This is a genomic window from Stenotrophomonas nitritireducens, from assembly GCF_001700965.1.
GTDB lineage: Bacteria > Pseudomonadota > Gammaproteobacteria > Xanthomonadales > Xanthomonadaceae > Stenotrophomonas > Stenotrophomonas nitritireducens_A.
Window position 1 is genome coordinate 1 of sequence record NZ_CP016756.1, and the last position, 115343, is coordinate 115343.

The window sequence follows — 115343 nt, forward strand, 5'->3', positions numbered from 1 at the left end:
GCATGGTCCGTGCCATCGCGTTCGACAAGACTGGAACGCTCACTGAAGGCAAGCCGCGAATTACCGACATCAAAGTGATGCAGGGAACGACAGAGCAGGAACTGCTTCACGTTGCCGTCGCCGTCGAGGCTTTAAGTGACCACCCTTTGGCCGCAGCTATCGTTCGAGATGGTAATACTCGCCTGGGCGATGGACCGGTCATGGTAGCGACAGACCTCGCTAACTTCGCTGGAAGAGGCGTTCAGGCGAAGGTGAACGGCATTGACGTGTGGATAGGAAAGGCAGAAATGTTCGGTAACGACGGCATTGGCGCTCTATCCGCGGGTGCGGAGTCTGCCATTGAGGAGCTCCGTAACGCCGGCAGAACCACGATGGCCGTTCGCCTAGGTGATCGCGACCTAGGTGTCATCGGCCTTATGGATACGCCCCGGCCAGAGGCGCGTGAAGCCCTGGACAAGCTAAGGCGCTTGGGCATCCAACGAATGATCATGATCTCTGGCGACCACCAGACTGTAGCTCAAGCCGTGGCAACGGACGTGGGTCTAAACGAGGCATGGGGAAATCTCATGCCTGACGACAAGGTGAAGGCAATACGTCAGTTGAAGGAGACGGAGCGAGTGGCAATGGTCGGCGACGGTGTGAATGACGCACCCGCAATGGCTAGTGCCAGCGTCGGAATTGCAATGGGTGCCGCCTCTTCGGACGTAGCGCTGGAGACTGCCGACGTCGCGCTTATGTCTGAGGATTTGAGACAGGTTGCATTCTCTGTAGCGCTTAGTCGACGCACGAAACGGGTGATCCGTCAGAACGTGTATGTGAGCCTGGGCGTCGTAGCGTTGTTGGTTCCTGCGACCATCCTAGGTCTTGGCATTGGACCGGCTGTGGCAGTGCATGAAGGTTCAACCTTGTTGGTTGTATTCAATGCGCTGAGGCTCCTTGGCTTCCGTCAGTCGTGACATGCGAATTCTAGTGATTGAGCGCGATCGAGAAGTCGCTTTGAAGATTCTGGCCTACTTCGAGGCCCGAGGGCATCAGCTTGATACCATCGGGGACGGCATCGCCGGCCTTCACTTTGCGGCGTCCAATGGTTACGACGCAGTCATTCTTGATTGGATGCTTCCTCGCATGGAAGGCCCGGAGGTTCTGAGAAGGCTGCGGTTGAATCACGGTGTTTCAGTTCCTGTTGTGATGTTGGCTGCAAAGGTTGCGCTCTCGGACAAAATCATCGCTTTCCGCTCCGGTGCAGATGACTATGTGACCAAGCCTTTTGAGCTCCCGGAGCTCGAAGTTCGCCTAGAGGCGTTGGTTTCCCGTACGGAGGGACGCGTAACAAGGAGGCGGCTGCTGATCGGAGAGCTCACGTTGGACCTGAGTACGTTGGAGGCCACACGGGCTGGAAAACGACTGCATCTGTACCCAGCTTGCAGGAAGCTCCTTGAAGCGCTGATGCGGGCAAGTCCTGCCGCTGTGACCAGGCGGCAGCTTGAGCACACTCTCTGGGGTGACGACCTGCCCGACGGGGATCTTCTGCGATCACAGATGTCCAGCCTGCGGCGAAGCATTGATGGTCCGTTTGAGGAAAAGATGATCCAGACGCTGCCGCGGGTTGGGTATCGACTGATACCGCCATCAAGGCCTATGCCCCCCCCCGGGGAAGGGAGGCCCTATGACGGTGAGGCGTAGACATGGCTGCAGAGCCGTCAGTGCAGACCTTGAGCGCCTGACTATTTGGCCACGTATTCTGATCAGAGTATGACCATGTGGAAGCCAGCCGCACTCCCAATTGGCGCGTTCTTGGCCGCAGCGATTTGGGGCGCAGCGGCCATGGTGCCCTTCGCGCCGGCATCAGAAGAGATGATGTTTTGGATACCGGTGTCGATTGCGCTAACGAGTGCGGCTGCTGCATTGGTAGTTGCGATGATGCAAGACATCATTCTGGTCGCGGTAAAGAGATGGCCACTGTTCGTGAAATTCTATCCAACCCTCTGCTTGGAGCCACTCCCCTTTGCATTCCTTCCAATCGTGCTGTCACTCGCCGGAATTGCGGAGTTCGGTCCAGCGATGCTGAGTGCAGCTCTATTGCTGATCGGCTTCTCGTTTGCGGAGACTCTCTTCGCCGCCGCCCTCCACAGAGCCCGGGCGACGCCGACCGCGGTTGTGATCTCGATGCAGTGCGCTGCTCTGGTGTTTGCAGTTTACATGTACAAGAAAGGCATCCAAGCGAACGTCAGTGACATCAGTTGGCCGTGGTTCGCATCGTCTGTCACTGCCATGAGTCTATTCTCCTTCCTAGTCGGAAGGTATTGGGCCAACCTGCTTCGTGATGCTGAGGTGGGGTTCTCTCCCTTACTGAAGTGGGTTCTGGTCACCTTCATAGCTGAAGGATCTACTAGTGAATGGAGCCGGTGGAGATTGAAGCAACCTATTAAGCAACGCAGACCACCGGGGCTTCGGTCCAAGCCTCGCAGGAAATAGGATCCGATCAACCAATCCAAATCATGGAGGCTAATTCTTGACAACTGCGAGCGCGACAAATATGACGCAAGGGCGGATGGGACCACCCGTCGTCAGTCTCGCTCTGTGAGAGGTGGCGCATCGAGATCACGTTTGTGGAGGTCTTCTACCGGCCGGAAGCAATACCCCGAGGTAGGTCCGTGGTGGCGACTTCTGGTTTCAATGCGCCCGAAGCCCACCGGAGCCTCAAAGATGCGCGCTCAGGGTTGCAGCGGTCGCTGGCGACAGTCGTCATCGGCCGGAGCCTGTCCCCCGCCTACCAACCTTGCTGGCAAGGCCGGTGTTTTTTGATTGCAAGATTCAGACCTATCCCGCCTGACAATCACATTCCCTGGAGTCACCGCCAACATGAATGAAGCCGAGCTGGAACAAGTGCGTACGGCGATGTTTACCGACCCCGGCGTGAAAGCGGTGGATGACCTGCGCCTAGTCCCCGCCAAAGAGCGCGGTCGTGCGATCGCGGCCACCATCACCGTCGCTGCGCCCTCGGTCGACCTGGACCTGGTGCATGCGGTGATCGCCCGCGTGCTGGCCGATCAATTTGACATCGATCAGGTCATGCTGTGCTTCAACGACCCGGGTCCGGTGCCACCACAGCCCACAGCGGCGCCCTTGAAGAAAATGTGATCGCCCGTGGCTCTATGCGTCTGCGTTGGCGGGCGCATAGAGCTGATAACCCGGCAACGCGCACGCGCCGGCATACACAAAGGCCACGCTTTGCCGCGCCCGGGTGAAGGCCACGTAGTACTTTGGTGGGGCGGTGATACGCGCTGCATCTGCCGTGCGCAGGTACTGTGTCAGCGGGCCGTTCGGAAAGATGAGGACCCGGCTGTAGGTGCGGCCCTTGCACTGCCCAAAGTTCACGGCCGGTAGTCCGTCGCACGCTTGCCGCCGGTCATGCCGGAGCACGGTGGGCGCAAACTCCTGCATGTACGCTTCAACATCCGCTGGAGCGACGAGGTAGATGCCATCGTGCCCGGTGACCTCGCCATTGCCTGATTGGGTTCGCGGCATCTGCGGATAGAGCGTGTCCGCCATATCGCACAGGGCCTGGACGCAGCGAAGGCTGATGAGGCGGTGATCCAGCTGGCATAAGCCGTCCGCCTCCCAAATCTGAAACAGCGCTGCCAGATTGGGTCCACGATACTGGCTGTGCCTTTGAGCATAGTTGGTGGCATACGTCGCCTGCCGCGTATCACCCACCAACGTGATGGCAATGCCGCTCTTCAACAGCCGCTCGACCAGATCCAGATCAAAGCCGGCGAGGTCCTGAACTTCGTCGATGTAGAGCTCGTCGTACATGGCCGCCAGGCGTGCCATGACCTGACCTTGGGTGAGCTCATCGCAGCGCACAGCGAAATCGGCCGCCCGGTCCGAATACATCCGGTTGCCTGCCAAGTAGTGGCGCGCCACCTGGGTGCGTGGGGCCCTGTTATTGGTGACACCTTCTACGAACAGGATGGTCTCGATGCGAGGCTCAGGGCAAAGCGCTGCCTGGTACGGGCGGATGCACTGGCACAGCAGGAAGCCATACCAGCTGTGCAAAGTGACATGCACGGGGACCGCACCGGCGTGGACCTCAAACGAGCGCCGGATCTCTTCTAGATTCTCCAGCGTGTAGGTGACAATCGCGATGCGACGCCCAGGCCGCTCCAGGGCCTGCCGGACCAGCAAGGTGGTCTTGCCCGAGCCGGCCGCCGAAAGCAGGACCCGGTTAGGTGATGGCGCGCTGGACATAGTCCGGGAACCTGATCGAGTGCGGGCTGTTGAAGATCGCCAGGGCCGTATCGGTCTTATGGCCCTTCATGTACTTGAGCAGCGCCACCTCATCGGCAAACGTCTTGCCCAGCACGGTATTGAGTTCGGCCAGCGAGTTGGCTTTGATCAGCTGCTCTTCCAGCGATGGGGCGCTTTCGTCGGAATCGTAATAGATCGCGTTGATGTGTTCGGCATAGCGCTCCTGCACAACGGCGATATCGCCATCATTGTCGGTGATCACCTTGGCCTGGATTTTCAGCCGATCTGCAATCTGCAAGAAGCGCTTGAATGCCAGCGACTTGACCGAAATGATGTCTACGCCGCGAGCCATCGGCGCCACGCCATGGTGGTCGCTGTAGGCGCGCTGCACGATCAGCTCGTCGGAAGGGCCTTCCACCAGGATCGCCTGCTTGGCCAGGATCAATCGCAGCGTGTCGTGGCCCGGCAGCTTCATGAAATAGTCATGGGTATCGCTCGGCAGCTGGTCCAGCTTCATCTGGCCCTGCGCGCTGAACAGGATCACGTTGTCCACGCCCAGCTTATTCAACACGAAGCTGCTGTGGGTGGCGATGATCACCTGCTGGGCGGTGGAGAGGGCCGCAATCTTGTCGATCAGCTGGGTCATGCTGGAATAGGACAGATGGTTCTCCGGCTCCTCGATCAGCAGCACGTGGGCAGCGCCGGCCGCGTGCATCGCCAGCTTCATCTTCACCGCGCTTTGCTCACCCTTGCCGGCCTGGGTGAACGGGAGCTCATCCAGGTAAGGTGACAAGCTGGTTTCCCATGTTGAGCGCGGCGATGTGTCCACACCCACCGTCAGCGCCCGGTGGCTGATGTCCCCGGTGTGCTCGGTCAGGTACGCATTGATGGCCGCCACGTCCGCCTCTTCGGAAAAACTCTGCCGCATGCGGCGGAAGCTCAACGACAGCGAGACGCGCTGCGCAGGCGTCAGTGCCTGATCGATGATGCCGGCGATATAGCGATCGGCACCGGACAAGGTCTTGATGCCGTGAGTGTCGATGATGGTCGAATCGAACGGAATGCTGCGAGCGGTGACGCCATTGTTGGCGAAGGAATACCAGCGCACCGTGTAGTACTCCACCGGCAGGCTGACCGCACCCTGGTGCTGCTGCAGGTAGGCGTTGAACTCCTCGCGGTAGTCGTCGTTGAGCTCGACCAGCAGCCGGATGCCGGCGGTATCCAAGCGCAGGGAGTTGTTGGTGCCGCGCAACGACGCCAGCGCGACATCTGCGCCCAGATAGGCTTCGATGGAGATCCGTGGCGGCGAAGCCGGCGTGCCTGCAGCAAGGGTCGCCAGATATTCCTGCACCGCGGGCTGGTGGAACAGGTAGGGCGTGAGCTCGTAGGCGAGATTGCGCCCATGCAGTTGCCCGGTGACCACCACGTGGATGGCCTCCAGCAGGGTGGACTTACCGACCTCGTTGTCGCCCACCACCAGGTTCATGTGGGCGTTGAGGGGCAGGTCCAGATGGCGAAACGACTTGAAATTGTCGATGACGATACGTTCGATCGGCATGCACAGTCCTTTGATGGCCAACGAGTTCGGTGGCGGCGCCTGCTTGCACCCCGGCTGGCCTCCTTTCCGCTCTGGGCCAAACTACCCAGGGATCGCCAGCCTTGGGCGGTTTCGTACTGTTTTGACGACTTGAAATGGCCGAAACGCTGGTTACGCGGGATAATTCAATATTATCCCGCCTTTAGATACGACCCGTACTCGGCGAGTAGTGTAACTTGATTGGTATGTAATTACGTGGTATGTAATACATTACGAAATAGTCGGAGAGTGCGATGGCACGCGGCGGCTTGTACAAGAGCGACATCCAGAAGGCCCGCGATGCGCTGCGGGCACAGGGCAAACACCCGTCGGTGGACGCGGTGCGGGTGGCGCTGGGCAACACCGGCTCCAAGACAACCATTCACCGCTACCTGAAGGAGCTGGAAGAAGATGAAGGGCAAGGCCTTGGCGCCAAGGTCGCGGTCAGCGACGCGCTACAGGACCTGGTCGGTCGGCTTGCCGGTCGCCTACACGAGGAGGCCGAGGCTGTAATCGCCGAGGCCCGGCAGCGCTTCGAAGCGCACTTGCAGGAGCGTAGCGAGGCGCTGGAACGCACCCAGCAGGAGGCGTCCACGCTGAGCGCGCAGCTTCAGCGCATTGAAACTGCCTTACGCGAAGAAAAGACGACCCACGCCGCAGCCCAGCAGGCCTTGGCCGAACGGGTCACCGAGGTCGCGCAGCTCGGCGAACGGATCGCGGGACTGACCGCGCGGCTGGCGGAGCACGAGGCGCATGCCCAGTCGCTGGAGCAGAAGCACCAGCATGCTCGCGAGGCGTTGGAGCACTACCGCACCTCGGTCAAGGACCAACGCGAACAGGAACAGCGCCGCCACGAGCACCAGGTGCAGGAACTGCAGGTCGCGCTGCGCCAGGCCAACGAGGCGCTGACCGCCAAGAACCACGAACTGGTTCAGCTCAACCGCGACAACGGGCAGTGGCTGGAACGCCACAGCCGCCTAGAGAGGGAACTGGCGCAGGTGCGGCAAGCTGCGGACGACCAGCGGAAGGAGCTGGACGCGCTGCGGCTTACGGCTGCGGAGTACCAGGCCTTGCTGGCACGCTGGACCCAGGACGCCCAAGCGTTGGAGAGCGCACGGGTCAAGCTGGCCAATGCTCACGCCGACTTGGCCAAGGAGCGAGAACGGCGTGAACAAGCCGAGGCCGAAGCGTTGCGTGCCGGTGTGCGCCAGGACACCTTGGAGCAGTTGCTGGCGCAGTTGCGGCCCGATCGCGCCGACAGTTCAGGTACCAACAAAAATCCGGCAACCAAATGATTTCACGGAAGAAAAAAAAATTCTGGGGGGCATTTTTGCACGTATCTCGGCTTAACCCCACATCCGCCATCCTTATGGGGTTTCCATGGGGGGTGCGCGTGACTTTGTCCGTCGACTCAACACCGACCTTCGCTCGACGCCTCCAACAAGCCCGCCTGCACACGGGTTTGTCGCAGAAGGAGTTGGGCATCCGGGCCGGTCTGGATCCTTACGTGGCCAGCCCCCGAGTCAACCAGTACGAACGTGGCAAGCACGAGCCCAAGCTGGAGACTGCTGAGCGGTTGGCCCAAGCGTTGGGGATCCCCGCCGCCTTCCTTTACACCGACGATGATCTGCTGGCCAAGTTGCTCCTGCGCTGGGGCTCGCTAAGCAAGCAGCAGAAGCGGGAGTTGGTGAAGCTGATCGAGGCCACACCCGAGAAGTAAACCGAACAAGCGCTAGCCCTATGGGCAACCCTTCGCCTCAACCCGCCCATTGGGCGCTCCTGGAGGGAGCTGCAGTGGCCGTGACTAGTGCGACTGACAAGTGGCGGCATCTCAGGCCTACTTGAGATTTTGTTCACGACCGATACACACGCGCCTTGTCTAAAGTGATTTACAATGTCGCCCGTGTCAGCCTCCTCACTTCTACTGCGACTGCTCCTGATCGTCATGCTCGTGCTTAACGGCGCGTGGTCGGCATTTGCGTCGATCAGTATGAACCCGGCCATGGAAGCGCAGGCCAGCGAAGTGGCTGCCGCGGTGCAAGGCGACGAAGACTGCGTCGCCCATCACAGTGCTGAGAATCATCCCGATGCCACCTCGATTGAAAGGGCTGGCACTGGGCATGGCGACCATGCCGGTCCCGACTGTTGCAAGTCTTCTGCGTGCCGGTGCGCCTGCGTACACGCGTGCGCGAGCGCACTTCCGGCGCGCCTGCATGTTTCGGTGCAACTGGCCTTGGGCCTGGATGTCATGCCGCTGCCCCTAGGGCATGCGGCACCTGCCTTGCCTCATCTGATCCGACCACCGATCGGCTAAGCGTCCCTAAGCGCCGCAATGGCGCCGTTGGTGTGGCTTGCATGCCTATTTATAGGCCAGCCGCCCGCTCTGTACCACCGCCCGCCGGTGGCAACACGACGCTTGGAGCATTTTCATGTCGCATGATGATTTTCGTGGTCCACACGGTGGACCGCCGCTGCTACCTTCGCGGCGGCGATTTGTCCAGGGCTTGGCCTTGGGAGGCGCAGTCGCAGGATTAGGTTTCTGGCCCAAAGCCAGTTGGGCGCTCAAGGGCCCGGGACAACCCAACGTACTATCGGGCACCGAGTTTGACCTAACCATCGGCGAGACGCCGATGAACTTCACCGGCAAGACCCGCACCGCGATCACCGTCAATGGGTCCGTTCCGGCGCCGTTGCTGCGTTGGCGGGAAGGCACCACGGTCAACCTGCGTGTCTCCAATGCATTGCCCGCTAACTCCCTCCATGGCGCGGACACCTCCATCCATTGGCACGGCATCATTTTGCCGGCCAACATGGACGGCGTGCCGGGCCTGAGCTTTGACGGTATCGGACGTGGTGAGACCTACCACTACCGGTTCACCCTGCATCAGGGCGGCACCTACTGGTACCACAGCCACTCGGGGTTCCAGGAACAAGCCGGGCTCTATGGCCCGATCATCATCGACCCATTGGAGCCGGAGCCCTTCAGCTTCGATCGCGACTACGTCGTGATGCTGAGCGATTGGACAGACCTGGACCCGACGGCCCTGTTCGATCGTTTGAAGAAGATGCCGGGCCATGACAATTACTACAAGCGCACGGTCGGCGATTTTGCGCGCGATGTGAAGCGCAACGGCCTGTCGGCCACGTTGGAAGATCGCAAGATGTGGGGCGTGATGCGGATGACGCCCACGGATCTGTCCGACGTCAACGCCAACACCTACACCTACCTGATGAACGGCACGACCTCGCTGGGCAACTGGACCGGTTTGTTCCGCAGTGGCGAGAAGGTGCGCCTGCGTTTCATCAATGGCTCTGCCATGACGTACTTCGATGTGCGTATTCCGGGGCTAAAGATGACCGTGGTGGCAGCAGATGGCTTGTATGTCCATCCGGTTTCCGTCGACGAGTTCCGCATCGCGGTAGCAGAAACCTTCGATGTGATCGTGGAGCCCTCCGGGCAGGACGCATTCACCATCTTTGCCCAAGACTCCGGTCGCACCGGCTACGTCAGCGGCACGCTCGCCGTGCGCGAAGGATTACGCGCGCCCGTTCCGTCTGTGGATCCCCGGCCGCTGCTGACGATGGCAGACATGGGCATGGATCATGGATCGATGGATATGTCTGGCGGCAGCAAGGGCATGGAAGGCGGCTGTGGTGCGGCCATGGGCATGCCTGGCATGACCCCACCTGCCAGCGGTAACGCGACCTCGGCCCATGCAGGCCATGCGATGCCCGCCGCCGGCGATGGTGCCATGGCAGGCATGCAGCACGGGGGCATGCAATCACACCCTGCCAGCGAGACCAACAATCCCCTGTTGGACAACCAGGCCATGAGCGTGAGTTCGCGCTTGGATGATCCGGGTAATGGCCTGCGCGATAACGGCCGTCATGTACTGACGTATTCCATGCTCAAGAGCACCTTTGAAGACCCTGACGGACGCGACCCCGGTCGCGAGATCGAGCTGCATCTGACCGGACATATGGAGAAATTCTCCTGGGGCTTCAACGGTCAGAAGTTCTCCGATGTCAAGCCGCTGCGGCTGAACTACGGCGAGCGTATGCGCATCGTATTGGTTAACGACACGATGATGACCCATCCCATCCATTTGCACGGCATGTGGAGTGACGTGGAGGACGACAACGGCAACTTCATGGTGCGCAAGCACACGGTGGATATGCCGCCGGGTAGCCGACGCACGTATCGCGTGCGTGCCGATGCGTTGGGCAGCTGGGCGTTCCATTGCCACCTGCTTTATCACATGGAAGCCGGAATGATGCGCACGGTGAGGGTCGACGAATGAACATCAATAGACGCGATACCACCCTGACTGCGCTGACGCTGGCTATCTCGCTGGCCCTGGCCAATGCGGCCAGCGCCCAATCCATGCAGCACGGCTCCATGCCGATGGAGCAGGGCGCGCAGACCCAGACTCAGGATCACTCTGCACAACAGGCGCCGACATCAAAACCTGCGCCAGCCCAAAAGCCTGCAACACCGGCCAAGCCGAGCGAAGCGACGATCGATCATGCGACGATGGGCCACGCCGCGCCGCAGGCTAAAGCAGCCGAGCCTGCCATGCAGGGCATGGACCATTCGCAAATGGGGCACGTCTCGCCCGCGAGCACACCTGCGGCGCCCACAGCACAGGCGCAGTCGATGCAGGGCATGGATCACAGTCAGATGGCACAGCCCGCTGCAGCCGACACCTCTAGTACGGCCACGCCTGCGATGCAGGGGATGGACCATTCCAAGATGGGGCACGGCGCGCCTCCGAGCACGCCCGCAACGCCCAAAGCGCAGACACAGTCGATGCAGGGCATGGACCACAGTCAGATGGGACACGGGCCTGCAGTGCCAACGCAGCCGCGCACCCCGATACCCGCGGTGACGGACGCGGATCGCAAGGCGGCCATCGCGCCGGAACACGCGCATCCGGTGCATGACAACTCGATCAAGAGCTACGTGCTGCTCAATCGCCTGGAAGCCTGGGATGCCGATCCGGGCACCGGGCTGGGCTGGGAGGGCCAGGCTTGGATCGGTACGGACCTCAATCGCGTCTGGCTCCGCAGTGAAGGCGAACGCACGGATGGTCAGACCGAGTCGGCTGATCTGGAAGTGCTCTACGGCCGCAGTATCTCCACGTGGTGGGATGTGGTGGCCGGTGTGCGTCATGACTTCAAGCCTGGGGCATCTCAAAACTTCGCCGCTATCGGTGTACAGGGCTTGGCGCCGATGAAGTTCGAAGTGTCCGCCACAGCCTATCTCGGCGAAGGGGGCCAGACTGCCGCCAATGTCGAGGCCGAGTACGAATTGCTGCTAACCAACCGGCTGATCTTGCAGCCGCTGGTGGAAGTCACCGCCTATGGCAAGAACGATCCATTGCGCGGGATAGGTTCGGGTCTGAGTACCGCTGAGGCGGGGCTACGACTTCGTTATGAGTTCACCCGAAAGTTCGCTCCCTACATCGGCGTGGTGTACGAGCGCGCGTTTGGCAATACCGCAGACATGCGACGCGAGCATGGCGAGTCCTTTGAAGACACGCGCTTGGTCATCGGCCTTCGTACCTGGTTCTAAGGGGAACTGACAATGAAATCCAACAAAAGGATGTGGGTATGGCTCGGTGCCGGCGTGGGATTGGTTGCGGTCGCGGCAACTGCCACGGTCTCTCTGGGCGTGTACAACGTGGCCGCCGACGATCCGCATAGTCGCCCGGTGTATGCGCTACTTGAAACGGCGCGCGAGCGTTCCATTGAGGTGCGCGCCGCCAAGCTTCAGGTGCCCACGAACCTGGATGATCCTGAGCGTATCCGCCAGGGTGCGGGCAACTACAACGCCATGTGCGTGACCTGCCATCTTTCGCCAGAGGCGGCGGCCACCGAGATGAGCAAGGGCCTGTACCCCGCGCCACCGAACCTAAGCAAACAGTCGGTCGCTCCAGCTGAGGCGTTCTGGGTGATCAAGCACGGCATCAAGGCCAGCGGCATGCCCGCGTGGGGCGGCAGCATGGACGATGAGTTCATCTGGAACATGTCGGCCTTCCTGCAGAAGCTGCCCACGCTGGACAAGGCCGGTTACCAGGCGTTGGTGGCCAGCAGTGATGGTCATTCGCATGGCGGCGGCGAGACGCAAGGCCACCATGACGACGAAAAGGCCGAGGATCACCCTGCCCTATTCGAGCCGGGCAACAACTCCATGCCGCATGCGCACCCGCCGGGCGTGGACGACGATCACCACGGCCCGACACCCAGCGACACGGAAGTCGGGTTGGTGAGCCACGGCCATCCCGACGGCAAGGTGGAGTCGCACCCTGCACCACACACGCCCGTGGCCGATGACGGCCATGCGCACACCCATTGATCTCCTTGGAGCCCACGCAATGAACGCAACAGCAATCTCGTTCACCCTCGCACTGGCACTGGCCGTCGTGTCCCCCGCAATGGCGCAGGCGACACAGCCGCACGCACATCACCCCGCTGCCGCGGCATCTGCGGACGTCGACGTCCCAGTCACTGCAGAGGCCGCGGTCGCCGTAGCGGAGCGTTTCAACAGGGCCCTGTCTAGCGGCGATCTGGCCACGGTCGAAGCCCTGCTCGCTGCCGACGTCCTCATCCTCGAGTCCGGGGGTGCCGAGCGCAGCCGCGAGGAATATCTGGGTCATCACGCAGTCAGCGATGCGGCATTCCTCAAGGGCGCCCATCGCCAGCTGCTCCGTCAGCGTGCACGCACCGCTGGTGAGTTCGCATGGGTCGGAACCGAAAGCGAGCTGCACGCCCAGAAAGACGGTAAGCCACTGACCGTCCAGAGCACCGAGACCATGGTGCTGAAGCAGACCACCGACGGTTGGCGGATCGCCCACATCCACTGGTCTTCGCGGACCAAGCGCTAAGCGGAGAACCAGAAATGAAAACCTGCAGATTGAACCGACTGGCGTGGGCGGCTTTTGCGGTCGCCGGCCTGGGTGCCTGCACCCAAGCGGCTACACCCGCGCAATCCACCATCGCGCCCACTGCACAGGTCGTCCCGGAAACAGCCGACGCGACTCCAGCCGCCCTGCCACGCATGACCGTCCACAAGACCCCGACCTGCGGGTGCTGCGGTAGCTGGATCGACCACGTGAAGAAGGCGGGGTTCACCGTGGATGTGCATGACATGGATGACCTGGGTCCGGTCAAGGAGCGCCTGGGTGTCCCCTATGCAAAGGGCTCCTGCCACACGGCCGAGGTCGACGGATACGTCATCGAAGGCCATGTCCCGGCCGAGGACATCAAGCGCCTCCTCGAAGAAAAGCCGGACGCACGCGGCCTGGTCCTGCCCGGAATGCCGCTCGGTTCGCCGGGCATGGAGGTCCCGGAAGGACGCCAGCAGCCGTATACGGTCGAGCTGGTCCATCACGACGGAACCACCGAACCCTTCGCACAGCATTGATCCGCAAGAGCAACAGGGGGCGGTGTTGCGGGCGCGCCGATTCTCGTCCGCGATGAAGCAGGAGATCCACATGACTCACCATTCCGAAGACCACCGGTCTCAGGCCATGAACGAGTGCATCGACAACTGCACGCAATGCCACGCGATTTGCCTTGAGACCATCAACTATTGCCTGAGCAAAGGAGGTGCCCACGCAGCCCCGGAGCACATCGCCCTGCTGGCGACGTGTGCCGATATCTGCGCCACCAGCGCCGACGCCATGTTGCGTGGCGCCAGCGCTCACTCGGTGGTTTGCAGTGCCTGCGCGGAGATCTGCCGCCAGTGCGCCGAAGCATGCGACGCCATGAACGACCCGGAGATGGCGCGCTGCGCCGAAGTTTGTCGCCGTTGCGCGGAAAGCTGCAGCGCCATGGCGGCTTGACGCGTCGAGGATCCCGCCTGAGCGGCGGGATCCTCATCTCAAATATCAAAAGCCGACCAACCGTGGTTTCGGTGACAGCCCGACACCTAACGCTTGTCGGATCCAACACAGCACGGCGCCGAACGGGGCTTTGCATCACATTCGCAATGAGGATTTATCCCTATGAAATCATCAAACGTCCTTCGCTCCTTCGCGCTCGTCCTCGCGATTGCGGCTGGGCAGTTCTCCCTGCAGATCGCGCACGCCCACGCCGCGCTGCAGCAGTCCACACCGGCGGCAAATGCGGTGGTGGCTTCGCCGGGCCAGATCGATCTCGTGTTCAACGAAACATTGATTCCGCGGGCGTCGCGTCTCAAGTTGCTCATGAAGCACGGCAGTTCCACCATGCCGATCGAGAATTTCACGACCGAGATCGTCAACAACGGTAAGACCCTGCGTGCCAAGTTGCCCCAGCCGCTGACTCCGGGCGTCTATACCGTGGAATACCGCGCCGTCGGTGGTGACAACCACCCCATGCCGGGCAGCTTCAGCTTCACGGTGCGCTGAGGAGTCGCGAATGTTCGACCTGTCGGCTTATGCACTGAGATTCCTGGAATACCTTGTCATCATGGTTCTTTTCGGGGTTCCACTCTTCGGTTGGTACGGGTCGCGTCGATCGGCACTCGCCGACGCCTTGGCCGGGTGGTCACTCATGGGCGTTCTATTGGCGGGTGCCGTAGCCGGTCTCGTGCTCACCGGGCTCGATGTCGTCTTCAAGACCGCGGGCATCATGGGAATGCCGCTTGCCGAGGTTGATCGCGCATCGCTTGGCTGGTATCTGCTCGAGACGTCCGCGGGCCGGGCAGCCATGGCGAGAGGCGCGCTGCTGGTCGCCCTGATGTTCGTGCTCGGATGGCATCGTCGCCGCGGGAAGGTGGAGACCGCCTTCCCGCTGGGGGCGATGCTGGCGGGCGGCGCACTCGCTTCGCTGGCATGGAACGGCCACGCCGCCGCTGGCGAGGGCTTGGCAGGCGCGGTCCGGCTTGCTGCAGGCATCGTCCATCTTCTCGCGGCAGGCGGCTGGATCGCAGCGGTCCTGATGTTCCTTGCCATGCTGCTGCGCGGCAAAGAGACGAACGGCAGCGGGCGTCTGCGATCAACGCATGACTTTCTGCATGGTTTTTCGACGCTGGGAACGATCTTCGTTGGTGCGCTCATCGTGTCCGGCATCGCGCACTACGGGGATCTCACCGCGTGGTCGTTTTCGGCCCTGTTCCAGAGCACCTACGGGAAGTTGCTGCTGTTCAAACTGGCCCTGTTCGCTGGAATGCTGGGTTTGGGAGCGCTGCACCGATGGACGCTGGTGCCGCGCTTGGAACGAGCGCTGACCAGCGGAGATCCCGCGCAGGAGGTGCGGGCTTTGCGGCAGAGTGTTACGGCTGAGGCCGCGCTGGCCATCTTGATCCTGATTGTTGTTTCAGTGCTCGGGACGCTCAGCCCCGAATAGCTGTGTAACCCGCAATGGCACACTGCCTTGGCAGTCCATCCCCACTAAAGCGAGCATCGGCATGAACTCACCGTCGTCCCATGACCATCACCATTCTGCAGGCGCAGCCCCTGTCGAGGCTGCGGATGGACGGGTCACCGATCCGGTCTGTGGCATGCAGGTCGATCCCGCCACGACGCAGCATCATGCGACCCACGCCGACACACCTTTCCACTTCTGCTCGGAGCGATGCCGCGCGAAGTTCGTGGCCGATCCGGAGCGCTATCTGACGCCCCAGGACGAACCCGAGGTGGCACAGCCCGGCGCCATCTACACCTGCCCGATGCACCCGGAAGTCCGGCAACAAGGTCCAGGCAACTGTCCCTTCTGCGGCATGGCGCTGGAGCCGGAAATGCCGAGCCTGGAGGACGATGACAATCCGGAACTTCGCGACTTCTCGCGCCGGTTCTGGTGGACGCTTCCGCTGACTGTGGTGACGCTCGTGCTGGCCATGTTCGGCCAGTACCTCCCGCGTGTCGTGCTGGGCGACGTGCAGATCCTGCCGTTGTCGATCGACGTGCAGACCTGGGTCGAGCTGGTCTTGACCACACCAGTCGTGCTGTGGGCCGGCTGGCCGTTCTTCGAGCGCTGCGTGCAGTCGATCCGCAACCGCAGCCCGAACATGTTCACCCTCATCGGGATTGGCGTTGCGGCCGCCTTTGGCTACAGCCTGGTCGCCACGCTGGCACCCGGCTTGTTCCCACCGTCGTTTACCGAACATGGGCGCGTCGGCGTGTATTACGAGGCGGCGGCGGTGATCGTGTCGCTGACGCTGCTCGGCCAGATGCTGGAGCTACGGGCGCGTTCGAAAACGTCCGCGGCAATCAAGGGCCTGCTTGGTCTGGCGCCCAAGGAAGCCCGGCGGGTCAATGCCGACGGCACCGAGGAAGACATCCCGCTAACCCACGTGCATGTCGGCGACCACCTGCGCGTGCGACCCGGCGAAAAGTTGCCGGTGGATGGCGAAGTGGTGGAAGGCCGCTCCAGGGTCGACGAGTCGATGCTCACCGGCGAGCCGATCCCGGTCGAGAAAACCACTGGCGATCAGGTCATCGGCGCGACCCAGAACGGCACCGGCGCGCTGGTGATCCGCGCCGCCAAGGTGGGTTCCGACACTGTGCTGTCGCAGATCGTGCAGCTGGTCGCGCAGGCGCAGCGCGCTCGCGCGCCGATGCAGCGGATGGCCGATACCGTCGCCTACTGGTTCGTGCTCGCGGTCCTGGCGATCGCGGTGGCCACCTTCTTCATCTGGGGCTTCTTCGGCCCGGAGCCGGCCTGGACCTTTGCCATCCTGAACGCGGTTTCGGTGTTGATCATCGCCTGCCCCTGCGCGCTGGGTCTGGCCACGCCGATGTCGATCATGGTCGCCACCGGCAAGGCGGCACAGGTGGGCGTGTTGTTCCGCGATGCCGAGGCCATCGAGCACATGCGCCGCATCGATACCCTCATCGTCGACAAGACCGGCACCCTCACCGAAGGACGCCCCGCGTTCAAGGAAGTCGTGGCCTTCGAGGGCTTCGACGCCGACCAGGTGCTGCACCTGGCGGCCAGCCTGGACCAGGGCAGCGAGCATCCGCTGGCCGATGCCATCGTGGCCGAGGCCCGACGCCGGAACTTCGAGTTCGACCGCGTGGAGGACTTCGACTCGGTGACCGGCATGGGTGTGCGCGGAACCGTCGCCGGTCGCGCGCTTGCGCTGGGCAATACCGCCCTCATGGATGATCTGGGCGCCGATCCCGGTGCGCATGTCGACGTCGCCGAGCGTCTGCGCCGCGAGGGTGCGAGCGCCATGTTCCTCGCCGTGGACGGTCGCCTGGCGGGTCTGATCGCGGTCGCAGACCCGATCAAGGCGTCGGCCGCGGCCGCCATCAATGAGCTGCACGCCGCCGGGCTGCGCATCATCATGGCCACCGGCGACGGGCTCACCACCGCACGGGCTGTGGCCACAGAGTTGGGCCTGGACGAAGTGCATGGCGAGGTCCGCCCCGAGGACAAGGCCGAACTGGTGCAGCGCCTCAAGCGCGAAGGCCGGCGGGTGGCGATGGCGGGCGACGGCATCAACGACGCGCCGGCGCTGGCCGCCGCCGACGTCGGCATTGCCATGGGTACTGGCACCGACGTCGCGATGTCGAGCGCGCAGATCACCCTGGTCAAGGGCGACCTGCGCGGCATCCTGCGCGCCCGGAAGATCTCTCAGGCCACCGTGGCCAACATGAAGCAGAACCTCACCTTCGCGTTCGTCTACAACGCGCTCGGGGTTCCGCTCGCGGCCGGGGTGCTCTACCCCGCGTTCGGGATCCTACTGAGTCCGATGGTCGCGGCGCTCGCCATGAGCGTGAGCTCGGTGTCGGTGGTGGCCAACGCGCTTCGCCTGGCCAAGTCGGTGGCAGTCCCAGCGGCAGCGAAGACGACCGAGCCGGACCGGGCCCCCGGACTGACCAGCGGTTGATTTGGATCAACTACACCCTCCTTGGCAAGGGGTAAGCTGCGGTCATGGCCCGCCTTCGCCACCGGAAATGGTTCCAGCGCACCGTCCTCCTCGCGATGGCGGCGCTGCTCTGGTCCCAGCTCGCATTAGCCGGACATGGCGAGTGCCTGGATCTCCCAGGTTCGCCGGCCGCACTCGTCACTGCCGCCAGCGACGCCCGACACGGCCACGGCCATGACTGCGATGCCTTGCTCCCCTCGGCGAGCAAGGCGCTGTGCGACGCACACTGCACCGAAGGTGACATCTCGGCGAACAGTGGGCGTATCCCACCGGTCCCGCCGCTGCTCGCCGGCGACTGGCACTCCTGGGTCGCGGTGGCTGATGGCGCGGATGGCTCCCACGTGGCCACGTCCATCCGGGTCGACTCGCCCCCCAGACCTGCCTGGCACCGACCAACCGCCCACCCAGCGGCCCTCCTGCTGATTTGATGCCCGAACGCTGACTGCCCCGCACCTCCTGTGCGGCGCAGTGCTCTGCGTTCGTGCCGTGCTGCATCACGGCATGTGCTCCTGCCCTCGTCCGAGCGACCTGCGTCGCTTCGGCCCAAGGACATCTGACATGGCATCCCCGTTCGACCGACTGCAGGCCAGGCGCCTGCTTCCTCGCCCGCTGTTCCGCCGGCGGCCACCGCTCCGGCACCTGCTTCCCTGCCTGCTCGCCAGCACCTTGTGGACGCTGGCGCTGCCTGTGTCGGCCACCGACCCTGTCCCGGGGCACAGCCTCGAGTCGATCCGCGTCTGGGTTCTCGAACACAACCCCGAGCTGCGGGTACTGGACCTCGAAGCCCAGGCCGCCGAGGCGCGAATCCTGCCTGCAGGCGCACTGCCCGATCCGTCTGCGTCGGTGGGCTTCAGCGGCCTGGATCCGGACAAGCCCTGGCGGACTCCCGATGCCGGTCGCGAAGTCTCCTACGCCCTGCGCCAGCGCTTCCCGCTCTGGGGCAAGCGCGGCCTGGCGCGGACCGTCGCCAGCCAGGACGCGGTCGCGCTCGGCCTCGACCGCGTCACCGCGACGCGCGACCTCTTGGCTGATGCCGAGGCGGCCTACGCACGCTACTGGCACGCAGACCAGGCGGTCGCTGTGCTCGATCGGCGCATCGTCCTCCTCCGCCAGATCGAAGAGATCGCCGGCGTTCGCTACGCCCTGGGCCGTGCGGCACAGCAGGACGCGATCCGTGCCCAGGTCGAGCAGACCAGCCTCCAGCGCGAGCGGATCGAGCGCCTCGCGGCCAAACAGGAGGCAGTCGCTACGCTCAACGCCGTGCTCGGACGCCGCTCCGATGCGCCGCTGACCACCCCCGATGAGGCGCCCCGCCTCTTCGTTCGCAGCGCTTCGCTGGCCGAAGCGCTGGATGGCGCCGATGCGCATCCGGCAGTGCGTTCGCAGCGCGCCCGCGCCGAGGCCGCCCGCACGAACGTGGTGCTGGAGCGTCGCAACCGGTATCCCGATATCACCGTGGGCGTGGGCGCGATGCAACTCGGCAATGGGATCGAAAGCACCGAGCTGATGCTGGAGGTGGAGATCCCGTTCCAGCAGCGCGCCCGACGCGAGCGCGAGCGCGAATCCCGTCTGCTCGAAGACGCAGCACTCGCCCGCATGGACGCCACGCTTCGGAACGTCGAAGAGCGCGGCGCCTCCGCCTGGGCACAGTGGACCAGCGCACGCGAACGCCGCGGACTGATCGAAAACACGCTGCTGCCGCAGGCGGACGCCACCTGGCAGTCCGCGCTGGCCAGCTACCAGGTCGGTGAAGTCGACTTCGGGACGCTGCTGGAAGCACTCAATGAATGGCAGGGCGCCGACCTCGCACGGGTCGACGCGCTGCGTGACGAACTGTTGGGCGCCGCCGCCGTGCGCGCCATCGAAGGAGAGATCCGATGACCCGTGTCCAGACCCTGTCGCTCGCCATCGGCGTCGCATTCACCGCCCTGGCCATCGGCTGGATGGCCGGCCGCGCCACACAAGACTCCTCGTCCGCCGACACCTCTGCCGAGGCGACGACGGAACGCAAGGTGCTCTATTACCGCAATCCCATGGGCCTGCCAGACACTTCGCCCGTGCCGAAGAAGGATCCGATGGGTATGGACTACGTCCCGGTCTATGCCGACGACGCACCGCCGGCGGCACCGGGCACGGTGGTGCTGCCGCCGGACAAGGTGCAGGCGCTGGGCGTGCGCACCGAAGCGGTCAAGCGCGGAGCCCTGTCCGCTACCGTGCGCACCAGCGGCACGGTCGAGGTCGACGAGACCCGGCAGTACGCGATCGCCCCGCGCTTCGAAGGCTGGGTGGAGCGGCTGTACGCGAACCAGACCGGCATGCGGGTCAGCGCCGGGCAGCCGCTGCTCTCCGTCTACAGCCCGCAGCTGGCCGCGGCGCAGCAGGAATACCGGCTGGCCGACGAGACCGCCCGCAGGCTGGCCGGGTCCGATCCCGCGAGCGCGGCGTCGATGGTCCGCCTGCGCGATGCCGCCCGCACCCGCCTGCGCAACTGGGAAATCAGTGACGCGCAGATGGGCAAGACGGGCCTGGTGCTCACCGCGCCCGCGGACGCGGTCGTGATCGAGAAGCCGGTGGTCCAGGGCGCGCGTTTCGAGCCCGGCGAAACCATCCTGCGCCTGGCGGACCTGTCGAAGGTGTGGGTGATCGCCAAGGTGCCGGCGGCGCAGGCCGCGGGTATCCAGCCCGGCCAAACGGCCCGCTTTGAAACCGTGGCCCTGCCGGGCCAGGTGGCCGAGGGCGAGGTCACCTTCGTGCAGCCCGTCATCGATGCGATGACGCGCACCGTGGATGTGCGCATCGCCCTGCCCAACCCCGCTGGCGACCTGCGGCCCGGGCTGTATGGGACGGTGGTGCTGGAGGAGCCGGGGGCTGGACCGGTCCTGACCGTTCCGCGCTCGGCCGTGCTCGACAGCGGCACGCGCCAGGTGGTGCTGGTCGAGACCGGCCCTGGCCGCTTCGCACCGCGCGATGTCAGCCTGGGGCGGCGCGGCGGCGATCGCATCGAGATCCTCGACGGCCTGACCGAGGGCGAGCAGGTCGTGGTCTCCGCCAACTTCCTGATCGACGCCGAAAGCAACCTGCAGTCGGCACTCCAGGGTCTTGAGGGTCACACAGGACACGGCGCGCCTTCGGGCACCGCTGAGGATCCACACGCCGGGCACGGCGAGGACGCCGCCGACCCGCACGCAGGTCATGGTGACGAAGCCGCTGATCCGCACGCGGGTCATTCGATGCCGGCCACCCCGGAGGAGGCTCCGCCCTCCGCCACCGGCCACGAGGGGCACTGACATGCTTGGTCGCCTCATCGAGTGGTCGGTACGCAACGTCTTCCTGGTGCTGGTGATGACGCTGGCGATCGTCGTCGGCGGCATCTACGCACTGATGAACACGCCGCTGGACGCACAACCGGATCTGTCGGACGTGCAGGTGATCGTGTTCACGGAGTACCCGGGGCAGGCGCCCCAGGTGGTCGAGGACCAGGTCACCTATCCGCTGACCAGCGCCCTGCTCGCGACGCCGAAGTCGAAGGACGTCCGCGGCTTCTCGTTCTTCGGCGCCTCCTTCATCTACGTCATCTTCGAAGAAGGCACGGACCTGTACTGGGCGCGCTCGCGCGTGCTCGAGAACCTCAACGTCGCGTCGAAAAACCTGCCGGCTGGCGTGGCACCGGCACTGGGACCCGACGCGTCCGGCGTGGGCTGGGTCTACCAGTACGTGCTGCAGAGCGACCGCCACTCGCTGGACGAGCTGCGCGCGATGCAGGACTGGTACCTGCGTTACCAGCTCACCACCGCGCCCGGCGTGGCCGAGGTCGCCAGCGTCGGCGGCTTCGTGCGCCAGTACTCGATCACCGTCGATCCGGTCCGGCTGCGCGAGTTCGACATCCCGATTTCACGCGTGTCCGAGGTGATCGCCGAGAGCAACCGCGACGTCGGCGGCCGCGTGATCGAGATGGCCGAGACCGAGTACATGGTGCGGGGCCGCGGCTACCTGCGCGGTATCGAGGATATCGAGAGCCTGGTTCTGCGCGCCGAAGGGGGCGCACCGGTGCTGATCGGCGACGTCGCCCGGGTCGAACTGGTACCCGATGAGCGCCGTGGCATCGTCGACCTGGACGGCGAAGGCGACGTTGTGGGCGGGATCGTCATTGCGCGCTTCGGCGAAAACGCCCTGGCCGTGATCGGGGGGGTGAAGGACAAGATCGCCCAGCTTGCGAGTGGACTCCCCGAGGGCGTCAGCGTCCAGGCGGTCTACGACCGCTCCGATCTCATCGTGCGCGCGATCAAGACGCTACGCACGACGCTGCTCGAGGAGAGCCTGATCGTCGCACTGGTGTGCCTGGTATTCCTGTTCCATGCGCGCAGCGCGCTGGTCGCGATCGTCATGCTGCCCGTCGGCGTGCTGATCGCGGTGATCGCGATGCGCATGCTGGGCATGAACTCCAACATCATGAGCCTGGGCGGCATCGCGATCTCGATTGGCGTGATGGTCGACGCGGCGATCGTGATGATCGAGAACGCGCACAAGCACATCGAGCGCTCCGACGGCTCCCGCAGCCGGACCCAGCTGATCATCGATGCCTGTCGCGAGGTCGGGCCGGCGCTGTTCTTCAGCCTGATGATCATCACCGTCTCGTTCCTGCCCGTGTTCGCCCTGGAGGCTCAGGAAGGTCGCCTGTTCAAGCCGCTGGCCTTCACCAAGACCTTCGCGATGGCCGGTGGCGCGCTGTTGTCGATCACGCTGGTACCGGTACTCATGCTGCTGTTCGTGCGCGGCAAGATCGTGCCCGAGCACAAGAATCCGGTGAACCGGTTCCTGGTTGCGGCCTATCGGCCGGTGATCAACGTCGTTCTGCGGCATCGCATGGCCACAATCATGTTTGCGTTGGTCGCCCTGTTTGCAAGCCTGTGGCCTGCATCGCGGCTGGGCAGCGAGTTCATGCCAACCCTCAACGAAGGCACGCTGCTGTACATGCCCGCGTCGCTTCCGGGCATGTCGGTGACCAAGGCCTCGGAGCTGCTGCAGCAGCAGGACCGGATCATCAAGGGCTTCCCGGAAGTGGAGTCGGTGTTCGGCAAGGCGGGCCGTGCCCTGACGGCCACCGATCCCGCACCGCTGGAGATGTTCGAGACCGTCATCAACCTCAAGCCCGAGGACGAATGGCGGGACGGCATGACCACCGACAAGCTCATCGCCGAGATGGACGCGGCGCTGAAGTTCCCGGGCGTCGCCAACTCCTGGACGATGCCGATCAAGGCGCGCACCGACATGCTGGCCACCGGCATCCGCACGCCCGTGGGCATCAAACTCTTCGGCACGGACCTTGAGCAACTCGACGCGCTGGCCACCGAGATCGAAGCCGTGGTGCGCGAAGTGCCGGGCACGACCAGCGCGTTCGCCGAACGCCTGACCGGCGCCTACTACCTCGACATCACCCCCGACCTTGGCAGCCTGGCCCAGTACGGCGTCACCCTGGGCGAGGTGCAGAACGTGGTGGCCGCCGCGCTGGGCGGCGAGATCGTCACCACCATCCTCCAGGGCCGCGAACGCTTCAGCGCAATCGTGCGCTATCCCCGCGAACTCCGCGACGATCCGCACCGGATAGGCAGCCAAGTCCTTGTGCCGGTGCCCGGCGGCGCCCAGGTGCCGCTGGGCGAACTGGCGCGGATTGAGGTCAGGAAGGGTGCGCCGAGCATCCGCACCGAGAACGCGATGCTGGCGGCGTACATCTACGTCGATACGCGTCAGAGCGATTTGGGCCGCTACGTGAAGGCGGCGCAGGAAGCGGTCACCGAACAGGTGCAGTTCCCACCGGGCTACTACGTGACCTGGAGCGGTCAATACGAGTACATGCAGCGTGCCGCCGAAAAGATGCGCGTCGTCGTCCCGGTGACGTTGGCGCTGATCTTCCTGCTGCTGTACCTCAACTTCCGCCGCGTCACTGAGTCGTTGATCGTGATGTTGTCGGTGCCGTTCGCGCTGGTCGGCGGTGTGTGGCTGATGTGGCTGCTCAACTACAACGTCAGCGTCGCCGTGATCGTCGGCTTCATCGCGCTGGCCGGCGTCGCCGCGGAAACCGGCGTGGTGATGCTGATCTACCTCGACCACGCACTTGAAGCGCGTGCCGCGCAGAGGCAGGCCGAAGGCCGGGCACTGGATTCACGGGACCTGCGCGAGGCCATCATCGAAGGCGCGGTCGACCGCGTGCGCCCGAAGATGATGACCGTGGTCGCGATCATGGCGGGCCTGCTGCCGATCATGTGGAGCAGCGGCACAGGCTCGGAAGTCATGCGCCGCATCGCCGCGCCGATGGTGGGCGGCATGGTGTCGTCGACGGTGCTGACGCTGGTGGTGATCCCGGCACTGTACTCGTTGATCAAGCAGCGGCAGCTGGCCAGGAAGCGGCCAATGGCTGCTGCGCTGCCGGCGGACGTGTCGTGATGTGGCCGACCTTCAACGCGCCAGGGCAAAGGCGGTCCGCGTGTTCGTTGACCCAAGATTATCGCTGCGGGAGCACTCGATGCCTTGGTGTGGATGGAGGCGTGTCAGCCGAGCTTGACCTGTGTGCGGGACACAGGTCTAGCGTGATCACCATCTTTCCTGGAGCGCGCCAATGATGGGCAAAGACGAAGCAGCGCCGCAGCTGATGACGGTACGCCAGCTGGCACAGCAGGGGGACGTCACGGTGCATGTGGTGCGCAACTATCTGCGGCGCGGCCTGCTGCAGGCGGCCACGCATACCGAGGGCGGGTATCAGCTCTTCTCGGCTTCGGAGCTCCAGCGCCTGCACTTCATTCGTACGGCACAACAGCTCGGCTTCACACTGGCCGAAATCGAGGAAATCATCCGCCACAGCCTGCAGCGACATAGTCCCTGCCCGCTTGTGCGGGACATCATCCGGCGCAGGCTCGACGACACCCGCCAACAACTGGACAGGCTGCTGGCCATGCACGGCCGGATGGAGGGTGCCATTCACGCCTGGACGAAGCTTCCGGACTCCGTTCCGACTGGCAATGACGTCTGCGCATTGATCGAAGCCGTAGCCGCGGCGGAAGGCGGGAAGTTCGTCAGATCCACCCCGCGACGCCTTCTCGGACGCCTCACTCAGGAGAATTTGCCATGACTGCCCCCCGCTCTCCAACTGCGTCGGGGTCCCGACGCTGGGTCTTCTGGATCTTCCTCGCGCTGGCCGTGTTCTATCTCGGCGTCGAGCACCGCGCCCACCTCGCCGGAACGCTCCGCTGGTTGCCGTTGGCCATCCTGTTTCTGTGCCCGCTCATGCATGTGTTCATGCACAAGGGACATGGCGGACATGGAGGCCACGGGCAAGACGGAAATGCCGATGCCCCCACCGGTGGTGGTGATGACGGCGGTCGCAAGCGGGTACAGACCGACGAGACATCCGACACCTCGACCGGAGGGCACTGACATGCATGCACCTGACGCTGGCTACGGACTCTGGCTCCTGGCCGCCATCAACGCCGCGTTCTTCATCTTCTTCGCCTGGAGCTTCTACAAGCCGTTGACCCGGTGGGACTGGCGGGGGTTCGGGATGTTCTCCGCCTTCGTCGTGGCCCTGTTCGCCGAAATGTATGGCTTCCCGCTGACGCTGTACGTCTTGGGCGGCTGGCTCAGCGCCAACTATCCGCAGGTGAACTGGCTCAGCCATGACGCGGGCCATCTGCTGGAGATGTGGTTCGGCTGGCGCGCCAACCCGCATTTCGGTCCATTCCACATCGCGAGTTTCGTGTTTATCGGCGGAGGGTTCTGGTTGTTGTCGGCCGCCTGGCCCGTGCTGTATCGGGCACAGCGTGAGGGCCGGCTCGCCCGGGAGGGCGTGTATGCGCGCATGCGCCACCCGCAGTACGTCGCCTTCCTGCTCGTGCTGACCGGTTTCCTGCTGCAGTGGCCCACGCTGCTCACGCTCGCCAGCTATCCAGTGCTCGTGTGGGCCTATGCCCGCCTGGCGCGTCGTGAGGAAAAAGACTGCTTGAGCCGCTTCGGCGACGACTACGTCCGCTACATGCAGGAAGTGCCGGCCTTCATCCCGCGACGCCGGCGCGGCCCCGCTCCATCCCAAGGAGAAACCCGATGACGCACGTCCACAAACCCACTGTGCGCACGCGCACCTGGCCCATCGGCGACATGGTGAGTGCCGGCTGCGCGCGCACGCTGGAGAAGGCCGTGGCCGCGCTGCCTGGAGTCAACGCCACCAGCGCGAATTTCGCTACCGCGACCCTGCAGGTGTCCTACGACCCGGCCCGCCTGTCGGCGGGCGCGGTCGCCACCGCGATCCGCGACTGCGGCTTCCAATGCAACGCGCCGATGCCCGATGCCGACCCCGCCGCAGGCGCGCACGCCCATGCTGCGCATGCCGGGCACGGACAGGAATTGGCCGCAGAGCGCCCCGCTGACGCCCACGCCGGCCACGGCGATGACGCCACGGATGCCGGGGGCCACGACGCCCATGCGGGCATGAACCACGGCAGCGATCTGCACGCCGCGGCGCGCGACATGGGCCGCCGCTTCCTGGTCGCCCTCGCCTTCGCGATCCCGGTATTCGTGTGGTCGCCCATGGGCGGGCTGATAGAGCCGCCGCCGGTGCCGTTCGGACTGCGCGAGAACGTCTGGTTGTTCCTGCTGGCGACCGGCGCCGTGCTGTATCCGGGCTGGCCATTCTTCAGCGCCGCGATCCGGTCCCTGCGACGGGGTGTGCTGGACATGGCGGTCCTGGTGCTCCTGAGCGTGGGCACAGGTTACGGTTTCAGCATCGCGTCGACGTTCTTCTTCGACGGGCCGAACTTCTACGAGGCCTCGGCCGTCCTGCTGACCTTCGTCCTGCTTGGCCACTGGCTCGAGATGCGGGCTCGCGCCGGCGCCTCGGACGCCATGAAAGCGCTGCTGAAGCTGTCCCCACCCCGCGCGGTCGTCCGGCGCGAGGGGCAGGAGCTCGACATTCCCACCGCTGAAGTGCTGGTCGGCGAGACCGTGATCGTGCGGCCCGGGGCGAAGATCCCGGTCGATGGCATCGTGACGGAAGGCAGCTCTCAGGTCGACGAATCCATGCTGACCGGCGAGTCGATGCCGGTGCGCAAGGATCCCGGAGAGTCCGTCGTCGGCGGATCGATCAACAAGAGCGGCGCATTCGCCTACACCGCCACCAAGATCGGCAGCGACACGGCACTGGCGCAGATCATCAAGCTGGTCCAGACCGCGCAGAACTCCAAGGCGCCCGCGCAGCTGCTCGCCGACCGCGCCTCGCAATGGCTGGTGCTGGCTGCGATCGTGATCGGGCTGCTGACCTTCGCGGTCTGGTTCTGGTGGCTGGGACAGCCGCTGCTGTTCGCGCTCACGCTGACGATCACCGTCTTCGTCATCGCCTGCCCCGATGCACTCGGTTTGGCCACGCCGATGGCGATCATGATCGGCACTGGCCTGGGGGCACGACACGGCATCCTCTTCAAGCATGCCGAATCGATTGAGAAGAGCGCACGCCTGGACGTGGTGATCTTCGACAAGACCGGCACCCTGACGGTCGGCGCCCCCGAGGTGGTCGACATGGCGGTCGCGCCGGGCTGGACGCAGGAGCGGTTGCTGGCCGCGGCCGCCGCGGTCGAGGCGCACTCCGAGCACCCGCTGGCGCAGGCCATCCTGAAGCGTGCCGGTCCGGTAGCCGAGCGCGCTACCGCGTTCACCAACATCGATGGCCAGGGCGCTACCGGCGTGGTTGACGGGGTGCAGGTGGTGCTGGGCAACCGGATCCTGATGGTCGAGCACGGCATCGACCTCTCGGTATTGGAAGCGGAGGCTGCGCGCCTCACCGGTGCCGGTCGCACGGTGATCTATGCCGGGGTGGGTGACCGGCTCGCAGGCTTCTTCGCGATTGCCGACGCGATCCGGGAGACCTCGCGCGCGGCCATCGACGAATTGCACCGGCGCAACATCAAGGTGGCGATGATCACCGGCGACAACCGCCCCACGGCCGAGCGCGTGGCACAGGACCTGGGAATCGACATCGTGCTGGCCGACGTGCTGCCGGGCGGCAAGGCCGATGAGGTCATCAAGCTGCAGTCGCAGGGCCTCAAGGTCGGCATGGTGGGCGACGGCATCAACGACGCACCGGCGCTCACCCAAGCCGACGTTGGGTTCGCGATCGGCGCCGGCACCGACGTCGCCATCGAGAGTGCCGACATCGTGCTCATGCACAGCGACCCTTATGACGTCGTTCGCGCGACCACCATCGCCCACGCCACTCTGCGCAAGATGCATCAGAATCTGGGCTGGGCCGTGGGCTACAACGTGCTGGCCTTTCCGCTGGCGGCCGGTGTGCTCTATCCGTTCGTGCTGTCGCCAGAAATCGCCGCGCTGTCGATGTCGGGCAGTTCGGTGATCGTCGCCCTCAACGCGTTGCTGCTCAAACGCCTTCCACTGGCGGATGCCGCCACCCCTCGCAGCCCATCTAAGGAGTCCACACCATGAATACGGTCACACACGTCGCCCATTCCAGACCCCGAGGTACCAATCGCAGCCATTGGGTCGCCGCACTGGCCCTCGCGCTCGCGTTCGCATTGCCGGGGGTCGTCTCCGCGAACGAGGGTGGGTTCCGCCACAACGTGTTGATGCGCGGCCAGGTGCTGGAAAAGCAGGACGGAACGCTTGTGGTCTGTGTCGGGCAGGCCGACGGTGCCCAGGTCGGGCAGGTGCTGGACGTGATCCGGCACAAGCGCCGTATCCGGCATTCGCGGGCCGGCGGTCCACGCTACCGCCGCGAGAACGTTGGCCAAGTGCGCATCGTCGAACTGTTCGACAGCCACTACGCGGAGGCTGAAGTGATCTCCGGGAGCCCCAAGGTCAACGACACAGTGGAGCTGATCCGCCCCTGACAGGCGCGCGGGCGATGCAGATGCGCCTCGGCCCTCGCCATGCCCTCCGCAATCACTTCCCTTCCAGGACAGGAGCCACACCATGACAGCGTCTTCCAACCCCACCCTGCAATTCCTCGGTGCCGCGGGCACCGTGACCGGCTCGCGCTACCTGGTCGAGGCCAACGGTCAGCGCGTGCTCGTGGACTGCGGCCTGTTCCAGGGCTACAAGCAATTGCGCGAGCGCAACTGGGCTCCGTTTCCCGTCGAGGCGTCATCAATCGACGCGGTGGTCCTGACCCACGCCCACCTGGACCATTCGGGCTACTTGCCCGCACTGGTCAAACAAGGGTTCCGCGGCCGGATCCACTGCACCCATGGCAGCGTGGCCCTGTGCGGCCTGCTGCTTCCCGACAGCGGACACCTGCTCGAAGAGGAGGCCAAGTACGCGGCCCGCAAGGGGTACTCCAAGCACAAGGAACCACGGCCGCTTTATACCGAGGATGACGCCCGCCGCAGCCTGAAGCAGCTCAAGGGGCATGACTATGGTCGCGACATCGAGGTCGCATCAGGCGTCACGATCCGCTTCCATCCTGCCGGCCACATCCTGGGCGCTGCCCATGTCAGCCTTGACGTCCAGGGCCAGCGCCTGCACTTCAGTGGCGACCTGGGACGGCAGCAGGAGTCGCTGATGAATCCGCCGACGCCCCTGCCCGCCTGTGACGTCCTGGTCTGCGAATCCACATATGGCAATCGGGAACACATTCCGATCGACCAAGAAGCCGAGCTGGCACCGATCATCCGCCGCGTTGCCGCCCGCGGGGGCGTGATCGTCATTCCCGCCTTTGCCATCGGCCGCGCCCAGGCGCTCATGCTGCATATCGCCCGGCTGCGTGAGCGCAAGGACATCCCTCGCGTGCCGGTCTACCTCAACAGCCCGATGGCGATCAACGCGACCCGGCACTACCACGACCACCACTCCGAGCACCACGTGTCCGACGAGGACTGCCAGCGGATGTTCGACGTGGCCACCTTCGTCAACACTGTAGAAGAGTCGAAGGCACTCAACCGCCAGCGCGGGCCGATGATCATCATCTCGGCCAGCGGCATGATCACCGGCGGGCGCGTGCTGCACCACATCGAGGCGTTCGGCCCCGATGACCGCAACGCGATCCTGCTCGCGGGCTACCAGGCCGGAGGAACACGCGGTGCCGCGCTGGCGGCAGGCAAGCGCACGTTGCGCATGTTCGGCCGCGAGGTCCCCATCCGCGCCGAGGTGGTGCAGCTGGAGGGCTTCTCCGGCCACGCCGACGCCGGGGAGCTGCTGGACTGGATGCGCACCGCGCCGTCCGCGCCGCGCATGGTCTACCTCACCCACGGCGAGCCCGACGCTGCAGACACGCTGCGCGGGCGCGTGCAGCGTGAACTGGGCTGGCGTGCGCGCGTGCCGGGGCACCTGGAGCAAGTCGGATTGGAGGATGCGAGATGACCACGCAGGCCCCGGGCCACACCCGCCTGCGCGTCACCCGTGCCGGCATCGACACCTACCAGCAGCCGGTGGTCTATATGCACCGCGACTGCGAGGTCTGTCGCTCGGAAGGCTTTGCCGCGATGACGCGCGTCAGGCTGGACGTGGACGCCCGCACGCTGGTGGCGACGCTGAACGTGGTCATCGACGATCGGCTCGGCCTGGACGAGGTGGCGTTGTCGGAGGCCGCGTGGACGCTCCTCGATCCCGCGCCCGACGCCCTCGCCGGCGTCAGGCACGCGGAACCCGCGGCGTCGGCGGGCGCGCTCCGTGCCAAGGTGTTCGGCGCCCGGTTGGACGACGCGCAGTACTTCGCCCTGGTGCAGGACGTGATGGAAAGCAGGTTGTCGGACCTGGAGCTTGCAGCTTTCGTCACTGCCAGCGCGGGTGACCGCCTGGACCATGCGGAGACGACCGCGCTGACGCGAGCCATGATCTCCGTGGGCCAGCGCCTGGACTGGGGCGAAGGGCCGGTGCTGGACAAACACTGCGTAGGTGGCCTGCCGGGCAATCGCACCACCCCGATCGTGGTGGCCATCGTGGCTGCGCTGGGCTACCGCATCCCGAAGACCTCGTCGCGCGCGATCACGTCGCCCGCGGGCACCGCCGACACCATGGAAGTGATGGCGCCGGTGGCGCTCGACCTGGCGGCGATGCGCCGGGTGGTGGAGCGCGAGGGCGGCTGCATCGTGTGGGGTGGCAACGTGCGCCTGAGCCCGGCCGACGACATCCTGATCCGGGTCCAGCGCCCGCTGGATTTCGACAGCGACGGCCAACTGGTCGCCAGCGTGCTGTCGAAGAAGATAGCCGCGGGCTCCACCCACGTCCTGATCGACATGCCGGTGGGTCCGACGGCCAAGGTGCGAGGTGAGGCCGCGGCCCACAGCCTCGGCACGCGGCTTGCCCACACCGCGGGCGCGCTGGGATTGCAGTTGGGCATCCATCGCTCCGACGGCACCCAGCCGGTGGGTCGGGGAATCGGCCCGGCGCTCGAGGCGCACGACGTGCTCAAGGTGCTGCGCAACGCGGCCGATGCACCCGCCGACCTTCGCGAACGCGCACTTGCGCTGTCCGCGGCGCTGCTGGACATGGCAGCGGGCAGCAACGCCGGCACCGGACTGGAGCGCGCGCGCGGCGTGCTGGATTCCGGGGCGGCGCTGGCCAAGTTCCTGGCGATCTGCGAGGCCCAGGGAGGCTTCCGCGAACCGCCACGGGCGGCGTTCACCGCCGACGTCCCGGCGCCTGCATCGGGCCGCATCGCGGCGATCGACAACCGCAGGCTGGCCAAACTGGCCAAGCTGGCCGGCGCCCCGACATCCCCCACCGCCGGCCTCGAAACCGGTCTGCGGATCGGCGATACGGTCGAGCGCGGACAGCCCATGATGACCCTGCATGCGGAGTCGCCGGGAGAACTGGCCTACGCCCTGGAGCACGCCGCGACGCTGCAACCCTTTGTGCTTGGAGAGGTTCCATGACCCGTGTGCTGATGCCCTTCCCGGCCGATGCAGTGTTGGCCGGCACCATCAACCAGCCCCTGCAGGCGCGCATTGCACCCGTGGCCTGGCGGCACTTCCCCGATGGCGAGTCGCTGGTCACCCTGGACGACGCACTGGACGGCGCCGATGTGGCGATCCTGGCCAGCCTGCGCAACGCCGATGCCCTGGCCCTCCCGCTGCGCTTCGCCGCCCGGACCGCGCGCGAGTTCGGGGCTCGTTCGGTCGGCCTCATCGCACCCTACCTGGGGTATATGCGCCAGGACACCCGCTTCCATCGCGGCGAGGCGGTCAGTACACCGCTGTTTGCGCAATTCCTCGAAGAGGCTTTCGACTGGCTGGTGACCGTGGACCCGCACCTGCACCGCGTCGAGCGCCTGCAGTCGCTCTACCGCATTCCGACGGTCCACGTATCGGCGACGCCGGCCGTGGCCCGCTGGATCGCTGAGACCGTCCCCGACGCTGTGCTGATCGGCCCTGACAGCGAGAGCGAGCAGTGGGTAGCGGACATCGCCGCCCTGTCCGGCATGCCCTACCAGGTGCTGGCCAAGGAGCGGCACGGCGACTACGACGTGCGCGTCAGCCTGCCCGACCCGCAGGCCGTGGCGGGCCGGACCCCGGTCCTGATCGACGACATCGTGTCGTCCGGCCACACCATCCTGGAGACCCTCGCACACCTGCGCCGGTTGTCGTTGCCGCCGCCACTGCTGGTCGCCATCCATCCGGTGTTCGCCGGCGATGCCTATGCCCGCCTGCAGGAAGCAGGTCTGGCCCGCATCGTCAGTACCGACACCATTGCCCACCCGTCGAACGCGATCGCGCTCGGCGCGGACCTCGCTGACGCGGCATCGACCCTGATGTCCGCTTCGGCCGACTCCCCGGAGGACCCATGAACCTGCATCTCAACTGCTGCACCGCCGACCAGCTGTCGGCCGCCGAGCGCCAGCGGACCCTTGAACTCGCCGACGCCCACCGGCGGGCCGATCCCGCGTTTGACCATTGGGCGGCCGGCTACGGCGTGATCCGACATGACCCGCTCACCCAGCTCCGGGTCCGCCAGATGGTGCACGAGCTGGTGGCCCTGGGCCGCACGCCCGATGCCGGCACCGCCTGGCAGCGGCTCGCCGCGGCCGATCGCGTCACCAGCGCCGGCATGTGGCTGGTGGCCCACATGACCTACAGCCAGCGGGTCCGCACCGACGGCGCGGCCCTCGAGGCCGATGACTTCAAGGCCACGCCCGAAGGCCACACTGGCGGGTCCCTCAACATGGTGCCGGCCTACGCCGGCTACCTGCTGATGGACGCCCTGGATGGCGTCACCCGCGCATGGATGATGGGCCAGGGGCACTGCGTGGCCGCCATCGACGCGCTGAACGTGCTGGTTGGCAACATGACCGCCCGGCACGCCGAACGTTACGACCGCTCCGACGCGGGGCTGAGCCGGTTCGTCGGCGACTTCTATGCCTACACCCTCAATCCGGACGGAACACCGGCGTCGCCCCTGGGCTCCCACGTCAATGCGCACACCGCCGGGGGCGTGATGGAAGGCGGCTATCTCGGCTTTGCCGAACTGCAGTACGTGCATGCACCGCTCAAGGACGAACGCCTGGTGGCGTTCCTCAGCGACGGTGCGTTCGAGGAACAGCGCGGCAGCGACTGGGCGCCGCGCTGGTGGCGTGCCGAGGACAGCGGGCTGGTCAGCCCGATCATCATCCTCAACGGGCGGCGCATCGAACAGCGCAGCCAGATCGCCCAGCAGGGCGGCGAGCGGTGGCTGGACCGGCACCTGCGATTGAACGGCTTTGATCCGATCGCGCTGGACGGGCGCGATCCGGCCAGCATCGCGTGGGGTATCCATGTGATGGAGTCGCGCCTGCAAGCGGGCGCCGCCGTTCCCGATGCCGACGTGCGGCTGCCCTATGGCATTGCCGAAACCGTGAAGGGCTTCGGATTCCCCGGCGCCGGGACCAACGCCTCGCACAACCTGCCCCTGCCCGGGAATCCGTCGAAGGAGGCCGAGGCACGCGCGCTCTTCAATCAAGGCGCCGCGGCGCTGTTCGTGGCCGCGTCCGAGCTCGAGGAGGCTGTTGCCGCACTCAACAGCCACGACCTCCAGCAGCGCGTGCGCGAGCGCGACCATGCGCTGGCCGATCGCCAGGTGGAACCGCCCCGCGTCCCGGCGATCGCCGACCGCGGCGCCGGCGGCGAGAGCTCGCCGATGACCGCGCTCGACGAGCAGTTCGTCGCCATCGCCGAAGCGAACCCGGGGCTGCGCGTGCGCGTGGGCAATCCTGACGAGCTGCGCAGCAACAAGCTCGATCGCACCCTGGACGCAATGAAGCACCGGGTGCACGAGCCCGAGCCCGGTGTCGCGGAATCGACCACTGGCGCGGTCATCACCGCGCTTAATGAGGAAGCCGTGGTATGCGCCGCGCTCGGCAACAAGGGCGGGCTGAACCTGGTGGTCACCTACGAGGCGTTCGCACCGAAGATGCTTGGCGCCGTGCGCCAGGAATTGATCTTCGCGCGTCACCAGGCACAGGCGGGGCGACCGCCCGGCTGGCTGGGCGTGCCTCTCGTGCTGACCTCGCACACGTGGGAGAACGCGAAGAACGAGCAGTCCCATCAGGATCCGACCATGGCCGAGGCGCTCCTGGGCGAAATGGCCGACATATCGCGCGTGGTGTTTCCCCCGGACGCCAACGGCGCCGCCGCGGCCCTCGCCCACGCCTACGCGCAACGCGGCACGGTCACCACCCTGGTCGTCCCCAAGCGACCGGTGCCGCACGAGCTGACACCGACGCAGGCGCAGGCGCTGGCCACCCAAGGTGCGCTGTGCCTGGCCGGCAACCCGGCGACAGCGGCGATCCTGCTGGTCGCCACCGGTGCTTACCAATTGCAGGAAGTGCGCCACGCGCAGGTGCGCCTCGTTGAACGTGGCGTGTCGGCCGCGATCGTCTATCTCGGCGAGCCCGGCCGGTTCCGCACGCCGCGCGATCCGGACGAGGCGCGGTACGTGCACTCCGACAGCGAGGTCCATGCACTGTTCCCGGCGGAACGGCCGCGCATATTCGTCACGCATACGCGGCCCGAGCCCTTCCTGGGCGCGCTGCGCCGGCTCGACACTGGCCCGGCCACGACCGCGGCGCTCGGCTTCGTCAACCGCGGCGGCACGCTGGACGTGCCGGGACTGCTGTTCGCCAACCGCAGCACCTGGGCGCACGTGGTCGATGCGGCCGCGGGCGTCCTCGGCCAGTCCCGGGGCGGCCTGTTGTCGGAAGCGGAGCTGGCGGCAGTGGATGGTCGGGGCGATCCGGCCACGATCCTGCGTCCTGCAAGTGGGTCGACGCCATGAGTTGTCCAACCGGGAGCGCGCGTTGATGGCGGGCACGGTGCGGCGCGGAGGCCAGATTGCCTGGGCGGGACTCAAGCTCGGCGTCGCCGTGCTGCGCCTGCGCCGACGTGCACCCGACCTGCTTCCGGCATACGTCAGCACCACACTGGTGGGGTTGGGCACCACCTTCGTCAAGCTGGGCCAGGGCTTGAGCCTGCGCTGGGACCTGCTGCCGGCGCCCTATCGCGAGGCGCTGTCGCGATTGCACAGCGATGTGCCCCCCTTCCCGGCGGAGGAGGCCATGCGTATCGTCGAACAGGCGTTTGGCGCGCCGGTCGGCGAACTTTTCGCCAGCTTCGATGACAAGCCCCTGGCCGCGGCTTCAGTGGCCCAGATCCATCCAGCGCGCATGCATGATGGTCGCGATGTGGTCGTCAAGATCACCCGCCCCGGGATCCATGCCCAGGTGCAGGCGGATCTGCTGCTCCTGCGGCGCACGATGCGCGTCGCCCAGTGGATCTGGCCGCCACTGAAACGCCACCGGCCGCTCGAACTGGTGGACGAACTAGGCGCATTCCTGCGTGACGAGATCGACATGCGTCACGAGGCGCAGAACATGCGGCGCATGGCCAAGGTGCTGGATGCCCTGCCCGGCATCACCCAGCCGCACGTCGTCGAGCCGTATGCCACCCGCAACGTGCTTGTGCAGGATCGAAGCCACGGGACCCGTCTGGAGGCCGCGTACGGCACAGCGGCCGCTCCCGCACTGGCAAGGGCGCTGCTCGGTGCCTACGTGCATCAGCTCTTCGGCGCCGGCGTCTTCCATGCCGACCCGCACCCGGGGAATCTGTTCTTCTTTGACGACGGTCGCCTGTGCCTGCATGACTTTGGATCGATCGGCGTGCTCGACCCTGCATCCCGGCTCGCGCTCGGCGGCATGGTCGAGGCCATTGCGGCCGACGACGCCGAGGGCGTGCTGGATGCAGCGATCGCCATGGGCTTCTTCCCGTCGCAGGTCGACCGCCGCTCGCATGTGCGCGAGATCCACCTGATCCTGGCCGAGATGGCCAGCCGTCCGCTGGCGCAGTGGTCCATTGCCGAGGCAATCTGGCGCGTGGCACGCATTGGGCAGGGCGCTGGCTTCCGGCTTCCGGCCCACCTGCTGTCCCTGATCCGGACGCTGTTCCTGGTCGAGAACACGCTGCGGGCGCTGGATCCGAATCTGGACCTGCTGGGGACGCTGTCCGCGCAGGCGGCCGCGATCGCCGACATTGCCGAAGCCAGCCGCCCCAGCGGCAACAGGCCGCTTGCCATGCGGCTGGCCCGCACTGCGCGGCAACTGCCACAGATCGCCACCGACCTGTTGCGGCAGGCGCAACTGAGCGACGGACGACCCGCCTTCTCCGTACACCACCATGGCCTGAGTTCCACGCAGGAGGCAATCGCGCGCACGGGCAACCGGCTGGCGTTGGCCCTGGTCACCTTGGGCCTGTACGTAAGCGGTGCGCTGTTGAGCCTGCATTCCGACGGCCCGCAAGTGTTCGGTCACATGCCTTTCCTGGCTATGGTGGCTTTCGCTGCTGCGGGATTGCTCTCACTGCGGCTGGTGATGGCCATCGCCAGATCGGGACACTTGTAACAGAACACTGATCTATCTCCCCGCTGGTGCCCGGCGCATCAGTGCATCCAGGAAGGCAGACCCATGACGCAACACAATCATCATCATCAAGATCATCAGGCGCACGGCGAGCAACCGCCGCATCCCCGCACGGGTGCTGAAGGTGACGTCCATGCCGGGCACGACAAGCATGCCGGCCACAGCGTGGCGAGCTTCCGCGACAAGTTCTGGCTCACGCTGCTGCTGACCATCCCCACTCTGATCTGGAGCGGGATGATCCAGCATTGGTTCGACTACACCGCACCACAGTTCCCGGGGTCGGCGTACATCCCGGCGGTGTTCGGCACGATCGTGTACTTCTACGGCGGCTCGCCGTTCCTCCGCGGCGGATACCACGAGCTGAGAAATCGCCTGCCGGGCATGATGACGCTGATCTCGCTTGCGATCACCGTCGCCTTCCTTTACAGCGCGTTGGTCACGCTCGGCGTTGTCGAGGGCTTGGACCTGTGGTGGGAGCTGGCGACGCTGGTGGCGATCATGTTGCTCGGCCACTGGATCGAGATGCGTTCGATCAACCAGGCACAGGGCGCTCTCAAGGAACTCGCGAAGCTGCTGCCTGATATGGCGGTGCGGTTGGATGAGGCCGGTACCGCGAAGGAAGTCCCTGTCGCGGAACTGAAGCGCGGCGACCTGCTGCTCATCAGGCCCGGCGCGAGCATTCCCGCCGACGGCGTCGTGAAGGAAGGGACCAGCGCCGTCAACGAAGCGATGATCACCGGCGAGTCCAAGCCGATGGACAAGTCGACGGGCGACCGGGTGATCGCCGGCACCGTCAACGGACAGGGCTCGTTGCGTGTCGAGGTGACGGGAACCGGCGACGAGACCGCGCTCGCGGGTATCATGCGGCTCGTCGAGCAGGCCCAGACGTCGCGCTCGCGCGCCCAGGCCCTGGCGGACCGGGCGGCGTTCTACCTCACGATCATCGCCATCGTCTCCGCCGCGGTTACCGCCATTGTCTGGCCACTCCTCGGTCGACCGTGGAGCTTCACGATCGAGCGCGTAGTGACCGTGCTCGTGATCGCCTGTCCCCATGCGCTGGGTTTGGCCATCCCGCTGGTGACCGCCATCTCGACCACGATTGGCGCACGGAACGGCCTGCTCGTGCGCGATCGACGCGGCCTGGAAGAGGCCCGTTTGCTGAACACGGTCGTGTTCGACAAGACAGGCACGCTCACGCTCGGTTCGCACCGCGTCGTGAAGACCACTGCCGCCGATGGACTCACCGACGACGAGGTGCTTCGCGTGGCCGCGTCGGTCCAGCGCGACGCTGAACATCCGATCGCGCAGGCGCTGATGACCAGCGCCAAGGAACATGGCATCGACGTTCCGATGTCGCAGGACTTCGAGTCCATGCCGGGACGCGGCGTGCGCGCAGTCGTCGAGGAGCGCTCGCTTCACGTTGGCGGGCCGGGTCTGTTGAGAATGCTCGCGGTCGAACCGCCGGAGACGCTTCGGCGGGCTGCCGAATCAGCGGCAGCCGATGGTCAATCTGCAACCTACCTGGTGGAAGGCGACCGGGTGCTCGCCGTATTTGCGATCGCGGATGCCATCCGTCCCGAATCGTTCGACGCGGTCAAGCGGCTGCACGACGAAGGACTGGAGGTTGTCCTGCTGACGGGTGATTCCACGGCGGTCGCAAACGCGGTCGCGAAGGAACTCAACATCGACACCGTCTTCGCCGAGGTATTGCCCGAGGACAAGGTGGCAAAGATCGAGGAGCTGCAGGCCCAGGGCAAGCGCGTCGCGATGGTGGGTGACGGTGTCAATGACGCTCCGGCGCTGCTCACGTCCGACGTCGGCATCGCCATCGGCACAGGGACGGACGTCGCGGTCGAGGCCGGCGACGTCGTACTCGTGCGCAGCGACCCGCGCGACGTGCCAGCGATCATCGAATTGAGCAAGGCCACCTATCGCAAGATGATCCAGAACCTGTGGTGGGCCGCCGGCTACAACATCGTCGCCATCCCTCTCGCCGCTGGCGTTCTCGCCGCATGGGGGATCCTGCTGCAACCTGCGCTTGGGGCAGTGCTCATGTCGCTGAGCACCGTCGTTGTGGCAATCAATGCGCAGTTGTTGCGCCGGGCGGTGCGGTCCCCATGAACATGATTCGGGGACACCTGTGACCACGCGCAGGCTTCTTGCACTCAACGTTGGCTCGTCCACCCTCAAGGGCGCGTCCTATCTGTTCAACACTGAGGGACACGGCGCGCAGTCTCGTCTGCTCGAGCGCTCCCGGGCCGAAATTCCAGTCGGCGTGGATGCGCAGGAGCGCCTTGCCACCCTGCTCGAGGCATTGTCGGAGCCGTGGCCCAGCCCCGACGTGGTGGTGCACCGAATCGTACATGGCGGTGACCTGCACGACGCCCGCGAGCTCGACGAAACCGTGCTCGCGAAACTGGATGCATTGGTGCCGTTCGCACCCTTGCACCAGCCGGTAGCCCTCGCTTTCGCGCGTGCCGCGCGCATGCGTTGGCCGCACGCGCGCCAAGGCGTGGCCTTCGACACCGACTTCCACGCGTCGCTCGCGCCCTGGAGCCGGCGCTTGCCTGTCCCTGAAGCATGGGATGCGCTGGGCATCCGCCGCTACGGTTTCCATGGACTCGCCTTTGCCTCCGCGCTCCGCATAGTGGCCAGCCACGACGCTGGAATCCTGAAGGGCCGCGCTGTCTTCGCGCATCTGGGGGGTGGCTGCAGCGTCTGCGCCGTCGAGGGCGGCCGCAGCCGCGACACCACCATGGCGCTCACTCCGCTGGGTGGAATCCCGAGCCCTACCCGCTCCGGAGATCTCGATCCCGGCGCGTTGCTGTATCTGCTGAGGCATGAACGCCTGGATGCGCAGGCGCTTGAAAACGGCCTGTACCGCAGTGCAGGCCTTGCCGGAATCGCCGGCCATGGCGACATGCGCGTGTTGCTGACGGATCCCGGCCCGCAGGCCCAGCTTGCCGTGGAGCTCTTTGCAGTCCGGATTGCGCAGTCCATCGCGGCCATGGCCACGGCAATTGGCGGTCTCGACCATGTCGTCTTTTCCGGCGGCATCGGCCATCGCGCGCCGGTTTTGCGGGCTCGCATCGTCGCGCGACTGGCCTGGCTCGGCCTGGCGCTGGCACCTGACGTCAACGATGCTGGAGCCACGCGGATCGACCGCGGGGGCGGGCCGAGCATATGGAACGTCGCGATCGATGAGGAGCGCGAACTGGCTGAATCGGCACTCGCCTGGCTGTAGCCACGACACGCCCCAAGGGTCGGCTCCGGTGGGGAATCACTCCTCGATCCGTGACGACGTGAGCACCGCTGCGAATCCACCACCGGGGGTGCGCATGTTCGTGGTCTGGCCCTGGTACAGCCTGGCCGCGAACAACAGGACACCCGCCTCGGACGCGAAGCAGCGCACATCCGCCTTGAGGGACTGGCCCCCATGCACGATCCGCATGCTCGGTGGCGCGAAGGCCTGTGCGATGTAGGTCGCCGACGCCATAGACGCCCAAGTCCGCCGGGTCAACTTGTCGCCCCGATAACTCCCACGGCTGCCAAACCCTGCTGCAGGCTTGAAGAAATATCCGTTGCGCACTGCCCACAACGCATCCCGGTTCGCGGGCACGAGTTCGACCGTGGGCGGGATCACCTGGCCCAGCAGTGCCGTCGAACCCGCATCGACCCCGAACCCGCCGAGCAGAGCCGGGTCCCCGAGCACCGCAAGGTTGCGCTTGTCGGCAAACAGCGCGTGTGCTCGGGGATGCGGCATCAGCGCGACGTCCCCTGCCAGGTAAGCCTCACGAATGTCTGCATGCGAGGCATCCTCGAGCGCGAAATCGGTCAACCGGTTGTAGACAGTGTCGATTCGACCGTGGGCATCCTCAAGCCCGTCCGAACCAAACGACAAATCCTCGGGAGCGCTGATCACGCAGTCCACGCCATGGTCCCGAAACGCGTTCGCGTACAGCACAAACTCGGGGTAAAGGAACTGCGCTCGCGGAGTGCTGTCCACGATGGCCAGGCGCGACGGCGTGCGCCCGGATTGCTGCCGAGCATCCTCCATCCAGGCCGTGACGGCCGCATCACGCGCTTGGGCCGCGTTGGTCCAGGTGGCCCATGCTGGCGGCGCGCAAGACCGCACGGCATCGAGCAACAAGGCATTGAGGAGCAGACCGCCTGGATTGGTGTTGACCTCGATCAGCCGCGGGCCATCGACCGTCAGGTGAAAGTCCAGACCCAGGACGCCCCCCGCCGAACCCGGATCATGGGTTGCAATGTCAGGGGCCCATTGCAGGACCCGTTGGCTATATCCCGGGTTTCCTGCGACGTCGAAGACCGCCGCCGCGACTCGTCCCATGGCCTCCAACGCGGGCCGATCAACGAACAAGGCATAGGGTGAAAATAAGTGCGCGTGTACGGCGGGATCAGTCGTGAACTCCGGAAAGGCACCCCGGATCGACTCGTGCAGACGGAGGATGTCGACCACTTCGCATGCACACCGCTGGTTGAGCGGCGCGCTTTCCAGGGTGGCACAGTCGATCTCGCAGCCTGTCTGTCCAACTATTATCGGAGTCCGCGGTTCAACCACAACAGGGATTGTTCTGTTGGATCGGTGGACATGGCACTGTTCCGAACGAGCAGAACACACAGCAGTCGCCTTGATGCGGACGCAAAACCGCTCCACAGCCCGTGCACTCATAGAAGAATTGACACGCTGTGATGGGCATTGTCTCGGTCGCCCGATGGCCGCACTCCGGGCAGGTCAAGATGCTTTCCAGCTTGACGTCACTCACCGCCAGTCCGCACCTTGGCCGGGAAGCCTGCTTCCGTGACTGCACGCGCGATTCCGGCTGCATCCGTCTGGCTCGATTCGAACGTCACCGTGACTGTTTCAGCCCGGGTGTCCACCTTCACATCGGCCACGCCCGGCACCTTCTCCAGCGCCTTCCTGATGGTGATGCCGCAGGCGGGACAGGTCATGTTCTCAGCATCGAGCATCACTACGGTTGCGGGCGTCGCAAGAGCGGCACCGACCGACAGAGCAGCCACCAGGGCCAGTATCCACTTGTGCATCGCGCCTCCTACAGAATCCAGACGATGTAATAGGGAAACAGCAGCAACAGGACGATGAGGGCTGTCGCCAACCAGAGCCAACGTCGCCTGCGTCGCAGAGCGTCCGGGGCGATGCAACTGCCATCCACACCGCACCGTGCCGCCGGTCGATACAGCATCCAAAACGCCACGGCCAAGGACAGTACGGCGGCGGCGCTGAACCAGGGCCTCAAGGGATCGAGAGCTGTCAGGGTGCCGATCCAGGCGCCACTGATGCCCAGCAGGACCAGCACCAGCGGCACGACGCAGCAGACCGATGCGCCAATGGCGGCGATGCTCGCGCCAACGATGGCTGGAACAGACGATTTGGCCGGGGTTGTTTGCATCAGAGCATACTAGCCTCTGTACCTAGGTACGGAGTCAAGCCGTGCGTCCGAACACGTTTACGATCAGCCGGCTGGCGGCGGCGGCCGATGTGCACGTCGAAACCGTGCGCTACTACCAGCGGCGTAGGCTGCTGCGTCAACCCGAGCGACCCATAGGAGGCGTGCGTCGTTACGACGAAAACGATGTCAATCGGCTTCAGTTCATCCGGCGCGCTCAGATGATGGGATTCAGCCTCGACGAGATCGCTGGCCTGCTAGAGATCACAGGCGAAGGTTCTTGCGAGCAGACCCGTCAGCTGACCGAGCGAAAGCTCGTCGATGTCCGTCTACGAATCCGCGAGCTGCGACAGCTGGAGAGGGATCTCGAACAGAAAATAGCGCGGTGCGCCCAAGTGCCGGCGGGAGAGTGCTGCCCAACCCTCGATTTTCTGGAGCGGCCAATAAAGCCAGCTGCGACAGGCAGTTAGCTCACTTTCGGCCCGTTTTTACACGAATCCCTGCCGACCCTCAAATTCGACGTTTGCGGTCGAGACCGTCGTCAGCACGCGGGCACCTCTCGCCTTCGCAAACTGGATAGCGAAATGACCTACTCCGCCAGATCCCCCCTGGATCAGCACCGACTGTCCTGCTTTAAGACGGCCATAACGGAACAAGCCCTGCCAAGCAGTCTGCCCTGCAAGCGGGATGGCGGCCGCGTGAACATGGTCGAGCCCGGCGGGCTTCGCCGAAAGGGCGCGTTGATCTACGGCGATTTGCTGAGAGTAACCACCGCCGTGAATATCGACAATGCCGAATACCTCGTCGCCTACCTTGAAGCGAGTGGACTGGGCGCCGCAGGCCGCGACGACCCCAGAAATATCTCGGCCAGGCGTGTAGGGAAGACGGTCGTCCCTGACGCCCGGATACAGGCCTGAGCGGATCTTAAAGTCGATCGGGTTAATGCTCGCGGCGTGCACCGATACCAGCACTTGCCCCGCATCTGGCTGCGAAGTTTCGAGTTTTTCGATCTTCAGGACATCATTGCCGCCAAAGCGATGGAAACGTACCATCGTGCTCATAGCCTTCTGCCCGGCTTTCGCGCTACCTGTTCAGGGGAGCCCGAGATCACAATGCGACCGCCGGCATCGTGGCGACCGGCTCCCCACAGCAAGTGGCGGGGATACCACAGAGTCGGACTGCTCCCTTCCTTGAACAGGCGTTGGCACGAACTGCACCGCGATGATCATCATGTCGCGGCCCTAAAGCTCCTCTCCAAAGAACTGAAAGTACTTCAAGGACGTACTAGTAGGTGAGTAAAGGACAATTCGCCCCTCTCCCTCTCCGGCCAAGGGAGGCAGTCTCGAAGATCTACAGCTTCGCATCCGACAACGGGCGGCATGTGGCGGGGAACCGTCCATTGGTGAGGCAGAACTGGTGGTGGGCCTGTCAAGCATCCTGTGTCGCCACCTAGGACGCAAGGTTCCAATCGTCTGATCACACTCGAGCAGCGCTCGCGACCAGATCGGTACTAATCGCGTGACGGGGCCCTAAACCTCCCCTAGACTCACTGGAACATCGAGAAGCTTGGGGGCCCGATGTCACTTGCTTTAAGTTGGACGCACCATCCACTGAGCATGGCGCTCTCCCTGGCCTTGTTCGCCCTGCACCTCTTGGTGGCCGCGCGGGCCCTCACTCGCCCTGGGCGCACACCCGCTTCGCGGGCAGCCTGGGTGGCGGTCATCATGGCGGTGCCCACCCTGGGACTGGTCGCCTACCTCTTCCTCGGCGAAACGAGTATCGGCCGCGGACGAGTGCGTCGCCTGCATGAGGCCGAACGCACCCTGGCCAAGCCGGAAGGATCGGCGGCCACTTTGGTCGAATCCGCTGGTGAGCTGTCGCACCTCTGCACAGCGATCAACGGCTTGCTCGCCGTCGGCGGCAATCGTATCGAGTTGCTCGGCGATCCAGATGCAACCCCGGCCCAGCCCATGCTCGATTCGGAGGCGGCCATCGCCACGCTCGTCGCGGATATCGCCCAAGCCCGCGATCATGTGCACATCAGCTTCTATATCTGGCTGGATGATACCCATGGCGGCCAGGTGGCCGATGCGGTAGCGGCGGCGGCCCAGCGCGGGGTTGCGTGCCGGGTGATGGTCGATGCACTGGGCTCACGCGCCTTTATCCACGGTCCGCGCTGGCAGCAGCTGCGCCAAGCGGGGGTCCATCTGCTGGCCACACTGGATGACATACCCCGCCTTGGCTACCTAGCTGTAGGCCGGCTGGATCTGCGCAACCACCGCAAGCTCGTAGTCATCGATAACGCCATCGTCTACTGCGGCAGCCAGAACTGCGCCGACCCCCAGTTCAGGGTGCTCGCCCGCTACGCGCCATGGGTCGATATCTTCCTGCGCTGCCAAGGCCCGGTGGTGCGGCAAGCGCAATGGCTGTTTCTGAGCACCTGGATCGCCGAGATAGGCGAGCCGCTGGAAGCCCTGCCGGCAGCACAGCCTGAGCCTGCCGCCTTTGAGCCCGGCGTTGCCGCCCAGATGTATGGCAGCGGGCCTTCCACGCCGGGCAACGCGATGTCTGACTCCTTCGTAGGAGCCCTCTATGCTGCTCGGCGCGAGCTGCTGATTACCACGCCCTACTTCGTGCCGGATGAGGCTCTCCTGCGAGCCCTATGCGCAGCGCCACGACGTGGCGTGAAGACGACGATCGTGTTCCCCAAACGAAATAATTCCTGGCTGGTCGCCTGTGCCTGCCGAAGCACCTATCGCGATCTACTGCAGTCCGGGGTTGCCATCTACGAGTATCCGCTGGGGCTTCTGCATACCAAGTCGCTGACCGCAGATGGTGAATTCGCCCTTGTGGGCTCCGCCAACATGGACCGGCGCAGCTTACAGCTGAACTTTGAGAACAATCTTCTAATCATGGATGCAGCCACCACAGCGACCATCAAGCACCGTCAGCTCGGCTATCTCTCCGTCTCATCGGCAGTATCTCTCGATACTGTGAAAGCATGGCCCCTCCATACGCGCCTGCTTCAGAACACAGTGGGCATGATGGCACCGGTCCTCTAACCCCCCCCCTTTAGCGCCCCTCCTGTTCTGAATGAAGCTTCCCTTCTTTACTATCGGTCATTCCGACCGCAGCCTGGACACCTTCGCCGGACTGCTAAAGCAAGCAGATGTCACCCACGTGGCGGACATCCGAAAAATGCCTAGATCCAAAGCAAATCCTCAGTTCAACGAGGACAGCCTTGTGAACTGGCTGGCAACGCTTGGCATAGGGTATGAACATATCGCAGCGCTAGGCGGCCTACGCGCGAAGACCGTGCAGGTGCCCGCTGATGTGAACGGCTTCTGGATCAACCGTAGCTTCCACAACTACGCCGACTATGCGCTGTCATCGCACTTCAATGACGGGATAACGCACTTGATTGAACAAGGGCGCAAGCAGCGCTGCGTGATGATGTGCGCCGAAGCCGTATGGTGGCGCTGCCATCGCCGCATCGTCGCCGACCATCTCATTGCGCGCGGAGAGGCCGTGTTCCACATCATGAGCGAGAACCGCATCGAGCCGGCCCAACTCACGCCAGGCGCCGTCATCGAATCCGACTTGCGCGTCATCTACCCCGAAGAGAATCAGGGCTTGTGAGTTTTCCAGCCCTCCCCCGCGCCTTCTACCACCGCGACCCACGCATCGTGGCGCCAGAGCTGCTGAACAAGCTCCTGGTGCGCGACGATGGCCGCGTGGGTCGCATTGTCGAAGTGGAGGCTTACTGTGGTCAGGAAGATCCCGCCGCTCATAGCTACCGTGGCCAAACCCGTCGCAATGCCACGATGTTCGGGCCCTGTGGCCATCTCTATGTCTACTTGAACTACGGCATGCATTGGGGTGCAAACGCCGTATGTGGCGAGATTGGCCAGGGCGTTGGCGTGTTAATGCGCGCCATCGAACCTGTCGCCGGCATCGAACTGATGCGCCAAGCACGCCACTACCCGGCCAAGGAGACGGAGATCGGCTCTGGCCCAGGACGATTGACGCAGGCGATGGGCATCACTGGCGATCTGGATGGCGCCGATATCGTCCGCAATGATCGAGGAATCAGCATCGCCTCCGACGGCACGCCCCCACCTGAGGTGCCCGATGTGGGACCCCGAATAGGGATACGGCATGCCGTAGACCAGCCGTGGCGCTGGCATGTCCCTGCTCACCCCCATGTTTCGCACCTGCACCGCAATCGCCAGCGCTAGAGGTTATCTCTTGCTAGACGGGTGGAGCGTAAAGCAACTCCAGCGCTTCGAGCGCAGTGAGCACATAGCCACCGTTGTAGTCCACATCCTCATCAGTAGATAGATCCAGCTGCTTCCATATGCCATTGCGGTCGCCGATCTTGTATTCGTCGATCACACTATTGGCAAGACGACGGATAACACTGAACTGGCTGATATCAAAGTTCAAGCCACCAGAATCAATGAACAAGCCATGTTCGCGCATCGCCGCCGCCATGGGCATTGAGGTCTCAGTGAGGTAGAAGATCAGATCATCCGACTCCAACGGTCGATCTTCGGCCCGCGGGATGATGCCAATGCCACTCACCAACTGCTGTGCATTCGCACGCATATCATGGGTTAGCTTTTCATAAGAAACGGCAGTCATCGCTCTTCTCCTCACCAAAACACACAAAGCAGATCACATCCTAACGCACGATTAGAACCGCCCTGAAAGATCTATACATACTCAAGCGCGCCACCTTTGTGGGCGGCAATATGGTCAGTCTTGTCGCTCTTGATCTCGTATTGCGGATCGTCCTTTGATGCGTGGTGCGTGTAGTTCTTGTAGACGAAATCTTCGGTATGCACGGCAATGATCGTGCCAGATACCTTGCCCGCCTCTGAGTTCCAGCACACATGATCACCCACTTTGAATTTCCTGGTCACTCCCTTGTCCCTCCTACACACTTTGCAAGCTAAGCCAGCGAAACCACGACATTGACGACGGCTGCCAGGAGCACCGTATTGAATGTAAAAGCAACCAACGAATGCAGCAAACTGACCGCTCGGATGCGCGAAGACGAAATGGAAACATCCGCCGTCTGCGCCGCGACGCCAATGATGAATGAGAAGTAGAGAAAATCCCTGGCGCCAGGAGGCTTTCCGCCGGGGAATATCAGGCCGCCGTGGTAGCCATCCGCGCTATCGGCCTCTTCCTTGTCCGCTTTTCGCCAATACATGTGAGCGTAGTGCCAGGCCATCATCGCGTGGATCGTGGCCCATGCCAGCGGCAATGACGCCAACGTCATCACCAAGGCGATGGCATCGCGATCCTTCTGTCCACTCACGGTTATCACCAGGATCACGGCCAGCGCTGCCGCAGCCAGGGTGATGATCAAGACCAACCATAACGGCTCATCTCGGTGCCCAGCATTTTCTCTCATCCGTTGGGCATCAAAGGAAGGCACCGCAGCGAGGGTGCGCACCAGATAGGCGATGAAGAACACATCCACGCCCACCACCAACGCCAGGTAGGGCACGGCGTAAAGGGCCCAACCCCATGCCAGAAGACCAGCAACGGCGGCGAGGTAGAAGCTAGCTCGGGCATGCGACAGCTTGATCATCACTCACCTTTACTGGCCAACCAAACGAGGTTTTGCCCAGATTGAGATCGCTATCGGCCGCGCCCAATCATCGACGGCAGACGCAGTTGACAAAACGAGCACCTGCGTTATGGGTATACCCCCATTCGAAGGTGAAGAACATGAAATCCAATAGCCTGTTAGCGCTTACATGGAAAGAGCGGGCGGCCATCAGTGGGGGCGTGTTGATGCTGCTCGGATATGTATGGCTTGTTCTCTATGGCTGCCAGTATGCGAAGGCTCATCGGCAACCTGCCCCCCTGCAGAACACGTCCCAAAGCGCGCCAATGTCTCCGTCCGCACCGTAGACGACATCCATCGCCCAAATAGCAATTCCTGCCACCGAAAATCCAGTTCCCCACCAGCGTGTTTTTATCTCAGAACACATGGACGTTGCCCAGCCGGCAGCGAGTAACCCGAGCAGGAGCGCGTTCATCTGCGCAGATGGATCCTGCCCCGGAATCAAGTCGGACAGCGCAAGCACGATACCGATAATGATTGCCACGATCGCAATACTCAACCAGGCCAGGTCCCACGTCGATTTGATACCAAACAGGCGCGCCAATAGCGAGAAGTGATGAGCATCGTGCTTGGAATCTGGCACTTGTTTGACGTAAGAATCTGGCTGCTTTTCGAACTCATCGGGAATGCCATCAAACTCCTCCGATGAATGAACACCGCCAGGGGAAGGTGAGCTGACACTCAGCGCTTCCGAGTCCTCAGGCGGAACTTTCTCTGTATTCATGCCAAACATTCCTTCTGGACAGTGGCGGCTGGATCGCAGACAGGCTAGCTGCGCGCCGCAACCTCATCGATGTGCCGCAACAGATCCGCCGGATCCTCGTAAACACGAAAGGCACCCGCACGCTCGAGCTCTTCTTGCCCATACCCACCCGAGAGCACGCCAACGCCCAACGATCTAGCCCGTTGGGCCGCGAGCATGTCCCAGATGCTGTCGCCGATGACCAGGCACTGCGTGATGTCTACCCCGAGCCGCTCCGCCGCGGCAATGAAGAGATCCGGATCTGGTTTGGCATGCCGGACGAGGTCCCGGGTGATGACGGGCACCTGAGCTGGGTCCACGCCCAACGCCGCGATGTTGGGTCCCGCCGTCTCCATGCGGCCACTGGTCGCGATCGCCCACAGAATGGATGCGCCACTGAGGAAGTCCAGCAGCTCGCGCGCCCCGGGAAGAGGGTGCACTGAGCCCTCCCGGGAGAATCGCCCATAGGCTTCGGCGTGATACTGCCGAAGCCTGGCTAGACGCTCCTGCGTGATATCCAAGCCCGTCTCGCGCAGCAGGATATGGGTGAATAGGCCGCCGCTCATCCCGATCTTGCGATGTATCTTCCACACCGGCAGATCAACGCCCTCCCGATCCAGCGCCTCCTTCCATGCCAGCACATGCTGATAGACGCTATCGATCAGGGTTCCATCGAGATCGAAGAGGAATGCGGTTGAGGCTCGCGGCATGGCGGTGGTTTCCCAGGTAGGACGGGTTGGTCTCAGACGGTGCCCAACGTGGGGCGGCTACTCCTTGTCATCCTTGACCTCGGTAAACTCGGCGTCGACTACGTTGGGATCGTGTGCGCCCTCGCCGCTGCCGCCAGCCTCTTGGGTATGTGCGCCGCTTGCCGCCTCCATCAATGGCTGCGCGATGCGCTCGAGGCCTTGCGTCTTGGCCTGGATCTGGGCCTGATCATCCCCCTTCATGGCGGTTTGGAGGTCGGCCAGGGCCGCTTCTACCTCGCCGATCACGCCGCCACCGACCTTGCTTCCATGCTCGTTGACCGCGTTGCGCACGGTATAGATCAACGCATCGGCCTGATTGCGCACCCCTACCAGTTCCTGGAACTTCTTGTCATCGTCCCGGTGCTTCTCCGCATCCTCCACCATCCGCTTGATCTCGGCCTCTGACAGGCCCGAGCCGGCCTTGATCTCCACTTGCTGCTGTTTGCCCGTCTTGTTGTCCTTGGCCGAGACATGCAGGATGCCGTTGGCATCAATGTTGAAGGACACTTCAATCTGGGGCGCACCGCGTGGTGCGGGCTCGATGCCGGTGAGGTCGAACTTGGCCAGAGACTTGTTGAACTGCGCCTGCTCTCGCTCGCCTTGCAACACGTGCACCGTCACCGCCGGCTGGTTGTCTTCGGCGGTGCTGAACGTCTGCGACGCCTTGGCCGGGATTGTGGTGTTCTTTTCGATGATCTTGGTCATCACACCGCCCATGGTCTCGATGCCCAGGCTCAGCGGCGTCACGTCCAGCAACAACACATCCTTGACGTCACCGGCCAGCACGCCGCCTTGGATTGCGGCACCCAGTGCCACGGCCTCATCGGGGTTGACGTCCTTGCGCGGCTGCTTGCCAAAGAAGTCGGACACAGCCTGCTGCACCTTGGGCATGCGTGTCTGACCGCCCACCAGGATCACCTCGGTGATCTCGCTGGTCTTGATGCCGGCATCCTTGAGCGCGATGCGGCACGGTTCGATAGTCTTCTTGACCAGATCCTCCACCAGTGCCTCGAGCTTGGCTCGCGTCAGCTTGACGCTCAGATGTTTAGGGCCTGAGGCGTCAGCCGTGACATACGGCAGATTGACCTCAGTCTGCTGGGCCGAAGAGAGCTCAATCTTGGCGCGCTCGCCGGCGTCCTTGAGCCGTTGGAGGGCCATGGGGTCTTTACGCAGATCGATGCCCTGATCCTTCTGAAACTCATCGATCAGGTAGTCGATGACGCGTTTGTCGAAGTCCTCACCACCCAAGAACGTATCGCCATTGGTGGCCAGCACTTCAAACTGCTTTTCACCATCGACATTGGCGATCTCGATGATGGATACGTCAAACGTGCCGCCACCCAAATCGTAGACCACGATCTTCCTATCGCCGCCTTCCTTGTCCAGTCCATATGCCAAGGCGGCCGCGGTAGGCTCATTGATAATGCGCTTGACGTCGAGCCCCGCGATCTTGCCCGCGTCCTTGGTGGCTTGACGCTGGCTGTCGTTGAAATAGGCCGGCACCGTGATGACGGCTTCGTTGATGGTCTCCCCCAAGAAGGCCTCGGCGGTCTTCTTCATCTTCTCCAGCACGCGGGCTGACACCTCTTGGGGTGCCATCTTCTTGCCCTCGGAGGTGGCAACCCAGGCATCGCCGTTCTCGTGCTCGACGATGCTGTAGGACACCAAGCCGATGTCCTTCTGCACCTCTGCATCCTTGAACTTTCTGCCGATCAGTCGCTTGACGGCATAGAATGTATTTTTGGGGTTGGTCACTGCCTGCCGCTTGGCCGCAGCGCCCACCAACACCTCGCCATCCTTGGTATAGGCCACGATGGAGGGCGTGGTGCGATCGCCCTCGGAATTCTCCAGGACGCGGGCCTTTCCGCCCTCAATGATGGCCACGCATGAGTTGGTGGTGCCCAGGTCAATGCCGATAATCTTGCCCATCTTGATCACCTTTTTCGGTTGAGAAGTAGAAGCAATGCGCCCGGACCCAAACCACTTGTGCGATCCAAGGCACTAACCATCAATGCAGGACGAACTACGCTTACCTAGTTTCGTTTGAAGCCCAATCTTCCGTCCTGCGCGAAGACCTTCACCGTGTCCCCCGGCGTGAAGTCTCCCGACAGGATCTGTTTGGCCAAGGGATTCTCCAACTGGGTCTGGATGGTGCGCTTTAGGGGCCTGGCCCCGTAGATCGGGTCAAAGCCGATGTTGCCCAGCAGGTTCAACGCCGAGTCGTCCAGCTCCAGGTGAATCTGGCGCTCTTCCAGGCGTTTGGCCAGGTAACGAGTCTGGATGCGCGCGATCTCCCGGATCTGTGCCTTGTCCAAGGGATGGAAGACCACGATGTCATCGAGCCGATTGATAAATTCAGGCCGGAAATGGGCTTGGACCACACCCATGACCGCCGCTTTCATCTGCGTGTAGCTCTCGGCACTGTCCGCAGCCCCGCTTGCATCGGACATGTCCTGGATCAGGCTGGACCCCAAGTTGGAGGTCATGACGATGACGGTGTTTCGGAAGTCCACCGTGCGGCCTTGGCCATCGGTGAGCCGGCCATCGTCCAATACCTGCAATAGGATATTGAACACATCGGCGTGGGCTTTCTCCACCTCATCGAGCAGGATCAGCGAGTAGGGACGACGACGCACGGCCTCGGTCAGGTAGCCACCTTCCTCGTAGCCGACATAGCCAGGTGGTGCGCCAATGAGTCGGGCGACACTGTGCTTCTCCATGAACTCGCTCATATCGATGCGGATCATGGCCTCGCTACTGTCGAACAGGAACTCGGCCAACGCCTTGCAAAGTTCGGTCTTACCCACGCCCGTGGGACCCAGGAACAGGAACGAACCGCTGGGACGATTGGGATCGCTAAGGCCCGAGCGCGAGCGACGCACCGCATCGGACACCACCTTGATGGCTTCCTCCTGACCGATGACGCGTTTGCCCAAAGACTGCTCCATCTGCAAGAGCTTCTCGCGCTCGCCTTCAAGCATCTTGGCCACCGGAATGCCGGTCCAGCGTGAGACCACCTCAGCAATCTCCTCAGCGGTGACCCGATCCTGGACCAGCTTGAAGTCCTTCTGCTCAACCTCCTGCGCTGCGCGGAGTTGCTTCTCCAACTCAGGCAGTTGTCCATACTGGATCTCGCTCATCCGAGCATAGTCCTGGTGGCGTTGCGCGGCTTCCAATTCCAGCTTGGCTTTTTCGATCTGTTCCTTGACCTTGGTGGCCCCCTGCAAGGCCGCTTTCTCTGACTTCCAGACCTCATCCAGATCCGAAAATTCGCGTTCAAGCGAAGCGATGTCGGCGTCCAGGTCCGCCAGGCGCTTCTTGGACTCGGCATCCTTTTCCTTCTTGAGCATTTCCCTCTGGATCTTGAGCTGAATCAGACGACGCTCCTTGCGATCCAACTCTTCTGGCTTGGAGTCGATCTCCATGCGAATGCGCGAGGCCGCTTCGTCCATGAGGTCAATCGCCTTGTCCGGCAACTGCCTATCAGCAATGTAGCGGTGCGAGAGGGTGGCTGCGGCCACAATGGCCGGATCAGTGATCTCCACGCCGTGGTGGACGGCGTATTTCTCCTTCAGACCCCGCAGGATGGCGATGGTGTCTTCCACGGACGGCTCACCCACGAACACCTTCTGGAAACGGCGCTCGAGCGCGGGGTCCTTCTCGACATACTTCCGATACTCATCCAGCGTCGTAGCACCGATGCAATGAAGCTCACCACGCGCCAGCGCCGGCTTGAGCATGTTGCCCGCATCCATGGAGCCTTCAGCCTTGCCAGCGCCCACCATCGTGTGCAGTTCGTCGATGAACAGAATGACCTGCCCATCGGTCTTGGACAGATCGTTGAGAACGGCCTTGAGCCGCTCCTCGAACTCACCGCGAAACTTCGCTCCGGCAATCAACGCCCCCATGTCCAGCGACAGCACCCGACGGTTCTTCAAGCCTTCGGGCACCTCCCCGTTGACGATACGCTGAGCCAGACCCTCCACGATCGCCGTTTTGCCGACCCCAGGCTCACCAATCAAGACCGGATTGTTCTTTGTGCGGCGCTGGAGGACCTGGATGGTGCGCCGAATCTCCTCATCGCGACCGATAACAGGATCCAGCTTGCCCTCTTCGGCCCGCTTGGTCAGATCGATGGTGTATTTGTCCAGCGCCTCTCGCTGGTCCTCGGCGTGCTCGGAATCCACTTTGTCTCCTCCCCGCAGTTGTTGTATCGCGGCCAGCAACCTTTCTTTGTTCGCACCTGCGTGTCGAAGTGTCCGCCCCGCCTCTCCGGTGTCCTCTACCGCCGCCAGTAGGAACCATTCGCTGGCGACATAGGTATCGCCACTGTGTTGGGACAGTTTGTCCGCCACGTTGAGAAGACGCGCAAGGTCATTGCCGATGGAGACGTTTGATTGCCCGTTAACGCGCGCGAACCTATCTATCCCTGCGTCAAGTTGCTCATCCAGATGGGAAACATTCACGCCGGACCTGAGCAGCAGGGGCCGCGTCGTGCCTCCGCTCTGATCCACAAGGGCTTTAAGCAGGTGCACAGGCTCGATCAGCGTGTTGTCGTGGCGAGCAGCCAATGCCTGCGCCTCGACCAATGCCTGATGCAAACGCGAAGTTAGCTTCTCAAGACGCATCTGCTCTCCCTACAGCGCATCAAATCGGCGGACATCAATCCAGCCGACTCATGCCGGATCGAAATGCCGTCGCGGGGGCCAAACTTATCAGTATTTGAACCGCACAATGCTGGACAAGTTGTCCAAATTATCAGACAGAATGTCCGCGTTCAATCCGCGTGAGGGAAGGGTTCTCACTCACCTACCGGAGGCGTAGAATTGGCCCGGGTAAGCCCTGCAATGCGCGCGGCGGTCGCGACGCACGGGAGCGGCGGCACACGGGGAGGTATATATGATGAACGCAATAGCGTTGCTTGTGGCTCGGCTGTTCTTGGGCGTGCCTTTCATCATCTGGGGCGTCATGAAACTTCATGGGGGTGAGGCTAAGCTCGTGCCCGTCCTTGCCGGCATGGGCTTGCCCGACGCCAGGGTGCTGGCCTACCTGGTGGGTGTTTGCGAACTTGTTGGTGGAATAGCCGTGTGCATTGGCTATCCCGTTCGCACGGTAGGCGTCCTGCTAGGCGTGTGGTGCCTGCTGACGGGCTATGCGGCCCACAGGGGCGATGTGAACCAACTATTGGCTCATGTGGGCATGGCAGGTGGTTTCTTCCTGCTCGCCGCAGTGGGGCCAGGCTCGCTCTCACTATTCGGTGGAACTCCAACAGGTGTCTTCGCCCACCTGCGCTGATAGCTCAGCAAGAATAGCTCAACAAGAATACTGAATCTATCGAGGAAGCCATGTCCGCCCCAACTCCTGGATCAGATGCCATCCTATCGCCCAACACCCTGGCGCCGGACTTCACGCTCAATGCCACGCCCGACCAGAAATTATCGCTCCATGAGCTACGGGGAAGGCCCGTCGTGTTGGTGTTCTATCCCGCCGACTGGAGCGAAGTCTGCTCGGATGAGCTTACACTCTTCAACCAGGCCCTTTCGCTCATCTCGGAAAGTGGCACCACAACGCTTGGAATCTCTGTAGACAGCGCATGGTGCCACCAAGCCTTCGCCGCCGCGCACAAGCTACGTTTCGATCTACTCTCGGACTTCCATCCCAAAGGCTCTGTGTCGGCGCTCTATGGCGCATATGACGCCGAAAATGGCTATTGCAAGAGAGCCCTGTTCGTCATCGATGCACAAGGTCGCATTACCTGGAGCTACCTTTCGCCAACGGCCATCAACCCTGGCGTTGACGGCGTATTGGACGCGCTCGAATCTCTCAAACACTCCTGACCTCATCCCAGAACAGGATATCCGCCATGTCCACGCTTCGCATTCCTGTAAACACTCGCGATCACGCGCAGGGCCCCCTCGACGCACCCGTCATCCTGGTCGAATACGGCGATTATCAATGCCCGTACTGCGGCGAAGCCTATGAAGGAATCAAAGAACTACAGGCACAGTTCGGCGCAAGCCTGTGTTTCGTATTCCGCAACTTCCCTCTGAGCGATGACCACCCACAAGCCCTGCCCGCAGCCGTCTTTGCTGAGTATGCAGCCACCCATGGCAAGTTCTGGGAAGCACACGATGCCCTTTACGAGAACCAGGACCGTTTAGGCCCTGCGTTCTATGTCGAACTGGCGCGCGAACTCGCACTGGATATAGAAGGCCTGCAGGAAGCGCTCGAAGCCGGACAACTCGCCAGCCGCATTCAAGCCGATCTCAACGGCGGTTTGCGAAGTGGCGTTAACGGCACGCCGAGCTTCTTCATCAATGGCCAGCTATGTCCCATACAAGACGGAGTAGAGGATCTGGCCGGCCCCATCCACGCGATCCTCGATGGCATACAGCGCTAGGGCCACCCTGCTCAACCTGCGCAGCACCTACACCGGCGATTTCCAGTCCTTCGTCAATTCCAGCGTGTCCATCGTGCTGGGGGTGGGCTTCTTCATCGTGATGACCCGGCTGTTCCGCTCGGTCGGTGCCGAACTGAGCGCGCGCCGGCTGGTGCGCCGGGCGTGGACGGTGATCGCCGAGGCGGCGGCCGGGCACGGCGTGCTGGACCGGGACGTGTTCACCGCACGCATGATCGACCTGCTCGGCCAGCTCGCCCCGCGCATGGCCGCCGTATCCAGCGACAGCCACTTGGCCACGGTCGACCTGCTCGACGAAATCCGCGCCGGCCTCAACGTGATCGAATTGCGCCGCGCGCGCCGGGTGCTGCCCGAAACCAATGCCGCCGCGCTGGACCGCCTGCTCGATGCGGTCTGCCGGCATTACCGCGAACAGGCCGCGCATGGCCGCAAGCTGGCGGCGCCGGCCGCGCTGCGCGAGGCGATCGACGCATCGCTGGCGCGCGTGCGCACGCTGCCGCCCGGCACCGGCCGCGACGAGGGCCTGCTCGGCCTGATCGGGCTGCGCCATTTCTTCGCCGCCGGCGAGGCCGAAGCGGCGGAAATCGCGGTCCCCGCCTGAGCGGCGGCCTTCACGCGCCGCCACATTCGGCCGCGCTTTCATGCCGGATGACCGGTTTCACGCTGCACATGGTTCAATCACGCAAGCAAATCCATTCACCACCGCACGTCTGGACGGCATCGTGTCCGTTCGGCAACCATCGCCCGATCGGGAACCTTCATGCCGGATGCATGCACGGTTCCGGATGACGCGCTGGTCACCACCACGCGGATCGCGACGGGCTGCACCGCCGCCGCGTGGCCTCCCCCACCTTTCACTGACCTGATCACGGAGAAACCTCATGGTCGACACTCCCTTGCCGGGACAGGGATCCGCCTTGCGCGCCATCCCCCGGCTGTTGCTCGCCCTCATCGTCCTCGCCACCGGCGTGGCGCTGGCTTATGGCGGCATATCGCTGCTCAAGCTGGGCGGCTCCGCCTATTACCTGATCGCCGGCCTGGCCTACCTGGTGCTGGGCGTGCTGGTGCTGCTGCGCCATCGCCACACGGCCGCGTTCTCGCTGCTGGTGTTCGTTGCCACCGCCGTGTGGGCGCTGCTGGACACGCCGCGCTTCGGCTACTGGGAGCTGCTGCCGCGACTGGTGTTCCCGGCGCTGGTGCTGATGATGACCTTGTGGTCCGGCGCCGCTTATCCGGGCGTGTCGGCCATCACCCGCCGGCTGGGCAACAGCGGTGCGCTGGCCACCTTCGTCGCGCTGCTGGCCACGCTGGTGGCCGCATTCTTCCCGCACGGCACGATCTCCAACCCGGCGGCCATCACCGCCGATCCGGCCGCCGCCAAGGCCTCTGCGGCCAACCCGGGTGACTGGGAGTTCTTCGGCCGCAATGCCGCCGGCACGCGCTTTGCGCCGTTCGAGCAGATCACCCCGGCCAACGTCAACCAGCTGCAGGTGGCGTGGACCTATCGAACCGGCCGCCGCACCGTGTCCGAACCGGGCGCGGCGGCGGGCGTGGACGAAAACACCCCGCTGCAGATCGGCACCTCGCTGTATTCGTGCACGCCCGAGAACCTGGTGACCGCGATCGACGCCGATACCGGCAAGGCGATCTGGAAGTTCGATCCCAAGGCGCACACCGCCGAGCACGTGACCTGCCGCGGCGTGGGCTATTACGACATCGACAAGGACGCCAGCCTCGACGCCGCGCAGAAGGCCGCGTACACCGGGCAGACCTGCCGCCGCCGCATCCTGGTATCCACCGTCGATGCGCGCCTGTTCGCGCTGGATGCCGCCACCGGCGCACAGTGCCCGGGCTTCGGCCAGAACGGCGTCGTGGACCTGAAGCCGCACATGGGCCCGGTGGAAAACAGCAAGCGCTACCACCCGACCTCGATCCCGGTGGTGATGGGCCACCTGGCCGTGATCGGCGGCTGGGTGCGCGACATCATGGAAGGCGAGCCTTCCGGCGTGGTGCGCGCCTACGACGTGCGCGACGGCTCGGAAGCCTGGGCCTGGGACGTGGGCAAGCCCGACGAGCTGGCCAAGCCCGGCGAGGACTACACGCTGGCCACGCCGAACGTGTGGACCATCCCGACCTACGACCACGAGCTGAACCTGGTCTACCTGCCCACCGGCAACGGCCCGCCCGATTACTGGGGTGGCAGCCGCAACCCGGCCAAGGAGAAGAACGGCTCGGCGGTGATCGCGCTGGATGCTTCCACCGGCAAGGTGCGCTGGGTGCGCCAGCTGATCCACCACGACGTGTGGGATTACGACCTGCCCTCGCAGCCGGTGCTGCATGACGTGACCGATGCGCAGGGCCGCAAGGTGCCGGCGCTGATCCAGACCACCAAGACCGGCCACATCTTCGTGATCGACCGCCGCACCGGCGAGTTCGTCACGCCGGTGGAAGAACGCCCGGTCCCGACCACCCCGCACGCGCAGGGCGACACCCTGTCGCCGACCCAGCCGTTCTCGGTGGGCATGCCGATCATCGGCGCCGATACCCTCACCGAGCGCTCGATGTGGGGCATCAGCCCGTTCGACCAGCTGTACTGCCGCATCAAGTTCAAGGACTCCAACTACCAGGGCGCCTTCACCCCGCCCAGCGAGAAGCCCTACATCGAGTGGCCCAGCCTGCTGGGCGGCATGAACTGGGGCGGCATCTCGATCGACGAATCGCGCAACCTGATGTTCGTCAACGACATGCGCATGGCGCTGCGGATGCAGCTGATCACCCGCGAGGACGCCAAGAAGTTCAAGGTGTCCACCGACGAAGTGCCCGGCTTCATGGGCACCATCCGTCCGCAGCTGGCCGGCCCCTACGGCGGCGTGAAGATCGACATCCTGCAGTCGCCGCTGGGCGTGCCCTGCGTGGACCCGCCGTTCGGCACGATGAGCGCCATCGACCTGACCACCAAGAAGCTGGTGTGGCAGGTGCCGCTGGGCACCGTGAAAGACACCGGCCCGCTGGGCATCAAGACCCACCTGTCGATGCCGATCGGCATGCCGACCCTGGGCGGCCCCACCTCCACCGCTTCGGGCCTGGTGTTCTTCGCCGGCACGCAGGACTACTACCTGCGCGCGCTGGACGCGGCCACCGGCAAGGAAGTGTGGAAGGCCCGCCTGCCCGTGGGCGCCGTGGCCGCGCCACTGGTATACGTCTCGCCGAAGACCGGCAAGCAGTACGTGGTGATCTCCGCCGGCGGCACCAGCCATTCGCCGGACGTGGGCGACTACGTGATCGCCTATGCGCTGCCGGACAGCATGACGAAGAAGTAAGCCGCACCGGCCGGGCGGCCGATGCCGTCCGGCCGATCACGCCGCCGCCCATCGCGGCGGCGGTGCAAACGGAAAGGCCCGGCAATTGCCGGGCCTTTTCTTCATCCGGGAAAACAGCACTGCGGCCGATGCCGGCGCCAGCCTTCAGATCAGCTTGCCGGCGTTGTCGAGCACGTAATCGCAGCCCTTGTCCTTGAGCTTGTCCGAGACCGCATCCAAGTTGAAGGACTGCCCGCCGTCGCCCTGCAGGATGCCCTGCAGGCCACTCTTGTAGCCGCTGTCCTGCTGCGCCTTCTTCTCGGTGCCCAGCCCGTATCTGGACAGCAGCTTGTCCTTCACCGAGGCCACCGCGTTGCCGCTCAGGTATTTGCGCTTCACGCAGTACTCCAGCACGCCGGCCGCGTTGCCCGCGGTCTTGCCGCTGATGCCCGGCAAGGCCAACCCGCCCAGTCCCCCCAGCGACGACACGCCCTCGCTCGATTGCGCGGACGACTCGCTGCCGCCCAGCGACTTCTTCAGGCTCTTGAGGTCCACGGCCGAGGCCGACCCGGCCACGGCCAGCAGGCCGACGGCGATGACGAAACGACGCAGGTTCATGGAGTGATTCTCCCGTTGACGTGGCGGGCCGGACGGCCCGATGCAGGGCCGATCATAGCCGCACCATCACCGGTGGCCTGTCGAGGCGGGCGGCGGCATGCGGGGAGAAGATGCTGCGCACGGCCGACATGCCCGCCATGCCGGTCACGGCGTGACCCGGGCATGTAAACCGCGCCTTAGCGCCTGCGGAAAATCGCGTCGATCTTGCCACTGCCGGCAACCGGCACCGACGCGCCTGCCGTACGATGTCGCCACCCCGTCGGCCGCGCTGCGCACGTTCCACATGAAGGCTCACCTCCCCGCAGAAGCCGTGCCGGCATGAGCCACGCATCGCTGCGCACCTCGCCCCGGGCCCGCACCCGGAGCGAGCGGCTGCAATCGTGGGTGGCGGCCTTGGTCAGCGCCTTGCTGCACCTGCTGCTGTTGCTTCTGCTGTTGTCGTCTTCGGTACCCACCGTGTCCGACCCCGACGGTGCCGCCGGCGGCAGCCGGATGAAGGTGGATTTCGTCGGCGACGCCTCGCCCCAGCCGGTGCAGAGCAAGCAGCCCGCATCGCCTTCGGCCCGCCACGCCAAGGCCAGCACGCCGGTGCAGACCACGCTGGTGCAGCATGCCGAGCATCCGCCGCCGCCGCATGCCGAACCCACGCGGACGCATCACCCCGAAGTGCGGCAAGCCACGCAGGCCGCACAGACCCCGGCGCAAACCCCGTCACAGGCCGTCGCAAGCCTGCCGCCCAGCGCCGACCGCCATCCGGAAACCTGGACCGGGCGGCCGCCGGGCATGCTCGAACAGGACAGCGCCCGCGAAAACGCCGGCCTGGCCGACAGCGCCTCGGTCAGCCACGGCAACGGCCGCACCAACAACAACGCCTCCGGCTCCAGCCTCGAAGTGGGCGGCTATCAGGTGTACTACGACCTGCTCAGCGAAGAACGCCTGCGCGCGTGGAAGGCGCAGGGCATGAAAGAGCTGTTCATCCCGTTGCCGGGCACCGAGTACCAGATGGTGTGCCCGCTGGAAGTCGCCCTGCGCCGCGGTTCGAGCAAGTGCCGGCTGCTGCCGCCGGACTCGCCCGAGCTGAAAGACATCGGCGATGCGCGCAAGGCCATCATCATGATGGACGTCTACCACGAGGGCGAACGCCTCTGGCACGGGCCGGGACCGTACCGCTGAGCCTGCCGCGCGGTCGCCAGCCCACCATCGTCGGTCCTGATCGCGGCCTTGCCGGGTGCCCCCGTGTCGGCATGTCCGCTCTTCGAGCGCAGCAGTGGCAGCTTGTCGGACATCCAGCGGGACAAGCCCTGCCGCCGATGTCCGAGGCGGTCCATGCCCGCAGCGGCACGCGGCCGCTTGCGTACCATGCAGCCGTCCTCCGCGTTCAAACCGGACTGCATGATGCTGCTGCGGTTGGATGCCTTGCTGATCGACATGGACGACACGCGGGTGGATTCGCGCGCACGGGTAGAACACCTGCTGCGCGACTTCGCCGCCCACCACGGACTGGACGCCGACGAGGTGATCGCCCGCGCGCACGGCATGCAGTCCATCGACATGACCCGGCATTAGGGATGCTCTGAACAATTCCTCGGCGACAATAGCGCAAGGTTCGACGGATGACGACGATGCAGCTGAGCTTCGGGGACGCGGAACACACGGGCAAGCGGAAGAAGACGCGACGCGAGATCTTCCTGGCGGAGATGGAGCAGGTTGTGCCGTGGAACGCATTGCTGGCGCTGATCGCACCGCACTACCCGAAGATGGGCCAGCGTGGCCGGCAGCCGTACGCGCTGGCGACGATGCTGCGCATCCACTTTCTGCAGCAGTGGTACGCGCTGAGCGACCTGGGCATGGAAGAGGCGCTGTACGAGATGCCGGTGATGCGCCGCTTTGCCCGCCTGAGTGGGCTGGACAACATCCCGGACGAAACCACGATCCTCAACTTCCGCCGGCTGCTGGAGACGCATGATCTGGCGCCGCAGCTCCTGGAGCGCGTGAACGCGCACCTGGCGCGCAAGGGCCAGAGCTTGAAGGCCGGCACGATCGTCGATGCGACGATCATTGCGGCACCGAGCTCTACCAAGAACAGGGACGGCAAGCGCGACCCGGAGATGCACCAGACGAAGAAGGGCAACCAGTGGCACTTCGGGATGAAGGCGCACATTGGCGTGGACGAGGAGTCGGGCCTGGTGCACCACGTGGAGTGCACGGCGGCGAACGTCAACGACGTGACGCAGGTGCACAAGCTGCTGCACGGCAAGGAAGACACAATCTGCGGCGACAGCGGCTACACGGGCGCGGACAAGCGCGAGGAGCTGCAAGGCGTGGAGGCTGCGTTCTGGATCGCGGAGAAGCCGTCGAAGCTTCGTGCGATGAAGAACAAGCGTGATCGCAAATACGCCGAACGCTGGGAGCACTTCAAGGCCAGCCTGCGGGCGAAGGTGGAGCATCCGTTCCGAGTGGTGAAGCGGCAGTTCGGTTACACCAAGGTGCGCTATCGCGGGTTGGCGAAGAACACGGCGCAGGTGTTGACGCTGTTCGCGCTGTCGAATCTGTGGATGGCGCGGCGACGTCTGTTGCTGCCGACGGGTTAATCCGTCTGTTGGACGGGGAAAGCCGTCGAAAAGCGTCAGAAACGGCGCAAAATCCATCATATCGAGGTCGACTTGGCGCCTTGACGCTGAAATCCAAGCATCAGAGCGCTTTGATCAGACCTTCCCTAGGCTCCATTAGGTCGGGGTTATCTGGAACAGGATTGTTTCCAATGACGTGACAGGTCAGCGCATTTCATTAGCCGGCCACATCCATCAATGCCCAAGCACTCCCGGCCAGCAAATCCATGCGCTGCTTCAGCACCGCGCCAGGTATCGACGTCACTGCAACAAGATTGATGCTCAGATCCTGCTGCGCACCGAACACGCGCGCATCGGGGTCGATCTTGGCCAACAAAGGGTCGATACGATCGGGATCGACTTGAGTTTTTCGCCACCGATTGAAGAAGTCAGGATGACTCAATGCGGCTTGAAGCTGTGCAGCGAACTCTTCGGCCCCGTTCGCACTAAAGCTGAAATCCGGATCCAAGCCGCGCGCCAGCGATGGGTTCTGCAGATTGATGTAGTAGCGAACTAACATTGGATTTCCTCAAGTAAGCCCAATCCACTAACCGCCAATGTAATGCATCTCGATCTTCTTATTGGTCCTGCCCGAACGCCATTGACCTCGCTGCTCACTGTATCGATCCGCCCGAGCCTGCCAGATATCGCGCATCTTCTCCCTGAGGATCGTATCGCCCTGTCCTCCGCGCAACGTGGTTCGTAGGTCTGTGCCCTGGACCGCGAAAAGACAGGTGTAGAACTTGCCATCCGAGGACAATCGCGCACGCGAGCAATCGCCGCAAAATGGCTTGCTGATGGACGAGATCAAGCCTATTTCCCCTGCCCCATCCAGAAACCTGTAGCGCGTGGCCACCTCTCCAGGATAGTGCGCTGGTATGGGCTCCAAAGGCCATTGCTTGCCGATCACCGCCAGCAGTTCATCTGAGCAGACAATGTGCCCCGAGCGCCACTGGTTGTGGCTCCCCACATCCATGTACTCGATAAACCTGACGATGATTCCTGTTGCGCGCGACCAACTCACCAGATCTGGCACGGCGTGCTCATTCACACCTCGCTGAACCACCGTGTTCACTTTGATACCGCCGGGGAAGCCTGCTCGCACCGCCGCCTGCACGCCTACCAGCACCTCACCCACCGAGCCTCGCCCCCCGCTCATTCGATGGAACAAAGTCGGATCCAGTGCATCCAGGCTCACCGTCACCCGATCCAGGCCTGCTTTACGCAGATCTACCGCTTGACGAGCCAGCAACATCCCGTTGGTGGTGAGGGCAAGGTCGGATATTCCCGGAATGGCCTTTAATCTGCCCACCAGCTCCGGCAGGCCAGGCCTCAACAAAGGCTCCCCCCCGTCAATCGCAGCTTGCTCACGCCAAGGTCCGCTGCAGCCCTACAGACCCGCTCTATTTCAGCAAAGCTCAGCCTTTCGTCACTGTCGAGGAAGCGATACTGATCCCCGTATGTGCTCTCCGGCATGCAATAGATGCAGCGAAAGTTGCAGCGATCCATAACTGAGATTCGTAGATCAAGCAACGGCCTTCCGCGAGCATCCAGTGTCGACGCGGATCGGACTTGAGCCTTCGAGGCTTCATAGCTTTTCACACTAGAACGCATACGCCCTCAATGCAGCTTGATCTTGGTGGATATCGATCTGCGCAGTAGGTTGGCCAGCATGTCAACACTGGTTCTTCACCATCCATGCAGGGCCACGCAGTGCATTCGATACAAAGAGCGATACATGATCCTGGCCACTATCCCATCAACGAACAGTCGACCACTGATGAGTCCACCCATCAGGTTTCCCATAGCGCCTAGTCTTCCAAGTGACACCAACGAGCCGAAATCCCTATACCGGAACAGTGGCAACCGTTCAGTGGGATGCGCCAATCGAACGCGCAGGGCTCGCAGGAGGAAGCCCACTTGCTGGTGGGCCGCTTGTGCTCTTGGTGGAACCCAGGCTGCCTGCTCAGTCCAATGGCACTGCGCGCAGTCTCCAATAGCGAAGATGGCATCGTCGTCCAGTGTTTGTAATGTCTGCCTCACCGCCAGTTGGCCCCGCTCGCCCACAATGAGTCCGTCCAGCTTTGAGAGCAGAGGCAGTGCCTTGATGCCTGCAGCCCACACTGTAAGGTCAGCGCCGTGAAACGTTACTTCGGATGTAAACAGACCTTGTGCGGTAACCTCTTTCACCTGCTCACGTAGTATCAGTTGGACGCCATAACGCTCCAAGAGTTCTGCAGCCGCCTCAGAAACCCGCTCAGGAAGGGTAGGTAGAATGCGATCCCCAGCCTCAATAGTCGAGATCTGGATATCCCGCATGGGATCAAGATGGTGCAGCCCATAGACGGACAGGAAGCGGGCCGTCTGTCGCAGCTCTGCAGCCAGTTCGACACCCGTCGCACCGCCGCCTACGATCATGATCCGCACACGGCGTTTGGATGGGGATTGGACGCTATCAGCGCGTATGCAGGCCGATACCAGACTGGCCCGAAATCGCTCCGCGTCCTGCACCGTGTCCAGAGCAAAAGTATGCTCATGTGCACCGGGGATGCCGAAGAAGTTGGTGATGCTGCCTACGGCCATGATCAACGTGTCATAGGGCAGTTCCCTAGCTGAGAACAACGCTCGCCCTTCGCCATCGAATACGGGGCCCACACTAACAAGCTGCTTCTTTCGATCCAGCCCCGTCATCGCGCCCTGCACGAAGTCGAAACCATGCCAGTAGCCCTGAGCTGCATAGTCAACCTGATGAACCCAAGGGTCCAGGCTCCCCGAAGCGACTTCATGGAGCAGTGGCTTCCAGACATGGAAAGGTTCTGGGTCTACCAGCGTTACTTCAACGCCCACATCTCGGCCGTAGCGATCGCCCAACTGGGTGGCCAGCTCCAACCCCCCTGCCCCTCCCCCAACCACCACGACTCTATGCATTAGCGAGGTCTCTCTGATCGGTTAGCACTCCTGGCGATGGCCTTGCACGCCAGCCTGCACTGCACATTTGGCAGAGCAACAAGCATGCCAACCAGATGAGCCAACGAACTCAGTCTCTTGCATTGCATGCACCGCAAACCAAAGACAACTTGTCCACTGGCAGATAGACATTCTGTCCGCCAGGGCCATGCTTAGAGGCGTTAGGATGAGACTGCCGCCCGCGCCAGGAGCAGTTAGATGGACTACGTAAAGCTTCCCAATGACGTGGCAGTGACCAATCTCATCCTGCAGAACCTGATCAGAAAACTCTTAGAGCGAGGCGCCTTGTCCGAACAAGACATCCGTAGCCTGCTCTTGATATCAGCCGAGAACATCGACCTTGTGGGCGATGAACTCACTCGTCCGGCGGCGCAAGCCATCGTTCAATCCCATCTACTGCCGGCTATTCTCCAGCGATAGGCATAAACACCATGGAGTCAGAAGACTCAGAACACGGAATCCTCGTTCGAAGCGCCTAATGGTCCCAGCTCATGCTGAATCGACCTGAGCACCCTGCGCAGCGCGTGGATCTGATCGACCAAATGCAATGCCACCTCGATACCCGCATCGTTCACGCCAAAGTCCGCACTAAGATCCCGAACGAAGTAGACCCGCGCCACATCCACCGCTGTCAGGTGAACACCCACTTCGGTCTTTGATGGAGTGACCCACTCGTTCTCAATCCAATGTTGCAGGACTTCACGCTTGATGCCGGAGTTGGATAGGAACACCTCGATATCAATGTTCATTGCTTGCTCTCCTGGCGTGGGTCGAAGGAACGCCCAGCCTCCCACGCGTCTACAAAGTCTTTCAGAGCAGGATCAACTGGCCTCGGCAGTGCGATCCGCAGCTTGACGAACTCATCTCCCCTGCCCCCTCCGCGGATTGGCATCCCATGGCCCTTCAACCGCATCTTCACACTGCCGTCTGAACCCGGTGGAACCGTCACCTCGAGCCTGCCAGTGGGCGTCGGCACGCGAACTTTCCCACCAAGCACGGCTTCGCTGAGCGATATCGGAATCTCAATGGTCAGATCATCACCATCGCGTGTGAAGCGAGCATCTGGCCTGACTTCGAGCTCAATCAGCGCATCGCCCGCCCTGCCTTTGCCAGCGCCCGGTGCGCCTTTGCCCCTCAATCTTATGGCCTGCCCGTCCACCACACCGGCCGGCACCACGACGTCCAACGTGTCGCCTGTGGGCAAGGTCAAACGCTTCTTTCCGCCCTCGATGGCCTCAGACAGGTCAATGGACAAGCGATAGTGGAGATCCTGTCCGGGACGGTTGGCTCGAGCCTGTGCGCTTCGCCGCATCAGATCGGCGAACGGATCATCGCCCTGCATGAAGTCCGCATAGGCATCATCACCACCGTATCCATACGCCTGCTCGGAATCGGCATAGTCACGGTAATAGTTATGCCGCGGCCTTTCGGCGCCGGTCTCATCGATCTCCCCCGCATCAAATCGCGCTCGTTTCTCAGGATCGCTGAGCAAGCGGTAGGCATTGTTAACGTCCTTGAATGTCTCCTCAGCCGCCTTATCGCCGGGATTCAAATCGGGATGTAGCTTCCTGGCCAGCCGACGATAGGCCTTCTTGATCTGATCAAGGGATGCGTTGGCCTCGACGCCAAGCACTTGGTATGGATTGCTCAAAACCTAATCTCCACAGACGTGTTCACTTCAGATGCCCGATAGAGGGCGATCAAGGGACGCTTTCGGGCAGCCAGAGGGTAAAGGTTGCCCCTTTTCCAACGCCACTTGTAACGGTGAGTGTGCCCGCCTGCCTGACAGCCAGCATCTGACTGATGGACAAGCCAAGCCCCGTCCCCTCCTGCTGCTTGGTCGAAACGAAGGGGTCAAAGATGCGGTCGAGCATATCTGCCGTAATGCCCGCTCCGGTGTCCGCCACCTGAATGGCCACTCCCGCATCGCCCGTGGCGCTCTCTGCATCCACCGTCCGGAGCACCAATTTCCCGCCTTTGGGCATGGCATGGATGGCATTGACGATGAGATTGACCAGAATCTGCTGGACTGGACAGAGGCAACCAGAAGACACTGAATCCATAGGCCATGCCGATGCACAAATGCATCGCCAGCGCACAAGGCGGAACCAGCCATCGGTTAAACCCAGGTCGCGCAACACTGCGGGACTTGTCCAGAAACCCTACTGTGGCCCCACTGTTGGCTGCCTTCTCCATACATCTCCTCCCAAAGATTGCTGGTATCGACATTGGCCCACGATGGAGTGGGCCTGCGCGCCAGGATGTTGTTGGCCCGCAAGACGCTACCACCGCGTTAGAGACATAATGTCCGGACCGGACGGACAGAATGTCCAATCGCGAAACCTGCTTCCGCGGCTCTGTTAGAGGGAGGGTTTACGACCCGATCGGGAAAGGTCTATCCTCACCCGGCTCGTCGACAGTTTGTCCGACGATGTTCTGATGGCCAGCGAGGCCATTGACCTTTAGCGCCATGGGGTGGACGGGTGAAGGCATGACATGCGTAACCAACACCGGCTCGCCCCTCAAGTATGCGCAACGCCCGATCTGGCGCGTGCAGGGCGAAGTAGGCGTCAAGACAAGTGATCAGGTCGCCGAGGAAGTGCCTATCGCTATGCTCTGCAACGATCGCTCCTATGCCGTGATGATGGCAACCCCCGGCGATCTGGATGATTTCGCACTGGGCTTCTCCTTGACCGAAGGATTGATCCACCATCCAGATCAGTTGTTGGATGTCCAAACCAATAGCTATGTGGAAGGGATTTCCCTTTCCATGCAAGTTGCATCCGAGGCGCCGGTCAACTCGCTTTCTACGGATGACCAAAGATTGCTCCCTGGTCGCAGCGGGTGCGGCATTTGCGGCACCCGACAACTTGAAGACCTTGTTCGGCAGCCACTCCCGGTCGCTGACGTGCGGTCGTTCTCCGCGCATGCATTGCGCCATGCCTTGGCGACACTCAACCAGCACCAACCCATCAATGATGCGACCGGCTCCATGCACGCCGCGGCCTGGGCCGATGCCAACGGTGATACTCAAATCACACGCGAAGACGTGGGAAGACACAACGCTTTGGACAAACTCATCGGCGCGCTCAGGCGCAAGGCGACCAATCCAGTCGACGGCTTCGTTCTCATATCCAGCCGGGCCAGCTATGAAATGATCGCCAAGGCAGCAAGCGCAGGCGTGAGCATGATTGCGGCGATCTCTGCACCTACGGCCCTGGCGATCGATCTGGCACGCGGCGCAGGCATATGCCTCGTCGGCTTTTCCCAGCCTCAACGCTACAACATCTACACCTATCCGGAGCGCCTGATATGACCATGCGCCTGGGAATGCACCCGCTGACTGAAAGCGCAGGCCCATTGCTGGCGCCAAGCTCACTCATAGGCGCAGTCGCAATAGGGCTCGTGGTGCTCTGCATCTGTGCCACGCTGGCCTGGTTTACACGCCGGACCGCCAAACGCTTGGAGCACCGGCTTTCAGACGTGACGGTATTACAGTTCGCCAGTGTCTTTGTGCAAATGCTGATCTATCTGTTTGGAACAGCCGCATTCGCCCACATTGTCCCCGAGCTTCGCACCCTTGGCACCGCCCTTCTGGCCGGCGCGAGCATCATTTCGGTGGTAATCGGCTTGGCTGCCCAAGACACCCTTGGCAATCTCATCGCGGGCTTTTCCCTCGTGCTCTCCAAAGCCATTCGCGTGGGCGATGATGTGCGGATCTACTCTCCCGTTGGCACCATCTCAGCGCGCGTGAAGGAAATATCCCTGGGCTTCACCTCTTTGATAGATGAAGAATCCAATGAAGTCGTCATTCCCAACGGCGTCATCATGAATGGGGCTGTGGTCCGTATAGTCAATGCCGCAAAGAAAGGATGAGTTCACAGGGTTTCCCCCGACCCGTGCCATACCAGACATCGTTTGAGCGAGGGATCCAAGCCATGGCACAGCCGGAAATATATACCGAGCAACAGATTCACCAGGCCATCATCAACAATGAGATGTTCTTGGAGTATATGCCCACGGTTTCATTGGCCGAGAATCTGCGCTGCGTGGGCGCAGAAGCCTTGGTCCGATGGAAGCATGACGGCCATGTTGTCGAGCCAATGGCCTTTGTGCGGGTAGTGGAGAACACGCCGGTCGCCGGTGCGTTAACCTACTGGGTGATTGACCAAGTGGCCAAGGAGCTTGGGCCCTGGCTCAAGAGAAATCCTTGCACCCAGATCGGCATCAACGTTCCCCCCGAGGTCCTGGGCCGTGGCGGGTTCGAGTATGTGGCCCGCACATCAAAGCTGCTGGACTACCCTGGCTCCATCCTGCTGGAGGTCACCGAGCGGGGCATCCCTGACAGGCTAGGCCTCGAAGAGCTCAAAGAAGTATCGGATGAAGGTGTATCCATCGGCCTGGATGACATCGGGGCACGAAGCCGGAACCTGCTGGTGCTCTTCCAGGCACCGGTGGACGTGATCAAATTGGATCGCGAGGTTACGCGTAGTATCGATGACGGGGGGCACAGCGAACTTCTGCAGGAGCTGGCACCCCTCATCCATGCCAGCGGACGAAAGGTCGTGGCCGAGTGCGTCGAGCGTATCGAACAAGAATCAGCGCTTCGTAAGGCAGGCATTGAGATGGCACAAGGATGGCTGTATTCGAAGTCCCTGCCCGCGGAAGAATTCATGGCCTGGCACGCGGCACATCAGCACGCAAAGAATGAGCAACAGGAGCAGGTGTGACCTCAGCTATCTCCCAACCGGTCGTAACCAAGATCACTCGGGCGGCCATTTTTCTTGTAGTCGTCTTCAAACAAGACGCCGATCCGCTAAAGGCATGCGGCGCATTGTGCTCGGACATGAGTTCCATACTCCGTGCGATAGGCTCCCGTGCGCCCGAGGCGGGCCTGTCTTGCATCATGGGGTTTGGTTCCGACGCGTGGGATAGGCTCTTTGGGCAGCCCAGACCCAAGGACCTCCACCCGTTCCGCGAGATCAAAGGTCAACATCATGCGGTCTCAACGCCCGGCGATGTCCTTTTCCATATCCGCGCCGATCGCATGGACTTGTGTTTCGAACTGGCGTCGGTCCTGATAGAGCGTCTGGGGGCTGATATCGCCACGACGGACGAAGTCCATGGTTTCAGCTATTTTGACAGCCGCGACCTCATCGGCTTTGTCGATGGCACAGAAAATCCTGCAGATCAGGACGCCGTAGATGCGGTCATCATCGGCGAGGAGGACCCCTCTTTCGCAGGTGGAAGCTACGTGATCATCCAGAAGTATCTGCACGACCTCACCGCGTGGAACAGGCTTCCCGTTTCGACCCAAGAGGCCATCATCGGGCGCAAGAAGCTCTCCAATATCGAGATTGCCGACGAAGAGAAGGCCCCCTACGCCCACAACGTCCTGACTAACATCACCAAAGATGGCAAACAGTTGCAGATCCTTCGGGACAACATGCCCTTCGGAGATGCAGGCAAGGGAGAGTTTGGCACCTATTTCATTGGCTACGCCCGCTCGCCCGAACGCACCGAGCAGATGCTCACCAATATGTTCGTCGGCAATCCGCCCGGCAACTACGACCGCCTGCTTGATTTCAGCAAAGCCATCACAGGAAGCCTGTTCTTTGTTCCCTCGGTGGATCTGCTCGAAACCCTTCCCGCACGCCCCGACTCACCGCCAGCAACCCGAGACGGGGGCTCTGCTCCCGCGGAAACTGACAGTGAGAAGGACGGTTCACTCCGCATTGGATCATTGAAAGGAGAGTAGCCCCATGAACAACCTGCATCGTCAACTGGCACCCATCTCTGCCGGTGCATGGGAGCAGATCGAGGAAGAAGCATCCAGGACGCTCAAGCGCTATCTGGCTTCGCGCAAGATCATTGACGTCATCGGCCCCGCTGGATCCGATCTGGCGGCCGTGGGCACCGGCCACCTCCAAGCCCTAAAGTCCGAGCAAGACGGTTTGACGGTGAGCCAGCACAAAGTAAAGGCACTGGTGCGATTTCGTGCCCCCTTTAAGCTGTCCCGTGAGGCGATCGATTCGGTGGAGCGCGGCGCCAACGATCCGGATCTCCAGCCTCTCAAGGAGGCTGCCCGCTGTATCGCATTTGCCGAAGACAGGGCCATTATCGACGGCTACGCACTGGCCAACATCGACGGAATTCGCCCCAGCAGCAGCAATCGGGCCGTCGCCTTGCCTGGCGATGTCAAGGCCTATCCGGCCGCTGTGGAGCGAGCGGTCGCGACACTCAAAGATGCCGGCGTCAATGGACCCTACAAGCTTGTGCTGGGCCGCAAGCCCTATGAGCAGCTTGGTGGCGCCCCAGCAGAGAGCTACCCCGTTCTCAAAGACATTCGCGGACTGATCGACGGGGAGATCATCTGGGCTCCGGCCATCGAAGGGGGACTCATGCTCACAGGGCGCGGCGGCGATTTCGAACTGCACGTAGGCGAGGATCTGTCCATCGGCTACATAGGACACACCCATGAGGATGTGGAGCTGTATTTCCAGGAGAGCTTCACCTTTCTCAACCTGACCACCGAAGCTTCGGTGGATCTTTCGTCAGACGCCTGATCCCGTCCGACAGGAGCAATGCACATGCAACCGCAAGAATTCGACTTCTACATCAATCCCAGCCGCCCCACCCTGGGTCTCTATGTGCGCAAGGGTGCAGGTCTGCCTGATCTGGCGAACCCAAACCAATGGCAGTTGGAAGGACACGTCTGGCAGAACGAGATCCCACCGGACAAGCTCAAGGAGTTGGAAGCCAACGGCCATCTATTCCTGGAACTGGGCTAAACCCTGACCCACCCCCGGACTCCAAATCAGGCCGCTACTGCTACTGATAGCCGGGGGGACGTTGAAGCCGGCCAACGTCGGTAGCGTCGGGCGGATGCTTGGAAGCATCACATCCGAGTTGGCTAGATGCACGCCAAGAAATGAAGGCCCGCATCTGGGGGCCTTTGCTCGGGGCTTGCAGCGGATACTCGCCCTACCCTCGATAACGCGCCCTAATCGGAAGGTTGACAGTCTCTCCGGTGCATACAAGCAGTCGGCGGATCAGTCGACATGAGCTGACAGCAAGATTGCCGCGGCGAGACAATGAACTCATAAGCTGTTTCTGATTGTCTCCTCGCTTCCGCTTGCGGCCAACTCGGGCTCGTAAGCCGGCGAACCTGCCGCCTCCCTGCGACAGAGTGCTAGTGATCATCTGTACTCATGAATTCATCCAGATGGATCAGGATCGAACTCTGCCGCAACTCGCCAAGACAATCCCTGCAAACATCGCTCCTATCCGCCCATCTCCATAAGCGTTCCATCGCCGAGCCAGCCACATCCAGGCAGGGCCAGGCCATGAAGGGAGCGTTGGTGATGACGGATCAGTTAAGGCCCTCCAAGCCCTAAATGCCCCCAGCAAAGCCGCCGCTCTGTCCATAGGACCAAGACTGCCAGTTCGTGCTGGTCCCAAGGGGCGATACTGTCTTTGAGGATTGGGTAGCTTCCAGCCCGCGCCTTCGATCGACCAAGCAACCTCGGCGCTTGCGATGCTTCCGAATTGAGGACCCCAGTTGCGCCCAGCCGCCAGTACCAGATCCCGCCGGAGTCTCGCGTCCCATCGTTCTAAACAGCTGTGACGCCACATTTCGAGCCAACCCCAAAGTGCAAAGATCTCTTCGTTGGTGTCTACCGGCATAGCTCCCTCTGTGGGTTGATAGGTGAGCAAAAGACGGTGCTTGCAACAAGCGATGGCTCGAACGTCGAGCCAATCCACTACGACCGGGTAGCGGTGACCGCCGGGAACTGCGATAGAACAAAGTGGGCATTTCATGCCACGCCATTCAGGTCCCACACGCCACGAGACGGGGATGCGATCTACGCGACCTAGCTCGGGAGGAACAGCTCCCCAATTGGTTCCAGCTAGGCGACGCTCTGGTTCTTCAACTGAGAAGCGACACCACTGCCGCCAATCGGAAGATCCAAGTTTCAGCATCTCGCGTGTAGCGTCCAGCCACGAGTAGATGCTCTCGTCTGGATAAGGGACGGCTGCAACGGGTAGGTCCTCAATTCTCAAGGCCCTTCTCCTCAACACAAATTTCAGATTTCCAACATTCTTCTAGAAGTTCGATGGTCAAGCGCCCCTCCCCGCGCAAGTGTGCTAGTCGAGCTGCTCCAAGAATTACTTCCAAGAGCCGAAACGTGATGCAGCAGTCGTGTGTTGTTAGCCATCGCACTACAACTTTGCTGTCTAGATTTGATGGTTTCGGCAATCGCAGCTCGAGCTCGATACCTGCCAAGAACTGGCGAAAATCGTTTGACTCAGACCAGACTGGTAGTTCGACTTTCTTGAAACGTGATGCGAGTTGTTCGTCTGCCGCCAGTACATTGATCATATTTTTCGTCGTAGCAATGCAGACCGTAATTCCTAGATTGCAGATGGATTTTATGAGTGCCAAGGTGTACTGCTGGCCGGACCTTCCAGCATTGAGGATATGCCCTGCCTCATCAATAAGTAGCTGTTTAACGCCTGATGCCTGCAACACATCGGCAACTTGCTCATGGATATTCTGAGTCTTTCGGATAGGAAATCCAGGCAGACAGGCATTGACGATAGAACGGCACATCTTCATGCAACTTCCGTCATATGGCGCTTCAATAAGAATCGCCTCACGATACCGCGAGCCACTCGTTTCACGTTCAGCCGACACTTGAGACATATAGTGATTGAGCAATCTGCTCTTTCCGCTTCCTGCGGCAGCGGCGATGTGCAGACACACAGGTCGGCTCCTCCGATACTCGCCAGCGCGTAGTTGACTCAACACTTTGAGAATACGAACAGAGTGAGAACTCAATACAAACGGTAGATCTCCTTCGAGATTGGGAGTGGAGCTCCCGCATTCCTGAATAATTTTCATTCGATCATCCCCTCCTTGTGCGGAAGGGGAACCGCTGGCATGGTGTAATCGACATCGCGCGCCGGCTCGCGCGGCTTTACCTCTGGGAGCCTTGCGACCTTGCGGCGCGCCTTCTTGGAGATCTTCGCCGCGTCAAACAATATCTCGCGCTGGCGCTCGACCGCATCAAGCAGTTCGCCCTCCGATGCCGCCTTCCGTCCCTGTTCTTTTAGATGGCTGCGGATGTCGCGCAGCTCCCAATAGGAAAAGGTCCCTCTGGAGCGATCCAGTAACGGGACATCAATGTAGTCACCAGCTGCGTACAAGAACACCTTGCTGAGATCACGCTGACTGAAGTGAACTATGTGGTCAAGACCATCATTAATGAACGGTGTTAATGCCGGATCCCAATAGCTCAAGGAATGTAACTGGATTCCTGTACGGCCTATCTTGCGCCCGGCGGCTGGCAGGAACCCGAGCGTGAAATCACGTGGGTCACCGATGAGAGGCGGAAACCGGGTGCTTCCTTCTTTGTCGGTCCACGACTGTTCCCACATCTGCAGGGGCGTCAGCCCACCAAGACCGAAATGAGGAGAGTTGTGGTACACGCCTGCAATCTCGAGCGCAAGCCATTGCTCGAGCTCTGAGAAGCTGAGAATAGCCCGCTTTTCTGAGGGATAGTCTCCCCTTTGCTTTGAGTTAGAGAACGTCGTCCCTGGGAGCAAGTGCACCGCCCCCATCATGGTTCCGATGTACCGCTCGATGTACGCGCCATAGTGCGGCTTTCGCACCGGTCTTGGCCTCACTTCAATCCCGTATCGCTCGCATTGCGCGAGGAGGGACTTGGTCTTGAAGGTTTTCGCGTTATCCCATGCAATTCGTGACATCTTTCCGAAGATTGGATACTTAGTCTTCTCTCCGAGACCAATGGATCTTAGCCACTTCTCCTTGGGAAGGCAGCTGTGCTCTAAGGTGAGCGCAACAGAGGTTTGATCAGGAGGATCAAAGCTCATGTAGTAACCAACTACGCATCGCGTGAATACATCGATGGCGACCGTAATCCACGGTCGACCGATCACCTGCCTTGTCACTGGACTAACCACCATCAGATCGACAACTGCATGATCTATCTGGACTATCTCGAGCGGATATGTTGCATGCAAGTTCCGGATCGAAGGAGCCTGCTTCGCTAGCGCCTCGTGAGATCCCTTTCGCTTGATCGCCACATGCATGGGATCGCGAGCTTTTATGCGTGCGCTGACAGCTGCGTAGCTGGGCGCCGTGACATCTGCCTGATCGGCAAGCTGTTTACACCTGCGTACGACTGCAGAAACTGTGCTGCCTTCACGCACGAGGTAGACCTCATCTATGGCAGAAGCAATCAGACCTTCCACCAAAGGGGAGAGAAGCCGCGCCTTCGGTGGAGGACCTGGCAAGCTAGGTAACTGAGCTGCGGGAAGAGGGTTGGCGCGATAGATCCGCCATCGACGCCTCACAGTTTTGCTGGAGACGCCAAACTCAATAGCGAGTTGGTCGCACGTCGGCTTCGGTAACCTCGCGCCGCACTTCCTAAGTGTTACAGCCAGTGCACTGGTCCATTTGCGGGCGGAGGCCTCCTGGTCAGGATTAGCGTGAGCGACGTGACGGATCCTGTCACTCGACGCGTGCTGGTTGTACGACGAAAGGTCCCCGACCGCCACCCACTGATAGTCGGACGTGCCCTCAGCCCGGATGTGGATCTTGTCAGGAGTAACGCAATTTAGAATTCGGGACAGCTTCCCACCACACATAACCAACTCGCCCGGCTTAATGACCAGGTCTTTCATTGGGCGAGCTGCCCTCATTGTCGAACTCATAAGTGGGTCCTCGGACCCGAGGCAACAGGCACCCGCCTCCTGTATTGACACAGAAAGAGAAGCGTGAAAGGCTAGCCCCAATCGGCGGAACATCCGGTTGTTTAGAAAGGTCAGGGCTGCCACCCTGGCCTTTCGTCGTTCTAGCCATAGACACCTGTGTCCATCAGGCCATAGTTTGTGTCTCCGCCGATTGGATGATTGCCACAGCACGCGGCATCAAATCATTAACACGACAAGATTGCGCATGCAAATGCAACCCATTGACCAAAAAAGGGTTTTTTGGAAATTCTCCGCCCTAGTCAGGCGCCTGCAGCGACTTGATATTTGCGACGGCGAGTGCGAAATTCATGCCCATATCACTACAGCAGCGGCCCGACTCAAGCCGGTTACCGACGCGCTTTCGCGTTGAATCGCTCGTAGACATCTGTGTACGCCGATGTCCACGCGTAAATTGAGATTTCTACAACTCCATAGTGCAACACTGCTCCGAAGGCAGGCATTCGCTAAAGCGCGTAAATGTTCGCGCGAGCTCTACAGTTGAACAGTTGAAGTGCATCCACTGGAGCACATGGGGTCTCATAGGTATGTACATGCCTAGCAGTGGCGAACGAGCACTTGCTACCCATAGCGATAGGAGTGAACCGTCATGAAGCCGACAACCCCAAACGGCGTGAAGGCTGTCATTTTCGATGTGTTTGGAACGCTTATTGAGATTCCTAACCCTAAACGTCCCTATCGACAGTTGCTTGAAATGGCCCGCAACGATGGGATTCAGCCGCCTGGAAACGTGCCGGCCGAAATGATGTCAAAGCGACTCACACTCCGTGAAGCTGCGCAGTTGTTGGGCGTTCAACTCTCGCGGGACATTCACCTAAGACTAGAGCGTGAACTGAAAGATGAGCTTGACAGCGTAAGGATGTTTCCAGAGGTCCCCGAAGTCTTAAGATTACTGCGCGAACGTGGCTACATCTTGGCGGTCTGCTCCAACCTTGCTGCTCCGTATGTTGAACCCGCAAACCATCTACTTGCTCCGTACATCGATGTCGCGATCTGGAGTTGCGATGTGGGTTGGGTGAAGCCTGAGCCTCAGATCTACCTTTCGGCTGTGCGAAAGGTTGGTTTACCAGCCTCTGAAGTACTCATGGTGGGTGACACCTATCGTACGGACGTCGCAGGTGCACAAGCGGCTGGCCTGCACGCGCGGCTGCTCGACCGGGTAGGTCGCGGCAGCAGCGCCGTCACTAGTTGGTCAACGCTCAATGCGCTGGTTTCTTCAGAACTGCCAAGCATCCGCAAGCGCAACTAAGGTACTGAGGTCGCGCTGCGGTATGGAATCTGTAGGTCATAGAACTCGAACTGAGTTCTCTACAACACACGAAATCCAAACGGTGTTTGCGTCTGAGAAAAGCAAGAGTGCGGTGCGGAATGTGTAGGTCATTTTCATCCATCGACTCGCTTCGGAAAGTACGGAATATGTAGGCCATGTCTACTTTCCGCCCCATCGGCCTCTGCGACTTTGAATCGCGTCCATGAGCTTCTACTTCCCGTAGGATCGTGTCCTTGAGCCAAACTACTCGCTCGCGCAGGCGCCGATCATGCAGCTGAATCTATAAAGATCAATGACTTGCACAGGGACATTAAAAAGCTAAATCGACATCATCTCACCTACCATCCCGGCCTCCTAAGGATCAGGGGGGAAATTGAGGCATGAGTGACAGTTACAACATCGACCGCAGGCCGCCTTGCTGGCCGACCGGCGAACAATGCCCGAACGCGTGTGCATCAGCGCACCACCGGCGCATCATCGAAAACCACGTCGAGCTCCACGTCCCTTGGGCTGGTTGGCGACTGGCTGGGCGTAACCTGGCAGCGAACGAATCCCGTAACGTCGAATGCGTGACCTGCCCTGGAGCGCCGATGCCTCTGACTTACGTGACGCAATACAAAAAAGGAACGCTGCGCGAATGATCCCGACCCGTTCGGGTTCGAAGCTGGCACAGCAGAAGCACGCCGGGTAGAAATGGAACGAGGAGCACTACGACCGGGACAGCCATTTCAAAGCGTGCTCATCGGCCGTTCGAAGCTATCAATCGTCTTTGAGGGACTGCGCGTGAACTGCTCGGCTATCTGCTCTGGAATGTGCTGAAAAACAGGTGCGGCTTCGGCTCGATCAATAGACTATGCGTCGATAGGCACTGGCTTTCGCTCGGCCCTACGTAGTCTTCGCACCTTGGATAGCTTGTTGCCTACCACGGCCTTCAGCGCTTCCGCTGGCTCCGGAACCAATGAAGGTTGCATGTTCTGGATCTTAGCGTAGTTCTTGCGAGCGTTTGCGAGCTCGAAACCGTAGTCCAGGCCCCTTATCGCAAAGCCGCCAAGCAGACATCCGACCAACACCATCATCGCCAGCGAAACACCTGAAGCCGTACCAAAAAGCTGGTAACTCAACCAGAGTAATAGCATCGCGGCTGGCGCCATTAGGAAGTAGAGCCCAAACGCAGCTACGACTCCGAGCTGCGCATGTCGCGCTTTTGCATAGCGCTTGTTTTTCCATCGGACCAAACCATCATCCAGCTGAAAGAACTGTACCGAGTGGCTCAAGGCCCACAGGGTGTCCGCCGCTTGGGATTTGGAAGCTACGTTGATGACAATCTGCGCCGGTAGGAACTCGCGGCAGTAGTGTCGAATCAATACCTCGCACCAGAGAGGATCACGCTTTGCGCGCTCGAAGTCCCAAAGCTGCAGGAACTCCTGTCTGGCCTTTGCGCGGTCATTATTAAGGGAGTAAATGCCTTTGAAAAGCAAAAACAGCAACACGGCCAAGACAACAATAATCTCCCCGGCCATTCGGTGGCCGAAGCTTCCTGCCAAATTGAGTACGAGCTCCTGCATCCTCTCCCCCTCGCCTTCACTGGCTGGATTCTCAATGAATCATAGCCAAGTTTTCCGACTGTTTGGTCACAGAAGCCTTGATGAAGCAGATGCCCAATCCTTTCGACAGAATGCGCGATTTGGAAACATCCCCCCGCACTGTGGAACGCAGGATTCGATGTGGTTTACCCACGCCCCCCCCCCGATTACCGGTGCATTTTAAAGTAGAAAATCCGGCGTTCTGGGGTGGGCCACTACTCAAACGCAAGCGCAGGGAGATGTTCCTGGATCAGATGGAGCAGGTTACTTAGGTGAAGATGCCGCTTGCATTGATTGAGCCGCACTACCCGGTATCCGGCCGTCGCCGCGGACAGTCAAAGGAAGGCGCAGCGCCTCGCTGACTTCGCTTCGCGCTTCTCATCCACACCGTGCACCAACAGCAAGATCCCGCAAACGCCCTCCCCCGCGCTGCGGTACGCTCCCACCCAATCACCGGTACGGAACAGGCGTCATGGGAGCGGCACGCAAGGCCTTGTGGTACATCGAAAGCCACTTTGCCGAGAACCCCTCGCTGGCCCAGATCGCCGAGGTGGTCGAACTCTCACCGTTCCACCTCGCACGCCTGTTCCAGGTCAGTACCGGAACTTCGATGGCGCGCTACCTTCGTATGCGTCGACTGACCGAGGCGGCGCGGACCCTGGCTGCTGGTGGCGAGCCCATCCTGGACGTCGCCCTGGCCGCAGGCTATGCCTCGCATGCAGCGTTTACCAACGCCTTCACCGAGCAGTTCAAGCTGCCTCCGGAACAGGTTCGCCGGAAGGGTCTGCACGGCCTCGCGCTGTTGGAGGCCATCAAGCTCGACGCCCCATCCCTTCCCTGCGAGGTAGAGCCGGTACGTCGCCGGCAGGGCCCACTGCGTGTGGCGGGCATCCGCGCCCGCCACACCGCCGCTACGGTGGCGTCCATTCCCTCGCAATGGCAGCAGTTGGCACTGACCCGGGAGCTGGGCAAGGACATCGCCTTCGGGGTCTGCTGCAACCGCGATGGCGAGGGTGCCTTCGACTACATCGCCGGCATGGAGATCGGGGCGAGCGCCGCCGTGCCTTCGGCGTGGCATGCCGTTTCCATCCCGGCCGGGGACTATCTGGTGGCGTGGCATGCGGGCCACATCTCGACCATCCGCTCCACCTGGTACTGGCTGTTGAACGACTACCTGCCCGGCTCCGGCCTAGGCCTCGCCGACGCCCCCGACTTTGAACGCTATGACGCCCGCTTCGACGACCGCACCGGAAACGGCGGCGTGGAGATCTGGCTGCCGCTGTCCGACCTGAGTTGATCCAAGGAGACCCATCCGTGCAAGTAGTGCCCTACACCTTCATCCTGCTGACCTGTCTATTCGCGCCGCTGGCATGGGCGGCTGCACCCTCGCCCGCTGTTGGCGAAACCCATGGTGTGGCACATACGCCCAGTGCAGCAGTCCGCGATGCCGGGCACAGCGACCAGGTGCGGTATACCGCGTGGTATCCGGCGCAGCCAGGTGTACAGCAGCAGCCGCTGACGATCGGGCCTCCGGGTGCACCGTTGTTCGTGGCGGGATACTCTGCCGTCGATGCACCCGTTGCGCTGGGCCGCTGGCCAGTAGTGCTGCTGTCACACGGTAACGGCGGCAGTGCCCGAATGATGGGCTGGTTCGGCACAGCCCTGGCGCACGCGGGGTATGTAGTGGTGGCGGTGGACCATCCCGGCAATAACGGTGTGGACGCGATGACCGAAGCCGGAAGCATTCTTACGTGGAACCGGGCCGATGACCTCGCTGCGGCATTGGCTGCGGTGCAGGCCGACCCCGAGCTGGCCCCGCATGTGGATGCGGGCCGGCTGGGGCTGGTGGGCTATTCGGCCGGCGGGTTCACGGCGCTGGTGGCTGCCGGTGCGCGGCCGGACATGTCCCGGTTGGCTGCCTTCTGCAAGGCATCGCCGAAGGATGGGGTTTGCATGCCGCAGGCCGAGAATCCGGAAATGACCCTTGAGCGGCGGATGGCAGCGGTCGCTACGCCGGAGCTGGCACCTTGGGTGGCCAGGTCGGCGGAGGATCGCCGCATTCCCAACGTTCGCGCTGTGTTCCTGATGGCGCCGGCGATTGTGCAGGCGTTCGAGCCCGGTGATCTCGCACAGTTGGAGGTTCCACTGTCGGTGGTTGTGGGCGAAGCCGATGCGATTGCCTCGCCCGCCAGCAACAGCAAGGTCATTGCCGACGCGAATGACAACGCGCGACTTCAGGTACTCCCCTTGGTGGGTCACTACGACTTCCTTGCGGACTGCACGGAACTGGGCCGCGAGCGGGTAAGAGAGCTGTGTGAGGTGAAGGCCGACAAGCAGGCTACGCATCAGGCAGCGATCCAACAGGCCAGGTCGTTGTTTGATTCCGCGCTTCGGTAGGTGCACGTTTGGAGCTTCGTTGGGACCATTAACCGCATTGGGTGCTCGTCATATGTAGCAGTCAGTGTTGCAAATCAAAGTTCCCACAAGGGGTGAGCTTGCATGTCGCCGTTAAAGGACCGTTCTGCGTTCAGTGCCTATCGGCAAAAGGAATCAAAGCGTGCTGGTTGGCGGCGTGTAGCCACTGATCGTGCTGGCCGGATTACTCGGGAACACACCCGCACGCTGGCCGAGCGCATATCTGAGCATGGCCCTGCCGGCGTGTCCGGCACCACTGCGGATCGTTCGCCGGCGCGCCAGCGCATTCACGTGTCAGCCTGCCAGTGCCCGCCTGCCAATGCCCGGCTACGGATGGAACGCTGCGGCCTGCCGATGACGATGGGATGCGGCGCTTCCGACTGCATCCTATGCAAGCCATCCCTCCACGAGCACAGCATATGAAAATCGAGCTTTCCGGCAAGACCGCCATCGTCACCGGCTCCACCGGTGGTATCGGCTTGGCGATCGCGAGCGGGTTGGCCCGGGCCGGCGCGGCCGTGGTTGTCGTGGGCCGTGCCCAGACCAATGTGGACGCAGCCATCGAAACCATCCGCAACGAGACGGGCACGGCCACCAGCATCCGCGGCGTCGCAGCCGACGCCGGCACCGACGCCGGCTGCCAGCTGCTTATCAACGCCGAACCTCAGGCCGACATCCTGATCAACAATCTCGGCATTTACGGCGTCCAGGAATTCTTCGCCATTGACGATGCCGAGTGGGAACGCTTCTACCAGGTCAACGTGCTCAGCGGCGTACGCCTGTCCCGCCACTATGCACGGGGCATGAGCGAGCGCGGCTGGGGCCGGATCCAGTTCGTGTCGAGCGAATCAGCGCTCAATATCCCCACCGAGATGGTGCATTACGGTGTAAGCAAGGCCGCGCTGCAGGGACTGTCGCGAGGTCTGGCAAAAGTGTTGGCCGGCACCGGGGTCACCGTCAACGCCATCCTTCCCGGTCCAACCCGTACCGCCGGCGTCCTCGAGATGATGGCCGGGCTCGCCGCCGAGCGCGGGGTAACCCCGACGGAAATGGAGGCGCTGTTCCTCGCCGAAAACCGGCCATCGAACCTGTTGGGCCGCTTTGCGACGCCGGAAGAAGTCGCCAATCTCAGCGTCTACGCGGCATCGCCACAGGCCAGCGCGACCACTGGCTCGTCGTTGCGCGTCGATGGCGGCACGGTGGAAACCATCGCTTGACCCCAACGGTTTCCAAGCAGCAACAGATCGTCCAGAAACGCAGGCTCGACCGTGGCGCGGTTGAATTCTTGCCCTTCGCCTTGGTCGGTAACGTCTTCGACCGGACCGCCGACGCGTCCACAACGTGTAGCTGGCTTGCCGGGCCTCGACGTAGAGGTCCGGGGCAGGTTCGACCGCGCGGTGGATGCCTCATGCGACTCCCCTGCCCCATATGGCTGCAGGTTTTTTCGCTTTGGCCAGCAGTTGCCTCGAAGCGGCTTTTATCGGCGCGGCGCGCAACGAAAAAAGGCAAAGCCGTCGAGCGGCTCCCCCACGGTGCTGGCATGTTAGGCAAGACTGGTTAAGGAGGAACACCAGCTGGCGGTTTTCTCCAAGAACGCCAATTAGTGGACGATCACGATCACAGATTTGCTCTAGGTTACGGCGCTCTGCGGACACAGCCATGCGGCAGCGGCGGTCAACATGGCCTGCAAACCCGTCTCAAGCGTCGGATGGATCTCTGGCGCGAACTTCGGCGAGTGATTGCTGGGAATCTTGTTGACCGTCTTTTCTTGATGGGCCTTGGCAAACACCGCTGGGTCGGTGCCGCCGACGAACCAGAAGACGTAGGGAACGCCCCAGCTGCGACCGAAGATGCTGAAATCTTCGCTGGCCGATGCGGGGCTGGGTGCCAGCAAGGCGTTATCACCGAACTGCCGCAGAAATGCTTGCGCCACCTTCTGCGTCGCAGCCACATCGTTTTCCGTTAATGGATAGCGGTTGATGGTGGTGAACTCCGGCGGCCGCTCGGCGCCCGAAGCATCGCATTCTGCACAACAGATACGGCGAACCGATTTGAGCATGTGCTCGCGCGTGTCTTCACTGAAAGTACGGATGTTCAGTTTGATGGTGGCGTCGTCTGGAATTATGTTTTCCTTGGTGCCGGCTTGCAGCGAGCCAACCGTGAGTACCGCAGGCTCGGAGGGCGCAATCTCGCGCGAGACAATGGTCTGCAGACGCAGTGTCGCAGCAGCGGCCATGATGACCGGATCGATCGAGGTTTGCGGTTGCGAACCATGCGAGCCGCGCCCGAAGAGCTTGATTTCCAGGCTGTCTCCGGCAGACAGCGTGACGCCGGGACGGTAGCTCACCGTTCCTGCTGCGCCGACCATCACATGCTGGCCCAGGATGATATCCGGCTTCGGAAATCGTCCTTCGCCCCAGTCCCGCACCATGGCGTTGGCACCTTCGGCCGTTTCCTCGCCCGGCTGAAACACGATGAGCAGCGTGCCCTGCCAGGCTGTGCGATTCGCGGACAGAATCCGAGCGGCACCGATCATCCAGGTCACGTGCATATCGTGGCCGCAAGAATGCGCAACACCGACCTCGACATTGTCAGCATCTCGCGCGATGACGGTGCTGGCATAGGGCAGACCGGTGTTTTCGGTCATCGGCAGGGCATCCATGTCCGCGCGCACCATTACCGTCGGGCCAGGGCCGTTCTCCAGCACGCAGACCACACCAGTCACACCGACGTTGCGTGTCACCTCGTAACCAAGCCTCTGCATCGCATCGGCAACAATCTTCGCAGTGCGTACTTCCTGCATCGACAACTCGGGGTGCTGGTGAAGGTCCTTGTACAGCGATTCAAGTTCGATCATCAGGGCGGGGCCGGCAGAGCCGAGAGCTTGGGTGAGCGCATTCATGGCAGCTCCAGAGATTAAGAAGTCAGTTCGTGATACTTCCAACAAAAAGCCTACGACACAGCCCACGCACGGTGGTGTTCAACGAAGAAGTGATCCACTACGTCGCAAAATCTTCCATCTGTAAACCCTGGGACTAACCCACCAAGTCACCGGCTCACGTCGCGTGTCACAGTAGCCATGAACATTGCCTTGGAAATCTGATCGCGATAAAGACATTCTTTGTAGAGCGCAGAGCACGTCTACAACAATCCAGCTCGCCCTATCTCGACTCAACGGCGCTAGCCGGCGAACCGACTTTCTGCGCTGGCACGCGTTCCGGCGACCATTCGCTCAGCGCCAGAAATTCCTTCGCATCCTTCATAGAGATGATTGTCTTAAGTGCTTCGCGCTTGTCATCGGCCTTGGAATAGTAGGCTTTCGCGATTCGGTAGCCGACCCAGTAACCAAGATCACCCGGCTTTGAAGGCGTGGAGTTGTACAACCACTTGGACAGATCGGTCGCGTCCATGTCGGCAATGAACGCCTGCTCGATTTCTGCTTCGCGCCCTGCCACCAGGTCCGCCATGTAGGCGTACGCAACGTCACCGGTGAGAAGCTCGGTCACAAACTCGGCCGAACCTTCGACAAGTGACACCTCCAGCACCGTCGGCGTGGGCTTATCCGTAAGTTCCGGCACCTGCTGGACGTGAACAAACTCATGCACCATCACGCGTACGAACCGATCTTCGATGTTGGGATTGATGAAGGCTGCCGCGCATAGCGCTTCCAAACCAATATTGATCCCATCATTTGGGCCCGCCACCGCTACAGGCCGTCCCCGTCCCACCGAAACAGTGACTGCTGGAAAACTCGCGTCCGAATACAACTCGGAGAAGCGGTTCAAGGCATCCCCGACCCTGGCTTTCACCTGGGGCAGTACCGCTGCACATTGGCGAGCCTGATCGTATATTTCAGGCCGATCGTTAATGGCCTTGGCGATGCGCTCACCGGTGATGTTGCGGATCTTTGAAAAGTGCTTCAATCCGTCCGAACCCTGATCCAGATACTCGCGCTGGAGCTGGTCCGCCGTCGGATGCCCGTCGGCTGCCGCATAGATCCTGTAGAAGCGATCGACGTCATCGGTAACCACTGTTGGCTCAGCGTGAGCCCAAAGTGCGGGCATCAGCAGCGCGCCCAGCGCGATGATCCGTGCTATCTCGCGCACCGATGCGGTGCGGCGGCAGGCGCGTTGATCAGGATCGGCCTGCTGCAGCTGCGCTGGCCACCAGTGGAATCCGTGGATCATTCTTGTTCTCTCCCTCGTGCCTGAATTTGTGGGTGTAGAGGTACCAGCCTCGCTGTCCACATGCAATCGCCCGGCGCGGACCGCTGAAATGCTTGTCCACAAGGGACGGGGCGATATCGACTGTCCAGCAGATACCTCTGCCCGCCTCTCCTCGGTAGCGACTACGGCTTTTGCAGCTGACGCCGACCCGATGGATTTATACAGCTTTACTGTATATTATTTGCACATCCATCCTCGTGTAGAACGGCCATGACGAGCGAAACAAACAAGGAGATCGTGCGGCGCTTCAATCTTGAGGTGATCGAGCGCGGAGATCGCGCGGCCTTTGAGTCGCTGATGGCGACCGATTTCGTGAACCGGACGGCACCTCCCGGCGCGCCGAACGACGCTGAGAGCATGTGGAATACATTTCAGAACGTGTTGCGCCCCGCTCTCTCGCAGATGACGGTCAGCATCCACGATCAGGTCGCCGAGGGTGACAAGGTCACGACCAGGAAAACGATCAGTGGCCTCCATGGCGGGCCTTTGTTCGGGATTTCCGCAACCGGCAAATCCGTCTCCATCGAGGTGATCGACATCGTGCGGATCAGTGATGGAAAGTACAGCGAACATTGGGGAATCAACACCTTGGCCAACGTCCTGGCTGCATTGAAAGCCTGAGCGAAGTCCATCGGCAACCATGATGAAATCCCAGACCAACAAGAAAGCGCCTGCTGAACTCATGGAACTGGCCGAGCACCTGCGGTCCAGCATCGGAAGCTTTGTGCGCGCGGTTCGCGCCGGGACCGATACGCCGACGACAACGCAGTCCGAAACGCTCGCGCTTCTGGACCGCCGCGGCGCCATGAGCACGGCCCAGCTTGCTGCGGCACGAAACGTCAAGCACCAGAGCATGCGCGTGGTAGTCGAGCAGCTGGAAAAAGAAGGGCTGATAACCAAGGCGATCGATCCGCAAGACCGTCGCAGCCAGCTGATTGCACTGACCGGAGAAGGAAAGTCTGTACTCGGCGATGACCGGCAGCTGCGTATGGAATGGATGGCGCAGGCGCTGCGCGATCATGCGACGACTGAGGAGCGGCAGGCACTCGAGACCGCCATTGCCTTGCTGGAGCGGATCACGGCGGTAGCCGCATCGGATGATGCTGGTCAGCGCTGATCCGTCCGACACCTCAGTCGGCGTCGACAAAAATTCGTCCCTAGCGCCCCAAGACCCTGGCTGCCTGCCCTATCTCGGTCCGCTCCCGTCATAGGCTTTCCTCAAAGCCTGCAGCCAGCCCGTGCGAAGCGGCATCGGATTGCATGAGCACTGCCGCACCTGCTCAGGACGCCGGTTCAGCGATCGCGGATACGCTGCCAGCGACCACCCGCCAACCGGCCTCCTGCTGCACCCAGGTACGCACATAACGGAACAGGCCCGAGAACGGCGCGCCCATGAGCGTGCCTGACAGCTGGGCAGTGACAACCGTGACGCAGGTCGTACCGTAAGAGCGCAGCTCCACGGCCTGCCACTCCGCCTGGGACAGTCGCTGTGCGCCGGAGCGGTGCAACGCAAGGTCGTCCACTTTCGTATAGATGCCGCCATCAGGCCCGATGAACAGCAGCGCATCATCAATCAGTACATCCAGCTCGGCCACATCGCTGTGCAGCATGGCAACACGAAGCCGCTCTTCATATTCGCGAATCTGCATGGGCGTCAGTTTTCCAGGTAGTGATTCAACGCCTGAAACGGGCGCAGGCGCAAGGCGGCGTTGGGCTGTCGGATTGATTGAACGGATCGATCATAGGCGGCCCTTGATCGGTCAACAAGCGAACGAAAACCAAACCGAGCGCGGCGCCGTTGTTGCGCGTCTGGGCAACAGCAGCGCAGCTCTACTGTCAGTAAACGGTCCGAACCACACACTGACCACTGGTTGTGTTCCCACGCCACCGCAGTTCACACCGCAAGGCGTGCAGCCCACTCACAGCTGCGACTTGATCGGCAGAATGAACTTCTCGATCAGCTTCTCCTTCAATGGGCGTTGCTGCCACATCGCGTATGTGTATTGCACCGTGGGGCCAAGGTCGGCTTCAAAAACCCTGGTCATGCGTGCTGCGAACGCGGCGTCATAGACATTGAGGCTGGCTTCGTCGTTGAGCTGGAAGCTGCGTACATCAAAGTTGGTGGAGCCCACCGAGGTCATTACGCCGTCCACGATCAGCAGTTTGTTGTGCATCATCGTGGGCTGGTATTCGTAGATCTGCACGCCGGCGAGCAGCAACTCACCCCAGTGGGCCTTCGAGGCCAGACGCACGGTCTCCGAGTCGATGTGCTTGCCGGGCACGGTCACCCGCACCCGCACACCGCGTTGGCGCGCGGTGATCAAGGCCTTGATGATCAGGTCATCGGGCACGAAGTACGCCGCCTGCAGGTCGATGCTGCGCTCTGCAGCTGCAATGGCCATCAGGTACATCAGGTGCATGCTCTCGCTACCGCCGGACGGCGACGCCACGAACATGTGCGCATCCATCTCACCGACCGGCGCTACCTGCGGAAAATAATCCTCCCCGTTGAGCACCTCGCCGGTGGTTTTGATCCAGTTGTCGTTGAAGGCGGCCTGCACCTGGGCCACCACCGGCCCCTCAATCTTGAAGTGCATGTCGCGCCAATGCTCGAAGTCCTGGGCATGCCCGCTCCACTGGTCGGCGACACCCACGCCGCCGGTGAAGCCCACCTTGCCGTCAATCACCAGCAGCTTGCGATGGGTACGATTATTCAGGCGCCCCAGGTTGTACCACTTGAGCGGGCGATACTGATGCACCTCGGCACCGGCGTTGGTGATCTGATCCAACAGGCTGCTGTCCATCTTCAGGCTGCCCACCCAGTCCACCATCACTTTGACTTTCACACCTGCGCGGGCGCGTTCGGCCAAGGCATCCGCAAACTCCTGGCCTATCTGTCCCGACCAGTAGATATAGGTTTCGAAGGTGATGGTCTTCTGCGCCGAGTGGATTGCGTCCAGCATTGCCGGGAAGATCTCATCGCCGTTTTCCAGATCGGTGACGGTATTGCCAGGCACAAGACCCGGCCCGAGCAGCACCCCCATTTCACGGCGGAACTGGGGGCTGTCGGCTGCGTAAAGATGGTCGATCCTACGTTCGAGCTTCTTCTCGGAGGTCTTGAAATTCATCGCCAGCACCGCCACCAGCAGCGTAACCAGCGCGGTGATCACAATCGTCCAGACCATTCGTTTGCGGCTCCAGCGCTTGACCATCGGGGAATAACGCCACTTGGGAAGGCGCCTAGCTAACTGCAGATCCGATAAGTTCCGCGTGAAGCTGACATGGGCAACCGGTGACGGGCCGCTCAGCGGCTACGCCGCGTGGGCCAAGCCGCCATTCCGGCCTTCCACACCATTGGCAAAAAGTGGTCAGCGGCGTCCTTCGGGATTGCAGGCTGAAGGCCCTTTATCGATCTGATTGGACTGGCGCAACTTGTCTTCCTGCTTTTTCTGGTCGGCCTGCTCGTGCAGATCCTGCTCGCGCGCGGCGTCGGTCTTGGGCATGCCGTCGGCACGCGCGTCGTCTTTCTGCGGGGCTGGCTTCTGTGGGCTGTTCATATGCGCACCTTGATTGGCGAGGATAGGCAGTGTGGCCAGCGCTGTGTTCGGATGGTGTGCTTATGCCGTCAAGACAGTGCGGCGAATCGCCTTGAAGCGAGGGAATGTCGAGTGAAGCCAACGATTGGCGTTGATCGCGCTGCTGCTGCGTTGTTCATTCCTTGTCATCCCAGCGCGACAGATCCTGCTTGAGCGTGTCGATACCCGCCCAAGGGTCTTTCCTGCGCCGCCTCAGCTTCGCGGGAACCTCCTTGATGGTGAAGGCGTCTGCCCGGTGCAGCTTGGGCAGATCGGCCCACGCCAAGGGCAGCGCCACCGGTGCGCCAGGACGGCTGCGCATCGAATACGACGCCACCGCGGTAGCGCCGCGGCCATTGCGCAGGTAATCGACGAAGATGCGACGGGTGCGGCGGCTCTTGGTTGCCGTGGCCAGGAAGCGGTCGGGTTCGGACTGCGCCAGCGCATCGGCGAAGCCACGTGCGAAACGCCTGGTCAGGTCCCAGTCGCAGCCCGGCGACAGTGGCACCACCACGTGCAGGCCTTTGCCGCCGGACACGCGCAGGAACGACTGCAGTTCCATGCCTGCCAGCAACCTGCGGATATCCGTGGCCGCGCGTTTCACTTCGGCGAAGGGCACATCAGGGCCGGGGTCCAGGTCGAATACCACTCTGTCCGCCACATCGGGCGTGTCGGCTCTCGCACCCCACGGATGGAATTCCAGGGTGTTGAACTGGACCAGCTCCATCAACCCGGCCAGATCATCGACCACCAGATAGTCAGCCAGTGCGCCGGACTCCTCCTTCAGGGTGACGGTGGATACCCGTTCCAGACCGGCGGTCATGTGCTTCTGGAAAAAACACGGCCGTTCGATGCCGGCCGGGCAGCGGATGACCGACAAGGGGCGGCCAACGATCTCCGGCAGCAGATGGTCGGACACCGCCAGGTAGTAGTCCCAGACATCCTGCTTGCTGATCCGATCGGCGGGAAACAGCAGCTTGGTCGGGCTGGAGAGCACCGGCAGCGCATCATTGGACGCACGCGATGCGGGCTTGCCACGTTTGGCCGCGGCAGCCTTCTGTTTCGGCGTGCCACTCTGGTCGCTGTCTCCAAGATCGCCCACGTCCTTGTCCAGGCGCAACGCCTTGAGCGAAGGTTGCCGCAGCAGGGCTTGGCCACCTTTGCCGCGGTAGAACACTTCGACCACGAAACGCGGAGCAAACCACTTCGCCGTGCGCAGGTCGGTTTCAGTGGTACCGACATGAGCGGTTGGTTTGCTGCCGCCACCACGCAATTTGGGGGCCAGCTGGCGGATCATCGCCGCATCGAAACCGGTACCCACCCTGCCGGCGTAGCGCCAACCATGGGTGGGGTCCGGTTTGGCCAACAGCAACGCGCCAAAACCGGTGCGTGCACCCTTGGGGGCGGTATACCCCACTACCGCGAACTCATCCGACGCCAGTTGTTTGGTCTTGCGCCAGTCCTCGCTGCGACCTGGGCGGTAAGCGCGATCCGCCCGTTTGGATATCACGCCTTCGAAGTGCTGCTCCGCTGCGAGACGGAAAGCCGCCTCTCCGTCTGCTTCCACATGTGAGCTGAAGGCGAGGTGCGGCGGCGCACCCTTCAATAGTTCCTGCAGCAGCGCCTTGCGCTCAAGCAGCGGTGCATTGGTAACCTCGATCCCGTCAAGATGCAATACATCGAACAACACCAGAGTGAGCTGCCCCTGCCGCTCGCCTGAAAGCGTGGCCTGCAGCAGGTTGAAATCCTCCTTGGTTCCGCTGCCGGCGATGAGCTCGCCATCCAGCGCAGCCGACTCCAGCCGCAATCCTTCCAATGCGACGCGGATGTCCGGGAGCTTGTCGGTCCATTCCAGTGCGTTGCGCGACCACAGACGCACATTGCCATCGCTGATGGTGACCAGGATGCGGTAACCGTCCCATTTGATCTCATGCAGCCATTGCGCACCAAGCGGTGGCGCCTGACCCAGCGTTGCCAACTGTGGCTTGAAGGGCCCTGCCGGCACCCTGCCCTTGCGGGCTTTGGTCAGCGACAGCGCACGCTTGGCCCAATCCTTGCGTCGGCCGGGCTTTGCCGACTTCACCGGCACGGCGGCCAGCCGCTTCTTTACCCGCTTGCCGCTGCCGGCACGTTGCTTGTCGCTGTCGGGCGCAGGCGCCACATCGGCCAGCAGGTCATCGGCCTCCAGCGCGCTGGCATAGGCGTCGCGGTCCTTGAACAGCAACCATTGCGGCTGCCGCGCTGGTTTGCCCGAGCGCACCAGATGCCAGCCCCCTTTCAACTTGTCGCCGAACAATTCGAACCGCAGATGGCCTTTGGCCAGTTGTGCCTGCGGGTCACCTTCGGTGGCCCACACGCCGTGGTCGAACTGCGCCACATGCCCGCCGCCGTACTGGCCCTTTGGAATCTCTCCTTCGAAATCCGCATAGTCGACCGGGTGATCTTCCACCTCGACCGCCATCCGCTTCACCGAGGGATCGTAACTGGGCCCTTTGGGCACCGCCCAGCTCTTCAGCGTGTCGCCCACCTGCAGGCGGAAATCGTAGTGGCGACGGCTCGCGTGATGCAGCTGGACGACGAAGATCGCGCGTTTACCCTTCGGCACCGGTTTGCCGGGCTCGGGTTCGCGCGTCTGGTCGAAGCGGCGTTTGCGGCGGTAATCGACAAGGCTCATGCCCGCTCCTGTTCCCGCATGGCAGCGGCAACGCTTGCACGCGACCGTCCTGTACTCATTCCCAGCGCGGTCCGCAACTGAACCCCGCAATCCCCATCAAGGCCGATGTGGTCACTGGCGATTGGCTCTGGCCTGCTGTTGCCCTCACTCATGGACGGCTCCTGCTGGTGCCCGGCCCAAACCGGTGCGTGGCGGCTGCGACCGTCAATCTACGCACGGGATGTCAACATCAGGTCGAGGAGCGGCTATTTCGGCGTGAAAACGGCGCGGTGTTCCGGCGTTTCGCCGGTGGCCTGCTGCTATCGCCCGGGCCATACAGGGGCTGGCAGTTGGGGCAGAAGAACGCACGCCGGCGCGTGGTTCCAGGGTAACGCTTGCTGACCGGGCCAGAGCACTCGGGGCAGACCTTGCGTGTATGGATCTTCCAGTGCTTGCGTAGCGTGAATGCACGCTTCCATTCGAGAAAATCGAAGCTGTAAGCGCGCGCCTGGGCGATCATCTGGCCGAGCTTGCGTGGCGGCAACGCCCCGATGGTCGATTCCGGATGCACGCCGATGCGGAACAACACTTCGTTCTTGATGATGTTGCCCACTCCGGAGAAAACACTCTGGTCCAGAAGCGCGTCACACACCAGCGTGTCCGGCATGGCCTTGAGCTTCTTCCGTGCCAGTCGCGGGTCCCAGTCCTCACTCATCACATCGGCACGCCAGTCGTATACCTCGTCCAGCGGTTGCTCGATCAGCTTGACCGAACAGGTGTAGAAATTGAGTTAGCCATTGTCGAATGTCAGGGATACCCGGGCCGGCGCATCCTTGCGCTTGTCGATACGCCAGCTGCCGAACATCATCAGATGGATACGCAGACTTGCACGGCTGAACTCAAGCAGAAAATGCTTTCCCCAGCTACGCACGGCCTTGACCCGGCGTCCTCGCAGTACCGACAGATCCACGCTTGTATTGCCGGACACCGCACGCACGGTATGGCCCTTGAAGCGTGCGGCCGCTTCGCGCAACAGAACGATGGAAGGGCCCTCAGGCATCGGACCCGACCCCAAGCAACGCCTGCAGTTTCAATGCATCGCCAACCGCGTGGCCATGCGCGGTATTGTCGAACACGATCCAACTGCGGGAGCCGCCTGCATGGTCCAGCCGTTCGACAAGTTGCTGCAGGTCCTGGTCCTGGTATTGGCTGTAATACACCCGCGGGCGGCCATGCCACCGCCAGTAGTTCCAGTCCGTGGTGCCACCCGGCATGCCGCCATCGGCTGCCCGGGCGGGATCGGCGGCTACCCGCGCAACCCCGTGGCTGCGCAGCATCGCCTCTGCAGCCGGGGTGAACCAGCTGGGGTGACGCGGCTCGCACGCCAGCGGGCAGTCGCTGCGCCTGCGCAGCACGCGGAAAAAGTTCGCCGCCACCCGGCCGTCGTAGACCAGGCTCGGAGGAAGCTGCAACAGCAGCACGCCCAACTTGTCCTCCAGGCAGTGCACCCCGTCGAGGAACGCATCCAGCAGGCCGCCGGCGCTATGCAAGGCGGCATCGTGTGAGATGGCGCGCGGAATCTTCACCGAGAAGCGGAATTCGTCGGGCACCGAGGCCGCCCAACGGGCGTAGGTCTTGGCCTGGTGGGGACGGTAGAAGGACGAATTGATCTCCACCATGGAGAACCGGCTTGCATAGCGTTCCAGCGCACTTGCGCCGGCATCGAAATGGGCTGCCTGCCGCGCGGGCAGTGACCAGCCAGCGCAACCTATTCGGAGCCGGGCAAGCTTGGAGGTGGACGTTGCGACCTTCATTGGCGGAAGCCTCCCGCGTCAACCGTGGGTAGCCGGTGAAATCCTGTCCGGGCCATGTGATGAGCAACGCCTGCGGCTGCGGGCGTGCTCGCCGCACCGTGGATGGATGGCTGCCCGGACGCCGCGATTTGCGCTACGGTATCCGTACATTGCGACAACGCCGCAGGGGGCTCGGCAGCGCAGCATGAACGCTCCATCAAGATCAGGCACACCCTGCCGATATCCTGACGCGGCGTGCAAAGGCCGGGAGCTGCATCACGGTACCTGCCGTGCTGTTTCACTACTTTCTACGGCTGTCCATTGCAGGCCGCTTCGTTGCTTCCCCAAGACACCAGATACCACCGCCCATCCCATACACAGGAGCCGAACGGGCACGTGACTTCCATCCAGCCAGCGACCGAACACACTGCGTCAGGGTTGCCCGCTCGCCGCGCGGGCCTGCCTCCGCTTGTATGGGCAATAGCCGGCCTGCTATTCGGCCTGGCCTGCACGACGGTCCTGGCCTACCGCGAATGGACGGACCTGCAGCAACAGGCCGCCAACGCACGTGCCGTCCTCGCTGATACGGGAATGGTGCAGCTGCAGGTGCCACTGCAACGCGCCGCCTCCATCCTGCGCGCGATGCAGACGCTGTTCCTGGCCAACGACCGGATGGATCAGACCAGCTTCACGCAGTATTACGGCCGGCTTTACGACGGCACCGGTGCTTATACCTCGATGGCCTTTGCACGGCGCGCCGAGGTGGACCGGCCGCAGACGGAAAATGCCGCTTACCGCTACGAATTCGTCTCGCCTTACCAGAGCAATACCAGCCTGCTGGGTTTCGACATGGTCAGCCAGCCGGCCAACCTTGCGGCCTTGCTGCAGGCGCGGGACACGGACACCGCGACCCTTTCCGCCCCGTTCGCGCTGCGCCAGAGCGCACAGGCGGGACAGAATCCATTGGGGGTCACGCTGCGCTTGCCGGTCTACTCCACCGGCCCCACCCCCACCTCACCCAGCGAGCGTCGCGCGCGCGAAATCGGCGCCCTGGCCATGGGCATCCGTTTGCAGCCCCTGATAGAAAGCGCATTGAAGCCACCTGTCCTGCAGGGTTTTCGCGTGCGCATACGTGATGCGGATGACCTGTCCCAGCCCTTCTACGACTCGGGCACGGTTGCTGCAGCCGGTCTGCCTGCGCAGCGGCGCCAGCTCGATTTCGGTGGAAGACGTTGGCAGATCGAAATGCTGCCACGTCCGCAGCCGCAGGATCTGGGCAGGCTGCACACCATCGTCATCGGTGGCAGCATCACCAGCCTGTTGCTGTCGGCCCTGCTGTGGTCGTTGGCGATGACCCGGCGAAAAGCGCTGGCGTTGGGCGCGCAGATGAGTGCCCGTTACCGCGAGAGCGAGCTGCGTTTCCGCGCCCTCAACGAACTGCTGCCGGCGCTGGTATTGCTGGCCGACGCCCGCGACTGGAAAATCGTCTATGCCAACCAGGCCGCGCGGCAGCGCCTTGGTGAACTCACCGGCCTGCAGCTGTCCTCGCTTTTCCTTGACCAGCAGTTGCAGGCACGTACGCGCGACGCGGCGGACATCCGCAGTGGCTGGAACCGGCTCGAGGCCGAATTGCGAGGCGCGGATGGCGCCAGTTTCTGGGCGAACGCGTCCATCGCCGAGGTGGAGGTAGATGGTGCGCCGCACCTGCTGATGGTTGCCACCGACAACTCCGAACAGCGCGAGTTGACCGATCGGCTGAGTTACCAGGCCGCGCACGATGCGCTCACCGGCCTGTACAACCGCCGTGAGTTCGAGCGTCGCGTGGAAGAGCTGCTGGGGGACCGCGGCGCACGCGCGGCCACCGGTTTCTGGACATTACTGTACATCGACCTTGACCAGTTCAAGCTGATCAACGATGTGTCAGGGCACATGGCAGGCGATCAGCTGCTCGAGCAGCTGGCCGTGGCCATGCGCCAGCAGCTGCGCAACGGCGATGTGCTCGCCCGCCTGGGTGGGGATGAATTCGGCCTGCTGACCTTCCACACCGCTCCCGAAGGGCCGCTGGAACTGGCCGAGCGGCTGCGCGCCTGCATCGAAACGCTGATGTTCAGCTGGCAGGGGCGCAGCTACAAGATCAGCTGCAGCATCGGCATGGTGCTCATTGACCAGCAGGTGCCCACCCTCAAGGATCTGCTGGCCTGGGCCGACACCGCCTGCTATCTGGCCAAGGAAAACGGGCGCAATCGGGTACACGTCTACCGCGAGGACGACGAGACCACCCGCCGCCAGGGCGAAATGGAATGGGTCAACCGGCTGCGCTGGGCGATGGAACAGGATCGCCTGCTGCTGGACTACCAGGAAATCATCTCGCTCACCGGCGAGGACACCGCCACCAATATCGAACTGCTGCTGCGCCTGCGCGATGAGGACGGCAGCATCGTGCTGCCCGGCGCGTTCCTGCCCGCCGCCGAGCGTTATGGGCTGATGCCGGCCATCGACCGTTGGGTGATCCACAAAGCTCTGGCGAACTTCCACCAACTGCACCCCACCGCGCGTGTACTGGGCACCTGCGCGATCAATCTGTCAGGTGCAAGCATCGAGGACGAAGGCCTGGCCGATTTCATTCTCGATTGCATAAGCGCGCATGGCGTGCCACCGCAGATGCTGTGCTTCGAGATCACCGAGACCGTCGCGGTGCGCAACCTGCTGAAGGTCGTGAGCATCGTGGAACGCCTGCGGCGCGTGGGCTGCAATATCGCCCTTGATGATTTCGGTGCCGGCATGTCGTCCTTCGGCTACCTCAAGAATCTCCCGTTGGACCTGATCAAGATCGACCGCAGCTTCATCCGCGATCTGGATACCGACCCGATCAGCCATACCATCATCAGTGCCATCGCCAAGATCGGCCATCAGCGCGGCCTCAAGGTGGTTGCGGAAGGTGTCAGCAACGACCATCTGCGTGAAGCAGCGCGCTCACTCGGCGTGGATTATGCGCAGGGTTTCGGCCTGCATCGGCCGGAGCGGGTACTGTTCCAGCGTTAGTTGGGTTTGTACTGTTCGCAACTGGACGCCCATGGAATCTTGCAGTGCACGCATCCTCACTGCACCTACCCGGGGCAGTGCCGTAAGCTGCGCGAACCGTCGCAACTGGGAGGTGCTTCAACGTGGCGTTCGACAGCAAAGGCCTGCAGGTTCTGGCGCGCGATTTCTATCGCCGTCACCCTGCCCTCGTCGCCCCGGAACTGCTCAACAAACTGCTGCTGCGCAGTGACGGCCGCTGCGCACGCATTGTGGAAGTGGAAGCCTACGCGGGCAGCGAAGATCCTGCCGCGCACTCCTTTCGCGGGCAGACTGCGCGCAATGCCACCATGTTCGGGCCGCCCGGCCACCTGTATGTCTACTTCACCTATGGCATGCACTGGGGCAGCAATGCGGTCTGCGGTGAGGTGGGTGAAGGCGTGGGTGTGTTGCTGCGGGCGGCCGAGCCCCTGCAGAATCTGCAGCGCATGTACGAAGCGCGCAGCGCGGCAAAGCGCCCCGTCGACCTGGCCAGTGGCCCGGGGAAGTTGTCACAGGCCTTTGGTCTTAACCGGGACTTCGACGGCGCGGACCTGGTGCTGGGTGACCGCGGCATCGTCATTGCCTGCGACGGCACCGCTCCACCCGCCAAACCGGTCATCGGCCCGCGGGTGGGAATAAGCAAGGCGGTTGACACCCCGTGGCGCTGGAGTGTTCCAGGGAATCCCTGCGTGTCGAAGACGCCAGCTCCCGCAAGAAGGAAGTAGATCGACTTTCTCTGAACGGCGGCGCTGCGGGGCGGTTGTGCCATGCATTCGCACGGTCCTGCACTGTGAAGACCACTGCGCTTCCTGCATGCACTCCGGGACGGCCGCTTAACCCTGTGCGTATCAGGATGGCAGCACACCCGAACGGAACCCGTCGCGATGAACAGCACCCGGCACCCCGAACTGCACCGGCACACGCAAGTGCTTCCGCGAAAGACGGCTTGGTTGTGCATTGCCCTGGGTGCAGCGCTGGCATCCGTGATCCAGGCCATCTGATCCGGAGCGAAAAATGGGATTCGATGCGCAGATACTCCCCGACGAGCAATGGATGCGCCTGCAGGCGACTTACAAGCGGCATGGCAGCGGGCCCGAGTTCTGGGAAACCTATCGCGACATAGTGGAGGCAGCCGCACATCACGGTGATGGTGCTGCCGTTGCCAATGAGCTGGCCAGGTTCGCGCGGCAACTGGGCGTCACCGAAACCGCGCTGTTCGTCTGAGGCAGCGCATGGACAAGCAACTATTGACCGAAGGCATCGGCTGGGCAGCGTCGGCCATCCTGCTGGCCACGCTGATCCGTCAGATCGTCAAGCAGGCCAAGACCGAACACCCGGAGGCGATTTCAACCTGGCTGTTCATTGGGCAAGCAGCAGCTTCCACGTTGTTTGTGATCTATTCGATCCTGGTAGGCAATACGGTGTTCATTGTCACCAATAGTTGCCTGCTGCTCACTGCGCTGGTTGGCCAATGGTTGTCGCGGCGTTAGCGCAGGCATGTTTCAACCGCAAGCTGTGTTGCTGGTCATCGCACCGAAAGTGGTTGCAGCATCTACGCAGCGTTGCGCCGAGCCGACAGGCATGAAACGAGTGATGTTCGAGCTGCTTGGCTGTCAGATTGCCACCCAGCTTCGTCCAACGCCTGCAACGAAAGCGGCGTCGGGGAAACACGCGCCAATCGCAGTCGCGCCTCGGCGCCTGGCATCGACAGAGGCGGCGTGCGTGGCCGCTGCAAGCAACCACGCACGCCCCAAGGGCTTGTCCAACTACGGTCAATCGCCCGGTTCAGACACCCGGGATCACAGATAGTCCTTGCGGGCCTTCTCGGCACGCGCCGCGCCGATTGCGGTCTCCACATCCTTCTGCTCCTCCGGGGGCGGCAGAACCGCTGGGATGCCCAGGCTCTGCAGCCAAAGCTCGCGGGCCCAGCCGGCGGTGTGGTATAGGTGATGATCTTCCTGTTGTTCAACCGCCTCGTACGCCTGCTTGAGCACCTTGGCCGACGCGCCGCCCTGCTCGGCAACCTTGCCGATCAACTCCCAGTTCTGGTGATCCTTGGTTTCGGCCAGCACCACACATTCAGCGGCGACCAGCTCAGCGGCGGCTGGCGTGTCGTTCTTGATCGCCATTTCGATGGCCGCCACCAACGACTTGCCGTGGTGCGCAACCACCTGCCTGCCAGGGCTGGCCATCTCGGTGTCAAGACCGAGCTGCTCGAACACGCGGGTGAGTATCTCTTCATGGCCGCGGGTTTCTTCCAGATAACCCTGCCATTCTTCGCGCAGATCATCGTTCTGCACTGCCTTCAGCGCAGCGGTATAGATCTTCTGGCCGCCGCGTTCTGTTTCCAGCGCCTGCAGCAGCAATTCGGTTACCTGTGCGCCATCTGTCTTTCGGGCCATGGAAGCTCTCCTAGTGGTGATGAAAGTGTGGTGTAACGGCGGTAGCGATAACGAGGCGTGACAAGCCGTGAATGATCTGCAGCCCTCCAGCACCGTGTTGCACGAATCGGGCTGCGCATGTCCCGCTGCCGTGGGTAAAACTGAGCGGATTCATTGTTGGAGCAAGCACACGACATGAACACGCCCGAATCCGGAATGGAGGCACATTCAACCGCGTTCCAATCCCGCCGCGGGTTATCGCAGCCCATGCAGGGCCTGGCCGGACCGGCCAGACCCTGCCAACGCCGCTATTTCTGCGGCTGCATCAACAGTTCACGTTCCGGATTGCGATGCGCGGCCATCGCTTTCACGAACGATTTCAGGGTGGGTCCATCGAGCGTCGCACTCTGCAGCAGCAACGGGTCCTTGGCCAGATGATCGACACCGGCAGCCTTGAATACCTGCCTGCCCTCACCCACGAACAACAAGGGCTTGCCATGCCGGTACGCATCCCGGACGTGCTCAAGTGCCCTCACGTCCGCCGACAAGGTCGCCGCTGCGGGTTTGCCGGACAACACCGCCAATGCATCGAACAGGATGCCCGGCTCGTTCTCCAGCGAGGCATCCGCGTCGAAGTAGCCGCCTTCCTCCGCGATGATCTCGCCCACGTGCGGGCCCACCAGGCGCACCACGGCGCCCTCGGCAACAAGCCCCTTGATAAGCGCGTCCACCTCCGCTTTGCGGCTGCCTGCGGCGACCAGCAGCGCGATCCTGCGGCTGCGTATGCCCAGTTCGCCGGGCCGCGCCATCAACGACAGGGCCGGCGATTTCTTCACCTCGGCCTTCAGCTTGCCCTTGAATGCACGCGGCATGGCTTTGGGCAATGGCATGCCCAGGCCGGCAGCAACCGTTTCCGCCAGATCATCGGACACATTGCGCAGCATCGACACCACCCGCTGACGAATGGCAGGCACGGTTACCTTGCTCAGCTCGAAACGGAAACCATCGGCGATGTGCCGCTGCTCGGCCGGGGTCTGGCTGTTGTAGAACAACGTCGCCTGGGCGAAGTGTTCGGCGAACTTCTCGGGCTTTGCCCTGACCTCGTCGCCCGCCGGTGGCTCGGCAAACGAGGTGAAGCCCGCACCGCCCGCCTGGAACGGGCAACCGCCCCCCAGCGAGTTCGGCTCATACGACACCCTGCCCCTGTGCACTGCCTGCCGATGCATGCCGTCGCGCTGGTTGTTGTGCACGCTGACAACGGGCGCGTTGATCGGCAGTTCGTGGAAATTGGGGCCGCCCAACCGGCTGATCTGCGTATCCACATAGGAATGGATGCGGCCGGCCAGCAGCGGATCGTTGCTGAAATCGATACCGGGAATGACGTGCGCCGTACAGAATGCGACCTGCTCGGTCTCGGCGAAGAAATTGTCCGGGTTACGGTTCAGCACCATGCGGCCAACGGGCTGGACCGGGATCAGTTCCTCGGGGATGAGTTTGGTCGCATCAAGCACGTCAAAACTGAAACGTTCGGCCTGTTCCTCGCTGAACACCTGGATGCCAAGCTCGTACTCCGGGTACTCGCCGGCTTCGATCGCCTCCCACAGGTCGCGGCGATGGAAGTCAGGATCGGCGCCGGAAATCTTCACCGCCTCATCCCAGACCAGTGAATGCGTACCGAGCTTGGGCGTCCAGTGGAACTTGCAGAAAACCGACCGACCTTGCGCGTTGACCAGTCGGAAAGTGTGCACCCCGAAGCCCTGCATCATGCGATAGCTGCGCGGAATGGCACGGTCTGACATCTGCCAGAGCAGCATGTGGGTGGACTCGGGCATCAGCGACACGAAATCCCAGAAGGTATCGTGGGCGGACGCCGCCTGCGGCATCGCATGATGCGGCTCGGGCTTGACCGCATGCACCAGATCCGGGAATTTCATCGCGTCCTGGATGAAGAACACCGGCATGTTGTTGCCGACCAGGTCCCAGTTGCCTTCGTCCGTGTAGAACTTCACCGCAAACCCGCGTACATCGCGGGCCGTGTCCTTGGAACCACGCTCGCCGGCCACGGTCGAGAACCGTACAAACACCGGGGTGATCTTGCCTGCCTGCTGGAACGGCGCGGCCCGGGTGAGCTTGGAGAGATTCGCGTAGGCCTCGAAATAACCATGCGCGCCCGAGCCGCGCGCATGCACGATGCGCTCGGGAATGCGTTCGTGATCGAAGTGGGTGATCTTTTCGCGGAGTATGAAATCCTTCAACAACGCAGGCCCGCGCAGGCCTGCCTTCAGGCTGTTCTGGTTGTCGGCGACAGGCACGCCCTGATTGGTGGTCAGCTGCTGCGCCATCGCATCGTTGCGCACCCGCGACAACGGCCCGGTAGTGGCATCCTGGCCGGGTGCGGCGGCCAGGCCGGTCTTGTCCGTGGCGTTGGACTCGCTGGTGGTGCTGCCGCCCACCGCCGTCGAAGGCGCTGACGGGTGTTCACCTTCAGGCGGCATCGTGGCGCCCTCGCGGCCATGTTCGGCGGCCTTCTGGCGGTTGTATGGCCGCTCCGCCGCCCACGCATTCAGCTGCGCCGCGACGCGATCCTCGTCGCGCAGCGGGGCGCGCGAACCGGTGTCTGCCGGGCCGCTGTCCGACCGAGCGGCTGATGCTTCGGCAGGTGCGCGAGTTGCGGGTTTGCGTTTGCTTGCCATGGTGGACATCCGTTGCAGAGGAAATTGCAACCATAGTCAGCGCAGGTAAAACAGGTGTGATCCGACGCGCGTGCTGGCTCACGGTGAGTTGACTGCCCACGCCGCTGCGTCCCCTCATGAACAGATGAACCGGCCGCCAGGCGAATTCAGCGGTGTGGGGCGATCATGTAAGCGCCTTGAGCGAACATTGCCCGGTCAAACTTCACCTCAGACCACCCAGCGCTTTCCGGATGGCGCGCACCCACGGCGATCCGGCCGTACGCTGTAACGCGGATGCTGCAGACGGGCACCCTGTCTGCACAGTGCTTCGCGCGATGGCCCATTGGGTTCAGTGCAGGCGGGATTGCCGCCAAGCCGTGCGAGCCAACCAAGCCTCCGCTTGCTTTCTCACCCGGCTTTTCTTTTCAGAATGCCGCATCTCCTTGGCAATCAATGCGGCATTTTCTGCGTTGCTACTTGAAAGCACTGCCCATCACAGCCATGAAGAAGGTTTGCAGGCAGACAGGCACCAATAATGAAACAACGAGACGTGGTATTTCCGCCAGAGCGCAGGGCTTTGTACGAGCGGAACCGGTACTCGCCCGCGGTCCGTTCGAATGGTTTTCTTTTCATCTCCGGCCAGGTGGGGAGCCGTGAAGACGGGACGCCGGGACCCGATATCGAAAAGCAGATACGGCTGGCCTTCGACAACCTGACCGATGTGCTGGCTGCAGCGGGCTGCACGTTTGACCACGTCGTGGACGTAACCCTGTATGTCGTCGACCCGGAGAAGAATCTCGATGCCTTGTGGAAGGTGCTGCCGGACTATTGGGGAGAAGCTCCCTACCCCGCCCTGACTGGCGTGGGCGTCAGCTGGCTTTCCGGGTTTCAGTTTGAAATCAAGGTGACGGCCGAGCTGCCGAGCGCAATGGACAGTTGATCCCGGCGCGCCGGGTAGCCAGGGCAGCTGCAACCGCCATGGCCACCCGGCAATACCTCGAAGCCCATCACTTACCCGGCCAGACCAAGGTCGAGGCAGGCACGCCGATAGCGGCACTCAGGTGTCGGCGCCGTCCCATGCAAACTCGAACGCCAGCGCAAGCTGCTCGCCCGGCGCCAAGCGGTGCGGTGCAAGCGTGAAGGCATCAGGCGGGCCGGTCTGCGGCTCCACGCAGGTCGCATGCGCGGCGCCGTCGTAGACCACCCAGTGGTCGCTGTCGGCACGCAACCGCAGACGTTGGCCGGCACGCACCAATGTGGTTTCGCCCTGGGCGACGAAACAGTCGTCCCATGGCCCTGGCGTGGGCTTGCCCACGGGCAGCGTGGCGATGCCATCTTCGTCCCGCGGATACATGGCATCGGGGCTGAACAGCAGCTGCTCGGGTTTGCGGAACCACGGATGCCAGCCGAGCACGGCCGGCATCGCCTGGTCGCCAGCCTCTACCGAGAGCTGCAGATGCAGGCGGTTGTCGTGCACCTGTATGGCTTGCCTGGTGCTGCCACCAAATGGCCAGTGAGCGTCCTGCGGCAGGCGCAGTGACAGTGTTGCGGTTGCCGCATCGATGCTCTCGATGTGCCAAGGCCGCGAGAAGCCGACGCCGTGGATTGCGTGCGCACCGAAGTTGGCCGGCAACATATGCGACTTGCCGTCGAAATCGAAGCGCCCGCGGCGGATTCGCCCGGCCCAGGGCACCATCGGGTAGCAGCCCCAGGCGATGGTTGCCGGCGGCACGTCGTTTTCGCCGATCAACCAGTCCACCCCGTCGTAGCGGAGCTGGGCAATGCGCCCACCGGCCTCGGGCGCGAGCGCGACCTCCAGCTTGCCTGCGCGCAGCCAATACAGCTGGCCGGCCGGCATTGGCGCCAGCGCGTCATCGATGGGTGACAGGGTTTCAGGCGCCATAGGGATCGATGGTTCGTATGCTGCCGTCCGTTTCCATGTGCAGCGGCGTGCACTTGGCCGAGCGCAGGTGGGTGACGCCGCCAGACATCAGGGCATCGTGATAGAACAGGTACCACTGGCCCTCGAACATGCAGATGGAATGATGCGTGGTCCAGCCGACTACCGGCTTGAGAATCACCCCGGCATAGGTGAACGGACCGTACGGGCTGTCGCCGATGGCGTAGCACAGCAGGTGCGTATTGCCGGTGGAGTACGACAGGTAATAGCGGCCCTGGTGCTTGTGCAGCCACGGGCCTTCAAAGAAGCGCCGCGCATGATCGCTGGCACGCAAAGGCTGCCCGTGCTCATCCAGGATCATGACCTCCCGCGTGGGCTCGGCCAGTTCGGTCATTCCCGTGTCCAGCCGGGCGACACGCGGGCCGAGTGCGGGCGCATCACCCCCCGGCTCCTCGTGCGCGGGGTCATAGCGGTTGTCGCGGTACTTCTGCATCTGGCCACCCCAGATGCCGCCAAAATAAAGGTAATGCGTACCGTCGCCGTCCTCGTACACGGCCGGGTCGATGGAGTACGTTCCTTCCATCGGCTCCGGTTCGGCGCTGAACGGCCCTTCCGGGTGGTCCGATGCCGCCACACCGATGCGGAACAGGCCCTGCCCGTCCTTGGCCGGGAAATACAGGTAATAGCGCCCGTCGCGGCAGGCCGCATCCGGCGCCCACATCTGCTGCGCCGCCCACGGCACATCGCGCACATGCAGCGCGACACCGCAATCGGTGGCCTCGGCTTGCGGGTTATCCATCCGCAGCACGTGGTAGTCCTGCATGCCGAAGTGGCCACCCTCATCGTCGAACGGCGCGCCGGCGTCGATATCGTGTGAGGGGTAGATGTACAGGCGCCCGTCGAATACATGCGCCGATGGATCGGCCGTGTAGATGTGGGTGACCAGGGGCTTGGAGATGGCGTGTTCGGCCAACTGTGCGAGATCAGTTGCGCTGGCCGGGGTATCCGGATCGAAGGATATGTCGTTCATGCTCATGGTCTTGGCGTTACACCGTTGCGTCTGCCGCGCGACGGCGCAGCTGGAGATCTTGTTCGATACGTGTTTCCACGCGCTTGTCGATTTCGTAGATGAACAGCAATGCCACTGCGACCAGGAAGGGAATGGAGCAGTACACGCTGACCGTCATACGGATGCCATCAACCACGGCATCGGGTTGCTGCGCTGCGCCGGCCTGGTAACCGTAATGAGCGAGGATGCCGGCGACCAGGGCGCCGCCGACGCTGAGCCCGATCTTCAAGCCGCACAGCATTGCCGAGAAGATGATGGCGGTGGCGCGACGGTTGTTCTTCCATTCCGAATAGTCGGCAACGTCGGCGATCATCGCCCACAGCAACGGGATGGTGATGCCGTAGCAGAACCCGTGCAGCATGAAGGAGCCGAATGCCACCGCCACCGCAGTCGGCGGAAACAGATAGAACACCAGCAGGAACAAGGTGGAAACAAACAGCGCGCCCCCAAACACATCGCGCTTGCCGAAGCGGTCGGCCAGGCGGCGCGACACGCCGATACCCAGGATCATGCAGATGATGCCGCAGGCGTTGAACAGGCTGAAGGCTGACGTTGCCGGGTCCTCCGGCCAGGTAAAGCCAGATAGTCCCGCGCTGGCCAGTGCCGAATTCAGTGCGCCGATGAAGCCGTTGAAACCTGAGTTTTTGAGAAACGCCGCGAGCGCCGGCTCGCTCATGTAGTACTGGAAATAGTAGATGTAGGTGCCGCCCTTCAATGCCAGGTTGATGAAGACCAGCACGGTCAGCGCCAGCATCACCTGCCACGGACGGTTGTGCGCCAGGTCCGACAGATCCTGCAGCACACCGCCGGTCTGCGCCTCGCTTGGCACGATGCGCTCGCGCGTGGTGGCAAAGGTGATCAGGAAAAACACGGTGCCGACCACAGCGAACACCGTCATCACCCGCTCGAAGCCCTGCACCCGGTCACCGTCGCCAAGGATCAGCACCAGTGGCATCAGCAGCACCTGGATGATGAACTGCGCGATCATTACCGCCACGAAGCGGTAGGCCGACAGGCTGTTGCGCTGGGCCATGCTGCCGGTCAGCACGCCGCTGAGCGCGGAGTACGGCAGGTTGTTGGCCGCGTACACGCACATCAGCAGGCTGTAGGTGACCAGCGCGTAGATGACCTTGCCGCGTTCGCCGAGATCCGGCGTGCTGAAGGCCAGCAGCGAAAGCACGCCGAAGGGTACCGCCGTCCACAGTATCCACGGCCGGAACCTGCCCCAGCGTGTGGCCGTGCGGTCGGCGGCAATGCCGATCAGGGGCGTGAACACGAATGCCCCCAACAACCCCACCACGAAGATGATGGTGGCGGCCGTCGACGCCGGCAGCCGGTACACATCCGTGTAGAAGAACGCCAGGTAGGTGATCAGGGTCTGGAAGATCAGGTTCGCCGCGAGGTCGCCGAGGCTGTAACCCAGCTTCTCGCGGACCGACAACGTGTGCTCAGTGCTTGCCATGCAGCGTGTGTCCTGGACGTGGTTTTTGAACGGAAAGATAGTGGCGTGGCGCCGGTGCTCTACTCACGCGCGGCCTCTACCTCGAACTGCGCCTGCACGCGGGCATCGGCGCTGGAACCGCCTACGCGCAGCTCGTAGCGGCCCGCTGGCACCGCGTAGCTGCCGCGCGCTTCGTCGTACTGGCGCAAGGCCTGTTGCGCCTGCAGGTCGAACGCCACCGTGCGCCGCTCGCCAGCGGCGAGGTGAACACGCTGGAAGCCACGCAGTTCCTGTTGCGCATCGCCGGCCCGGGACTGCACGCGGCGCACGTACAGCTGCACCACTTCGTCGCCGGCACGCTTGCCGGTATTGGCTACTTCCACCTGTACGTTGAGCTGCCCATCTGCGGCAATCTTGTTCGCATCCGTGCGCAGCTTGGCGTAGTCGAAACGGGTATAGGAAAGCCCGTGGCCGAACGGATACAGCGGCGTACCTCGGAAGTAGCGGTAGGTGCGGCCTTCCATCGTGTAGTCGTCAAAGGCAGGCATTGCCTGGTCGGCCTTGTAGAACGTCACCGGCAGCCTCCCCGCAGGATTGCTGTCGCCGAACAGCGCCTCGCCCACCGCCGTGCCACCACGCTGGCCCGGGTACCAGCTCATCAGGATCGCAGGCAGGTTGGCTTGCGCCCAATCCACTGCCAGGGCCGAGCCACCGGTGAGCACCATCACCACTGGCTTGCCGGTGGCATGCAGCGCTTCGAGCAACGCACGCTGCGTCGCCGGCAGGCGCAAATCAGTGCGATCACCGCCGGCGAAGCCGGGGTAGTTGACCGTCATCTCCTCGCCCTCGACATCGCCGGTCAGCCCGCCGACGAATACCACCACGTCCGCGCTGCGGGCAGCATCAAGTGCCTCCTCGAACGGCGGCTTGGCACCGGGCATGCGCCAACCCAGCCGCACGCCGGCATCACGTTCGGCATCGTAGTACTCCAGTTTCAGGTCGTAAGCGCGGCCCGCCTGCAGGTCCAGCTCCACGCCATCGGCATGCAGACGGTCGTTGTTGGTCCAGTGGTCGAGCACGCGCTTACCGTCCACGTACAGGCGGAAGCCATCATCGGCGGCGGCCTCGATGCGGTAACGGCCCGACACCGGCGGCAATAGCTGGCCACTCCAGCGGATGCTGAAGCCATCATTCGGAATGCCCTGCCCCGGCGCGGCTTCACCACGCGCAAGCAGGTTGTCGGTGGGTGAACCGCGGTCCCAGCGGAAGCCGATCTGCGCATCGGTGCGGACCAGCGCCGGCGTTCCCGACAGATCGGCGCTGCGGAAATACTCACCGCGCAGGCCGCGTTCCGGGGAATCGGCCGACGGCCGCAGGTACGCAGCTTCGATCAACGGCGTCGCACTCGGATCATCGCGGCCTTCAACGAGATCCACACCGCGTGCGTAGCGCACCTCGACGCCCTTTGCCGCGTCACGTATACCCTGCAGCACCGTCACCGGCGCAGCCGGCGTGCCGAAGTAGTTGCCGAGCAACGCCATGGTGTCATCAGCGGTGGGGCCGACCACGGCGATGCGCTTGAGCGCGCGCGACAGCGGCAGGATCCCATCGTTCTTCAGCAGCACCAGCGATTCCTGCGCCGCCTTCAATGCCAGCGCATCGTGTGCGGCAGACTGGTTCACCGACGCCGGAATCCGCGCCCAGCGCACGCGCTCCGGCGGATCGAACATGCCCAACCGCATGCGCGCGGTGAACAGCCGCGTTATCGCATCGTCGATCTCTGCTTCGCTGATCAGGCCCTGGCGCACCGCCGCCGGCAGCGTGGCGTATTCCTGGCCGCATTCCAGCTCGGTACCATTCTTGACCGCGAGTGCGGCGGCTTCCTCTCGGCTGCCGACAATCTTGTGGTGCTTCCAGATGTCGACGATGGCCCAGCAATCCGAAACCACGTAGCCCTTGAACCCCCAGTCGTGCCGCAGCAGGTCGCGCAACAGGAACCGGCTTGCGCTGGCGGACTCGCCATAGACGCGGTTGTAGGCACCCATCACCGCATCCACCTCGCCTTCTTTCACCAGGGCCTCGAACGCCGGCAGGTAGGTGTCGTACAGATCGCGCTTGCTCGGCCGCGCATCGAAGTGATGGCGATCGGCCTCCGGGCCGCTGTGCACGGCCAGATGCTTGGCCGTTGCATCAAGCTTGCGGTACACCGGGTCATCGCCCTGCAGGCCGTGCACGAAGGCAACGCCCATGCGCGCGGTGAGGTAGGGGTCTTCGCCGTAGGTTTCCTGGCCACGGCCCCAGCGCGGGTCACGGAAGATATTGACGTTGGGCGACCAGAAGGTCAGTCCCTGATAGCGCGCGTGCGAGCCTTCGCGTATGAACTGGTGGTGTTTGGCACGCGCCTCGTCGCTGATGGTGGACGCCACCTGCCCCATCAGCGGCACATCGAAGGTGGCTGCCAGACCAATCGCCTGTGGGAACACGGTGGCCTGCCCCGCCCGCGCCACGCCGTGCAGGGCTTCGTTCCACCAGTCGTAAGCGGGAACGCCAAGCCGCTCGATGGCAGGCGCGGCGTTCTGCATCTGCGCGGCCTTTTCCTCCAGCGTCATCTGTGCCACCAAGGCCGCTGCACGGCTCTCGAAACTGGCCGAGGTATCCAGCCACGGCTTGTCGGCGGCCGAAGCGACCGTGGTCGTCCACAAGGCCGCGCACAGGGCCAGCGTGCACAGGCGTTGGCCGCGACGGCCGGTGGCGATGGAAGGCGTCCGCGTCATCATTTGCTCCTCGAAGCGCGCTCGTCGCGCGCGAATGGTCCCAGCAGGGTGCCGACAAAGCCGCCTGCACGATCGGTACTCAACACGGTGCCGTCCACGTTGTCGGCCAGGGTCTGCCAACCACGGCCATCCCCGCTGTCGAACGCGAAGGCGTAGCTGCCTTCATCACCCTGGATCTTCAGGCGCAGCGCCTTGTTCGCATCCAGCGTCTGACTGGCCAGGGTTCTGCTCACGCCGCTGCCGTCGCGGCCTTCGAGAAACACCGCAATGCGGTCGCCGCCGAGGTTGCGCACCCCCAGGAAATACCAGTAGGCCTCGCTCTGGAAGGCAGCCAAACCTGCCGCCACGCCCGCCGCAGGACGTGACATCTCGGTGCTGGCCTCGAAGCGCAGGTGCTGCAGACGGCGCCCGAGGAAGGCCGGGTTGCGCAGCGTGTCCAGGTTCTCAGCCAGCGGATGCAGCGCCAACGCGCCGGGCCGTTCGGCAAGATCGGCCCAGGCCTGCTTGGGGACGCGCACCCGCAGCCATCCGGCGCCGAGTGTGGGTCCATCAAACGTGTCGCGGTCGACGAAATTTCCGGTTGACGGCGCCTGCGTAGCGCCGCCCTGCATCCACGAAGGGGCCTTCACTGCATACGGGATGGTCTGCCCGGCAGGCAAAATTTCCGGCCAGCCATCGCGCCACTGCACCGGCAGCAGATAGGTCTCACGGCCGGTGTTGTAATGCCGCGTCTGATAGTTGCGGCTGGCAAGAAACACCGCCCACCACGAGCCATCCGGACCTTCAACCAGATCTGCATGGCCGGCATTGGTGATCGGCAGCGGCCGGTCATCGGGCAGGTCACGCTGGGTGAGGATCGGATTGCCTGCATAGGGAGCGTACGGGCCCCACACATCGCGGCTGCGCAGCACCACCTGCGAGTGCTGCGGCCCGGTACCACCCTCGGCGTCGGACAGGTAGTACCAGCCATCGCGCTTGTAGATATGCGGCCCTTCGATCCAGATCGGGTTCTTTGCCGGCTCCACGCCGCCATCGATCAGGACCTTGCGCGGACCCACCGGCTTGAACGCTGCAAGATCAATCTGCTGCATCCAGATGGCGCGGTGGCCATCGTAACGCGCCGGACCTTCCGGCTCGTCGTTGTTGATCAGGTAGACGTTGCCACCTTCATCGAAGAACAGCGACGGATCGATACCGCCGATGCCCGGCAACCAGTACAGATCGGACCACGGCCCGGCTGGGTCGCGCGCGGTGGCAATGAAATTGCCGCCGCTGTCGGTCGCGGTGGTGACCACGTAGAACGTGCCGTCGTGGTATTCGATGGTCGGGGCGAAGATGCCGCGCGAGACGCTCAGGCCATCAAAATCCAGTTGTGTCGGGCGATCGATGACGTTGCCGATCTGCTTCCAATGCACCAGGTCAGCGCTTTCAAATACCGGGATACCGGGAAAGTAAGTGAAGCTGGAATTGACCAGATAGAACTTGCCGTTGGCGGAGACGATGCTCGGGTCCGCATGAAAGCCGGCCAGCACCGGGTTGCGGTAATGGCCGGCCGGCAACGGGCTTGCGAAGGCCGCATCGTTACCGCTGTACTCGAACCAGTCGAAGTACACCGGCGGCGCGGCCGTCGTCACCTGCGACTGCGCGGCGCTGGCCAGCAACAGCAACGCCGAAGCAAGCAGCGTGCGCAGGGAGATGTGTCGCGGCGCACGCGCCACGCTGCGGCGGGCGGCAGCGTACAACCGCGGGGAAAACAGACTCATCGTGGTACCTCGGCATCGGTGAGAGGAAGCTCGAACGGCCCCGCCGGCGCGCCGCTGCTGTCGCGCAGCGTGCACACCGGGCCGTCCGCCCAGCAGTAGCGAATATGTGCACCGGCCTTGGCCGCTGGGCTGCGCAGGACGACCTGATCACCATCCAGGCCAGCATCGGCGTAGTCACAGTGGCGTGCATCGGCATTGCAGAGTTCGAAACCGATGGGCCCGTTTGCGCCGGTTGTTGCCAGACGGCCGGTGACGTCCTTGAAGGCGATCCTTACGCTGTCGGCCTGGCGCGTTGCCTTGACCGCGACCGGTCCGGCCGGTGCAAGCGCGCGTTCGCCGTAGATCACATGACGCGCAGCCCGTGCCAGGCGGCGGCCCAGTTCCTGCTTGTTCGGCGGATGGATGTCGTAGGCATCGCCAATGTCGATGGCCAGTGCCAACCCTGTGGCCGGGTCCTCTGCGGCGACGCGGCGCTGTGCTTCGCGCACCTGTGCCCAGCCACTTTCCACCGGCGCCGTCGGCGGCAAGCCGTAGCCTGCCAACTGCACCACCAGCAGCGGCATGCCTGACCCGAACTGCCCGCGCCAGTCATCGCGCAATGCCCGCAACCGCGTAGCGTAGCCAGCTCCGTCGCCGGTGTTTGATTCGCCCTGATACCACAGCATGCCGCGCAGGCCATAGTTGCCGAGCGGTGCGATCATGCCGTTGTACAAGGTCGCCAACCCGGTCGCCGCATGCCAGGGCGCGAGCGGCGGCGCCTGCACGCCGGGCGCCATGCGGTACTGCCATGGCGAGGCAAGTACGGCACGCGTACCGTCGTCGAAGCGCAGTGCATGGGCGCTGGCAGGCCCGGCCAGCCCGCCCTCGCCATAGGTATCCAGTACGTTGATCACCACCGTGTTGGTGCCGGCTTTCAACAGCCCCGCTGGCACTACATACCGCCGCGCTTCACCCGCACCGTATTGGCTGCCCACGGCCACGCCGTTCACCCAGGTCATGTCCATCTCATCGGCAGGTGCCAGTTCCAGCGTGGCCGCGCGCGCCGCCTGTGCGGCACTCAGGTTGACCTGCGTGCGGTACCAGACCATGCCGTTGTAATCGGACAGCGCAGGTACGCCCCAGCGCTCCCACGCACCCAGCGTGTCCGGCGCCTGTTGCCAACCGCTGCCGCCGACACCGCGCTGCCAGGGTGCATCACCCGGCACCGCGCCTGCGCGGTTGGCCCACCACTGCTGCCAATGCTGACCCCATCGCGCCCGTGCCGCCGCCGCGTCGCCGGCATAAAGCGCAAGCACATCAAGCGCCTCGTCCATGCCGCCCTGCGCGCGCAGCGCGTCGGCGCTGGTCCACGCTTCGATCCGCGAACCGCCCCATGCCGCCTGGATGAGCCCCATCGGCACATCGACCGTCTTCTGTAGCTCGCGGGCAAAATAGAAGCAGGCAGCGGAGAACTCGCGCACGCTCGCCGGTGTCGCGGTTTTCCACCCGGTCGCGCCGCCGAATGCCGCCTGCGCGGTGACGGCCGCCGTCTGCGGAACGGTGAACAAGCGGATCTTCGGCTGCGTGGCTGCTTCAATCTCGCTGCTGGCGTTGAGCGCGCGCCATACCGGCAGCTCCATGTTGGATTGTCCGGAGCACAGCCAGACATCGCCCATCTGCAGGTCACGCACGGTCTGGCTGATCTGCCCCGCCTTGACAACCAGCTCATACGGGCCGCCAACCGCCATCGGCTGCAGCGTCGCCTTCCAAAGGCCGTCCGCATCCGCGCGCACGCTGACGGTCTGCCGCGCGAACGCCACCGCCACGCTCGCACCCGGCGCGGCGTGGCCCCACAACGCTATCGGCCGATCGCGTTGCAGCACCGCGTGGTCCTGGAACAACGGATGCAGCAACGTCGTCCCGGCCTGCTGCGCCTGCGCGGTAACGGCGCAGCACGCCACGGCCATCGCTGCGATCTTGCCAACCAAGGTGCGCAGGCTCATCGCCCATCTCCCGGTGCGAAAGGAAACTGCAGGGCCTGGTAATAGGCCAAAGGATGCGGCGGCGCGGCTTCACCGGCTGGCAACGGCCTGCCGCTCACCGACTGGAAATACGCCACGCTGGCATCGCGCCACCACTGCGCCTCGTCGCGCTGGATGCGCAGGAACGCGGCAACCTGTTCGTGACGCGGGGCATCCACCCTGCCCTGCAGGCTTGCCCAGGTGTCCTGCATGGCCTGCACCTGGCGCACGCCCTGCGAATAGTGGCCCACCAGTTCGTCCCACAACGGGCGGCTGGAGCGCATGCGGTGATCCCACGGCACGTGGTGGAACCACAACAACAGCGACTCCGGTACCCGCTCAAGGTCTCCATACAGCGCCGCCACTTCAGGTGCGTACTGCGACACCGCGTTGCTGCCATGGATGCTGCGGTCGAATCCGATGCCATTGCGATCGGCGCGGTGGTAGTACACCGACGTCCAGTCCGCGCGCGGCCCGCCATCCACCCACGGCCCCGGGCCATAGTGGTGTCCACGCGCCATCAGGTGGTGCAGGCCCAGCGGGGTCATGTAGTCCACCGCGGCCTCGCGTGAGGCCATCATCATCGTGACGATCGGCCCTGTCACGGCAACATCCGGCGAGAAGGTCATGCCTGCCCATTCCGTGGCGATGGCGCGCGCCGACTGCTGCGGGTTCCACGCCAAACGCCCGAAGGCGTACCAGTTGGCCTGGTCGAAATGCGAGCCACTCCAGCTGCGATCGGTGCCGATGTTGGCCACGCCGGCCATGCCGGTCAGCGTGTGGCCATTCAATGAACCGTCGACCACCCGCGCCACCGTGGCGTCGCCGCCTGCATGGGTATCGGCCTTCAACACTTCTTCGTACAGCGGCCCCAGATACACCAGGTGCGTCGCGAAGCCGAGGTACTCCTTGGTGATCTGGAACTCCATCATCAGCGGCGTGCGCGGCATGGCACCAAACAGCGGATGGAACGGCTCACGCGGCTGGAAATCGATGGGGCCGTTCTTCACCTGCACGATCACGTTGGAACGGAACGCGCCGTCCAGCCCGGCAAACTCGCTGTAGGCCTGCTTGGCGCGGTCCTCGGGCACATCGTGCGCGTAGACGAACGCGCGCCACATCACCACACCACCGTGCGGGGCCAGCGCATCACCGAGCATGTTGGCACCGTCCGCATGCGAGCGGCCGTAATCCTGCGGGCCAGGCTGCCCCTCCGAATTGGCCTTGACCAGGAAGCCGCCGAAATCCGGAATGAGCGCGTAGATCTCGTTGACCTTGTGCTGCCACCAGCGCTGCACGTCAGCATCCAGCGGATCAGCGGTTTTCAGCCCACCCAGTTCGATAGGTGCGCTGAAACGCGCGCTCAGGTACACGCGGATGCCGTAGGGACGGAACATGTCCGCCAGCGCCGCTGCTTTGACCAGGTATGCCGGTGTCAGGCTCAAGGCACTGGCGTTGACGTTGTTCAGCACGGTGCCGTTGATGCCCAGCGACGCATTTGCGCGCGCGTAGTCGGTATAGCGCGGGTCGCGCCATTGCGGCAGGGTCTGCCAATCCCACAACGAGCTGCCGGCATAGCCCCGCTCGACATAACGGTCGAGGTTGTCCCAGTGGTCGAGCAGCCGCAGCTTGACCCGCGGTGACTCACGCACGTCCAGACCTTGCAGTGGCGTGCCGGTCTGCAGCAGCCGGAGCAGATGGAACACGCCGTACAGCACGCCGATGTCGTTGCGGGCAGCTACCAGCAGCAGCGCACGACCGTCCATCTGCACCTGCCTGAGCAGGTAGCCGTCGTCGCCCAGGGCGGCAACATCCTGGCTGAAGGGCGCCACCAATGGCGACGACTGCGGTGTACCCAGAACCAATACGTGGTCACCCACAGCCGTGGTCCGCATCTGTGGGGCGCGGCCCAATAGGCCCGGCAGGCCACGCTGCAACTCCGCCCGCGCTGCACGCTGCGCAGGCGTATGGTCTGGGGCCACCACTTCGCCCAAGCGCAGACGGTAGTCCGCCGCAAGCGCGGGGGCGACCGGAGCATAGCGCAACCACAGCGCGTAGCCATCTTCGGCCTGCGCGCTGCCGATGCAGGTCAGCAATGCCAAGGCCACGCCCAGCAGCCAACGGCTGCGCCCGCCGGCTTGGATCGACGGGGTTAACATTCGACTTTGTAAGCTATGGCCGGGCCCGGGACGGTCCATCATGCCCCCACGTAGCCGCGCGGCAGCGCCACACAGGAAGAAGGGAACGCGTATTGGACAAGCCGAAGAAATCGGTCCGCCGCAAGACCGCTGGCGTGACGATCGACGAGGTGGCGGCCCTTGCCGGGGTGTCGCCGATGACCGTGTCGCGGGTGATCAACCAGGGCAAGGTCCGTGACCTCACCCGCGAGCGCGTCATGCAGGCGGTGCGCGAGCTCGGCTATACGCCCAACCTGGCCGCAAGCACGCTGGCCGCCGCGCAGCACACGCGCATTGCGCTGATCTACACCAATCCCAGCGGCGCCTACCTGCGCGAACTGCTGGTCGGGCTGCTGCGGGTCGCGTCCAGTTCCGCGATCCAGCTGGTTGTCGATTACTGGGATGAGTTGGATACCGAGGCCGAACGCAACGCCGCGCGTGCGCTGGCCGGCCGCGTGGATGGCGTCATCCTGCCGCCGCCGCTGTGCGAGTCGCAGGCCGCGGTGACCGAGCTGGTCAAGGCTGGCATTCCGGTGGTGGCGATCGCATCGGGGCATCTGAGCGACGAAATTTCCTGCGTGCGCATCGATGATTTCCATGCCGGCAAGGAAATGGCCGAGTACCTGATCCAGCAGGGCCACAGCCGCATCGGCTTCATCCGTGGGCGCAAGGATCTCAGCGCAAGCGCGCGGCGCTACGACGGCTTCATCACCGCGCTGCACGAGGCCGGGCTGGAAGTGGATGCCGGGCTGGTCCAGCGC

Annotated in this window: 102 protein-coding genes and 3 pseudogenes (1 of these 105 running past the window's edge); 63 read left to right on the forward strand and 42 right to left on the reverse strand. The window is 63.0% G+C overall.

Going from position 1 to position 115343, the window contains the following annotated elements; genetic code table 11:
- The first annotated feature begins 2 nt into the window (after positions 1-2).
- The 4 genes from BCV67_RS20445 to BCV67_RS00020 all read left to right on the forward strand — a co-directional run bounded on the left by BCV67_RS20445 (position 3) and on the right by BCV67_RS00020 (position 3141).
- Complete coding sequence (locus tag BCV67_RS20445; protein ID WP_237334388.1) at positions 3-956, forward strand: HAD-IC family P-type ATPase; 954 nt, start codon at positions 3-5, stop codon at positions 954-956.
- 1 nt (position 957) lies between these two features.
- Positions 958-1683 (forward strand): response regulator transcription factor, encoded by a 726-nt coding sequence (locus tag BCV67_RS00010; protein ID WP_051176182.1) that lies wholly within the window; start codon positions 958-960, stop codon positions 1681-1683.
- 69 nt (positions 1684-1752) lie between these two features.
- Positions 1753-2475, forward strand: a complete 723-nt coding sequence (locus BCV67_RS00015) for a hypothetical protein (protein ID WP_017354992.1) — start codon at positions 1753-1755, stop codon at positions 2473-2475.
- A gap of 387 nt (positions 2476-2862) precedes the next feature.
- Positions 2863-3141: a hypothetical protein gene (locus BCV67_RS00020; protein ID WP_027080079.1), complete on the forward strand. Its 279-nt coding sequence runs from the start codon at positions 2863-2865 to the stop codon at positions 3139-3141.
- Between the two features lie 12 nt (positions 3142-3153).
- Here the strand turns inward: BCV67_RS00020 and BCV67_RS00025 are convergent, their stop codons facing one another.
- Together BCV67_RS00025 and BCV67_RS00030 are read right to left on the reverse strand one after the other, a co-directional pair.
- Entirely contained in the window at positions 3154-4251 is a 1098-nt protein-coding gene (locus BCV67_RS00025) for a UvrD-helicase domain-containing protein (protein WP_017354990.1), read from the reverse strand.
- Entirely contained in the window at positions 4229-5809 is a 1581-nt protein-coding gene (locus tag BCV67_RS00030) for an ATP-dependent nuclease (protein WP_017354989.1), read from the reverse strand. The genes BCV67_RS00025 and BCV67_RS00030 overlap by 23 nt, the downstream gene beginning before the upstream one ends.
- 272 nt (positions 5810-6081) lie before the next feature.
- Between BCV67_RS00030 and BCV67_RS00035 the strand changes: the two genes are divergently transcribed.
- The 27 genes from BCV67_RS00035 to BCV67_RS00170 all read left to right on the forward strand — a co-directional run bounded on the left by BCV67_RS00035 (position 6082) and on the right by BCV67_RS00170 (position 39805).
- Positions 6082-7122: a DNA-binding protein gene (locus tag BCV67_RS00035; protein WP_017354988.1), complete on the forward strand. Its 1041-nt coding sequence runs from the start codon at positions 6082-6084 to the stop codon at positions 7120-7122.
- Positions 7119-7547, forward strand: coding sequence for a helix-turn-helix domain-containing protein (locus tag BCV67_RS00040; protein WP_425477767.1), 429 nt, complete (start codon positions 7119-7121; stop codon positions 7545-7547). Before BCV67_RS00035 ends, BCV67_RS00040 begins: the two co-directional genes overlap by 4 nt.
- A 174-nt stretch (positions 7548-7721) precedes the next feature.
- The gene (locus BCV67_RS19360) at positions 7722-8141 is read left to right on the forward strand and encodes a CopL family metal-binding regulatory protein (protein WP_080354476.1); all 420 of its coding nucleotides are present in this window, start codon (positions 7722-7724) and stop codon (positions 8139-8141) included.
- A 115-nt stretch (positions 8142-8256) separates the two neighbouring features.
- Positions 8257-10128, forward strand: coding sequence for a copper resistance system multicopper oxidase (locus BCV67_RS00050; RefSeq protein ID WP_017354985.1), 1872 nt, complete (start codon positions 8257-8259; stop codon positions 10126-10128).
- Positions 10125-11402, forward strand: coding sequence for a copper resistance protein B (locus BCV67_RS00055; RefSeq protein ID WP_017354984.1), 1278 nt, complete (start codon positions 10125-10127; stop codon positions 11400-11402). The genes BCV67_RS00050 and BCV67_RS00055 overlap by 4 nt, the downstream gene beginning before the upstream one ends.
- A gap of 12 nt (positions 11403-11414) precedes the next feature.
- A complete protein-coding gene (locus BCV67_RS00060) occupies positions 11415-12185 on the forward strand; it encodes a c-type cytochrome (RefSeq protein ID WP_026070603.1) in 771 nt (256 codons plus the stop codon).
- Between the two features lie 19 nt (positions 12186-12204).
- Entirely contained in the window at positions 12205-12714 is a 510-nt protein-coding gene (locus BCV67_RS00065) for a DUF4440 domain-containing protein (RefSeq protein ID WP_026070602.1), read from the forward strand.
- Positions 12715-12728: 14 nt separating this feature from the next.
- Positions 12729-13253: a DUF411 domain-containing protein gene (locus tag BCV67_RS00070; protein ID WP_229301210.1), complete on the forward strand. Its 525-nt coding sequence runs from the start codon at positions 12729-12731 to the stop codon at positions 13251-13253.
- Positions 13254-13323: 70 nt separating this feature from the next.
- Complete coding sequence (locus BCV67_RS00075) at positions 13324-13674, forward strand: four-helix bundle copper-binding protein (protein WP_026070601.1); 351 nt, start codon at positions 13324-13326, stop codon at positions 13672-13674.
- 162 nt (positions 13675-13836) lie between these two features.
- The gene (gene copC, locus BCV67_RS00080; RefSeq protein WP_017354979.1) at positions 13837-14220 is read left to right on the forward strand and encodes a copper homeostasis periplasmic binding protein CopC; all 384 of its coding nucleotides are present in this window, start codon (positions 13837-13839) and stop codon (positions 14218-14220) included.
- Positions 14221-14230: 10 nt separating this feature from the next.
- Complete coding sequence (gene copD / locus BCV67_RS00085; RefSeq protein WP_017354978.1) at positions 14231-15160, forward strand: copper homeostasis membrane protein CopD; 930 nt, start codon at positions 14231-14233, stop codon at positions 15158-15160.
- A 61-nt stretch (positions 15161-15221) separates the two neighbouring features.
- Positions 15222-17648, forward strand: coding sequence for a heavy metal translocating P-type ATPase (locus BCV67_RS00090; protein ID WP_082746427.1), 2427 nt, complete (start codon positions 15222-15224; stop codon positions 17646-17648).
- A gap of 597 nt (positions 17649-18245) precedes the next feature.
- Positions 18246-19568 carry a TolC family protein gene (locus BCV67_RS00100; RefSeq protein WP_231732427.1) on the forward strand — a complete coding sequence of 441 codons (1323 nt, stop codon included), beginning with the start codon at positions 18246-18248 and terminating at the stop codon, positions 19566-19568.
- Complete coding sequence (locus BCV67_RS00105) at positions 19565-20974, forward strand: efflux RND transporter periplasmic adaptor subunit (protein WP_062165798.1); 1410 nt, start codon at positions 19565-19567, stop codon at positions 20972-20974. Before BCV67_RS00100 ends, BCV67_RS00105 begins: the two co-directional genes overlap by 4 nt.
- Position 20975: 1 nt before the next feature.
- On the forward strand, positions 20976-24128 hold the full coding sequence (locus tag BCV67_RS00110; RefSeq protein ID WP_065867992.1) for an efflux RND transporter permease subunit: 3153 nt from the start codon (positions 20976-20978) through the stop codon (positions 24126-24128).
- Between the two features lie 172 nt (positions 24129-24300).
- Positions 24301-24810: a MerR family transcriptional regulator gene (locus BCV67_RS00115; RefSeq protein WP_062165800.1), complete on the forward strand. Its 510-nt coding sequence runs from the start codon at positions 24301-24303 to the stop codon at positions 24808-24810.
- Complete coding sequence (locus BCV67_RS00120; protein ID WP_065867993.1) at positions 24807-25115, forward strand: DUF2933 domain-containing protein; 309 nt, start codon at positions 24807-24809, stop codon at positions 25113-25115. Before BCV67_RS00115 ends, BCV67_RS00120 begins: the two co-directional genes overlap by 4 nt.
- A gap of 1 nt (position 25116) precedes the next feature.
- A complete protein-coding gene (locus tag BCV67_RS00125; protein WP_062165802.1) occupies positions 25117-25782 on the forward strand; it encodes a methyltransferase family protein in 666 nt (221 codons plus the stop codon).
- The gene (locus tag BCV67_RS00130) at positions 25779-28166 is read left to right on the forward strand and encodes a heavy metal translocating P-type ATPase (RefSeq protein WP_049404642.1); all 2388 of its coding nucleotides are present in this window, start codon (positions 25779-25781) and stop codon (positions 28164-28166) included. Before BCV67_RS00125 ends, BCV67_RS00130 begins: the two co-directional genes overlap by 4 nt.
- Entirely contained in the window at positions 28163-28570 is a 408-nt protein-coding gene (locus BCV67_RS19870) for a hypothetical protein (RefSeq protein WP_049436410.1), read from the forward strand. Before BCV67_RS00130 ends, BCV67_RS19870 begins: the two co-directional genes overlap by 4 nt.
- An 82-nt stretch (positions 28571-28652) precedes the next feature.
- Positions 28653-30038 (forward strand): MBL fold metallo-hydrolase RNA specificity domain-containing protein, encoded by a 1386-nt coding sequence (locus BCV67_RS00140; RefSeq protein WP_017357192.1) that lies wholly within the window; start codon positions 28653-28655, stop codon positions 30036-30038.
- Positions 30035-31552 (forward strand): thymidine phosphorylase family protein, encoded by a 1518-nt coding sequence (locus tag BCV67_RS00145; protein ID WP_049404647.1) that lies wholly within the window; start codon positions 30035-30037, stop codon positions 31550-31552. The genes BCV67_RS00140 and BCV67_RS00145 overlap by 4 nt, the downstream gene beginning before the upstream one ends.
- Complete coding sequence (locus BCV67_RS00150; protein WP_017355176.1) at positions 31549-32463, forward strand: ribose-phosphate diphosphokinase; 915 nt, start codon at positions 31549-31551, stop codon at positions 32461-32463. Before BCV67_RS00145 ends, BCV67_RS00150 begins: the two co-directional genes overlap by 4 nt.
- A complete protein-coding gene (locus BCV67_RS00155; RefSeq protein WP_017355175.1) occupies positions 32460-34925 on the forward strand; it encodes a hypothetical protein in 2466 nt (821 codons plus the stop codon). Before BCV67_RS00150 ends, BCV67_RS00155 begins: the two co-directional genes overlap by 4 nt.
- Before the next feature lie 25 nt (positions 34926-34950).
- A complete protein-coding gene (locus BCV67_RS00160) occupies positions 34951-36543 on the forward strand; it encodes an ABC1 kinase family protein (protein WP_017355174.1) in 1593 nt (530 codons plus the stop codon).
- Positions 36544-36606: 63 nt separating this feature from the next.
- Positions 36607-38682 (forward strand): heavy metal translocating P-type ATPase, encoded by a 2076-nt coding sequence (locus BCV67_RS00165; RefSeq protein WP_082316348.1) that lies wholly within the window; start codon positions 36607-36609, stop codon positions 38680-38682.
- 19 nt (positions 38683-38701) lie between these two features.
- A complete protein-coding gene (locus tag BCV67_RS00170) occupies positions 38702-39805 on the forward strand; it encodes an acetate/propionate family kinase (protein WP_036196077.1) in 1104 nt (367 codons plus the stop codon).
- A 36-nt stretch (positions 39806-39841) separates the two neighbouring features.
- Here the strand turns inward: BCV67_RS00170 and BCV67_RS00175 are convergent, their stop codons facing one another.
- The 4 genes from BCV67_RS00175 to BCV67_RS00185 all read right to left on the reverse strand — a co-directional run bounded on the left by BCV67_RS00175 (position 39842) and on the right by BCV67_RS00185 (position 41993).
- Entirely contained in the window at positions 39842-41041 is a 1200-nt protein-coding gene (locus BCV67_RS00175; protein ID WP_017355170.1) for a hypothetical protein, read from the reverse strand.
- Positions 41042-41135: 94 nt separating this feature from the next.
- The gene (locus BCV67_RS20450) at positions 41136-41348 is read right to left on the reverse strand and encodes a GDCCVxC domain-containing (seleno)protein (RefSeq protein WP_080354540.1); all 213 of its coding nucleotides are present in this window, start codon (positions 41346-41348) and stop codon (positions 41136-41138) included.
- Positions 41341-41628, reverse strand: a complete 288-nt coding sequence (locus BCV67_RS00180; RefSeq protein WP_017355169.1) for a heavy-metal-associated domain-containing protein — start codon at positions 41626-41628, stop codon at positions 41341-41343. The genes BCV67_RS20450 and BCV67_RS00180 overlap by 8 nt, the downstream gene beginning before the upstream one ends.
- 8 nt (positions 41629-41636) lie before the next feature.
- A complete protein-coding gene (locus BCV67_RS00185) occupies positions 41637-41993 on the reverse strand; it encodes a mercuric transporter MerT family protein (RefSeq protein WP_017355168.1) in 357 nt (118 codons plus the stop codon).
- Positions 41994-42034: 41 nt separating this feature from the next.
- Between BCV67_RS00185 and BCV67_RS00190 the strand changes: the two genes are divergently transcribed.
- Positions 42035-42460 (forward strand): MerR family transcriptional regulator, encoded by a 426-nt coding sequence (locus tag BCV67_RS00190; protein ID WP_017355167.1) that lies wholly within the window; start codon positions 42035-42037, stop codon positions 42458-42460.
- An 18-nt stretch (positions 42461-42478) separates the two neighbouring features.
- Here BCV67_RS00190 and BCV67_RS00195 read toward each other — a convergent pair whose 3' ends face one another.
- Positions 42479-43051 (reverse strand): NADP-dependent oxidoreductase, encoded by a 573-nt coding sequence (locus BCV67_RS00195; protein WP_082746428.1) that lies wholly within the window; start codon positions 43049-43051, stop codon positions 42479-42481.
- A 555-nt stretch (positions 43052-43606) separates the two neighbouring features.
- Between BCV67_RS00195 and cls (BCV67_RS00200) the strand changes: the two genes are divergently transcribed.
- From cls (BCV67_RS00200) to BCV67_RS19370, 3 genes are read left to right on the forward strand one after another with little or no spacing between them, the layout of a single operon-like run.
- Positions 43607-45052 (forward strand): cardiolipin synthase, encoded by a 1446-nt coding sequence (gene cls, locus BCV67_RS00200; RefSeq protein ID WP_231732522.1) that lies wholly within the window; start codon positions 43607-43609, stop codon positions 45050-45052.
- 31 nt (positions 45053-45083) lie between these two features.
- A complete protein-coding gene (locus tag BCV67_RS00205) occupies positions 45084-45629 on the forward strand; it encodes a DUF488 family protein (RefSeq protein ID WP_062165805.1) in 546 nt (181 codons plus the stop codon).
- Positions 45626-46228 (forward strand): DNA-3-methyladenine glycosylase, encoded by a 603-nt coding sequence (locus BCV67_RS19370; RefSeq protein ID WP_082746429.1) that lies wholly within the window; start codon positions 45626-45628, stop codon positions 46226-46228. The genes BCV67_RS00205 and BCV67_RS19370 overlap by 4 nt, the downstream gene beginning before the upstream one ends.
- Before the next feature lie 13 nt (positions 46229-46241).
- Here BCV67_RS19370 and BCV67_RS00220 read toward each other — a convergent pair whose 3' ends face one another.
- From BCV67_RS00220 to clpB, 7 genes are all read right to left on the reverse strand, one after another.
- Entirely contained in the window at positions 46242-46634 is a 393-nt protein-coding gene (locus BCV67_RS00220; RefSeq protein ID WP_136004710.1) for a hypothetical protein, read from the reverse strand.
- A gap of 71 nt (positions 46635-46705) precedes the next feature.
- Positions 46706-46915: a DUF2945 domain-containing protein gene (locus tag BCV67_RS00225; protein ID WP_062165813.1), complete on the reverse strand. Its 210-nt coding sequence runs from the start codon at positions 46913-46915 to the stop codon at positions 46706-46708.
- 29 nt (positions 46916-46944) lie between these two features.
- Positions 46945-47592 carry a DUF1345 domain-containing protein gene (locus BCV67_RS00230; RefSeq protein WP_062165815.1) on the reverse strand — a complete coding sequence of 216 codons (648 nt, stop codon included), beginning with the start codon at positions 47590-47592 and terminating at the stop codon, positions 46945-46947.
- Positions 47593-47851: 259 nt separating this feature from the next.
- Positions 47852-48355, reverse strand: coding sequence for a hypothetical protein (locus tag BCV67_RS00235; RefSeq protein ID WP_065867994.1), 504 nt, complete (start codon positions 48353-48355; stop codon positions 47852-47854).
- Between the two features lie 44 nt (positions 48356-48399).
- Entirely contained in the window at positions 48400-49083 is a 684-nt protein-coding gene (locus BCV67_RS00240; protein ID WP_062165819.1) for an HAD family hydrolase, read from the reverse strand.
- Positions 49084-49140: 57 nt separating this feature from the next.
- Entirely contained in the window at positions 49141-51051 is a 1911-nt protein-coding gene (gene dnaK, locus BCV67_RS00245) for a molecular chaperone DnaK (protein WP_062171279.1), read from the reverse strand.
- A 104-nt stretch (positions 51052-51155) separates the two neighbouring features.
- Positions 51156-53750, reverse strand: coding sequence for an ATP-dependent chaperone ClpB (clpB, locus tag BCV67_RS00250; RefSeq protein WP_062165821.1), 2595 nt, complete (start codon positions 53748-53750; stop codon positions 51156-51158).
- Between the two features lie 271 nt (positions 53751-54021).
- Between clpB and BCV67_RS00255 the strand changes: the two genes are divergently transcribed.
- The 5 genes from BCV67_RS00255 to BCV67_RS00275 all read left to right on the forward strand — a co-directional run bounded on the left by BCV67_RS00255 (position 54022) and on the right by BCV67_RS00275 (position 58860).
- Positions 54022-54417, forward strand: a complete 396-nt coding sequence (locus BCV67_RS00255) for a DoxX family protein (protein WP_062165824.1) — start codon at positions 54022-54024, stop codon at positions 54415-54417.
- 50 nt (positions 54418-54467) lie between these two features.
- Positions 54468-54959 carry a redoxin domain-containing protein gene (locus BCV67_RS00260; protein WP_062165826.1) on the forward strand — a complete coding sequence of 164 codons (492 nt, stop codon included), beginning with the start codon at positions 54468-54470 and terminating at the stop codon, positions 54957-54959.
- 26 nt (positions 54960-54985) lie between these two features.
- Positions 54986-55522, forward strand: a complete 537-nt coding sequence (locus BCV67_RS00265; protein WP_062165828.1) for a DsbA family protein — start codon at positions 54986-54988, stop codon at positions 55520-55522.
- Positions 55506-56141, forward strand: a complete 636-nt coding sequence (locus BCV67_RS00270; protein WP_062165830.1) for an FUSC family protein — start codon at positions 55506-55508, stop codon at positions 56139-56141. Before BCV67_RS00265 ends, BCV67_RS00270 begins: the two co-directional genes overlap by 17 nt.
- Positions 56142-56421: 280 nt before the next feature.
- Positions 56422-58860 (forward strand): membrane-bound PQQ-dependent dehydrogenase, glucose/quinate/shikimate family, encoded by a 2439-nt coding sequence (locus BCV67_RS00275; protein WP_062165832.1) that lies wholly within the window; start codon positions 56422-56424, stop codon positions 58858-58860.
- Positions 58861-59004: 144 nt separating this feature from the next.
- Here the strand turns inward: BCV67_RS00275 and BCV67_RS00280 are convergent, their stop codons facing one another.
- Complete coding sequence (locus BCV67_RS00280; RefSeq protein WP_065867995.1) at positions 59005-59457, reverse strand: DUF2501 domain-containing protein; 453 nt, start codon at positions 59455-59457, stop codon at positions 59005-59007.
- 318 nt (positions 59458-59775) lie between these two features.
- On the opposite strand from BCV67_RS00280, the gene BCV67_RS00285 reads away from it, so the two are divergent.
- From BCV67_RS00285 to BCV67_RS00295, 3 genes are all read left to right on the forward strand, one after another.
- Positions 59776-60630 carry a hypothetical protein gene (locus BCV67_RS00285; protein WP_062165836.1) on the forward strand — a complete coding sequence of 285 codons (855 nt, stop codon included), beginning with the start codon at positions 59776-59778 and terminating at the stop codon, positions 60628-60630.
- 186 nt (positions 60631-60816) lie between these two features.
- Positions 60817-61023, forward strand: a complete 207-nt coding sequence (locus BCV67_RS00290) for a hypothetical protein (protein WP_156455701.1) — start codon at positions 60817-60819, stop codon at positions 61021-61023.
- Between the two features lie 56 nt (positions 61024-61079).
- On the forward strand, positions 61080-62048 hold the full coding sequence (locus tag BCV67_RS00295) for an IS5 family transposase (RefSeq protein WP_062171280.1): 969 nt from the start codon (positions 61080-61082) through the stop codon (positions 62046-62048).
- A 196-nt stretch (positions 62049-62244) separates the two neighbouring features.
- Here BCV67_RS00295 and BCV67_RS00300 read toward each other — a convergent pair whose 3' ends face one another.
- The 3 genes and pseudogenes from BCV67_RS00300 to BCV67_RS00310 form a co-directional block, all read right to left on the reverse strand.
- On the reverse strand, positions 62245-62586 hold the full coding sequence (locus BCV67_RS00300; protein ID WP_062165839.1) for a hypothetical protein: 342 nt from the start codon (positions 62584-62586) through the stop codon (positions 62245-62247).
- A 27-nt stretch (positions 62587-62613) separates the two neighbouring features.
- Positions 62614-63680 (reverse strand): annotated as a pseudogene (moaA, locus tag BCV67_RS00305) (GTP 3',8-cyclase MoaA).
- Between the two features lie 75 nt (positions 63681-63755).
- A complete protein-coding gene (locus BCV67_RS00310) occupies positions 63756-64994 on the reverse strand; it encodes an NAD(P)/FAD-dependent oxidoreductase (protein ID WP_428999489.1) in 1239 nt (412 codons plus the stop codon).
- 237 nt (positions 64995-65231) lie between these two features.
- Between BCV67_RS00310 and BCV67_RS00315 the strand changes: the two genes are divergently transcribed.
- Positions 65232-65453, forward strand: a complete 222-nt coding sequence (locus BCV67_RS00315) for a hypothetical protein (RefSeq protein WP_062165841.1) — start codon at positions 65232-65234, stop codon at positions 65451-65453.
- 26 nt (positions 65454-65479) lie between these two features.
- Here BCV67_RS00315 and BCV67_RS00320 read toward each other — a convergent pair whose 3' ends face one another.
- The 4 genes and pseudogenes from BCV67_RS00320 to BCV67_RS20635 all read right to left on the reverse strand — a co-directional run.
- Positions 65480-65782: a chaperone modulator CbpM gene (locus BCV67_RS00320; protein ID WP_062165844.1), complete on the reverse strand. Its 303-nt coding sequence runs from the start codon at positions 65780-65782 to the stop codon at positions 65480-65482.
- Complete coding sequence (locus BCV67_RS00325) at positions 65779-66684, reverse strand: DnaJ C-terminal domain-containing protein (protein ID WP_065867996.1); 906 nt, start codon at positions 66682-66684, stop codon at positions 65779-65781. Before BCV67_RS00325 ends, BCV67_RS00320 begins: the two co-directional genes overlap by 4 nt.
- Before the next feature lie 49 nt (positions 66685-66733).
- Positions 66734-67096, reverse strand: a complete 363-nt coding sequence (locus BCV67_RS00330; protein WP_062165846.1) for a sensor histidine kinase — start codon at positions 67094-67096, stop codon at positions 66734-66736.
- Positions 67047-67229: pseudogene (locus BCV67_RS20635) on the reverse strand (MFS transporter); the annotation flags it as partial. The gene BCV67_RS00330 and the pseudogene BCV67_RS20635, both read right to left, overlap by 50 nt.
- 295 nt (positions 67230-67524) lie before the next feature.
- On the opposite strand from BCV67_RS20635, the gene fdhD reads away from it, so the two are divergent.
- From fdhD to BCV67_RS00360, 6 genes are all read left to right on the forward strand, one after another.
- Positions 67525-68349: a formate dehydrogenase accessory sulfurtransferase FdhD gene (gene fdhD / locus BCV67_RS00335; RefSeq protein WP_062171281.1), complete on the forward strand. Its 825-nt coding sequence runs from the start codon at positions 67525-67527 to the stop codon at positions 68347-68349.
- Positions 68346-68909 (forward strand): mechanosensitive ion channel family protein, encoded by a 564-nt coding sequence (locus BCV67_RS00340; RefSeq protein ID WP_062165848.1) that lies wholly within the window; start codon positions 68346-68348, stop codon positions 68907-68909. The genes fdhD and BCV67_RS00340 overlap by 4 nt, the downstream gene beginning before the upstream one ends.
- Positions 68910-68971: 62 nt before the next feature.
- Positions 68972-69763: an EAL domain-containing protein gene (locus BCV67_RS00345; RefSeq protein ID WP_062165851.1), complete on the forward strand. Its 792-nt coding sequence runs from the start codon at positions 68972-68974 to the stop codon at positions 69761-69763.
- Positions 69760-70791, forward strand: coding sequence for a Dyp-type peroxidase (locus BCV67_RS00350; RefSeq protein ID WP_062165853.1), 1032 nt, complete (start codon positions 69760-69762; stop codon positions 70789-70791). Before BCV67_RS00345 ends, BCV67_RS00350 begins: the two co-directional genes overlap by 4 nt.
- A gap of 4 nt (positions 70792-70795) precedes the next feature.
- The gene (locus tag BCV67_RS00355) at positions 70796-71599 is read left to right on the forward strand and encodes a family 1 encapsulin nanocompartment shell protein (RefSeq protein WP_062165855.1); all 804 of its coding nucleotides are present in this window, start codon (positions 70796-70798) and stop codon (positions 71597-71599) included.
- Between the two features lie 24 nt (positions 71600-71623).
- Positions 71624-71824 (forward strand): hypothetical protein, encoded by a 201-nt coding sequence (locus BCV67_RS00360; RefSeq protein ID WP_136004745.1) that lies wholly within the window; start codon positions 71624-71626, stop codon positions 71822-71824.
- Positions 71825-73086: 1262 nt separating this feature from the next.
- On the opposite strand, the gene BCV67_RS19375 is transcribed toward BCV67_RS00360, so the two are convergent.
- Positions 73087-73938 carry a TniB family NTP-binding protein gene (locus BCV67_RS19375; RefSeq protein WP_082746431.1) on the reverse strand — a complete coding sequence of 284 codons (852 nt, stop codon included), beginning with the start codon at positions 73936-73938 and terminating at the stop codon, positions 73087-73089.
- Positions 73935-75743, reverse strand: a complete 1809-nt coding sequence (locus BCV67_RS00365; protein ID WP_062165859.1) for a Mu transposase C-terminal domain-containing protein — start codon at positions 75741-75743, stop codon at positions 73935-73937. The genes BCV67_RS19375 and BCV67_RS00365 overlap by 4 nt, the downstream gene beginning before the upstream one ends.
- Positions 75744-76419: 676 nt before the next feature.
- Between BCV67_RS00365 and BCV67_RS00370 the strand changes: the two genes are divergently transcribed.
- Complete coding sequence (locus BCV67_RS00370; protein ID WP_082746433.1) at positions 76420-77079, forward strand: HAD family hydrolase; 660 nt, start codon at positions 76420-76422, stop codon at positions 77077-77079.
- Positions 77080-77480: 401 nt separating this feature from the next.
- On the forward strand, positions 77481-77741 hold the full coding sequence (locus BCV67_RS19875; RefSeq protein WP_156455703.1) for a hypothetical protein: 261 nt from the start codon (positions 77481-77483) through the stop codon (positions 77739-77741).
- A 210-nt stretch (positions 77742-77951) separates the two neighbouring features.
- Here BCV67_RS19875 and BCV67_RS00375 read toward each other — a convergent pair whose 3' ends face one another.
- The gene (locus BCV67_RS00375) at positions 77952-78665 is read right to left on the reverse strand and encodes a hypothetical protein (RefSeq protein WP_062165863.1); all 714 of its coding nucleotides are present in this window, start codon (positions 78663-78665) and stop codon (positions 77952-77954) included.
- 490 nt (positions 78666-79155) lie between these two features.
- Here BCV67_RS00375 and BCV67_RS00380 point away from each other — a divergent pair, with 490 nt between their 5' ends.
- The 3 genes from BCV67_RS00380 to BCV67_RS00390 all read left to right on the forward strand — a co-directional run bounded on the left by BCV67_RS00380 (position 79156) and on the right by BCV67_RS00390 (position 82315).
- Positions 79156-79980 (forward strand): AraC family transcriptional regulator, encoded by an 825-nt coding sequence (locus BCV67_RS00380; protein WP_062165865.1) that lies wholly within the window; start codon positions 79156-79158, stop codon positions 79978-79980.
- A 17-nt stretch (positions 79981-79997) separates the two neighbouring features.
- Positions 79998-81080, forward strand: a complete 1083-nt coding sequence (locus BCV67_RS00385; RefSeq protein WP_062165867.1) for an alpha/beta hydrolase family protein — start codon at positions 79998-80000, stop codon at positions 81078-81080.
- A gap of 437 nt (positions 81081-81517) precedes the next feature.
- Positions 81518-82315, forward strand: coding sequence for an SDR family NAD(P)-dependent oxidoreductase (locus BCV67_RS00390; RefSeq protein WP_062165869.1), 798 nt, complete (start codon positions 81518-81520; stop codon positions 82313-82315).
- A 413-nt stretch (positions 82316-82728) separates the two neighbouring features.
- Here the strand turns inward: BCV67_RS00390 and BCV67_RS00395 are convergent, their stop codons facing one another.
- Together BCV67_RS00395 and BCV67_RS00400 are read right to left on the reverse strand one after the other, a co-directional pair.
- On the reverse strand, positions 82729-84000 hold the full coding sequence (locus BCV67_RS00395; RefSeq protein ID WP_062165871.1) for a M20 family metallopeptidase: 1272 nt from the start codon (positions 83998-84000) through the stop codon (positions 82729-82731).
- 259 nt (positions 84001-84259) lie between these two features.
- Positions 84260-85285: a DUF2268 domain-containing putative Zn-dependent protease gene (locus BCV67_RS00400; protein ID WP_082746435.1), complete on the reverse strand. Its 1026-nt coding sequence runs from the start codon at positions 85283-85285 to the stop codon at positions 84260-84262.
- A 249-nt stretch (positions 85286-85534) separates the two neighbouring features.
- On the opposite strand from BCV67_RS00400, the gene BCV67_RS00405 reads away from it, so the two are divergent.
- On the forward strand, positions 85535-85945 hold the full coding sequence (locus BCV67_RS00405) for an ester cyclase (RefSeq protein WP_062165873.1): 411 nt from the start codon (positions 85535-85537) through the stop codon (positions 85943-85945).
- Between the two features lie 22 nt (positions 85946-85967).
- The gene (locus BCV67_RS00410) at positions 85968-86441 is read left to right on the forward strand and encodes a MarR family winged helix-turn-helix transcriptional regulator (RefSeq protein ID WP_197430050.1); all 474 of its coding nucleotides are present in this window, start codon (positions 85968-85970) and stop codon (positions 86439-86441) included.
- 163 nt (positions 86442-86604) lie between these two features.
- Here BCV67_RS00410 and BCV67_RS00415 read toward each other — a convergent pair whose 3' ends face one another.
- The 6 genes and pseudogenes from BCV67_RS00415 to BCV67_RS00440 form a co-directional block, all read right to left on the reverse strand.
- On the reverse strand, positions 86605-86973 hold the full coding sequence (locus BCV67_RS00415) for a nuclear transport factor 2 family protein (protein ID WP_062165877.1): 369 nt from the start codon (positions 86971-86973) through the stop codon (positions 86605-86607).
- Positions 86974-87243: 270 nt separating this feature from the next.
- Positions 87244-88509, reverse strand: coding sequence for a cardiolipin synthase (gene cls, locus BCV67_RS00420; RefSeq protein ID WP_062171283.1), 1266 nt, complete (start codon positions 88507-88509; stop codon positions 87244-87246).
- Positions 88510-88692: 183 nt separating this feature from the next.
- Positions 88693-88881, reverse strand: coding sequence for a hypothetical protein (locus BCV67_RS00425; protein WP_062165880.1), 189 nt, complete (start codon positions 88879-88881; stop codon positions 88693-88695).
- A 154-nt stretch (positions 88882-89035) separates the two neighbouring features.
- Positions 89036-91573, reverse strand: coding sequence for a DNA ligase D (gene ligD / locus BCV67_RS00430; RefSeq protein WP_062165881.1), 2538 nt, complete (start codon positions 91571-91573; stop codon positions 89036-89038).
- Between the two features lie 229 nt (positions 91574-91802).
- A pseudogene (locus tag BCV67_RS00435) lies at positions 91803-92612 on the reverse strand (DNA-formamidopyrimidine glycosylase family protein).
- Positions 92605-93366, reverse strand: coding sequence for a DUF72 domain-containing protein (locus BCV67_RS00440; protein WP_062165883.1), 762 nt, complete (start codon positions 93364-93366; stop codon positions 92605-92607). The pseudogene BCV67_RS00435 and the gene BCV67_RS00440 overlap by 8 nt, the downstream one beginning before the upstream one ends.
- A gap of 375 nt (positions 93367-93741) precedes the next feature.
- Here BCV67_RS00440 and BCV67_RS00445 point away from each other — a divergent pair, with 375 nt between their 5' ends.
- From BCV67_RS00445 to BCV67_RS00460, 4 genes are all read left to right on the forward strand, one after another.
- Positions 93742-96387, forward strand: a complete 2646-nt coding sequence (locus BCV67_RS00445) for a bifunctional diguanylate cyclase/phosphodiesterase (RefSeq protein ID WP_082746436.1) — start codon at positions 93742-93744, stop codon at positions 96385-96387.
- Positions 96388-96509: 122 nt separating this feature from the next.
- Complete coding sequence (locus BCV67_RS00450; RefSeq protein WP_062165887.1) at positions 96510-97130, forward strand: DNA-3-methyladenine glycosylase; 621 nt, start codon at positions 96510-96512, stop codon at positions 97128-97130.
- A 289-nt stretch (positions 97131-97419) separates the two neighbouring features.
- The gene (locus BCV67_RS00455) at positions 97420-97629 is read left to right on the forward strand and encodes a hypothetical protein (protein ID WP_062165889.1); all 210 of its coding nucleotides are present in this window, start codon (positions 97420-97422) and stop codon (positions 97627-97629) included.
- Positions 97630-97637: 8 nt separating this feature from the next.
- Positions 97638-97895 (forward strand): PQ-loop domain-containing transporter, encoded by a 258-nt coding sequence (locus tag BCV67_RS00460; RefSeq protein ID WP_062165892.1) that lies wholly within the window; start codon positions 97638-97640, stop codon positions 97893-97895.
- 309 nt (positions 97896-98204) lie between these two features.
- Here BCV67_RS00460 and BCV67_RS00465 read toward each other — a convergent pair whose 3' ends face one another.
- The gene (locus tag BCV67_RS00465) at positions 98205-98807 is read right to left on the reverse strand and encodes a hypothetical protein (RefSeq protein WP_062165893.1); all 603 of its coding nucleotides are present in this window, start codon (positions 98805-98807) and stop codon (positions 98205-98207) included.
- 287 nt (positions 98808-99094) lie between these two features.
- Positions 99095-101128 (reverse strand): catalase, encoded by a 2034-nt coding sequence (locus BCV67_RS00470; RefSeq protein ID WP_231732524.1) that lies wholly within the window; start codon positions 101126-101128, stop codon positions 99095-99097.
- 865 nt (positions 101129-101993) lie between these two features.
- Between BCV67_RS00470 and BCV67_RS00475 the strand changes: the two genes are divergently transcribed.
- Positions 101994-102398, forward strand: coding sequence for a RidA family protein (locus BCV67_RS00475; RefSeq protein WP_062165895.1), 405 nt, complete (start codon positions 101994-101996; stop codon positions 102396-102398).
- Between the two features lie 117 nt (positions 102399-102515).
- Here BCV67_RS00475 and BCV67_RS00480 read toward each other — a convergent pair whose 3' ends face one another.
- From BCV67_RS00480 to BCV67_RS00510, 7 genes are all read right to left on the reverse strand, one after another.
- Positions 102516-103361 (reverse strand): aldose epimerase, encoded by an 846-nt coding sequence (locus BCV67_RS00480; protein WP_062165905.1) that lies wholly within the window; start codon positions 103359-103361, stop codon positions 102516-102518.
- Entirely contained in the window at positions 103351-104388 is a 1038-nt protein-coding gene (locus BCV67_RS00485) for a glycoside hydrolase family 43 protein (protein ID WP_062165907.1), read from the reverse strand. The genes BCV67_RS00480 and BCV67_RS00485 overlap by 11 nt, the downstream gene beginning before the upstream one ends.
- 16 nt (positions 104389-104404) lie before the next feature.
- Complete coding sequence (locus BCV67_RS00490; RefSeq protein ID WP_062165909.1) at positions 104405-105889, reverse strand: MFS transporter; 1485 nt, start codon at positions 105887-105889, stop codon at positions 104405-104407.
- A gap of 59 nt (positions 105890-105948) precedes the next feature.
- On the reverse strand, positions 105949-108642 hold the full coding sequence (locus BCV67_RS00495) for a glycoside hydrolase family 3 protein (protein WP_082746437.1): 2694 nt from the start codon (positions 108640-108642) through the stop codon (positions 105949-105951).
- The gene (locus BCV67_RS00500) at positions 108642-110333 is read right to left on the reverse strand and encodes a glycoside hydrolase family 43 protein (RefSeq protein WP_062171289.1); all 1692 of its coding nucleotides are present in this window, start codon (positions 110331-110333) and stop codon (positions 108642-108644) included. Before BCV67_RS00500 ends, BCV67_RS00495 begins: the two co-directional genes overlap by 1 nt.
- 68 nt (positions 110334-110401) lie before the next feature.
- Positions 110402-112387: a sialate O-acetylesterase gene (locus BCV67_RS00505; protein ID WP_062165911.1), complete on the reverse strand. Its 1986-nt coding sequence runs from the start codon at positions 112385-112387 to the stop codon at positions 110402-110404.
- A complete protein-coding gene (locus BCV67_RS00510; protein ID WP_062165913.1) occupies positions 112384-114564 on the reverse strand; it encodes an alpha-glucuronidase family glycosyl hydrolase in 2181 nt (726 codons plus the stop codon). The genes BCV67_RS00505 and BCV67_RS00510 overlap by 4 nt, the downstream gene beginning before the upstream one ends.
- A gap of 92 nt (positions 114565-114656) precedes the next feature.
- On the opposite strand from BCV67_RS00510, the gene BCV67_RS00515 reads away from it, so the two are divergent.
- On the forward strand, positions 114657-115343 hold the 5' portion of the coding sequence (locus BCV67_RS00515) for a LacI family DNA-binding transcriptional regulator (protein WP_062165915.1). It continues 372 nt past the right edge of the window; 687 of the gene's 1059 nt are visible here — the first part of the coding sequence; it begins with the start codon at positions 114657-114659; the stop codon falls past the right edge of the window.

Coding starts and splice junctions, on each gene's coding strand:
- BCV67_RS00050 (WP_017354985.1), top strand. CDS start 8,257: ATGTCGCATGATGATTTTCGTGGTCCACACGGTGGACCGCCGCTGCTA.
- BCV67_RS00395 (WP_062165871.1), bottom strand. CDS start 84,000: ATGAATGCGCTCACCCAAGCTCTCGGCTCTGCCGGCCCCGCCCTGATG.
- BCV67_RS00105 (WP_062165798.1), top strand. CDS start 19,565: ATGACCCGTGTCCAGACCCTGTCGCTCGCCATCGGCGTCGCATTCACC.
- BCV67_RS00285 (WP_062165836.1), top strand. CDS start 59,776: ATGAGCCACGCATCGCTGCGCACCTCGCCCCGGGCCCGCACCCGGAGC.
- BCV67_RS00340 (WP_062165848.1), top strand. CDS start 68,346: ATGACCATGCGCCTGGGAATGCACCCGCTGACTGAAAGCGCAGGCCCA.
- BCV67_RS00065 (WP_026070602.1), top strand. CDS start 12,205: ATGAACGCAACAGCAATCTCGTTCACCCTCGCACTGGCACTGGCCGTC.
- BCV67_RS00070 (WP_229301210.1), top strand. CDS start 12,729: ATGAAAACCTGCAGATTGAACCGACTGGCGTGGGCGGCTTTTGCGGTC.
- BCV67_RS00510 (WP_062165913.1), bottom strand. CDS start 114,564: ATGTTAACCCCGTCGATCCAAGCCGGCGGGCGCAGCCGTTGGCTGCTG.
- BCV67_RS00390 (WP_062165869.1), top strand. CDS start 81,518: ATGAAAATCGAGCTTTCCGGCAAGACCGCCATCGTCACCGGCTCCACC.
- BCV67_RS00160 (WP_017355174.1), top strand. CDS start 34,951: ATGGCGGGCACGGTGCGGCGCGGAGGCCAGATTGCCTGGGCGGGACTC.
- BCV67_RS00150 (WP_017355176.1), top strand. CDS start 31,549: ATGACCCGTGTGCTGATGCCCTTCCCGGCCGATGCAGTGTTGGCCGGC.
- BCV67_RS00290 (WP_156455701.1), top strand. CDS start 60,817: ATGCAGCCGTCCTCCGCGTTCAAACCGGACTGCATGATGCTGCTGCGG.
- ligD (WP_062165881.1), bottom strand. CDS start 91,573: ATGAGCCTTGTCGATTACCGCCGCAAACGCCGCTTCGACCAGACGCGC.
- BCV67_RS00025 (WP_017354990.1), bottom strand. CDS start 4,251: ATGTCCAGCGCGCCATCACCTAACCGGGTCCTGCTTTCGGCGGCCGGC.
- BCV67_RS00145 (WP_049404647.1), top strand. CDS start 30,035: ATGACCACGCAGGCCCCGGGCCACACCCGCCTGCGCGTCACCCGTGCC.
- BCV67_RS00320 (WP_062165844.1), bottom strand. CDS start 65,782: ATGAACATTGATATCGAGGTGTTCCTATCCAACTCCGGCATCAAGCGT.
- BCV67_RS00300 (WP_062165839.1), bottom strand. CDS start 62,586: ATGTTAGTTCGCTACTACATCAATCTGCAGAACCCATCGCTGGCGCGC.
- BCV67_RS00240 (WP_062165819.1), bottom strand. CDS start 49,083: ATGCCGCGAGCCTCAACCGCATTCCTCTTCGATCTCGATGGAACCCTG.
- BCV67_RS00475 (WP_062165895.1), top strand. CDS start 101,994: ATGAAACAACGAGACGTGGTATTTCCGCCAGAGCGCAGGGCTTTGTAC.
- BCV67_RS00110 (WP_065867992.1), top strand. CDS start 20,976: ATGCTTGGTCGCCTCATCGAGTGGTCGGTACGCAACGTCTTCCTGGTG.
- BCV67_RS00295 (WP_062171280.1), top strand. CDS start 61,080: ATGCAGCTGAGCTTCGGGGACGCGGAACACACGGGCAAGCGGAAGAAG.
- BCV67_RS00010 (WP_051176182.1), top strand. CDS start 958: ATGCGAATTCTAGTGATTGAGCGCGATCGAGAAGTCGCTTTGAAGATT.
- BCV67_RS00260 (WP_062165826.1), top strand. CDS start 54,468: ATGTCCGCCCCAACTCCTGGATCAGATGCCATCCTATCGCCCAACACC.
- BCV67_RS00330 (WP_062165846.1), bottom strand. CDS start 67,096: ATGGATTCAGTGTCTTCTGGTTGCCTCTGTCCAGTCCAGCAGATTCTG.
- cls (WP_231732522.1), top strand. CDS start 43,607: ATGGCGCTCTCCCTGGCCTTGTTCGCCCTGCACCTCTTGGTGGCCGCG.
- BCV67_RS00415 (WP_062165877.1), bottom strand. CDS start 86,973: ATGCAGATTCGCGAATATGAAGAGCGGCTTCGTGTTGCCATGCTGCAC.
- BCV67_RS00495 (WP_082746437.1), bottom strand. CDS start 108,642: ATGACGCGGACGCCTTCCATCGCCACCGGCCGTCGCGGCCAACGCCTG.
- BCV67_RS00205 (WP_062165805.1), top strand. CDS start 45,084: ATGAAGCTTCCCTTCTTTACTATCGGTCATTCCGACCGCAGCCTGGAC.
- BCV67_RS19360 (WP_080354476.1), top strand. CDS start 7,722: ATGTCGCCCGTGTCAGCCTCCTCACTTCTACTGCGACTGCTCCTGATC.
- BCV67_RS19870 (WP_049436410.1), top strand. CDS start 28,163: ATGAATACGGTCACACACGTCGCCCATTCCAGACCCCGAGGTACCAAT.
- BCV67_RS00425 (WP_062165880.1), bottom strand. CDS start 88,881: ATGAACAGCCCACAGAAGCCAGCCCCGCAGAAAGACGACGCGCGTGCC.
- BCV67_RS19875 (WP_156455703.1), top strand. CDS start 77,481: ATGAGTGACAGTTACAACATCGACCGCAGGCCGCCTTGCTGGCCGACC.
- BCV67_RS00410 (WP_197430050.1), top strand. CDS start 85,968: ATGAAATCCCAGACCAACAAGAAAGCGCCTGCTGAACTCATGGAACTG.
- BCV67_RS00125 (WP_062165802.1), top strand. CDS start 25,117: ATGCATGCACCTGACGCTGGCTACGGACTCTGGCTCCTGGCCGCCATC.
- BCV67_RS00315 (WP_062165841.1), top strand. CDS start 65,232: ATGGACTACGTAAAGCTTCCCAATGACGTGGCAGTGACCAATCTCATC.
- BCV67_RS00040 (WP_425477767.1), top strand. CDS start 7,119: ATGATTTCACGGAAGAAAAAAAAATTCTGGGGGGCATTTTTGCACGTA.
- BCV67_RS00030 (WP_017354989.1), bottom strand. CDS start 5,809: ATGCCGATCGAACGTATCGTCATCGACAATTTCAAGTCGTTTCGCCAT.
- BCV67_RS00035 (WP_017354988.1), top strand. CDS start 6,082: ATGGCACGCGGCGGCTTGTACAAGAGCGACATCCAGAAGGCCCGCGAT.
- copD (WP_017354978.1), top strand. CDS start 14,231: ATGTTCGACCTGTCGGCTTATGCACTGAGATTCCTGGAATACCTTGTC.
- clpB (WP_062165821.1), bottom strand. CDS start 53,750: ATGCGTCTTGAGAAGCTAACTTCGCGTTTGCATCAGGCATTGGTCGAG.
- BCV67_RS00075 (WP_026070601.1), top strand. CDS start 13,324: ATGACTCACCATTCCGAAGACCACCGGTCTCAGGCCATGAACGAGTGC.
- BCV67_RS00120 (WP_065867993.1), top strand. CDS start 24,807: ATGACTGCCCCCCGCTCTCCAACTGCGTCGGGGTCCCGACGCTGGGTC.
- BCV67_RS00375 (WP_062165863.1), bottom strand. CDS start 78,665: ATGCAGGAGCTCGTACTCAATTTGGCAGGAAGCTTCGGCCACCGAATG.
- copC (WP_017354979.1), top strand. CDS start 13,837: ATGAAATCATCAAACGTCCTTCGCTCCTTCGCGCTCGTCCTCGCGATT.
- BCV67_RS00130 (WP_049404642.1), top strand. CDS start 25,779: ATGACGCACGTCCACAAACCCACTGTGCGCACGCGCACCTGGCCCATC.
- BCV67_RS00280 (WP_065867995.1), bottom strand. CDS start 59,457: ATGAACCTGCGTCGTTTCGTCATCGCCGTCGGCCTGCTGGCCGTGGCC.
- dnaK (WP_062171279.1), bottom strand. CDS start 51,051: ATGGGCAAGATTATCGGCATTGACCTGGGCACCACCAACTCATGCGTG.
- BCV67_RS00360 (WP_136004745.1), top strand. CDS start 71,624: ATGCAACCGCAAGAATTCGACTTCTACATCAATCCCAGCCGCCCCACC.
- cls (WP_062171283.1), bottom strand. CDS start 88,509: ATGGTCTGGACGATTGTGATCACCGCGCTGGTTACGCTGCTGGTGGCG.
- BCV67_RS00470 (WP_231732524.1), bottom strand. CDS start 101,128: ATGGCGCAGCAGCTGACCACCAATCAGGGCGTGCCTGTCGCCGACAAC.
- BCV67_RS00310 (WP_428999489.1), bottom strand. CDS start 64,994: ATGCATAGAGTCGTGGTGGTTGGGGGAGGGGCAGGGGGGTTGGAGCTG.
- BCV67_RS00235 (WP_065867994.1), bottom strand. CDS start 48,355: ATGAATACAGAGAAAGTTCCGCCTGAGGACTCGGAAGCGCTGAGTGTC.
- BCV67_RS00490 (WP_062165909.1), bottom strand. CDS start 105,889: ATGGCAAGCACTGAGCACACGTTGTCGGTCCGCGAGAAGCTGGGTTAC.
- BCV67_RS00060 (WP_026070603.1), top strand. CDS start 11,415: ATGAAATCCAACAAAAGGATGTGGGTATGGCTCGGTGCCGGCGTGGGA.
- BCV67_RS00020 (WP_027080079.1), top strand. CDS start 2,863: ATGAATGAAGCCGAGCTGGAACAAGTGCGTACGGCGATGTTTACCGAC.
- BCV67_RS20445 (WP_237334388.1), top strand. CDS start 3: ATGGTCCGTGCCATCGCGTTCGACAAGACTGGAACGCTCACTGAAGGC.
- BCV67_RS00275 (WP_062165832.1), top strand. CDS start 56,422: ATGGTCGACACTCCCTTGCCGGGACAGGGATCCGCCTTGCGCGCCATC.
- BCV67_RS00100 (WP_231732427.1), top strand. CDS start 18,246: ATGGCATCCCCGTTCGACCGACTGCAGGCCAGGCGCCTGCTTCCTCGC.
- BCV67_RS00465 (WP_062165893.1), bottom strand. CDS start 98,807: ATGGCCCGAAAGACAGATGGCGCACAGGTAACCGAATTGCTGCTGCAG.
- BCV67_RS00365 (WP_062165859.1), bottom strand. CDS start 75,743: ATGAAAGACCTGGTCATTAAGCCGGGCGAGTTGGTTATGTGTGGTGGG.
- BCV67_RS00440 (WP_062165883.1), bottom strand. CDS start 93,366: ATGAAGGTCGCAACGTCCACCTCCAAGCTTGCCCGGCTCCGAATAGGT.
- BCV67_RS00485 (WP_062165907.1), bottom strand. CDS start 104,388: ATGAACGACATATCCTTCGATCCGGATACCCCGGCCAGCGCAACTGAT.
- BCV67_RS00180 (WP_017355169.1), bottom strand. CDS start 41,628: ATGCACAAGTGGATACTGGCCCTGGTGGCTGCTCTGTCGGTCGGTGCC.
- BCV67_RS00270 (WP_062165830.1), top strand. CDS start 55,506: ATGGCATACAGCGCTAGGGCCACCCTGCTCAACCTGCGCAGCACCTAC.
- BCV67_RS00220 (WP_136004710.1), bottom strand. CDS start 46,634: ATGACTGCCGTTTCTTATGAAAAGCTAACCCATGATATGCGTGCGAAT.
- BCV67_RS00400 (WP_082746435.1), bottom strand. CDS start 85,285: ATGATCCACGGATTCCACTGGTGGCCAGCGCAGCTGCAGCAGGCCGAT.
- BCV67_RS00165 (WP_082316348.1), top strand. CDS start 36,607: ATGACGCAACACAATCATCATCATCAAGATCATCAGGCGCACGGCGAG.
- BCV67_RS00155 (WP_017355175.1), top strand. CDS start 32,460: ATGAACCTGCATCTCAACTGCTGCACCGCCGACCAGCTGTCGGCCGCC.
- BCV67_RS00115 (WP_062165800.1), top strand. CDS start 24,301: ATGATGGGCAAAGACGAAGCAGCGCCGCAGCTGATGACGGTACGCCAG.
- BCV67_RS00370 (WP_082746433.1), top strand. CDS start 76,420: ATGAAGCCGACAACCCCAAACGGCGTGAAGGCTGTCATTTTCGATGTG.
- BCV67_RS00460 (WP_062165892.1), top strand. CDS start 97,638: ATGGACAAGCAACTATTGACCGAAGGCATCGGCTGGGCAGCGTCGGCC.
- BCV67_RS00405 (WP_062165873.1), top strand. CDS start 85,535: ATGACGAGCGAAACAAACAAGGAGATCGTGCGGCGCTTCAATCTTGAG.
- BCV67_RS00355 (WP_062165855.1), top strand. CDS start 70,796: ATGAACAACCTGCATCGTCAACTGGCACCCATCTCTGCCGGTGCATGG.
- BCV67_RS00055 (WP_017354984.1), top strand. CDS start 10,125: ATGAACATCAATAGACGCGATACCACCCTGACTGCGCTGACGCTGGCT.
- BCV67_RS00380 (WP_062165865.1), top strand. CDS start 79,156: ATGGGAGCGGCACGCAAGGCCTTGTGGTACATCGAAAGCCACTTTGCC.
- BCV67_RS00505 (WP_062165911.1), bottom strand. CDS start 112,387: ATGAGCCTGCGCACCTTGGTTGGCAAGATCGCAGCGATGGCCGTGGCG.
- BCV67_RS00480 (WP_062165905.1), bottom strand. CDS start 103,361: ATGGCGCCTGAAACCCTGTCACCCATCGATGACGCGCTGGCGCCAATG.
- BCV67_RS00255 (WP_062165824.1), top strand. CDS start 54,022: ATGATGAACGCAATAGCGTTGCTTGTGGCTCGGCTGTTCTTGGGCGTG.
- BCV67_RS00140 (WP_017357192.1), top strand. CDS start 28,653: ATGACAGCGTCTTCCAACCCCACCCTGCAATTCCTCGGTGCCGCGGGC.
- fdhD (WP_062171281.1), top strand. CDS start 67,525: ATGACATGCGTAACCAACACCGGCTCGCCCCTCAAGTATGCGCAACGC.
- BCV67_RS00230 (WP_062165815.1), bottom strand. CDS start 47,592: ATGATCAAGCTGTCGCATGCCCGAGCTAGCTTCTACCTCGCCGCCGTT.
- BCV67_RS00015 (WP_017354992.1), top strand. CDS start 1,753: ATGACCATGTGGAAGCCAGCCGCACTCCCAATTGGCGCGTTCTTGGCC.
- BCV67_RS00265 (WP_062165828.1), top strand. CDS start 54,986: ATGTCCACGCTTCGCATTCCTGTAAACACTCGCGATCACGCGCAGGGC.
- BCV67_RS00455 (WP_062165889.1), top strand. CDS start 97,420: ATGGGATTCGATGCGCAGATACTCCCCGACGAGCAATGGATGCGCCTG.
- BCV67_RS00345 (WP_062165851.1), top strand. CDS start 68,972: ATGGCACAGCCGGAAATATATACCGAGCAACAGATTCACCAGGCCATC.
- BCV67_RS00090 (WP_082746427.1), top strand. CDS start 15,222: ATGAACTCACCGTCGTCCCATGACCATCACCATTCTGCAGGCGCAGCC.
- BCV67_RS19375 (WP_082746431.1), bottom strand. CDS start 73,938: ATGAAAATTATTCAGGAATGCGGGAGCTCCACTCCCAATCTCGAAGGA.
- BCV67_RS00185 (WP_017355168.1), bottom strand. CDS start 41,993: ATGCAAACAACCCCGGCCAAATCGTCTGTTCCAGCCATCGTTGGCGCG.
- BCV67_RS00195 (WP_082746428.1), bottom strand. CDS start 43,051: ATGAGCACGATGGTACGTTTCCATCGCTTTGGCGGCAATGATGTCCTG.